Origin of the sequence: Mesorhizobium sp. M0815 (assembly GCF_040319995.1) — a bacterium.
In the GTDB taxonomy this organism is placed as follows: Bacteria; Pseudomonadota; Alphaproteobacteria; order Rhizobiales; family Rhizobiaceae; genus Mesorhizobium.
The window spans coordinates 55,849-170,448 of record NZ_JAMYOU010000011.1 but is presented as its reverse complement, the minus strand read 5'-3'; the positions used below and the strand labels follow the sequence as shown (position 1 = coordinate 170,448).

Genomic DNA, 114,600 nt, shown 5'->3' with positions numbered 1-114,600 from the left:
CCGCTAAACACGGGGGCTGCGCGGCGGACACGCCGACGTCACAGCTACTGCCACGCCATTTTTGCAGAACTTGACGCACACAACTCTGGTTGGGCCAGCGGGGTCACTCGGTCATGTGGGTTTCGAGCGAGTTCTATCAGGAATACATGACTGCCCAGGCGGTCAAGCTCGCCATCATCGATGCAGCCTTCGACAATTGTGTTGTAACTTCCGAAGCCAGCTGAACGGCGAGCCAAACGCCGTCGTGGCGGCTTTGGCGCCGCCACCACGACGGTCTGGCATTTCAATCGATGTCGAACGACACGCCCTGCGCAAGCGGCAGCGCCTTGGAGTAGTTCACCGTATTGGTAGCGCGGCGCATATAGGCCTTCCAGGCATCCGAGCCCGACTCGCGGCCGCCGCCGGTTTCCTTCTCGCCACCGAAGGCGCCGCCGATCTCGGCCCCCGAAGTGCCGATATTGACGTTGGCAATGCCGCAGTCCGAACCGTCGACGCCGAGGAAGCGCTCGGATTCCTGCAGGTCGCGGGTGAAGATGGACGAGGAAAGCCCCGCGCCGACCGCATTGTGCTCATAGAGCACGGCGTCGAAATCCGAATATTTCATCACATAGAGGATCGGCGCGAAGGTCTCTTCGGTCACCGGTGACACCTGCTTCGGCATTTCGACCAGCGCCGGACGCACATAGTAGGCCCCCGCATGGCCGTTCTCGACCCGCATTCCGCCGGTTATCTTACCGCCATGCGAAGCCGCCTCCTCCAACGCCTTCTGCATGTTGTCGTAGGCAGCCTTGTCGATCAACGGGCCGACGAGAGCGCTTGTCTCCAGCGGATTGCCGACCGAGACGCTTTCATAGGCCTTCTTCAGGCGCGGAACGAGCTGGTCATAGACACTCTCATGTACGAACAGGCGCCTGAGCGTCGTGCAGCGCTGGCCGGCCGTGCCCATCGCTCCAAAGGCGATGGCGCGGAGCGCCATGTCGAGATCGGCCGTCGGGCAGACGATGCCGGCGTTGTTGCCGCCGAGCTCAAGCACGGCACGGGCAAAGCGCTTGGCCAGCCGTGGGCCGACATCCCTGCCCATGCGCGTCGAACCGGTGGCGGAGACCAACGGCACCTTCGGATGGTCGACCAGGATCTCGCCGACGGCGCGATCGCCGATCAGCACGGGCGCCAGCCCTTCCGGCGCATCGCCGAAACGCTTTGCCGCGCGCTTGAAGATCGCTTCGCAGGCGAGCGCCGTCAGCGGTGTCTTCTCGGACGGCTTCCACACCACCGCGTCGCCGCAGACCAGCGCCAGCGCTGCATTCCACGACCAGACCGCCACCGGGAAATTGAAGGCCGAAATGACGCCGACGACGCCGAGCGGATGCCAGGTCTCCATCATGCGGTGGCCGGGGCGCTCGGTGGCGATGGTCAGGCCGTACAATTGCCGGGAGAGACCGACGGCGAAATCGCAGATGTCGATCATCTCCTGCACTTCGCCAAGACCCTCGGATGGAATCTTGCCGACTTCGATCGATACCAACCGGCCAAGCTCGGCCTTGTGGGTGCGCAATTCCTCGCCGAGCAGCCGTACCAGTTCGCCACGCTTGGGAGCTGGCACCTGCCGCCACGCCAGGAAAGCCCTGTGCGCCTTGTCGATGGTCGTCGCCGCATCAGCCGGCGAGATGGTCTTCAGCGCGGCGATCTGCTCGCCGGTCACCGGGCTGCGCACGATGAGATCGCCGCCCGTAAGCGCGCCCTCGGCAACGCCCAGTTTCGCCAGAAGCCCGGCCGTTTCCTTCGCAATCGTCATTTTCATCCCTTTCAGATCCCGTCGCTCATATGGCGTCGGTCAAAGCCTTGTGCCACGCCGTCTCCGTGCCGATCGGCACATCGGGCACTGTCATGGCATGGCATTACTCGTTTCAGGGAAAAATCGCCACCCCGGCATGGTCTAAGCAAAGGTCAGACCGTTGAACCAGGCGGAGGCGTCGGATCAATGCGCCGTTTGCTTGGCGCCTTCTTTCATCAGCCGGTCGATATGCATGCGGATATGCGCCGCCTCGGCGGCCGTATTGGCAAGCGCGATGGCGCGGTCGAAAGCGACACGCGCCTCCTCGCCGCGGCCAAGCTGCATCAGCAGGCCGCCCTTGAGGCCGAAGAAGTGGAAATAGCCGGAAAGCCTTTGCTCCAGCGGCTCGATCATGGCGAGTGCGGCTTCCGGCCCACGCACCTTGGAGACGGCGACGGCGCGGTTGAGCGTCACCACCGGCGACGGCTGCATCTGCTCGAGCAGCCCGTAGAGCAGGTCGATCTCGTTCCAGTCCGTATCCTCGGGCTTTTCCGCCCGTGCATGCAGCGCGGCGATCGCCGCTTGCACCTGGTAGGGACCGGGCTTGCGATGGCGCAACGCCTTATCGACCAGCGCCAGGCCTTCATCGATCATCTTGCGGCTCCACAGGCTGCGGTCCTGGTCTTCGAGCAGCACGATCTCGCCGTTCTCGTCGAAGCGGGCCGGCGCGCGTGCATGCTGCAGCAGCAACAGCGCCGTCAGCCCCATGATCTCCGGCTCGCTCTGGAATAGTCTGAGCAGCAGCCGGGCCAGCCGGATCGCCTCTTCGCAAAGCGGCGCACGCGCCGACGCCTCGCCGCTGTTGCTGGAATAGCCTTCGTTGAAGATCAGGTAGACCATGGCGGCGACGGCGGCGAGCCGTTCGGAGCGCTCGACCGCTCCCGGCGTCTCGAACGGCACCCCGGCGTCGGCGATACGCGCCTTGGCGCGCGTGATACGCTGCTCCATGGCGCTTTCCCCGACGAGGAAGGCGCGGGCGATCTGCTTGACCGTCAGGCCGGAGACGATGCGCAACGCCACCGCGATCTGCTGGGTGGCCGGCAGGTCGGGATGGCAGCAGATGAACAGCAGCCGCAAAATATCGTCGCGGTAATGCGCACCGTCCAGCCGCTCGGCGATGTCGCTCTCGGCATCTTCGAGATCGGAGATCTGGTCTTCCTCCGGCAGCGGCGCCTGTTTGGCGCGCTTGCGCACCGCATCGATGCCGCTGTTGCGGCCGACGAAGATCAGCCAGGCTGCCGGATCGCGCGGCGGGCCGTTTTTCGGCCAGTTGTTCAGTGCCCTCAGGCAGGCGTCCTGGAATGCTTCCTCCGCCGCGTCGAGGTCGCGGAAGTAGCGCAGCAATGCCCCCATCGCCTGCGGGCGAGCGGTGCTGATTGCCGTGCTGATCCAGGCAAGTTCGGTCATGCGGAAACCTTGGCGGGGTTGAAGAGCGAGACCGGCCGGATCTCGTAGGAGCCGCCGCTCGGGTTGACCTCGGAAAGCTCGCGCGCGAAGTCGACGGCCTCATCGAGGTCGGCGCATTCGAGCGTGTAGAAGCCGAGGAACTGTTCCTTGGTTTCGGCAAACGGGCCGTCGATGACGATCGATTCACCCTTGACCTTTCGCAGCGTTGTCGCCGCGGTCGTCGGCAAAAGCCGCGCCACCGGCCCAAGCCGGCCGGCGTTGGCATATTTCTCTTGTACGCCGATAAGCTTTTCCATGACGGCATCGTCCTGCTCCTTGCTCCAGGAGCAGACGACGTCTTCGGAGGCATAGCAGAGGATCGCGTAAAGCATGGGTCGTCCTTTTCTCTGTCAAAGGACGAAACACTAGGACCGATGCCGACATGGCGTCGACAAAAAAATACGCCCCCGGTCCTGCGTCATTCCCTCGCCTTCAGCCATCTCAAGACCAGAGCCTCCTCGTCGTCGAGCCCGACGATCGAGCGCTTGCCTTTGTTGGCATCCGCCATTTCGTCGAGCAGCTGTCCTTCGGACCAGGCGCGGAAGACTTCCGGATGGATGTAGCAGCGGCGGCAGACGGCGCGTGTATTGCCGAGCCGCTCGGCGACCTTGTCGATGACATTGTTCATCACCCGCTTTTGCTGCGCCTGGCTTTCGGGACGTTCTGTTTGCGCAAACAGCGACGCCGCATGGATGGTTCCGCCCCACGTTCTGAAATGCTTGGAGCTGAACTCGACGCCGGCATTCTCCCTGATATAGCGGTTGACGTCGTCGGAGCGCACCGGATGCCTGTTTCCTTCCTCGTCGAGATACTGGAACAGTTTCTGGCCCGGCAGGTCCTGCGCTCCACGCACGATCTTGGCGATCCGGCGATCGACAAGCTTCAATCTCCATTCCTTGCCGGATTTGCCGATGAAGGCAAAACGCAGGCTCGAGCCCTTGATGTCGACATGGCGGTCGCGCAGCGTGGTCAGCCCAAAACTCTTGTTATCGCGGGCGTAGGCGGCGTTGCCGACGCGGATCATCGTGTTGTCGAGCAGCCAGACGATGGCCGCAACGACGCGTTCCAGCGGCAGGCCGTGACGGCGCAGATCGGCATCGATCTGCCGTCGCAATTCGGGCAGGCTTTCGGCGAAGGCGATGAGGCTCGAGTATTTGACCCCGTCACGCTCCTCCGCCCAGTGCTGATGATAGCGGTATTGCTTGCGCCCGCGCTGGTCCCGACCGGTTGCCTGAATGTGACCGTCGGCATCCGCCGAGATCCACACATCCGTCCAGGCCGGTGGAATGGCGAGCGCCTTGATGCGTGCCAGCGCGTCCTGGTCGACGGCACGTCCGTCGGGCCCTTTGTACGAGAACCCGTTGCCTGAACGCAGCCGGCGAATACCGGGCTCGGTGTCGGCGACATAGTTGAGCGAGGCCCGAACGGCCGAGGCGTGCGCGCCGTTCTCCAGCGCTCCGTTCCGCGGCACCCCGTTCTTTGGTGCAGCTTTCCTAACAGCCGATCGGCCAGACGACGACCCGGATTTGTCCAGCATGTCCTCTCCACGGAATTTCCGTAGATAAGCCGCCTGCTGGCTGCGGGTTCCACCGCCTTTTGATTGCCAGGACAGATTAACGACGACGCCGTGCAACGAGGAGGTGCCGTCACGCCTTTTCGAGCACGACCGGTATGACGTCGACTGCCTGCTCGCCAACCTGCCCGCCCGTGGTTTTCAGCACGCCGACGATCGGCGCCACATCGGAGTAGTCGCGGCCATAGCCGACCGTGATATGATCGTTGCTTGCCCGCATGCCGTTGGTCGGATCGAATTCCTGCCAGCCGGCATCGCGCCCGCACCACACCTTGACCCAGGCATGCATGGCGTCGGCGCCTTCGAGCCGCGGCTTCCCACGCGGCGGGATGGTGCGTAGGAATCCGCTGACATAGCCTGCAGGAATGCCGAGGCCACGCAGGCCGGCGATCATGATATGGGAAAAATCCTGGCAGACGCCGCGCTTCAGGCCGAAGGCGTCGCTGGCCCGCGTCTGCACCGTGGTCGCCTCGCCGTCATAGGTGAAATCGCGGTGAATGCGGTTGCACAGAGCCATGGCCGTGCCGACCGTCGAACTGCTGGCACTGCCTTTCGCATAGGCAGTGATTGCCGGGTCGATGCCGGCATGATCGCTGGCGGCCAGAAAGTGATGCGGCGAAGCCGGCGCCAGCGAGTGCACCGCGCCGAGTTCTTCCCTCAGCCGGCGTAGGTCGGGCGATACGTCGAGCCCGGGCTCCGGCCGCGACACTGAAACACGCGCGCTCATCCTGATGTCGAGCGCATCATGTGCGTCACGAAAGGCGATCGAGGTGACACTGTTGCCGAAAAAGTCGGAAAAGTCGGAGCGTTCGCTGGGCGCCGGCACAAAAGACAGTGAAGCGGCGATGACGCGCTGTACGCCAGGGATGGTCGGCGGCAGCACACGCACCTGATGGCGGCCGCCGCCGGCCGCCGCATCATAGTCGTAACGCAGGTGAAGCCTGATGTCGTAGAGCATGCCGTCTCTACCCGAAATAGGCTTTGGAGAGGCTGTTGTAGAGGCCGCCGATTTCATTGGCGAGATCGCTGAGGGCCTTGGCCGTCATGTCCGAGGGCTCCCTGACGGCGATCGACGTGTTGAGCTGCAGGATTTCCTTGGCCGCCGGCGACATATGGCCTTCACCGCCGACAGAGGGCAGCAGCGCGATTTCGGCCTTCAGCCGTTCGAGCTGGAACAGGATTGAGCGCGGGTTGAGCGGATCGAGCGCCAGAAGGTCGACCACGGTACGCCGTCCCGCCTGCACCGGATATTGCCGGCGGTGGGTCATAACGCTGTCGCCGATCTCCAGCATCATGTCGAGCGCGCCTTCCGGCGCCTCGGCCCTGGTCAGTCGGGCGAGCGTGCGGGCGATCTGGATGCCGCGTTCGAGCCTGCGGCCGATTTCCAGGAAACGCCAGCCGGCGAAACGGTACATATTCTCGTGCAGCAGGCCGGAAAACCCGGCCAGCTTGCGCAGGATGACCGTCATTGCCCTTGTCGCGTCGTCGCCCGGCGCCACTGTCACGGCAAATTGATGGATCGTCTTCGACAGGTCCTTCAATGCCAGCCAGCCATCGGGCGAGAAGCGGTCGCGGATCTGCCCGGCGCTGTACACGGCGCTGTCCAGCGTGCCGATGAGCCCCAACGGGATTGCCGTCTCGACGTCGATACCGAACGGCGCGAGATAGTCCCTGATGTCGGCGAGCAGCGGCATCTCGGGATCGGATGTCTCGGCCAGCCGCACGTGGTAGGCGCGCAGGATGCGCACCGTGTCTTCCGATCGCTCGATATAGCGGCCGAGCCATGTCAGGTTTTCCGCCGCGCGGCTGGGCAGGCTGCCCGGCAAGGTTCGGGTGAAGCTGTCATGCTCCTGCGGCAGCAGCGTCTCACGCTCCACCGGCCTGTCGCTGACCACCCAAACATCCGCCGCCTGGCCGCCGCGCTGCATGGCGATGGCCGTCGGGTCGAGCGAGAAGCCGACACGGGCAAAACCGCCCGGCATCACGGTCCAGCCTTCCGGCGTCCGCGCCAGATAGACGCGCAGGCTTGCCGGCCGCGGCTCCAGCCAGCCGCTGACATAGACAGGAGTGGTCGACAGCGTCACCGCTTCCTGGCCGACAAAGTCGCCGCCGTCTTGTTCGATCCGGGCGACGAGCTCGGCCCGTTCCTCGGCCGACAGCGCTGACCCGAGCTTGGTCGAGCCGTCGTCCTCGAAGGCAAGCCGCGTCGACAGTGCCGGGCCGATCACCATGCTATCGATATTGGCGAGCACATGTTCGCGCTCCGTATCCTGCCCGCACCACCATGTCGCGACGGTCGGCAGCAGCAGTTCCTCATTGCGCAGGGCGCGCGAAATCTTCGGCAGGAAGGCGAGCAGAGCGCGCGTCTCCATCAGGCCGGAACCCAGTGCATTGACGGCCGAAACCGCCCCTTGCCGAACCGCTTCGACCAGCCCCGGCGTGCCGATCTGCGAGTCCGACCGCAACTCGAGCGGATCGGCAAAGGCAGCGTCGAGCCGTCGCCACAAGACGCTGACCGGCATCAGCCCCGAAACTGTGCGCACCATCAGCCTGCCGCCGGAGACAGTCAGGTCCTCGCCCTCGAGCAGCATGATGCCGAGATAGCGGGCGATATAGGCATGTTCATAATAGGTCTCGTTCAGCGGTCCCGGCGTCAGGATGGCGACACGGCCGCCGGCTTGCTTGGCCATGCCGATCAGCGCATCGCGAAAACGGCGGAAGAAACCGGCCAAGCGGTGCACATGCATCTCGCCGTAAATGTCGGACAGTGCCCTTGTGGTGGCGACGCGGTTTTCCAGCGCAAAGCCGGCGCCCGATGGCGCCTGGGTGCGGTCGCCAAGCACCCACCAGCGGCCGTCCGGGCCACGACCGAGCTCGAAGGCGCAGAAATGCAGGAAATGGCCGCTGGCAGGCCTGGTGCCGACGACCGGCCGCAAATATTCCGAGCTGGCCGCGATCAATCCAGCCGGCAGAATGCCTTTCTCGACCAGCCGGTTCGGCCCGTAAATGTCGGCGATGGTCTCCTCGAACAGATCGGCGCGCTGGACCAGGCCGGCGCTGATGTCAGCCCATTCCTCCTCCTCGATCAGCAGCGGCACATGCGCCAGCGGCCATTCCCGCTCATTGGCGCCGGCCTTGTCGTAGACGCGGTAGTAGACGCCGGCATCGCGCAGGTACTGGTCGGCGCGGGCAAAACGCTGGGCAAGCTTTTCCGGCCCCAGGTCCTCCAGTGCCTCGATGAAGTGCCGCCAGGCCGGCCGCGGATTGCCCGACGCATCGACCATCTCGTCGACGACGCCGTCGATCGGTTGATAGTGCTCCAGCAGACTGTGGGTCTGCGGCTTGCTGCGCAGCTTTTTGTGATTCCCCTTCGCCATGGCTGATCAGAGTCTTTGCGGCCGCCGAAGGTCAAGGGTCATCGGGAAATCTTCAGAGGCTTCTTCGTTGCGCAGCACATAGCCGGACGGAGTATGGCCACGCGGCTCGAAGCGGGCGAGCCGCCGCGCCTCCGCTTCATTGCCGTTGACCGGGAACGTGTCGTAGCTGCGCCCGCCGGGATGTGCCACATGGTAGACGCAACCGCCAACCGCGCGGCCCGACCAGCGGTCATAGATATCGAAGACCAGCGGCGTGTTGACCGGCAGCGCCGGATGCAGGCCCGACGCCGGCTGCCAGGCCTTGAAGCGAACGCCGGCCACCGCGATCTCGCGGTTGTCGGTCACCTTCATCGGCACCCGGCGGCCGTTGCAGACGACGGCGTGACGTTCCGGGTTGAGCCCCTCGGTCTTCACCTGCAGCCGTTCGACGGAAGAATCGACAAAGCGCACCGTGCCGCCGATCGCGCCTTGCTCGCCCATCACATGCCAAGGCTCCAGTGCTTGCCTGAGCTCCAGCTTGATGCCGGCATGCTGGACCTCGCCGCAGAACGGAAAGCGGAATTCGAGCTGGGCGTCGAACCATTCCGGACGGAACGCAAAGCCGTTCAGCTTGAGGTCGTCCAGCACATCGAGAAAATCCGCCCAGACATAATGCGGCAGCATGAAACGGTCGTGCAGCGAGGTGCCCCAGCGTACGAAGCGGCCGTCGAGCGGGTTCTTCCAGGCCCGGGCGATGATGGCGCGCACCAGCAATTGCTGCGCCAGGCTCATGCGCGCGTTGGGCGGCATCTCGAAGCCGCGGAATTCGACCAGCCCCAGCCGGCCGGTCGGCCCGTCCGGCGAAAACAGCTTGTCGATACAGATTTCGGAGCGATGCGTATTGCCCGTCACGTCGGTCAGGAGGTTGCGGAACAGCCGGTCGACCAGCCACGGCAGGGGTGCCGCGCCCTTGTCCGGATGTGGCACCTGCGCCATCGCGATCTCGAGTTCGTAGAGCGAATCGTGTCGTGCCTCGTCGAAGCGCGGCGCCTGGCTGGTCGGGCCGATGAACAGGCCGGAGAACAGATAGGATAGCGACGGATGCCGCTGCCATTGCAGCACCAGGCTCTTCAACAGGTCGGGGCGGCGCAGGAACGGACTGTCATTGGGCGTGGCACCGCCGACGACGACGTGGTTGCCGCCGCCGGTGCCGGTGTGACGGCCGTCGATCATGAATTTGTCGGCGCCAAGCCGCGTCTGCCGCGCCTCTTCGTAGATCGCCGTGGTCGTCGCCACGCAATCCTGCCAATTCGCGGCGGGGTGGATATTGACCTCGATGACGCCGGGATCGGGTGCGACACGGATGACATTGAGGCGCGGATCGTGCGGCGGGCCGTAGCCCTCGATATGCACCGGCAGGCCGATAGCCCTTGCCGCGTTCTCCGCCGCCGCGACCAGTTCGAGATAATCCTCCAGCGCCTCGACCGGCGGCATGAACACACAAAGCCGTCCGTCGCGCGGCTCGACCGAAAGCGCTGTGCGCACGGCGCCGCCGATCTCGGTAATCTCCTGTTCGACGCGGTCTTGCTGGCCGGTAACGGCCGTGAAGGAGACCGCCTGCTGGCGTCGCGCCATTTCGTCGGCGCCTTCCAGTTCGGCCGGAGCGGGCGAAGAAGCAGCACCGGGCAAGATCGCCTCACGCGCCGGCAATGGTCCGCGCGGCAGCGATGGATCGACCGGTACGATATAGGGGAACTGCGCCGGCGGCACATAAGGCAGCGTGCCGAGCGGCAGGCGGTAGCCGACCGGCGAATCGCCGGGCACCAGGAACAGCCTGCCGCGCCGCGTCTTCCACTTCTCCGAGCGCCAGCGCGGTCCGGAAGCCTGGCTGTTCCAGCGCTGGACGGGCAGCACGTAGCCCGACGGCTTGGTCAGCCCGCGTTCGAACACCCGCGCCATGCGGCTGCGCTCCTCCGGGTCCTCCAGCTTCGAATTGGAGGGATCGACATTGTCCGGCAGCTTGCCTTCCTTGAGCAGCCATTCGGCCGGATCCTCATAGGCTTCGCTGACCATCGTCTTGTCGATGCCGAGTTCGTCGGCAATCGCGGTCAGCAGGCTCTCGGCCTGCTTCGGTCCGACATCCGCCTCGCTCTTTTCATGTGCGATCAGTGACGGATCGCTCCACACCGGCTCGCCGTCGGTGCGCCAGTAAAGCGAGAACGTCCAGCGCGGCAGGCTTTCGCCGGGGTACCATTTGCCCTGTCCGTAATGCAGGAAGCCGCCCGGCGCGAAGCGTTCGCGCAGCCGGCGGATCAGCGCATCGGCCTTTTCGCGTTTTGTTGGCCCGACGGCGGCGGTGTTCCACTCGGCCGCCTCGAAATCGTCGATTGAGACGAAGGTCGGCTCGCCGCCCATGGTCAGCCGCACGTCGCCGGCCTGGAGTGCTGCATCGACCTCGACGCCCAGCGCGTCGAGCGCCTGCCAGCTCTCGTCGGAGAACGGCTTGGTGATGCGCGGATGTTCGGCGATGCGGTCGACCCGCATGTCGAAGCCGAATTCGACATTGGCGAAGCTCGCCATGCCGGAGATCGGCGCGGCATTGCGGAAATGCGGCGTTGCCGCGAGCGGCACATGGCTTTCGCCGGTAAGCAGGCCGGAGGTCGGGTCGAAGCCGATCCAGCCGGCGCCCGGCAGATACACCTCGCACCAGGCATGGAGGTCAGTGAAATCGGTCGCCGTACCGGGCGGTCCGTCGAGCGCGACGAGGTCGGGTTTGAGCTGGATCAGATAGCCGGAGACGAAACGCGCGGCGATGCCGAGGTTCCTCAGTATCTGCACCAGGAGCCAGCTCGAATCGCGGCAGGATCCCTTGCCGGCGGCCAGCGTTTCCTCGGGCGAGAAGACGCCGGTTTCCATGCGCACGATATAGGCGATCTCGCGCTGCAGCCGCGCATTGAGGTCGACGACAAAATTGACGGTATTGGTCGCACTGCGGTCGATGGTTTTGAGGAACGCCTGCAACAGTGGCCCTGCCGGTTCCGGCGTCCGGTAGATGGTCAGATCGTCCCTGATCTCTTCCGGGTATTCGAACGGAAACGTCTCGGCCGACGGTTCGACGAAGAAATCGAACGGATTGTAGACCGTCATGTCGGCAACGAGATCGACCTCGATCTTCAATTCCGTTACCGGCTCGGGGAAGACGAAGCGGGCAAGGAAATTGCCGTAGGGGTCCTGCTGCAGATTGACGAAGTGGTTTGCCGGCCCGACCTTCAGCGAATGGCTGAGCACTTTGGTGCGGGAATGCGGCGCAGGCTGCAACCTTATGACTTGCGGGCCCAATACGACCGGCCGGTCGTATTTGTAGTGGGTCAGGTGATAGACGGCTGCCAGAATTGCCATGGTGCCCCTGAAGTCGGCGTTTCAAAAGGAGTTCGCTGAACCCTGACACGAATGCTGACCATTCTCCAAGCAGAGATGTTGCGCTGCACCTAAATTAAGCAGCCTTCACAGCCTCACAAACGGAGCGCCGACCCTGGGATTCCGCAGCGTGGCCGCAGACGTTGCAACGCTGCAGAGCCGAAGGCCGGTGGGTCAGCACCGGGCACTGTCCCGCCGATATCGATGATCGGCAACCCGCGCGACGCTTGGTCGAAAAGAGCTGAAAAGAAAACCCGCCTCTGTGGGCGGGTCGTCGGTGCCAATTAGCACCATAGCCAAATTAGTAGCATAGCTGCCGGCACAAAGCAAGAACAAAATGTGGCACCGTCGGCGAAAATTGCCGATCTGCCGCTTTGCGAGGGAAGATGCGAAGCAGTGGCGTCCTGGAAGCGGAGGACATCTGCCAATGCTAAAAGAACGCCTGCAACCCGGTCTGCGCCCGTCCGAGGATCAGCGCATGCACATCATGCGTGCCCTCATAGGTGTTGACCGTTTCCAGGTTCTGGGCGTGGCGCATGACGTGGTAGCCGATCTGGATGCCATTGCCGCCATGCATGTCGCGGGCCTGGCGGGCGATGTCGAGCGCCTTGCCGCAATTGTTGCGCTTGACGAGTGAGATCATCTCCGGCGCCATCTTGCCTTCATCCATCAGCCGCCCGACGCGCAGGCTGCCCTGCAGGCCGAGCGCGATCTCGGTCTGCATGTCGGCGAGCTTCTTCTGGAAAAGCTGCGTGCCGGCCAGCGGCTTGCCGAACTGCTTGCGGTCGAGGCCATACTGGCGGGCGCGGTGCCAGCAATCCTCCGCCGCGCCCATGGCGCCCCAGGAGATGCCGTAGCGCGCGCGGTTGAGGCAGCCGAACGGCCCCTTCAAGCCCGAGACATTGGGCAGCAGCGCGTCCTCGCCGACTTCGACGCCTTCCATCACCACTTCGCCGGTGATCGACGCTCGCAGCGACAGCTTGCCGCCGATCTTCGGCGCCGACAGCCCGTTCATGCCCTTTTCCAGGACAAAGCCGCGAATCTCGTTGTCATGCGCGGCCGATTTTGCCCAGACGACGAACACGTCGGCGATCGGGGCGTTGGAAATCCACATCTTCGAGCCGGAGATCCTGTAGCCGCTCGCAGTCTTCTCGGCCCGCGTCTTCATGCCGCCCGGGTCGGAACCGGCATCCGGCTCGGTCAGGCCGAAGCAGCCGATCCATTCGCCCGACGCCAGCTTCGGCAGGTATTTCTTGCGCTGCTCTTCCGAGCCATAGGCATGGATCGGATACATCACCAGCGACGACTGCACGCTCATCATCGAGCGATAGCCGGAATCGACGCGTTCGACCTCGCGCGCCACCAGCCCGTAGGTGACGTAGTTGGCGCCGAGCCCGCCATATTCCTCGGGGATGGTGATGCCGAGCAGACCGGCCTCGCCCATTTCGCGAAAGATCCCGGCGTCGGTCTTCTCCTCGAGATAGGCTTCCTCGATCTTCGGAGCGAGCTTGTCGGCGGCAAACGCCGCGGCGCCATCACGCACCATGCGCTCGTCTTCCGAAAGCTGGTCCTCGATCAGGAAAGGATCGTCCCAGACGAATGCATTCTTATCGGCGGCCATGGCTCTCGGTCTCCCAAACTCATGCATGTCGCCCAAAGCTTGCCCACGGGCCTGACCCGAGGGTGTTCGGCAGCTTGGAGATAACGACATGCATCGAAACAGAAATCTTGAAACGCGCGGCTTATCGGCTTCCGTCCCCAAAAAATCAAACGAAATAGCTTCGCCGATCCATGAGCATTGGTGATGGATCATCAATGTCGAGCGCCGCCGTATGACCTGCCACAGCCCGGCTCGCGAAATTACTTCCGCTTCAACGCATCGGCCAAAGCGGCGCCGAACGCGCCCTGCTGCGCCGGCCGCTCCGGCTGGCGTTGGGGCGTGGGCGCGCGCGGCACCGGCCTGTTGCCATTGTCGCGCGGCTTCGGTGCGCCACCGTCGCCGTCCTTGCGCATCGACAGGCCGATGCGCTTGCGCTTAATATCGACGTCGACGACACGCACCTTGACCACGTCGCCGGCCTTGACCACCTCGTGCGCGTCCTTGATGAAACGGTCGGCCAGTTGCGAGACGTGCACCAATCCGTCCTGGTGCACGCCGATATCGACAAAGGCGCCGAAGGCCGCGACATTGGTGACGGTGCCTTCAAGCTGCATGCCGGGCTTCAGATCCTTGATGTCGTCGATGCCGTCGGCAAAGGTCGCGGTCTTGAAGCCGGGGCGCGGATCGCGGCCGGGCTTTTCCAGCTCCGACAGGATGTCGCGCACCGTCGGCAGGCCGAAGCGTTCATCGACGAAGACGCGCGGATCGAGCGCCTTGAGTGCGGCGCTGTCGCCCATCAGCGAGCGGAGGTCGCGCCCGCAGGCGGCGACGATCTTTTTGGCCACGCCATAGGCCTCCGGATGCACGGCTGAGGCATCGAGCGGTTCGCTACCATTGGGAATGCGCAGGAAGCCGGCGCATTGCTCGAACGCGCGGGGTCCGAGCCGCGCCACCTTCAACAGTTCGCGGCGGCTGGCGAACGGGCCGGAGGCATCGCGATGCGCAACGATCGCTTCGGCCAGCGATGTGCCGAGACCCGAAACCCGCGCCAGAAGCGGCGCCGACGCCGTGTTGAGATCGACCCCGACGGCGTTGACCGCATCCTCGACCACCGCTTCCAGCGAGCGGCCGAGCCGGTACTGGTCGACATCGTGCTGATACTGGCCGACGCCTATCGACTTCGGCTCGATCTTGACCAGTTCGGCGAGCGGATCCTGCAGGCGCCGCGCGATCGACACCGCCCCGCGCAGCGACACGTCGAGGCCGGGAAATTCCGCCGCCGCCGTTGCCGACGCCGAATAGACCGAGGCGCCGGCCTCGCTGACGATCACCTTGAGCGGCTTCGGCCCGGACCCGGCCGGCATATCAGCCAGCATGTCGGCCACCAGCCTTTCGGTCTCGCGGCTGCCAGTGCCGTTGCCGATCGAAATCAGCTCGACCTTGTGCAGCCGGATGAGCTTGGCCAGTTCGGCCTGCGTGCCGCGGACATCGTTCTTCGGCGGGAACGGATAGACCGTCGTCGTCGCCAGAACCTTGCCGGTGCCGTCCACCACCGCCACTTTGACCCCGGTGCGGATGCCCGGATCGAGGCCCATCGTCGGCCGTGAGCCGGCGGGCGCGGCAAGCAGCAAATCCTTGAGATTGCGGGCGAAGACATGGATTGCTTCCTCCTCGGCCCGCTCGCGCAAGTCCCGCATCAGATCGAGCGTCAGGTGCAGCGACAGCTTTATGCGCCAGGTCCAGCCGGCGACCTCCATCAGCCACCGGTCGCCTGGCAACTGGCGGCCGATGGCGTAGGCGTCGGCGATCATCCGCTCGACCGGTTTCACCGGCGAGGCATCGTCGGCATCGACCTCGATGTCGAGCGACAGCACCTCCTCGTTGCGGCCACGCAGCATGGCCAGCGCGCGATGGCTCGGCACGTTGGCCCAGCGCTCGACATGGTCGAAATAGTCGGAGAATTTCGCGCCGGCCTCCTGCTTGCCGTCGATGACGCGCGAGCGCAGGAAGGCGCGTTCCTTCATGTAGGCACGCAGCTTGCCGACCAGGTCGGCGTTCTCGGCGAACTGTTCGGACAGGATATCGCGTGCACCTTCGAGCGCTGCCTTGGTATCGACCACGTCTTCGCTGATGTAGGCCAGCGCCAGCTCGGCCGGCACGGCCGCACGATCGGCCAGGATAGTTTCCGCCAGCGGTCCCAGTCCGCGCTCGCGTGCGATCTCGGCCTTGGTCCGGCGCTTCGGCTTGTAAGGCAGGTAGATGTCTTCGAGCTCGGCCTTTGTGATGGCCGCAGCGATCTTTGCCTCAAGCTCTTCCGTTAGCTTGCCCTGCTCGCGGATCGAACCAACGATGGTGTCGCGGCGCGCGTCGAGCTCGCGCAGATAGGCGAGCCGCTCGGCGAGGTCGCGCAACTGCGTGTCGTCGAGGCCGCCGGTGACCTCCTTGCGGTAGCGGGCAACGAACGGCACGGTCGCACCGTCGTCGAGCAAGCCGATCGCCGCCGCGGCCTGTTCGGGCCGGGCGCCGATCTCGGCGGCTATGATGGTTGCGATGCGCTTGATGTCGGATGCCATGTCGATCCTGCTGTTTGTCGAAAAGAGACGCGACCATAGGCGCAGAGCACCGATGCGCCAACCGCGCCATTTTCAACCCGGCGAGAGGTCCACAGGAAAGGTCGGGCTGTCTGGATCGGATCAGACCATCCGGCTCAGCGCCTCGAAGAAAGAAATCATATCCAAATCGAGCGGATCGTCGACCGGTACCGGCTGCGACGACATCTTTGCGATTACCATTTCGGCCTTCGGATTGACGTAAAGCCACTGGCCGTGGATGCCGATGCCGCAGAAGGCGCCGCTTGCCGCGCCCGTCTGGTACCATTTGTTGCGATAGCGGCCACGCGGAAACAGGAACGCCATCGTGCCGCGTTGCCAAGCCTCGGCGTCACCGCCAGTTTCGGTCGTGTCGCGCACCCAGCTCTCCGGCACGATACGGCAGCCATTGGCCATGCCGCCTTGCCGCATCATCTCGCCGACCCGGGCGAGGTCGCGCGGCGTCACCGAAATGCCGCCGGCCGTACGCGCCGTGCCTTCCATGTCCACGGTTACCGAAGCTTCGCTGACAGCGCCGAGCGGCTCCCATAATTTCTCGCGCATCAGATCGGCGAAGCGCCGGCCCGACGCACGTTCGAGCAGGATGCCGAGCAGGTCGGAATTGGGCGAACGGTAGCGGAACGTTTGGCCATGCGGCTCGGCCAGGCCCTGCAGCGTCATGAGGAAAGTGGCCAGGCTCTCGGTGCCCCCGCCTGGATTCCACAGCATGGCGCGGCGATAGCGGGCGAAGGCGCTTTCCGGATCGAGATAGGCCTCTTCGAAATCGAGGCTGACACTCATATCGAGCACGTGCCGCACCCTCGCATCGCCATAGGCCGAGCCGGCAGCTTCGGGCAGATAGCGGCTTACCGGAGCCCGCGGATCGAAAATCCCCTCGCCTGCCAATATCCCGGCAACAATCGCGGTCAGCGACTTGCTGATCGAAAAGACGATGTGGCGCGCCCCGAATTCCATATGCGGTGCGAACCAGTCGCCGACGAATTTGCCGCCTTTCATGATCGTCAGCGCGTCGGTATCGGAGCGCTTGAGAAAAGCTGCGACAGTCTCCGCGCCGCCTGCAAGAGCGACCTTTTCACCAAGTAGCTCGCCGAAATCCTGCGCCGGCGCCTCGCTGCTGCCCGGCTTTGCCGCCACGGCAGCGCTCGGCACCAGCTCGCCGGCATTCTGGAACGACCACCGGCTGAACGGGCTTTCCCGCCAATTGCCGAGCAGCACCTGGTTTCGGGCAAAGCCATATCTGGTTTCGAACGCGGTCTTGCCGGCCATTGGCGCTTCCTTCGGTCTTGGCGTTCTAGGCGAGCGCCGCGGCGATCGCGTGCACGGCTTTCAAAGTCGCCACCGAATAGGCGACGTTGGTAAAATCCGGATAGCTCGAAAGCTTCACCACGACCATTTTCATGTTCCAGTCGATATGGATCAGCTGCCCGAACACGCCCCGGCACATCAGTGCCCGCGAGCGCGGGTCCTCGATCCAGAACTGGTTGCGGTAGCTGCCTTCCGGCAGGCTGGGACTGAAGTCCGGTCCATGCCTGCCATTGCGCGTCGTCTCGATCCAGTCGGCCGGCACGACGCCGCCGCCATTGTCGAGGATCAGCTGGCCGAAGCGGCCATAGTCGCGCAGCGTGGCGTTGAAGCCCCCGTCGGCAACTGCATAACCGGCGCTGTCAACGGTGAAGCAGGCACTTTCATCCGCGCCGAGCTTTTGCCAGAGCTCTTCCGAGACCAGCTGCGCCAGGCGCTTGCCGCTCACCCGTTCCATGATGAAGGCAAGCACGTCGGTCTCGATCGAGCGGTATTCGAAGGCAGCGCCGTGCGGTCGGCTCTTTTCCTTAAGCCCCAGGATCAGCTCGAACATGTGCGACGGCCAGCGGAAGGCCGGATCGCTGTCCGGCGGCACCGGCTTCCAGCCGGTGGCGACATCGACCTGGCCGATGTCCGAATAGGGATCGGTGTATTCCTCGGAAAAGCTCACCCCGCTCGTCATGTCGAGCGCATGCTGCACACTGGCGCCTGCCCAGCCGGTCGCCTCCAGCTCCGGCAGATAGGTCGTCACCGGCAAAGCCGGATCGATCAGCCCGCGTCCGACCAGTATGCCGAACACCGATGCGGTGACCGACTTCGCCATCGACTGCGACAGATGCAGCGTGCGCTCGGTCATGCCGTTGAAGTAGCGCTCATAGGCGACCTTGCCGTCCTTGAGCACGAGGAACCCGTCGGTGTAGGTCTCGTCGAGCAGCCCGGCCAGCGTCGTCGCCTTACCCGTGCTGTCGCTCACCGGCAGCGCATCGAAATCGACCTCGGCCCGGTCCAGCCTGTGGCGATGGCCGTTGCCGCGCCAGACTTCGACGGTCGGCAGAATTTCGCGGATATGCTGGAACGCCCATCGGTTCCATGGCGGCCGGTCCCAGTCGAGCTTCGGCGGAACCATCTGCGGCGGCGAACCCTGCATGATCGGCGGCGCCGGTTCGCTGTTGCGGTAAGATTTCATCCAACCCCCTTGCGCAAGGAAGGGAGGCCGAAGCCTCCCTTCAGTCTGATCCTAGAGCAAGGCTACTTGCGCAAATTGGTCCAGATCTTGTTGTAGATCTCGACCACTTCCGGTGGGCAAGGCGGTACGAATTCCGCCGCCGGTGCATCGGCCGGCGGATTGATTTCCGGCGCGCTGGCGAAATCGGGCGGCAGGAACTTGTGACTGCCGGCAATGCCGTTGTCGTAGCCGGCGAATTCCGAAATCAGCGCCGCGTTTTCCGGAGCCATGACGAAATCCTGGAACAGCTTGGCGTTTTCGAGATTCTTGGCGCCCTTCAACACGGCGACATTGTCCATCCAGCCTTCGATGCCTTCCTTGGGATGGGCATATTTGATCGCCGGGATTTTCTGGCGCGCACGATAGGTTGCGCCATTCCAAGCCTCGGTAACGATCACGTCGCCGGAGGTGATCTTGGTGATGGTGTCGTAGCTGAAGGTCTTCCATGACGGCTTGGCGGCCATCAGTATGTCGTTGACCTTCTTCAGATTGGCCTTGTCGGCGCCGCAGCGCGGCACGCCGGCATAGCGCTCGGCCGCATGCATCACAGTGTTGACATCGTCGAGCATGTTGATCTGGCCCTTCAACTCGTCTGGCGGATCGAACAGGATCGCCAGCGTGTCGATGTCGCCCTTGTATTTGTCGGTGTTGACTTCGAACGCAGTGGTGCCGAATTGCCACGGGACGGTGTAGTGACGGCCATTGTCCCAGTAGATGTCGACGAAGCGCGGGTCGAGGTTCTTGCCGTTCGGCATCGCATTGGGCTCGGTCTTTTCGAGCAGGCCCTCATCGATCATGATCTTCACGGTGTAGTCGGAAGGGACGACGATGTCATAGCCGGAATTGCCGGCGCGTACCTTCGACAGCATCGTCTCATTCGAATCGTAGTCGTCCAGCGTCACTTTGACGTTGTACTGTTTTTCGAATTTTTCGATCAGCTTCGGGTTGGTGTAGTCACCCCAATTGTAGATGTGCAGCTCACCGTCGGCGAGCGCAGGCACCGCCCATAAAAGCGCCGCCGTCGACACGGCAGCCATCATTTTCCTAGACATCACACTCTCCTTTGCCTTCGCATTGATTCACTGGCCTATAATTTACTTGGCGCGTCGGCGCGCGATCAGGAACGAGATTGAGACGAACAGGATCGAAACCAGCAGCAGGATGGTGGAGATGGCATTTATCTCCGGCGTCATTGGCCGCCTGATCTGGTTCCAGATGTAGAGGGGCAGCGTCGTCTGCCCGGGGCCGGCGACCAGCTGCGTGATGGTGAAATCGTCGAAGGAGACGATAAAGGCGAGCGCCCCACCTGACAGGATGCCGGGAACCAGCAATGGCAGCGTTATGCGCCTGAAAGCATGCCACGGCGTGGCATAGAGGTCGGCCGCCGCAGCTTCGAGCGTCAGGTCCATGTCCTCGAGCCGCGCCCGGATCGGCATATAGGCGAATGGAATGCAAAAAACGGTGTGGGCGAGGATCAGATTTCCGATGCCGAAATTGAGCCCGAAAGTGCCCGCGATCAGCGCAAAGAAAGAGAGCGTCGCCACCGCTGTGATGATTTCCGGAACCATCAGCGGCAGGTTGATGACCATGAAGGCGGCCGACAGCCCGCGCCACGGCTTCACCCGGGTCATGCCGATTGCCGCCAGCGTCGCGGCGATCGTCGAAACGATCGTGGCGGTGACAGAGATGATCAGCGTGTTCTTGGCGGCGTTGTGGAATTCCTGGTTGAACAGCGCACTGCCATACCAGCCGAACCCGATGCCCTCCCAACGCGTCACCAGAGACCCTGTATTCAGCGAAAAGATCATCAGGATCAGGATCGGCGCGTAGAGCACGCAGAGGCAGATGATGGCGATCGAGCGGAACCCCGGCTGGTCCTTGATATCGGCACTGCGGGGGTCAGCCATGCGCCATCTTCCCCGACGTGTTGCGGACATAGAAGTAGAGCGCCACCAGCACCGCGGCCATCAGGATCAGCGCCTGCGCGCAACCGAGCGGCCAATTGCGCCCGGAACCGAACTGCTGGGCGATGAGATCGCCGATCATCAGATGGATGCCGCCGCCCAGGATCAGCGGCGTCACATAAGCGCCGAGGGCCGGAATGAAGACCAGCAGGCAGCCGGCGATGATGCCGGGCCGCGACAGCGGGATGATCACGCGCCACAGCACCTGCCGACGTGTCGCGTAGAGGTCGTAGGCGGCCTCGACCAGCCGGAAATCCAGCTTCTCCAGGCTGGAATAGAGCGGCAGCACCATGAACGGCAGGAACGAATAGAGCAGGCCGAGCTGGATGGCGAAGTTGGTGTAGAGCATGGTGATCGGCTTCTCGATCACCCCCAGTGCCATCAGCGCGTTGTTGATGAGGCCTTCGTCGCGGATGATGAACATGATGGCGAGCGTGCGCACCAGAAGGTTCGACCAGAATGGGATGGTCATCAGCAGCACCCACCAGTTGCGCTGCGCCGGCGGTCGCGTCGCCATGAAATAGGCGGTCGGAAAGCCGAGCAGCAGGCAGATGATCGTCGTCACCACGGCAAACAGAAACGAGCGCAAATAGATGATCAGGAAATCCGGCGTGAACTGCAGCGTGTCGTCGAAAATATCGCGCTGGAACAGGAAGTTCAGATAGGCGTCTGTCGAGAACTTCCACTGCACCCCGCCATAGGGTGCTGCGGCGAGAAATGAATAGATGAGGATGATGAGAAGCGGCAGCACGCCGAAGATGCCGATGATTACCAAAGCCGGTAGCGAAAGCAGGCGGTGGCGCCTTGCAGTGGCTTTCTCCGCCTCCGCTTCGAATACCGCCGCCTTGGAAAACGTGACTGCCATCAATCCCTCAAAATGCGCGCGCCATCGTCCTCGAACACGACACCGACCTTGGCGCCCGGCTCGAATGAGACGGCGCCCGAGCGGCTGTTCTGGTGGCGCACGATGAAATCGTCGCCGCCGTCGAGCTTCACGTGATAGTGGGTGTCGGTGCCGAAATAGACGACATTTGCCAGGGTTCCCGAGACCATGCCCTTGGCGGCATCGGCGACGAGATCGGCGTGTTCCGGCCGCACCACAACAGTCACCGCGCCGGAAGGGTCGAAGTTTTCCGGAAATCCCGCCGCCACCGTCGCTTCGGAGGCAATCTTCACCATTGCGATGCCGGATTTCTTCGACACGACAGTGCCCTTAAGGAAATTGGTTTCGCCGATGAAGTCGGCAACGAAGCGCTCGGCCGGCCGGTCGTAAATATCGCGCGGCGTGCCGACCTGCAGGATCTTGCCGGCCGACATCACCGCGATGCGGTCCGACATGGTCAGCGCTTCTTCCTGGTCATGGGTGACGAAGATGAAGGTGATGCCGGTCTGGTGCTGCAGCCGTTTCAGTTCGATCTGCATTTCCTTGCGCAGCTTGTAGTCGAGTGCCGACAACGGCTCGTCGAGCAACAGCACTTTTGGCTGCGGTGCCAGCGCGCGCGCCAGTGCCACGCGCTGCTGCTGGCCGCCGGAGATCTGGCTGGTGCGGCGGGCACTCAGCGCCTCCATCTTGACCAGCTTCAGCATCTCGGCGACGCGCGCCTTGATTTCGGTCTTCGGCTTGCCCAGCATCTCCAGGCCGAAGCCGATATTCTCGGCCACGGTCATGTGCGGGAACAGCGCGTAGGACTGGAACACGGTGTTGACTGGCCGCTTGAACGGCGGTAGCGGCGCGATGTCGTGCCCGTGCAGCAGGATTTCGCCTTCGCTGGGAAAATCGAAGCCGGCGATCAGCCGCAGCAGCGTCGTCTTTCCGCAGCCCGACGGCCCCAGCAGCGTGAAGAACTCGTTCTCGCGGATCGACACCGAAACCGTGTCGAGAGCGGCGACTTGGGCGTCCCCGGTACCGAACACCTTGCGGACGCCGCGGACCTCGATTGCACTCTTACCCGGTTGATCCGGCACGCATTACCCCATTTTCATGTCCGCTCTTGATGGCGGATCCAGTTCCCATTCGATTGTCAGCATATGCCGGTCGGCTTGGCAACCATGCATCTGGACCTCGGTTCAGAATGCAAGCTCCGTGCCATCGTCAGCGTCATCATCAACCCTGGTAAGTGATCTTGCCGCCGCAGATGGTGCTGACCGGATGCACCTTGTGTAGCAAACCCGGTTCAGTTGCCTCGATATCGGCCGACAGCACCACCAGATCGGCCAGATAGCCTGGTTTCAGCCGGCCTTTGCGGTGCTCCATGAATTCGGCATAGGCACCTTCGACCGTATAACCGGCAAGCGCCTCGATCAGCGAGAAGCTCTGGTCTGGATCGCCCTCTGCCCAAGGCTTGCGCAGCACCGCCGCCTGAATGCCCAGGATCGGGTCGACCCGCGACACCGGCCAGTCGGAAGCGAAGACGACATGCGCGCCCGCCTGTTTCAGTGTCCGCCAGGCATAGCTCAGCGGCCATCTTTCGCGGCCGATGCGCGAAAGCGTCGGCTCCAGCGGGAAGTCCATGGCGCCGGGCGGGTGCGGCGGCTGCATCGAGGCGATGACGCCGAGTTCGGCGAAGCGCGGCACGTCGGCGGCAGTGGTGACCTCGATGTGCTCGACCCGGTGCCGGCTGTCGCGCCTGCCGTTCTTCCGCTGCGCCGCCTCGTAACCGTCGAGAACCGCGCGCACCGCGCCGCCGCCGATCGAATGCACGGCGATCTGCAGGCCGCGCCGGTCGGCCTCCAGCGCCACCTCGGCGAAATGCTCGGGCGTAAACAGCGGCTCACCGCGCCAGCCCGGCCGGTCGGCATAGTCGTCGACCATGACCGCGGTCCAGCCTTCCAGCACGCCGTCGTAAAACATCTTGACCATGCCGGACGACAGCCATTCCGATTGGTAGGAGTTGGCCATGCTCGATGCCTTTTCCAGCACGTCGAGCGTCATGAAATTCTTGAAATGAAAAGGTATCTTGGTGCGGCAGAGCAGCCGCCCTTCCTGTTCCAGCCCGGCTAGCAGCTGGAGCTGGTAAAAATTGCCGTCCATGTTCTGGATCGAGGTGATGCCGTGGCGGGCGCACCATTCCAACCCGCGATGCATCAGGTCGCGATCGGCAGCGACTTCGGCGGCGGAAGGGTACGGCTCGGGCTCGCCGCCTGTCGCAAGGCCGAGCCGCACGCGGTTCTGCCCGGAAAGCTCGAGGATCGGCCCGAACGCCTCGCCCTCGCGCAATTCGCCCGCCGCCAGGCCATCCGCTCCCATGACGATCTCGTTGCCGGGACCGAGTTGCTTGCCGTGCAGGATGCCAGCCAGTTCCAGCGCCTTTGTGTTGGCCCACATCGTGTGGTGATCGGAAGCCGACATCGCGAACGGCCGGTCGGCGATGATGCGATCGAGATGATGGCGGGTGACCGGCTCTTCCTTGGAAGGATAGTGTAGTCGACGCCGGCCCCCAGCAGCAATTTGGCGTTCGGCCGTGCCGCCGCGTAGGCGCGGATCGCGTCGCTCAGCGCATCGAAGCCATGCACGCCCTGAAGGTGCAGATTGTCGAGTTCGGCCGCGCCGCCGAAAAGATGCATATGCGCTTCGATAAAGCCCGGCACCACCGACCCGCCTTGCGCATCGATGACCTTCGTGGCCGGCCCTTTCAGCGCCTCGATCGTCCGGCGATCGCCAACCGCCAGGATGTTGCCGTCCTTTATCGCCACCGCTTCGGCCGTCGGATTGCCTTCATCCATGGTCAGCACGCGGGCATTGGTGACGATCAGGTCGGCATTTGAACTCATGATTTCCCACGGTTTGGTTGCGCTGCCGGCAGGCTAGACGACCGGCTGCCGTGCCAGCAAGCCATGGCTGGTTGGCCCAGCGCCTTGTGAAGGGCCATGCAGGACGGTTAGGGTCGCCGCGTCTCACCACGGAAAGATTTCATGAAGACTGTTTTTTCGCCTCTCCATGCCGGCCATTCCGGCAATGTCGAACTGATCGCCGGCGCCATCGTGCCGGCTTTTGAAAAGCCCTCGCGCGCCGAGTTCATCAGGGCGCGGGTGGAGAGCGAAAAGCTCGGTCCGATCCTGTCACCGGAAAGTCACGACCTCGCCGCCGCCAAGAAGGTTCATGCCAGCGACTACATCGATTTCCTGCCGACCGTGTGGCCGCTCTGGGAAGCGTCGGGCCGCACCGGTTCGGCCATTCCCTTCACCTGGCCGACGCGCGGCCTGCGCGGCGACGTGCGCCCGAAAGGCATCGATGCGTTGCTCGGCTTCTACTCCTTCGACGGCGGCGCGACTTTTGTCAAAGGCACATGGGACGCTATCAAGTCGTCCTATGATGTCGCGCTGACAGCCGCCGCGCTGGTCAAGGCCGGTGAGCCTTCCGCCTTCGCGCTGTGCCGCCCGCCGGGGCACCATGCAGGGGCGGCCTTCATGGGCGGCTATTGCTTCATCAACAACGCCGCCGTCGTCGCGCAAAGGTTTCGCGACCATGGCGCCGGGCGCGTTTCGATCCTCGACATCGACTATCACCACGGCAACGGCACCCAGGAGATATTCTATCGCCGCGGCGACGTGCAGGTGCTGAACCTGCATGGCGATCCGATGACCGAATATCCGTTCTTTCTCGGCCATGCCGACGAACGCGGCGAGGGCGACGGCGAAGGCTTCAACGACAATTATCCGATGCCCTTCGGCACCGGCTGGGACGTGTGGAACGCCTCACTCGAGGAGGCCTGCACGAGGCTTTCGGCTTATGCTCCTGACGTCGTCGTGGTTTCACTCGGCGTCGACACTTTCGAGAAGGACCCGATCAGCCAGTTCAAGCTGAAAACGGAAAACTATCCCAGAATCGGCCGCCGCATCGCCAGGCTCGGCCTGCCGACGCTGTTCGTCATGGAAGGCGGCTACGCCGTCGAGGAGATCGGCGTCAACGCCGTCGGCGTGCTGACCGGCTTCGAGGACCGCTAGAAGTGCCGCCGGTGCCTGCAATCATGTAGCGGCGCTCGGCGTGGCAAGCGGTGCGGCCTGCCTGCGCGAGCGGCCAAGATAATAGACCGCCGCCGCCGCGATGACGCCGGCGGCCAGGATGCCTGCCGCCAGCACCGGCCGGTACCAGAACCAGGCGATCGCCATCGTCGTCGTGCCGACCAGGATCGCCAGGAAAAAGGCAATGATGCCGGTGCCCATCCGCGCCACGCTGCCGAGCAAAGGAATAACGTCGAGGACGACGCCAATCGGGCTGAGCAGCAGGGCAAAGCCGATGGCCAACAGCAGCAGGCCGGCGGCGCGCAGCAGCCAGGTGATAAGCGTGTTCTGGCTGACCGCGTCGGCGAACATCTTTTCCGCCGGCACATTGCCGATGTCGACCATCAGCAACTGGTCGCCGGCCTTTGTCTGGTAGGGTTCGAACCCGCCCGCTGCCTGGCGCGCGACGACGCTGACCAGGCCGAGCGGCGCCAGCTCGTAGCCAATGCGATAGTCGCCCAGCGCCGGCGACGTGGTGTTGAAGCCGAGATAGATCTTTCCGTCGACGATGTTGACCCGCTTGGTGCCGGTATAGGCGGCATCGATGGTAGCCGACTGGTCCGGTGACAGTGAAAATTCCTTGTCGCCGCCGATCAGGTCCAGCACCGGCCGGTCGAGCGTGAAGGCACCGAGCTTGCCGTCCGGGATCTGGAACCTCTTGCTGTGTATCTCCATCGGCGGATTCTCATGGCCGTCCGGCTTCTTGAACTCCGACGAGTTGATCTGGCTGTCGTCCCACACTTTCGAATAGCTGTAGGTTGTCACCGTCTCCTCGCCGCCACCAAGCTTCTTCGTCGTCTCGGATTTCTGTTCTTCTTTCCACTGGTACATCTCGGTGCTGCGCGACAGCCGCAATCCTTGCGCCGAAATGCCAAAGTCCGGATCGGCAAGGCCGCCGCTCGCCGTCACCGCCCCGGTGACATGGACAAGCTTGCCTTCATTGCCAGCATCGATGCTATCGGTGCCAACCGAGATCACCGCGCCCGATCCCTCGGCCAGCGAACGCGCCGTCTGCACGGCGCGACCCTCGTTCCAGAACAGGCCGATCACCATCAGCACGATCAAGAGCAAGCCGAAAACGATCCCGCCGACCCCGCGCTTGATCCGCCCGAACCACGAGACGGACGTTATTTCCTGAATTGAATCGCCCATTGTTTCCCCCAATTCCCCAAAGCCAGTTTCACGAATCCGCGCTCTGTCGCGCAGTGGCATGCAACCGGCGTTACGCCAAACCGAGACAGACGCCCCATCCGTCCCGACAACAGGAGCCTATCGCAATCGACGAATTGCCGATACGGCACACTTGCAGTTGGATCCGACCGCCGCAAAGCACACGGGCGCTTCGAAAATGTACCCTCGGAGCGCCCCGACCGATGGAATTCGTTTCAGTCAAATCGCGTTTGATGTCGGATTCGTCTACGGTTAGATTGTAGCCGAATCAGCCGTTCCTCGGGGGCGCGGCGACCACCAAAACCTCATGTTCCGGAACCATTCCGGAGCCGGATTCGCGCTCCCTGCAACAGGTGCGATTTTGTGCGCGGCGTCGCGTGGTGGTGTCCCTGGTGAAGTGATGCGTATTCGGCAGCTGGCGATGCCAGCATCTGGATCAAATCTCGCAACTCGATCTGTTGAGTTTCCTGACCTGACAACGCCGACGGAGCGGTAGAGCAGCAACGATGTATCAATTCCCCCGAGCCGAAATGCAGACCGCTGCCGGGGCCAGGCATCGGCAGCTTCTTAGCCGTTCGATCCACATGCTGTTGGCGGCGATGGCGGCTGGCCGCGATTCGCTGGAAGCGGCCGAGGCCCTGCATTTCACCAGTCGCGTCTGGACCGCCTTCGTCGAAGATCTCCGCTCTGGCGACAGCGCCCTGCCCACGGAGCTGCGCGCCAATCTCATCTCGATCGGTTTGTGGCTGCTGCGCGAAACCGAAGACATCCGCCAGGGCCGCACCGACAATTTCGAAGGCTTGATCGAAGTGGCGGCGATCGTCAGGGACGGCATGCAGTGAGCCCGCTATGGCGCGCGCGGACGGGCTCCGCGCTCGCTATCTTGTTGTTGGACCATGATCTTTCTCGAGAATGCGTTCGCCCTTTGCGCTGTGATGTTCTATTTTTTGAATCCATGGCTTGAGGGGCCGATTCATCGCAAGAACAAACGCATTTGAGCCCGGGAAAGCATCGATGAACGACGACACACCGGAAAGCGAAAGCGCCTCGGCGCTGGCGCCGTTCCGGCACGGCATCTTCCGGGCGGTGTGGTCCGCCAGCCTCGTCTCCAATTTCGGCGGCCTCATCCAGGGCGTCGGTGCCGCCTGGATGATGACTACGATCGCTACCTCGTCCTACCAGGTCGCATTGGTCCAGGCCTCGACCACTTTGCCGATCATGCTCTTCGCGCTGCTGGCCGGCGCCATCGCCGACAGTTTCAACCGGCGCAAAATCATGCTGATCGCGCAGATCTTCATGCTCGCCGTCTCGGCTCTTCTCACCGTCTTCACCTATCTCGACCTGATGACGCCGTGGACGCTGCTCGCCTTCACCTTCCTGATCGACAGTGGCACCGCGCTCAACAGCCCGTCCTGGCAGGCTTCGGTCGGCGACATGGTGCCTCGTCCCAAGGTGCCGGCGGCGATCGCGCTCAACTCGATGGGCTTCAACCTGACGCGCAGCGTCGGCCCGGCGATCGGCGGCATCATCGTTGCCGCCGCAGGCGCCGCCGCGGCCTTTGCCGTCAACACGCTGAGCTATGTCGGCCTCATCGTCGTGCTGGCCCGCTGGAGGCCGGAACTGCCGGCATCGACCTTGCCGCGCGAGACGCTGGGCGCCGCAATGGGCGCTGGCCTGCGCTACGTCGCGATGTCGCCCAATATCGGCAAGGTGCTGGTCAGGAGCTCGGCCTTCGGCTTCAGCGCCGGCGCGGTCCTGGCACTGCTTCCCCTGGTCGCGCGCGACGTCGTCAAGGGCGACGCCTTGAGCTACGGCATCATGCTCGGCGCCTTCGGCATCGGCGCCGTCGGCGGCGCGCTGACCAGCGTCAGGCTGCGGCAGCTGCTGTCCAGCGAAACCATGGTGCGCATGGCATTCGCCGGTTTCGCGCTCTGCGCCTTCAATGCCGCCGTCAGCGAGAATGCCTGGCAGACGTCACTCGGCTTGCTGGTCGGCGGCGCCTGCTGGGTGACAGCGCTTTCGCACTTCAATGTCACCGTGCAGATGTCGACGCCGCGCTGGGTGGTCGGCCGCGTGCTTTCGGTCTACCAGACCGCAACCTTCGGCGGTATCGCGCTCGGCAGCTGGGTCTGGGGCGTGGTTGCCGACGCCCATGGCGCCGAAGTCGCCCTGATGGCGGCCAGCGTCGCGATGCTGGCGGGAGGCGCCATCGGCCTGCTGCTGCCGCTGCCGCAGCAGGCCGTGCTCAACCTCGATCCGCTTAACCGCTTCCAGGAGCCGCATCTGGCGCTCGATCTCAAGCCGCGCAGTGGTCCCATCGCCATCATGATCGAATACGTGATCCGCAACGAGGACGTGCCGGAATTCCTCGCCACCATGGCCGAACGGGGCCGCATCCGCCGTCGTGACGGCGCCCGCAACTGGACATTGGCGCGCGATCTCGAAAATCCCTCGATATGGATCGAGCACTACCACACGCCAACCTGGGTCGAATATATCCGCCACAACAGGCGCGCCACCTACGCCGACGCGGTCATCGGCGAGCGCATAAGGGCCCTGCACAGCGGCAACGAGCCACCCCGCGTCCGCCGTATGATCGAGCGGCCGACGACAGCCGGCACGGCGCTGGTGATGCCGAAGGGACCGATCGAGCATTAATGGCCGGCGGCGCGTCCAGTTGGTCGAGCAAATGAAAATTGCGGCGCCTGGCCCAATCCGCGAATGCACGAATGGGATGGCCATTGTGGAGAGACGGTTTATATCAGTTGATGTGACTATGACCACTAAGGGGAGACGATGCGTTACATACGTCCGCTTTCAATTGAAGACGCCGCCGGCCTGTTGGCCGGCTCAGCCGGCACGGCCGCCATCCTTGCCGGAGGCAGCGACCTCTTGGTGAGAATGAAAGGCGGCTTTATCGAACCCGACCTGATCGTCGACATCAAGGCGATCGACGGGCTTGGCGAGATCAGGGAAACAGCCGAGGGCTTCAGCATCGGCGCGGCGGTCCCCTGCGCAGTGCTGGGCGAGAGCAAGGCCCTGAAGAAGGCATGGCCCGGCGTCGTCGAAGCTGCGAACCTGATCGGCTCGAAGCAGGTGCAGGGACGCTGCACCATCGTCGGCAATCTGTGCAACGCCTCGCCGGCCGCCGACAGCGTGCCGGCGCTGGTGGCCGCTGGCGCCAAGGCGGTGGTCGTCGGCCCGGGAACCAGGCGCACGATTGCAGTGGAAGCGGTACCGACTGGGCCGGGCAAGACGTCGCTGGCCAAGGGCGAGATCATCGAGGCAATCCTGCTCGACAAACGTCTGCCGCGTTCGGGCGATGCCTATCTGCGTTTCATTCCTCGCACGGAGATGGACATCGCGGTGGTAAGCGCCGGCGTGAACCTGATGCTCGATGAGCAAGGTCGCGTCAAATTCGCCCGCCTGGCGCTGGGCGCCGTGGCGCCGACGGTGATTCTGGTCGAGGAGGCCGCCGAGGTTCTCATCGGCTCCAAGCTGGACGAAGCCACGCTGGAGAGGCTCGCCAAGGTCTGCTCGGGGGCCTGTCGTCCGATCGACGACAAGCGAGGCACTATCGAATTCAGACGGAAAGTTGCGGGTGTGCTGGCCAAGCGGGCCGCCACGACCGCCTATGCACGTGCAGGAGGCAAATGATGGCTGGTGTGGCAGTATCAACGACAATCAATGGCGACAATGTCGAGTACCTTTGCCAGCCGGACGAGACGCTGCTCGATGTCCTGCGCGATCGCCTGGGGCTGACGGGCGCCAAGGAAGGCTGCGGCACCGGCGACTGCGGCGCCTGCAGCATCATCCTCGACGACCGGCTGGTGTGCTCGTGCCTGGTGCTCGGCGCGGAGGTTGAAGGGCGGCGCATCGAAACCATCGAGGGCATGGCGCATGGCGACAAGCTGCATCCGCTGCAGCAGAAATTCCTGGAACACGCCGCGCTTCAATGCGGCATCTGCACGCCGGGCTTCCTCATGGCGGCCAAGGACCTGTTGGCCAAGAACCCCGATCCAACCGAGGAGGAGATCCGCTTCGGCCTCGCCGGGAACCTCTGCCGCTGCACCGGCTATGACAAGATCGTGCGTGCCGTTCAGGACGCCGCGAGCGTGATGAAGGGAGCATGACGATGAATTTCGATCCACGTTACTCCGGACGCAATTTCACCTCTGTCGGCACGCGCCCCATCCGTCCCGACGGCGTCGACAAGGTGACGGGCCGCGCACGCTATGGCGCCGACTTCAACATGGCCGGGCAACTGGTCGGGCGCGTTCTCAGAAGCCCCCATGCGCATGCCACGATCAGGAAGATCGACACGTCGAAGGCGGAGAAGCTCGCCGGCGTCAAGGCGGTGATCACCGCGGCCGACCTGCCCGACCTCACCGACGGCGATGCCGCCATGTACGACATCCTCGACAACTGCATGGCGCGCAAGAAAGCGCTCTACGACGGCCATGCTGTGGCCGCGGTCGCTGCAGTCGATGCCCGCACGGCGAGGCAGGCACTGAAGCTGATCGAGGTCGACTACGAGGTGCTGCCGCATGTCACCGACGTCGACGAGGCGATGAAGCACTCCTCACCCGTGCTCAACGACGCCATCTTCACCGAGGGCCTTGAGCAAAAGCCCGTCAAGCCTTCCAACGTCACCAAGCGCACCCAGTACGGCCATGGCGACATCCATGAAGGTTTCGGCCAGGCCGATTTCGTCGTCGAACGCTCCTTCAAGACCGAGCAGACGCACCAGGGTTATATCGAGCCGCATGCCTGCGTCGCCAATGTCAGCTCCGACGGCACCGCCGATCTTTGGGTCTGCACGCAAGGGCATTTCGTCTATCGCCAGCACTGCGCCCAGCTGCTTGGCATGGAGGCCTCGAAGCTGCGCGTCACCTCGTCGGAGATCGGCGGTGGTTTCGGCGGCAAGACCCATGTTTGGGCCGAGCCGGTGGCGCTGGCGCTGTCGCGCAAAGCCGGCCGGCCGGTCAAGCTGGTCATGACGCGCGACGAGGTGTTCCGCGCCTCCGGCCCGACTAGCGCCACCTCGATCGACGTCAGGATCGGCGCCCGTAAGGACGGCACGATCACCGCGGCCGAGGCGACGCTGCGCTATTCCTGCGGCCCCTATGCCGGCATGTGGGCTGAGATCGGCGCCATGACCGCCTTTGCCTGCTACAAGCTCGAGAACGTCAGGACGGTCGGCTACGAAGTGCTGGTCAACCGGCCCAAGACGGCGGCCTATCGCGCGCCGTCGGCACCGATGGCGGCGTTTGCGGTGGAAAGCGCGGTCGACGAGCTGGCCAAGGAGATCGGCATGGACCCGGTCGAGTTCCGGATCAGGAACGCGGCGCAGGAAGGCACCAGATCGTCCTACGGCCCGGTATACGGCCCGATCGGCATCGGCCCAACGCTGGAGGCGGCGAAGAGCCATCCGCACATGAAGGCGCCGCTCGGCAAGAACCAGGGCCGCGGCATGGCCTGCGGCTTCTGGTTCAACTTCGGTGGCCAGACCTGCACCGACCTCAACATCGGCATGGACGGTTCGGTCTCGCTTGCCGTCGGAACCGTTGACGTGGGTGGCTCGCGCGCCTCGCTTTCGCTGGTGGCGGCAGAGGAGCTCGGTATCCCCTATGAGCAGGTCAAGGCGGTGGTCGCCGATACCTCCAGCCTCGGCTACAACGATATGACGGACGGCAGCCGCGGCACCTTCTCGTCTTCGATGGCGACGATCTCCGCCGCTCGCAACGCCATCAAGATCCTGCGGGATCGCGCCGCGCAGACGTGGGACATCCCGGTCGACGACGTGGTCTGGGAAAAGGGCCACGCGATCGCTAGGGGCGAGAAGTACGGCAACCTTGCTGCGCTGTCGCTGAAGGAGATCGCGGCCGCTTCCGGAAAGACGGGCGGACCGATCGCCGGCCACAGCGAGCTCGTCGCCGACGGCGCCGGCGTCTCCTTCGCCACCCATATCTGCGATATCGAGGTGGATCCGGAGACCGGCTTCACCAGGGTGCTGCGCTACACCGTCGTTCAGGACGCCGGCAAGGCGGTGCATCCGACCTACGTCGAGGGGCAGTACCAGGGGGGTGCCGCGCAAGGCATCGGCTGGGCGCTCAACGAAGAGTACATCTACGGCAAGGACGGGCGGCTGCAGAACCCTGGCTTCCTGGACTACCGCATCCCGGTCTGCTCGGACCTGCCGATGATCGACACACAGATCCTCGAGATCCCCAACCCTAACCATCCCTACGGGGTGCGCGGCGTCGGCGAGACCTCGATCGTGCCGCCGCTGGCGGCGATCGCCAATGCAGTCTCGAACGCGGTCGGCGTGCGCATGGCGCATATACCGATGTCGCCGCCGCGCATCCTGGCGGCGATCGAGGCGGAACGGGAAGGCTGATGGTTGAAGTAACGCTCTGGGGATCGCTCGGCGCGATCGCCGGAGGCAAGAGCAAGGTCGAGATCGAGGCGAAGGATATTCGGGAGCTGTTCAGGAAGCTGGCTGAACAGTATCCCGGCCTCGAGCCCTACATCGATCGCGGCATCGCCGTCGCCATCGACGGGACGATCTATCGCGACACCTGGTCGAAGGAACTGCCGGAAGGGGCGGAGATATTCCTGCTGCCGCGTCTTGCCGGGGGATAACTGGACAACCGTGTCCCTACCATCGACGACCAAGACTTGGCCTAGGCTCGAGAAAAACCTTGGCTATCCACGAGAATTCTTGGCCAGTTCAGCCGGCGAGTTTGGCTCCTTTTCGATGACTGCTTCTGTGTCAATCACAGACATAGAGGCGAGCGAGCTACACGTCTGCTTTGAGGCGAAAGCAGCCGCCCGCAGCGTAGAAGTCAAATGGCTTGGATCAGAACCTACCATTTACCAATGTCAGCTTCATGATTCATAGGCACAGTCTTGGGAGTCAGATGCGATGGCGGAGCGCCTCAATGATCACCGCCATCGCAGGCGAGAGCTGTCGCCTGCTCGGGTAGTAGAGGTGATAGCCCGCAAATGGCGGACTCCAGTCGTCAAGCACGAGCCTAAGGCATCCCTTGGCGATGTGGTGGCTGACGAGGTTTTCCGGGACATAGGCGATCCCGAAACCGCTTATCGCAGCCTCGATCATGGGAATGGACGAATTGAAGGTGAGCTGGCCTTCCACGCGCACACGAAGGTCGCGGCCATCCCTGGCGAATTCCCAGGCATATAATCCGCCGAACGTCGCCTGCCGCATATTAATGCAGTCATGATCGACCAGATCCTGCGGTGCGGTCGGAACCGGATGGCGGGAAAAGTACTCCGGCGAAGCCACGGCCACGAGCCTCCAATCCGGCCCGATGCGCACTGCGATCATATCCCTGTCGATGCTCTCACCAAGCCGCACGCCTGCGTCGAAGCGCTCCTCCACAATGTTCTTCATGCCGTTGTCGCTGTAGAGTTCGACGCACACGTCAGGATAGTCGCTGAGCAAGGGCTGCAGCTTCGGCCAGACGGTCGTCTGGAGCGCATGGTCGGAAAGCGTGATACGGACCGTTCCGGAGGGCTTGTCGCGAAAGGCCACCAGGCTTGCGAGGTCCGCTTCGATTTCCTCGAAGCGGGGAACAAGAGATTGGAAAAGTCGCTCGCCGGCCTCGGTCGGTGCGACGCTCCGCGTCGTACGTGTCAGCAGGCGGACGCCGAGACGAGCTTCAAGCTCCTTGATTGTCGAACTCAGGGTCGACTGCGAGGTTCCGAGCTTGGCCGCCGCCTTGGTGAAGCTCCGTTCCCGCGCGACCGCCACGAACCATAGCAGATCCTTCATGCCATCGCGCTGCATAGGGTACCTCCCGTCGGATATTTATATCATGAGCAGATAAGTCCATGCGAATTACTTAGTCTAATAGAATGGGTTCCTCTGCAATATCTTCTGGCATCGCGACGGCGTTGGCGGCTGATCCGCCCGGTCGCCCTGCAAGGATGCCAATTATGGAAACGACGTACGACACAAGGCTTGTCGGTGACCGCGCCGCATGGGGCGCGGTTTTGGCGATGGCGCTGTGTGTTTTCGTGCTCATCGCGTCGGAATTCATGCCGGTCAGCCTGCTGTCGCCGCTAGCGGCCAATCTCGGCATCACCGAGGGCCGCGCGGGACAGGCGATCTCGATTTCGGGCGTTTTCGCCGTCGTGACCAGCCTGCTGGTCGCCGGCCTCACGCGCCATATCGACCGCCGACTGGTCGTGACCGGCTTCACCCTCCTCCTCATCGTGTCCGGTTTGGCTGTCACCTTCGCGCCGAACTACGCGTTCCTCATGGTCGGCCGGGCGCTGCTCGGCATCGCGATCGGCGGGTTCTGGTCGATGTCGACCGCGATCGTCATGCGCCTCGTGCCGCAAGACATGGTTCCGAAGGGTCTCGCCATGCTGAACGCCGGCAATGCCATTGCGGCCACCATCGCCGCGCCGCTGGGCAGTTTTCTTGGCGCCTATGTCGGCTGGCGCGGCGCTTTCTTCCTCGTCGTGCCGTTTGGGCTTCTGGCGCTGGCCTGGCAGTGGACAAGCCTGCCGGCGCTGCCCCCGCGCCGGGGGAAGCGTTCAGGCAATCCACTGGCGCTCCTCGGCCGTCTTCCCGTCGCCATCGGCATGGCGTCGATCATGATGCTGTTCATGGGCCAGTTCGCGCTCTTCACCTATCTGCGGCCCTTCCTCGAGGGCGTCACCCGGCTCGACATCGCTGCTCTCTCGGCGATCCTGCTGGCGATGGGGCTGGCGGGGGTGCTCGGCACATGGTGCGTCGGCCGGCTTTTGTCCACGCGTCTGTTCAGCATCCTCATCGTCATCCCGCTGGTCATGGCGGCCTTGGCCGCTGCGCTCATCGCCCTTGGTGCCCTCCCCGTTCCCACAGCGCTGCTGCTCGTTGCCTGGGGCTTCTTCGGCACGGCCGCGCCCGTTGGCTGGGGCACGTGGCTCAGCCGGACGTTGCCGAACGACGCAGAGGCCGGCGGCGGGCTGCAGGTGGCAGTCATCCAGCTCGCCATCACCGGCGGCGCCGCGATCGGCGGCACGCTCTTCGATACGGTCGGCTGGTGGGGAGCGTTCACTCTAGGTGCAGTGCTGCTCTGCGGATCGGCGCTCGCCGCCCTTGCCGCATCGCATATGGCCCGGAGATCTTTGCCATGATCATCGAGCGTGCGCCGCTTAACCGCCGGACATTGCTCGGCGCCGCGCTCGCGGTGGCGGCCCTGCCTCGAGCAGCCGCCAGCCAAGAAGGCGAAGCCCCAGTCAGCCATGAGTCAACCAACATGAAGATCAGGATGATTTTCAACGGCCGCATCATGACCGCCACGCTCTACGACAATCCGTCGGCGCGCGATTTCTTTTCCATGCTGCCGCTCGATCTCAAGATCGAGGACTACGCGCATAACGAGAAGATCGCCTATCTGCCGCGCAAGCTGACAGAGAAGGGAAGTGGTCCGTTCGCCAACGAGCAGCCCTACGACCTCTGCTATTTCACGTCCTGGGGTAACCTGGCCATGTTCTACGCCGACTATCGCCATCCCGGGCTGATCAGGCTCGGCCGCTTCGACGAGGGCGAGCAGGCCCTGCACATTCGCGGCGAGTTCCCGCTTCGCATCGAACGCACTTGAGGACACAAAGGAGATCACCATGGACATTCTTCGCGCTGGCACGAGGCCTTCCGGCAAGGGACCACCTGACTGGTTCACCGGAACGGTGCGGATCGATCCGCTCTTCAATCCCTTCGATGCCGGGCGGGTTCAAGGCGCACAGGTGACCTTCGAGCCCGGCGCCCGCACCGCTTGGCACACGCATCCGCTCGGCCAGACGCTGATCGTCGTCTCGGGCCTGGGCCGCGTGCAGCGCGAGGCTGGCCCGGTCGAGGAAATCCGTGCCGGCGACGTCGTCTGGTTCGCGCCCGGCGAAAAGCACTGGCACGGCGCGTCGGCTCAGATTGCCATGACCCACATTGCTCTCCAGGAGGTCAAGGACGGCAAGGTCGTGGACTGGCTGGAACATGTCAGCGACGCCGACTACCGCGCTTGATCTTCTCCACTCGAAAGGAACCAAAATGCTCGCAACCGTTCTTCACAAACCGGGCGACATCCGCTGCGAGGAGATCGCTGATCCGAAAATCATGCGGCCGACGGACGCCATCATCAAGCTCTCGGCAAGCTGCATCTGCGGCTCGGATCTGTGGCCCTATCGCGGGCTGCAGCGGGTCGACGGCCCGATGCATATGGGCCACGAATATTGTGGCATCGTCGTCGAGGTCGGCGCAGAGGTGCGCACGGTGCGCCCCGGCCAGTTCGTCGTCGGCTCGTTCTGCCTCTCCGACAATACCTGCCCGCATTGCCGCTTCGGCTTCCAGTCGTCCTGTGTGCAGCGCGAGTTCATGTCGGGCGCGCAGGCGCCTTACGCCCGCGTGCCGTTGGCGGATGGCACACTGGTCGCCACCGCCGAGGTGCCGCCGGCCGAACTCATCCCTGACCTGCTGGCTGTGTCCGATGTGCTCGGCACCGGCTGGTATGCGGCCGACGCAGCCGAGGTCCGAGAAGGATCGACGGTGGTGGTGGTCGGCGACGGTGCGGTCGGCCTGATGGGCGTGCTTGCGGCCAAGGAGATGGGCGCCGAGCGCATCATCGCCATGAGCCGGCACGCCAGCCGCCAAAAACTCGCCCGCGAGTTCGGCGCGACCGACATCGTCGCCGAGCGCGGCGAGGAAGGTGTGGCCCGGATCAAAGAGCTCACCAAGGACGTCGGCGCGGACTCGGTGCTGGAATGCGTCGGCACGGCGGAATCCTTCGACCAGGCGCTGGCCTGCTCTCGCCCCGGCGGCACCATCGGCTATGTCGGCGTGCCGCACGGCGTGAACTTCGACGGCCAAAAACTGTTCTTCGGCCAGAAGCGCATGCTGGGCGGCCCGGCGCCGGTGCGCCGCTTCCTGCCCGACCTTATGGGCCGTGTGCTGCAAGGTCGGATCAAGCCCGGCAAGGTCTTCGACCTCAAGCTGCCGTTGGCCGAGGTCGCTGAAGGCTACCGCGCCATGGACGAGCGGCGCGCCATCAAGGTCATGCTTTCGGTGTGAGCGAAGATTGGGCGGACGGCCTGTCCGCACCCACAAATCAGAAAAGGAACAACGACATATGACGATGAGATTGAAGATTGCCGCCCTTGCGCTTTCGGTCGCCACGCCGGCTTTCTCGCAAGAGTCGCCGATCATCGGCGCATGGCGCATGAGGTCGCTCGAGGCCGGTGCCGAGGGAAGCCTCAAGCCCGTGCCATATTCCGGCCAGGTCATCTTCACCGAGGCCGGCACCCTGTCGGTGCAGGCGCAGAACCCCGACGCCAAGGCACCGGACACGCCTTACACAGAGAATGGCTACGAAGCCTATTACGGGCCGGTCGCTATCGACGACCAGGACAAGACCTTCGTCATCACGATCGAGTCCTCCCTGGTCCGCAACCTTGTCGGGAAGAGCATGAAACGCAAATTCGAAGTCTCGGACAACAAACTGGTCCTGACGCCGGACAATCCGGCCGAAGGCTGGCGCGTGACCTACGAACGTTACTGATCGGAACAGCCCGACTGTCAAAGTTTTATCGGTGGCCACAATGGCGCGGACTTCAGACCGAAATGGCGCGATAGCGGAACTGGTGCCAATCATGGCGGCTGTCTTCGCCGGCTTCCTCCTGATCGGCTTGGCGCTACCCGTCCTGCCGCTGCATCTTCACCAGCAACTCGGCTTCGGCCCCTTCGCGGTCGGGCTGGTCACTGGCAGCCAGTTCGTCGCCTCGATGCTGTCGCGCATTGGGGCTGGAAACTATGCCGATGGGCGCGGCGGCAAGAGGGCCGTCGTCGTCGGCCTCATTGCCGCTGCCGTGGCGGGGCTATTTTACCTCGGCTCACTGACATTGCTCGACCGGCCGGTGGCGTCCGCATCGGCGCTGTTCGCCGGCCGGGCGGTACTGGGCGCGTCTGAGAGCTTCATCATCACCGGTGGCGTCGCCTGGGGCCTCTCCCTTGCGGGCGGACAGAACTCCGGAAAGGTCATAGCCTGGGTGGGCACGGCGATGTTCGCAGCACTCGCGCTAGGCGCGCCGATCGGATCTGCGCTTTATGCGGCGAGCGGCTTCACCGCGATCGCACTGGCGACGATCGTCCTGCCACTTGCAACGCTGCTTGCCATCCTGCCGATGCGCGGCGCCAGCGCCGCCGCGAGCAGCGTGCCGCAGTCATGGAGGAGCGTGGCGCAAGCGGTCTGGCTTCCCGGAGTGGGAGCAGCTTTCAGCAGTCTCGGCTATGGTGCGATTCTGGCCTTCGGCGCGCTGCTCTTTGCCGAGCGGGGCTGGCAGCCGGTCTGGCTTCCCTTCACGGCCTATGCCGCGTCGCTGATCGTGGCAAGGCTATGCTTCGGCCACCTGCCTGACAGGTTAGGGGGCGCACGGGTCGCCATGATCTTCGTGGCTGTCGAGGCTGCAGGGCTGATGCTGATCTGGCTTGCGCCCGGGCCCGTTCTAGCCGCCATCGGAGCGGGCCTGACTGGCCTTGGCTACTCGCTGGTCTATCCCGGCCTCGGTGCCGAGGCCGTGAGCCGTCTTCCGCCACGCAGCCGCGGCCTGGCCATGGGACTCTACACCGTCTTCCTCGACGTGGCGCTCGGCTTCGGCAGTCCGGCGCTCGGCTTGGTCGCCGCATCGGCCGGGCTGCAATTCGTCTTCTTCGCCGTCGCGATGGCGACGCTTCCGGCGTTGGGCATCGCTCTGCTGCTGGGTCGCCGTAACGCTCCACTATAGAGCCGGATAGTCTGGGCTCGAGATGTCGCGCAACTACGATCGCTCCCGCTTCGCGGGAAGCTGAGGCATCAGCCGAACCTGCTTTTGGTGGCGATAGAGGCCGATCAGGTCGTCGGATCGATCATGGCCGGGTATGACGGCCATCGAGGGTAGATATCGCGCATCGCTACCCTGCAGTCCCATCGCCAAAAAGGGATCGGCGAGGCCCTCATCCATGAGGCCGAAAGGCGGCTCGCCGGCCTTGGTTGCATAAAGATCAACCTCCAAATTGTCGCTTCCAATTCGACGGTTCTTGGGTTCTACCGAAAGTGCGGATACGAGGTCGAGGAGCGCATAAGCATGAGCAAACTGTTACCGAAAGCTTGAGGTACTCCGCCGATTAACTCCTCGTCGCGGCTCGACGGCTCAGGTCCATTGGAATCTTGCTGCCGGTGATTATTGTGGCAGGCGAATCTCTCCGGGTGAATCGCGCTGCGGGACACGGCCGAAGCCGGGCGAAGTCCAGCCAGCCGGAGGGGCACACAACGCCCTACATATGGTCCAATTACTGGTGCAGTGAGAACATGCATGCAAATCGCATCCAAGCCACGCGTCCGGCTGGCAAGCCGTCAGGAACTGGATGAAATTGGCGGGCTCGTCTCCGACGCCTTCGCATCGTTACGGCCCGTTCTGGCGCCACACATCTTCGAGCCCTACGTGAACGACGCGCGGGATATCGCGGGGCGATGGGCGAAGGCTAGCGTCGCGGTGCTCGAAGCCGAGGGACGGCTCGTCGGGACGGTCACCTACTACGCCGATGCCGCCTTTGACCGCATGGGCTGGCCGCCCGGGCTGGCAGGCCTCAGGACCCTCGCGGTCGCTCCCTCGGCACAGGGCCGCGGATACGGCCGCGCGCTTTGCGAATGGTGCGTCATGCAAGCGCGTCGGCAAGGCTCAGGCGGCCTTGCGCTTCACACTGCCTCGTTCATCCCGTCTGCATGCAAGCTGTACGAGAGCCTTGGCTTCGAGAGACGCCCTGCTCACGACCTTTTCGCATCCGACATTATTGGCTTTGATCCAGCTCTCGGCGATCAGCAGATCATCGCCTACCTGCTGCCGCTCAAGCAGGTCGAGAGCAGCCACGATCGATAATGTTTGACCGCCGTTTGAACGGACGGGGGTATCATCTCGCTTCCGGACGCTGTCCTCAGCTTCCGCCGTTTGTCTCGATGCGAGCAGATCCTAGTCTTTCGTATAGTCAGGCCCAAAACGGGTCGGCAGGTTGTCGGCGAGTTTCAACCAAGGGAGCTTCTCCTCAAAGGCGACATGCAGCGTAGGTGCAAATTTTTCTGGCTCCTCCATCGCTGCCGCAAAAAAATGCATGACATCAGACATGTTCTTTGAGCGGAAGGACAGCGGCGTGCCACAGTGATCGCAAAATGTTCTTTCCACACCGGGAGAAGAGTTGAATACCTTCGGTAGCTTGCTCAGCCATCGCCATTGGCCGTTCAAGACGCCAATATAGGAGGTCATCGGCGCAGAACATTGCCGCCGACAACTTTCACAATGACAGACCACGCAGGCCTGTGCCGGGCCATCGACTTCAAAAGCAATAGCGCCACATAAGCAATGACCACGCATGCAAATTCTCCTTGAGTCAACAAGGACAGCTTCATGCCTGGGCGTGAGGGAGGCGCCATGAAATGCGTCGAGCTGGCGCCCAATTCCGACATTCGGCGCCAGCGATTGTCCTAGCGTGCGCTAGGCGTTCCTTCACTACCGCCTTTGCGGCATATTGAAAGTTCGTAAAGTTTCTTCGCCGGGCCGCTGAATTCACGGCCTAGCAGGTCTATCGCAACCCGAACACTACAGTGGAATTGCGGTCACTTCTTTGGCCGTTCGGATCACGAACATCGTTTGGTATCGCGCGACGTTGCTTCGGTCTCGGAACAGTCGCTCGCATAGCGCATCGAACTCTTCCATATCCGTCAGGCGGAGCATAAGGACGGCGTCGGTTTCGCCGCTCACGCTGTAGGCCTGAGTGACGGCCGGTTCCTGAGCGGCCAACTCGAGAAAGTCCCGCATATACTGCTCGCCATGACGCTCCAGTTCGACGGTGACGATCGCCTTCAAGCCCCGGCCAGCCTTTGCCGGTGCGAGAAGCGCGACAACGCGGCTGATGATGCCGCTTTTCTTCAGTCGTCGTATGCGGCGCAGGCAGCTCGAAGGGGAAAGCCCGACTAACCCCGCCAGTTTGGCATTCGTTCGTGAGGCATCATCCTGGAGCAGACTGAGAAGCCTTCTGTCGATCTTGTCCATCTCGGTCGCGCTCATCGTCGGTGTATTGCAATTTTATTGCACGAAATCGCAAACTTTGACCACAAATGCGAAGCGTCTCAGGTTACGCAGATGGCTCCAGGGATGATGGAGCAGCATGATGGCAATTTGCGCCGCCTTCAATCGCAAGACATTGGAAACGCTTGAAATCTATTGGGAACTGGTTCGCGTGATCGTTCCGGTTGCGATAGCCACGCGGCTCCTGCAGGACCTTGGCGTCATCCAGGCGATTTCTCCGTTCTTCTCCCCGCTCATGTTGCAGGTGGGGTTGCCACATGAACTCGCCTTTGCCTGGCTGACGGGATTGCTGGTCGGGATCTGGGGCGCGCTTGTGATCGTATTCACCTTGGTCCCGGTTTCGGCGCTCAGCACTGCCGAGATGACGGTTCTTTCGGCTCTCTTGCTGTTTGCACATGCCATTCCGATCGAGCAACGCATCATTCAGAGGGCCGGGCCGAGCTTCCTGGTCACCGCGGCGCTTCGTATTGGCGGGGGTTTGGTCTTTGCTATCCTTCTGCATCAGATATTCGCCATGACCGGATGGCTGTCAGGACCGGTGGCGCCGGCGTGGATGCCGACGAATGAAAGCACCGACTGGGGCGGCTTTCTCCTGGGCACAGTCAAAACCCTGGGCATCATGCTCATCGTTTTGCTTGCGCTAAGCTGGGTTATCGAGCTTCTCAAGATGGCGGGCATTTTGGAGTGGATGAACAGAGGACTTGCACCGCTCTTTCGGCTCGCCGGCATCGAAAAGCAGACGGTACCTTTCGCCGCTGTCGGCCTGTTTCTCGGGATTTCCTATGGCGCAGGACTGCTGATCCGCGAGGCGCGCACGCCTAGCGCGGAGCCGCGTCAGATATTCCTCGCCTGCGTGTTCATGGGTTTTGCCCATAGCCTCATTGAGGACACGTTGGTCGTTGTCGCACTTGGCGCCGATGCTACGAGCGTGCTTCTCGGTCGCCTAGCGTTTGCCGTGCTCGCGACCGCCGTGATCGCAAAAGTAATCAATGCGGTTCCCGACGCTCTTTTCTTCAAGACACTCTTCCACAAGGAAGAAGGCAGTTCGCGCAATCGGATTTCTGAGCCGGCGATTAGCGGACCGTTGACGTGAGCCGTCCTTACGCAGCAGCCGACATGTGTGTCGCATCACTATCGCGAGAGGACGCGAATCCGGCTCTGGAACTCACCACGATCGACATAGCATCCGCGCAGATGTCGCCGCCCGGTGTTCGGGTTGAACGATTGGCGGCCATGCAACACCCGGCGATTGTCGAAGACCGCCATTTCGCCGGCCTTCAGGCGGTAGGCTATTTGGAAACGCGGCCCGCGGATCATCATCATCAGCTTGCGATAAGCCGCATAAAAGGGCGCGCATAGGTCGGAGGGAAGGTCGATGACATCGACAAGATGGGCGTTGAACCGCAACTCCGTCACTTCCCCGTCGCGTTGCGTTACAATCACAGGAAACCGACCGCGCAGATCGTAGTTTTCATCGTGAAAACGATAGGGGATCTCGATCTCGCACAATAGGCGGTAGGCTTCCGGATCTTCCGCCTGTAGCGCGGCGACGACCGCAAACCCGTCGGCAAAGATCGATCCACCGCCCTCAGCGTCATTGGCGATACAATGCAGGAACTGGTAGCCGGGCGGCACCTCCTGGTTCGCGAGATCGGTGTGTAGCGGCAAGGCGACCGGCGTATAGGCCAGATTGTTCGGGTTCGGCATCGACACGACTTCGAACATCGTGCCGAAATTTGTCTGGCGCAGGAAACCAATCCGCTCGGCCGCACGCCGCCCCGCATCGGGATCATCGTCAAGCCCATCGACGATGGAGAGCCCGTATGCAGCCGTTGCCTTCAGCCAGGCGAGCAGATCGGCATCGCTTTGCAAGATGTCCCCGGCGTGATGCGGCATGGTTTCAAGATTGATTGAGGCGTCCCAGAGTTTCGGAGCGATGTCGGCCGGATCGTCCCGCTTTCTGCCGGGACGGTAGGACTCAAAGAACTGGCTCGGGAATTCCTCCTCAGCCTGGTCGTTCTGCCAGACAATGCCCACAGCGCTGCCCCTGTCCCGCACGCTGATGGGTCTGAGCGAGGGGTCTACGCTGGTCAGGTCGAAAGTTCGTTCTTCGGTCTGCGGGTGAAACGCCGATGGTGCATTGTCCTTTAGCCAAAGCCAAGGGTAGCAGACTGTTTCGCCCGACACGAAAGTCACGGCAAGCGCGGTCTCCCGGGCTTCCACGGAAAGCAGGGTATTCATGATGATGTCTCTCTGAACACAGAATTTGATTTTCAGCTTGGATCAGGCCCGCAGGCCGTCAACCCAACGGTGGTGGCCACCACAAGCTCGGCTTCCCATAGCGATGGGATCCGGGATTTCTGTTCGGTTCTTCGAGCACGCCATCTCCAGGCGGAATCTGGCTCCAGATGAAATCTGGTTCAAAGCCACCGCGATGGTAGCGGTCATTCGCCGGCGGTGTCCAGCTAAATGCAGCGGGATCGCCATCCCCTCTCGGCTACCCCTCGCCCGACAGATCGCGCCGCGCCTTGTCGAGTTCCTCGGCATAGCGGCGCATCAGGTGGCCTTCGGTCAGCAAACCGACCACCTTGCGGTCGGTGAAATCCTCGACCACTGCCAATTCCTCGGCGCCGGCGCGCTGGAAGGTCTCGGCCGCCGACTGCACGTTCATGCTCGGCACCAGCACCGCATCCCTAAATTTGGCGAAGGACAGCACCGGCATCTCGTCATCCGACAAATGGCTGTGCAATTCGGCGACGATCAGCACGCCGACATAGTGCAGTTCGGCATCCACCGCGATGACGCGCTGCGAGGCACCGAGCGGCACCTGCTTGCGGAATGTTGCAAGCGTCGTTGAGGCGTCGATGGTGCGGACATCCTTGCGCATCATCGAGCCGACCGTCAGGCTGCGCATCCAGCCTACATCATGGGCGCTGCGGATGGTTTCGCCGCGCAGGTGAAAGCGCCATGTCGAGAAGGAATAGCCAAACGTTTCTCGCACCAGGATCGCCGCCATGAGCGAGGCGGCCAGCACCACGCCGGTCAGCGTCAGGTCGCGGGTCGATTCCAGCGCCAGGAAGGTCATCGTCAACGGGCCACCGACGACGCCGACGGCGAGCGAGGTCATGCCGACGACGGCGGCGACGGCGGGGTCGATGCCGGTCGCCGGCGAGACGAACGCCATCGCGCCGGCGAACATCTTGCCGAGCAGGGCACCGAGGAACAAAGAGGCAAAGAACAGCCCGCCGCGGAAGCCGGAGCCGAGCGAGATCGCCGACGCCGACAGCTTCAGCACGAAGACGCTGGCCACCACGGCCAGCCCGTAATTCATCGCGAATTCGCGGTGCAGCGCGCCATGGCCGCTGGACAGGACCTGCGGCGTGATCAGCCCCAGCAGCCCGACCATCACGCCGCCGATGGCTGGGCGCAACGAGGCGTCGATCGACAGCCGCGCAAAGATGCGCTCGATCAGGCTCACCAGATGCATGATGGCGATCGAAGCACCGCCACCCAAAAGCCCGAGCAGCATGAACGGCAAATACTGGCTGACGGTGAGCGCCGGCAGACCCGCGAGCTCCAGCGGAAACGGCACGCCGCCGAACATTTCGGCGGTCAGCGAGGCCGAGATCGCGGCGGCCATCACCGGCGCGACATTGGCGACCGAATAGATGCCGATGACCAGCTCGAAACCGTAGAAGGCGCCGGTCAGCGGCGCATCGAAGGCGGCGGCGATCGCGCCGGCCGCACCGCAGCCGACGAGGATGCGGACATCGTTGCGGCGCAGCCTGAACAAGCGCGCCAGCCGCGACGCCAGGCCGGAACCCACCTGCGTGTAGCCGGCCTCGAGCCCGACCGAAGCGCCGAAGCCGCTCGAGATCATCGTCTGCCCGGCGATGATGAAAGTGTCGGTCAGCGACATGCGGCCGCCGTAAAGGGCGTTGGCTTCGATCGGATCGACCGGCGTGCGGAACTTCCGCTTTCTCAGCCAGATCACCGTCAGCCCGAGCAGGATGCCGCCGATCGCCGGTATCAGCGCTTGCTCCGGCCTTTGCAGCGAAAACATCGCCGAAAGCCGACCACCGGGCTGAACGCCGAACATAAGCCCATGCAGGACCTGCACCAGTTCGCTCATGCCGGTGACCAGCGCACCCGCTATCACCCCGACCAAAGCCGCCAGAATGACGACGGCGATGCCGCGCGCCTCGAGCAGCGGGATCGATCGGATCAGCACCGCGCGCAGTCGGCGGGCATAGACTTGCGGTTCGTTTCTGGAAAGCACCGGGGCGGCTCGCCGATATCAAAAGGGGAGTGGTGCCTGATACGCCCGGCGGCTTTGCATGGCAACAATGCCGGCCGCCAAGGTGTCATGCCCGCGTGATGCTGCGGCGATAAAGCCCATCTTCAGCTCGGGGAACCGCGTTGACGTAAACGTCAACCCGAAGCTATATGCGCCGACCGTGGCTGTAAAACCAGGCAAGCGGCTTCGGCCGGGTCGAAGCGCCAAGGCGCGACAAACGCAACCAGACGAGGAGAACCGCCATGAGCGTTCAGGAGATTGCCGACAAGATCAGGTCGCGCGTGGCGAGCGCCGGGTTCGATCGCTCCGTGAAATTCGACACCGGCATCGACGGCGTCATCGTCATCGACGGCGCCGATGTCTCGACCACCGATGCACCGGCAGATTGCACCATACAGCTGTCGCTCGACGATTTGGACTCGCTGATATCAGGCGATCTCAACCCGACCATGGCCTTCATGTCCGGCAAGATAAAGGTCGAAGGCGACATGAGCGTCGCCATGGCGCTCAGCCAGCTGATCGGCTGATCGCTTAAGGTGAGACAAGCCGCCGCGCGCGACGACGGCGGCTTCGAACCATCAGGCAGCGAGCGACAGCCGCTGCGCCTTCAGCTTGCGCCCGGCCGCCTTCAACGTGCCCTGCGCGCCGTCGAGCGCGCCGACCACCAGTTCCCGCGCCAGCAGGCGGTGCCGCTCGTAAGGCCCCGGCATGGCCAGCGAGCCGGTCTTTGCGGCCGAAAACCCGAAGCGCTCGTAATAGGGTGCGTCGCCGACCAGCAGGATCGCCGCATGGCCAAGCCGCTCGGCCTCAGTCACTGCATGGCGCATCAGCGCCGAGCCGATGCCGGCATTTTTCAGCGCCGGGTCGACCGCAAGCGGGCCGAGCAGCAGCGCTGCCTTGCCGCCCTCGCCCAGCACCACGTCCCACAACCGCACGGTGCCGGCAACAGTGCCCGACGCATCGCGCGCGACAAAGGCAAGGCCCTCCGAAGGCCGGCGGCCGCGCCGCAGCTTTTCCGACGACTTTTTCCGGCGCTTCGGCCCCATGGCGCGATCGAGCAAAGCCTCGCGCGCGCCAACGTCGGCGGCGGTTTCGGCAGTGATGACAAAAGCGCCGGCAATCTCCCCCCTCGAGGGGGAGATTCCCGCGGCGCCTTCAACAATGAAATCCAAAACGTCCATTTCCGCGATCCTTCACGAGCGGATTGTTCCACAGGCGAGCCCGGGCGGGCGACAGGCGCCCACCTCGGGATGATCTGATCGGTTCTTTCGAACCGTCAGATCACGTAGGATCGGAGAGGTTCGAAGCCGTTGAAGGCAACCGACGCGTAGGTCGTCGTGTAGGCACCGGTGCCCTCGATCAGCACCTCGTCGCCGATGGTCAGCGACAAGGGCAGCGGATACGGCGTCTTCTCGTACATCACGTCGGCCGAATCGCAGGTCGGGCCGGCGAGCACGCAAGGCGCGGTCTCGCTGCCGTCATGCGCGGTGACGATCGGGTAGCGGATCGCCTCGTCCATCGTCTCGGCGAGACCGCCGAACTTGCCGATGTCGAGGAACACCCAGCGCACATTGTCGTTGTCGGCCTTCTTCGAGATCAGCACGACCTCCGACTTGATGACGCCGGCATTGCCGACCATGCCGCGGCCCGGCTCGATGATCGTCTCGGGGATCGCGTTGCCGAAGTGCTTCCTGAGCGCCGAGAAGATCGCCTGGCCATAGGCCTGCGCCACCGGCACATCCCTGAGATAGCGGGTCGGGAAGCCGCCGCCCATATTGACCATCTTCAGCACGATGCCTTCGTCGGCGAGCGTCGCGAACACCTTCTTGGCGTCGCCCAGCGCGCGGTCCCAGGCGGTCAGGTCGGTCTGCTGCGAGCCGACATGGAACGACACACCATAAGCATCGAGGCCGAGCGCCCTGGCATGGCGCAGCACGTCGACCGCCATCGCCGGCACACAGCCGAACTTGCGCGACAGCGGCCATTCGGCGCCCTCGCCGTCGGTCAGGACGCGGCAGAACACGCGAGCGCCGGGAGCGACACGGGCGATCTTCTCGACCTCCTCGACGCAGTCCACCGCAAACAGCTTAATGCCGAGCTGGTAGGCGCGCTGGATGTCGCGCTCCTTCTTGATGGTGTTGCCGAAGGAGATGCGGTCCGCCGGCGCACCGGCGTCCATCGCCATCTCGACTTCGGCAACGGAAGCGGTGTCGAAGGACGAGCCCATCGCAGCAAGCAGGCGCAGGATTTCCGGCGCCGGGTTTGCTTTCACCGCATAGTAGATCTTGGAATCGGGAAGCGCCTTCTCGAAGGCGCGGAAATTGTCGCGCACCACATCGAGGTCGACGACGAGGCACGGGCCGTTCGGACGTCGGGTAGCGAGGAAATCAAGGATGCGCTGGGTAGCCATCGGGGTCTCTCCATCAGCGCCTTTCGGCGCGCACAAAGGCTTGCGGACGCGGGCTCTCGGCCTCGCGAACACGCGGTGGACAAAGGCGGGACGGAAATCCATGGAACCAGCCGGTGGAGACCCCGGAACCATGAAGCGCCGTCTCGCGGCGGTGAACCTTGGCCTTGCCCGGCCTCGGTTCGCTTTGTCTGCCTTGGCTTGGATGGGAGACCCGTCCGCACTGCCGGCAATGAAGGTGTGCCTCTTCAGTAACCCCGGTCTTTGGACGACCGGCAGAACACCAGAAAGGCCCGCACCGTCGTTGCTTCAAGGTGTCCTCGGTTGGCGGTTGGCCGCTAAACCGACTGGAGGGGTTGGCTCCAGTTACCTTACCGATATCCCTCACCATTCGAGGATCGGCGGACACCCACAGGCACGTGCGACTTTGGGCAAGCGCGATATAAGAGCGAAAGATTTCACAATCAATAAAAATCGTATGGCAGGTTGTAAAATTTGTGGCATCGAACAATGCTGCGGCAACCAGAAGAACAATGCTGCGGCAAGCACATCCGGATATCGAACGCATGACAGGCACTCGCGGCCCGCTGAACGCTTTTCTCGACCTTGATCAAGCCCCTGTTACCAATGCGCAATCCGGCCCGCTTGTCGGCTTGCGGCTGGCCGTCAAGGATATCTTCGACGTCGCCGGCTACCGCACCGGCTGCGGCAATCCGCAGAAATACCGGGAAGCTTCACCGGCCACGGCGACCGCGCCGGCCGTCCAGGCGCTGCTTGATTCGGGCGCACGCTTCGTCGGCAAGACGCAGACCGACGAACTCGCCTTTTCCCTGCTGGGGCTGAACGCGCATTTCCCGTCGCCGATCAATCCGGCGGCACCCGACCGCGTCACCGGCGGCTCATCCTCCGGTTCTGCCGCGGCGGTAGCCGGCGGGCTCGCCGACATCGCCACCGGGTCCGACACCGGCGGCTCGATCCGTGCGCCGGCAAGCTTCTGCGGCCTGATCGGCCTCAGGACGACGCATGGCCGCATCCCGCTCGACGGCACCATGCCGCTGGCGCCTTCGCTGGACACGTTCGGCTGGTTCGCCAGGGATATCGTCACTTACGAAAAGGTCGGCACGGTGCTGCTCGGCGACGATCCGCATCGCCACGAACTGGTACGCCCTTTTGCCCTCGACGCGCTGGACAGCCTCGTGCTCGGCCCGCTGGAGGCGGATGAATATCGCGCCATGGTCCGCAGTGTCGCGTCGGTGCTGGGCGCGCCGCGCAGCGTTGGCCCGCTGTCGCATTCAATCGACGATCTTTATTGGTGCTTCCGTAAGCTGCAGGGCTATGAAGCCTGGCAAAGCCACGGCGCCTGGATCGCCGGCGGCGACCGCATGCTCGGCCCCGGCGTCAAGGAGCGCTTCGAGCATGGCGCGACCATCAGCGCGACAACCGCGCAGCACGAAACGGAACGTCGCGTTTCGTTTCGCCTCGAACTTGCCGGCCTGCTTGGCGACGACGCCGTTCTTGTGCTTCCCACCGCTCCGGGTGCCGCGCCGCTCAAGGCCGCGACATTCGACGATTTGCAGACCTATCGCGAGCGCGCGCTGAGACTGCTATGCCTTTCCGGCCTGTCCGGTTTTCCGCAAATCACGCTGCCGCTCGGCAAGACCGGCGGGGCGCCGTTCGGCCTTTCGCTGCTCGGCCCGAAGAACAGCGACCGGCAGCTGATTGCGCTGGCCGCCCGCATCCTTTCAGCCCGCCAAGGAGGCGCATGACATGGATACGCTGACCCGCATGCGTGCCTTCATCGACGTGGTCGAGGCCGAAGGCTTTTCGGCGGCGGCGCGCAAGATCGGTCGCTCGAAGGCGTTATTGTCGAAATATGTGCGCGAGCTCGAGGACGAACTCGGCGCGCTGCTGCTCAACCGGACCACCAGGCAGTTCTCCCTGACCGAGGCCGGCCACACCTATTACCGGCGCGCCTCGGAGATCGTGCGCGAGGTCGACAGCCTTGCCGATGCGGTGCGCGAATCCTCCGGCGACGTGCGCGGCAGGATCAAGCTGTCGGCGCCGCGTACTTTCGCCGACGCGCCGATCGGCCAATCGCTGATCGACTTCGCCAAGCAGCATCCCGACATCGTCCTCGACATTCATCTCGACGATCGCTTCGTCGATCTGGTCGAAGAGGGTTTCGATCTGGCGGTGCGCATTTCGCGGCTGGAGAATTCCTCGCTGATCGCCAGGCGCCTGGCGCCATTTTCGGTACGGCTTTGCGCGTCTCCCGAACTGATCGCCAAGCACGGCATGCCGGTCAGGGCGCAAGACCTTGCCCGCGTGCCTTGCATCATCGACACCAATGGCCGCTGGCTCACCAACTGGCCGTTCAAGGGCGACAGCGGCGATACCGTGAGCGTTTCGGTTTCCGGCCCGATCGAGGTCAACAGCCCGATGGCGGCAAGGGCCGCTGCCGTGGCTGGGTTGGGATTTTCCATCCTGCCGGATTTCATCGCCGCGCCCGACATCGAAAGCGGCAAGCTGGTGACTGCGCTGGATGACCGCATCCTGCCCGGCGGCGGCATCTTCGCCGTCTACCCGCACCGGCGCTATCTGCCTGCAAAAGTTCGCGTATTCGTCGACTTCCTGGTGCAGTGGTTCAAGGCGCTGGACACCGCATGAGCTTTCAGCCGCCCTGCGGTCCCATTTTCGCCCCCTTTCTGGTAACTGTCGGCAATTCACCGAAGCCAATTGAATTGCGACCGAGAATGCACCTGAAACAGCAAGCAATCATGCTGGCTTCGGCCTTGAGCGCGACGCTTGCCGCCGTCGGACCGGCTGAGGTGCATCCCCACGTCTTCGCCGAGGCCCGGCTCGAAGTGGTCCTCGGGCCGGATCACCAAACTGTGAAGGCATTGCGCCATGTCTGGCGCTTCGACGACTTGTTTTCGAGCACGGTGATGATGGAGTTCGACAAGAATTCCGACCTGAAGCTCGACGACAAGGAGCTGAAGGATGTTGCCGACACCGTCCATGCCTCGCTTGCCGAATTCAACTACTTCCAGCTCGTCACCGTCGACGGCAAGGACGTGGCAATGACCCCGCCGCCGCAGCTGATGGCCAATTTCGACAACGACCAGTTGATCATCCTGTTCGAATCTGAACCGAAGGCGCCGATCAAGCTCAGCGGCAAGATCGACATCGGGGTGTACGACCCGACCTTCTACACCGCGATCGATTTCACCGAGGATGCCCATCTGCAGGTCGATGGCCTGCCGCCGACCTGCACCAGCAAGGTTGTCCGCCCGAATCCGGATGAGGCGATCGCCCAGAACCAGAAGACCCTGACCGACGCGTTCTTCAACGATCCGACGGGCACCGACATGAGCAAGATCTTTGCCACCAAGCTTGAACTGACCTGTCAGCCGGAAGGATAGATCCAGTGACGAAACCGTCCCTGCGTTTGGCAGTCGGTCTTCTGGCCGCCGCCTTTGTGATGACGCACTTTCTCGGCTCCGCCCACGCCCAGAGCTCGCTCGGCATCGGCACCAATGACGGCATGGCTCCAACCGCCACCGGCCCGTTCGCCCACATCCTGATGTGGATCAATCTGCGCCAGCAGGAATTCTATCATGCGCTTGCCGGCGCGATGAAGGCGATGCGCCAGGACGGCAGCAAGATGTGGCTGCTCATCGGCCTGTCCTTTGCCTATGGCATTTTCCACGCTGCCGGCCCCGGTCACGGCAAGGCGGTGATCTCATCCTACATGGTGGCCAATGAAGTGGCGCTCCGGCGCGGCATCATGCTGTCCTTCGTCTCGGCCCTGCTGCAGGCGCTGACCGCGATCGTGGTGATGCTGCTCGCCTATTTCGTGCTGCGCGGCACCGCGATATCGATGACCGACGCCGCATGGTTCCTCGAAATCATGAGCTATGTCTTCGTCACCCTGTTCGGCGCCTGGCTGCTGTGGCGCAAGGCTGGCCCGGCCATCCTGCGCCTGTTCGGCGCAAATCCCGGCTACAGCCTCTCGGCTGCCCATGCCGGCCATTCACATGCCGGCCATTCACATTCCGCGCATGCCCATGCGGCACATTCCCACGCGCTTCATGCGCATGACGATCACGACCATGCGCATGACCATCATGACCACGGCGCACACGACCACGCCCATGCTGCGCACGATCACCACAGCCATGCGGCGGGGGAGGTCTGCGAGACCTGCGGGCACTCGCATGCGCCCGACCCGGCGCTGCTTTCCGGCGATCGCTTCGACTGGCGCACGGCTTGGTCGGCGGTGGCTGCCGTCGGTATCCGCCCCTGTTCCGGCGCGCTGATCGTGCTGAGCTTCGCCTTGCTAAATGGGCTGTGGTTCGGCGGTATCCTGTCGGTGCTGGCCATGGCGTTAGGCACCGCAATCACCGTCTCGGCTCTGGCGACGCTTGCGGTCACCGCGAAGAACTGGGCGGTGTATTTCGCCGGCGACGGCCGCATGGGCAACCGCATCCATTCCTTCGTCGAAATCGGCGGTGCCGCCTTCGTCTTCCTGTTCGGTCTGCTGCTGCTATCGGCCAGCCTGACTGGCGCCTGACCTCGTTGCGCCCGATCGGGGTGCTTTAACTAGGGATCCTGCCGCCCAACTCGTCCTCGATATGGACGCGTATGATCTCGTCGAAGCTCGTTTCGGCAGCGAAGCCAAGCTCCCTCGAGCGCCGCGCCTCGAAGCGTGTCGGCCAACCCTTCACGATCGCCCAGATCGTCTCGTCGGGCTCCTCGCGGATCAGTTTGACCGCCTTGGCGCCGGCAACACGTTCCAGCGCTTCGATCTGTTCGCCGACACTGACGGCGACGCCCGGCATCGTCAGGTTGCGGCGCGGCCCGACTGCAGCGCCGTCAATTCCAGCCGCATGGATCAAAAAATTCACCGCCGAACGCGGGCTGGCGTGTGTGTGGACGACCGAGCGCGGCACCGGCAGGATGGCTTCATGGCCGCTCAGCGGCTCGCGGATGATGCCGGAGAAGAAACCCGAGGCCGCCTTGTTCGGCTTTCCCGGCCTGACGCAGATGGTCGGCAGCCTGATGCCGATGCCGTCGAAGAAGCCACGCCTGGTATAGTCGGCAAGCAGCGCCTCGCCCATCAGCTTCTGCGTGCCGTAAGAGGTCAGCGGCGTCGGGTGGAACTCGTCCGGAATGATTTCGGGAAACGGCGCGCCGAACACGGCGATCGATGAGGTGAAGACGAGGCGCGGCGCAAATGCCGCCAGCCGGACGGCATCGAATAGCGCCCTTGTGCCATCGAGATTGACGCGGTAGCCGAGATCGAAATTGGCCTCCGCTTCACCCGACACCACGCCGGCGAGATGGAAGATCACGTCGGGCCGCGGCGCGACCAGATTTGTCGTCGCGCCCGGCGCGGCAAGGTCGCCGGTGTGGACGCTGATGCTGACGCCTTCGAGGGCGGGCGCCTGCGGTGGCACGATGTCGTGAAGGTCGAGCGCGGCGATCTTGCGGCCGCCGAGTGTCCCGTCCTTGGCCAGCCGGGCAATGAGCTTGCGGCCGACCATGCCTGCCGCGCCGGTAATCAGAATGCGCATGTCACTTTCCCTTTTTGCGCTGGCTGCGGCTACGCAGCCAGAACACGACGAAGATTGCCACCATGAAGATCGCGGCGACGACGCCGGCAAGAACCGTCGAGACGTTGCCGACCGCCAGCATCACGGTTGGAAGATAATAGGCTGCGATGCCGAACAGCAGCAAAATCCAGGCGGCGCCGATTGCCGCATTGCGGGTGTCGCGGTCCATCACGCGGCCCCAGGGTAGCGGGCGTTCATGTCGATCGTTGCCAATACCAGGAACTCCCGAAATCAGTGATAGTGGCCACGGTGCGGTGCCGCATCATGCGCGTGATCGTGCTCGCCATCATGCTCATGGCTGTCGGCACATTGGCCGAATTCCGGTTCGACGGTGGCATGGGCTATGCCATGCTCCTGCGCAAGCCGTTTCTTGATCGCGCTGACCGCCATATGCGCGTCGACGCCGTCATTGAGGCAGGCATGCAACGTCGCCATGTTGCTGGAACCGTCGATCGACCAGACATGCATGTGATGCACCTCGCGCACGCCCTTGATCGAGCCTTCGATGTCCCTCGCGATCAGGTCGCGGTCGAGGCTTGCCGGCACGCCTTCGAGCAGGACGTGGGCAGCCTCGCGCATCAGCGACCATGCCGTGGACAGGATCAGCAGCGCGACAAGGACCGATAGGATCGGATCAATAGGCGTCCAGCCCGTCGCCAGGATTATCAGCGCCGCGATGATCGCCGCGGCCGAGCCAAGCAGGTCGCCGAGCACGTGCAGGATGGCGCCGCGCATGTTCAAGCTGTCACGGTCGCCGCCATGCAGCACGAAGAAAGAGCCGATATTGACCGCAAGGCCGGCGATCGCAACGACCAGCATCGGCCCACCGAGCACGGGCTCAGGCGTCAGCAAACGCCCCCAGGCCTCATAGACGATCCACAGCGCAATGGCGAAGATGGCGATGCCGTTGGTGTAGGCGACCAGTGTCTTGACCCGGCCGAAGCCGTAGGTGAGGCGCACGGTCCCCGGCCGGCTCGCAAGATGAAAGGCATACCAGGCAAGGCCGAGCGCAATGCAGTCGGCAAGCATGTGGCCGGCATCCGCCAGCAGCGCCAGCGATCCCGTCAGGAGACCGCCAAGCGCTTCGACGACCATGAAGCCGGCGGTCAGGCAAGCCGCGATCAGCACGCGCTTCTTGTCGGTCGAGCCATGCACATGCCCGGCACCGTGACTGTGGTCGTGGCCCTGCGCGGCATGGTCGTGGGTATGCGCCATCTATGAGCTCCTGCTACGCGCCAAACTCGGCGCGGAAATCCTCGAGCCGCCGCTTCTGCTGGCCATCGCTGTCGAAATTGGCCGGATCGAGCCACGCCTCATAGGCTCTGCGCAGATCAGGCCATTCCTTATCGATGATCGAATACCACGCGGTATCGCGGTTTTCGCCCTTGACCACAAGATGCTGACGGAAAACGCCCTCGAACTTGAAGCCGAAACGTTCCGCCGCGCGCTTCGACGGCTCGTTGCGATTGTTGCATTTCCATTCGTAGCGGCGGTAGCCAAGCTCGTCGAAGACGTACTTCATGAACAGGAACTGCGCTTCCGTCGCCGCCGGCTTGCGCGAGATCAGCGGTCCCCAATAGATGTTGCCGATCTCGATCACGCCATAGGCCGGATCGATGCGCATCAGCGTCTGGCGCCCGGCGACCTTGCCGCTGGCCTTGTCGATGACCGTGAAGAACAGCGGGTCATCGCTGGCTTCGGCCTTGTCCAGCCATGGCTGGAAGGCGGCGCGGGTCTGCGGCGGGTCGTCGAACAGCCAGGCGAAGCGGCCGCCGGCATCGACCACTGACGAGGCCTCGAACAGGCCGTCGCCGTGCTTTTCGGCGTTGAGCGGCTCCAGCCTGACAGTGCGCCCCTCCAGCAACTTGCGTTCGGGCCGCGGGCGCGGTTGCCAATTCTTGAGATTTTCCGACACCGAAAACTCCAATCCGTTTGACTTTTGCGGGCGGACGCTCACAAAAACGCACGCTCGCTGAAAGAACCACACGGACGGGAAAAATGCTCCACACGATTTCGGCCTTCGACCGCCTCGGCGAGGAAAATGCGTTCGCAGTGCTGGCGCGTGCCACTGCACTTGCCCACCAGGGCCGCGACATTGTCAATCTCGGCATCGGCCAGCCCGACTTCAAGACGCCGCAGCATATCGTCGAGGCCGCGATCAAGGCGCTACGCGATGGCCATCACGGCTATACGCCGGCCAACGGCCTGCTGGCGACGCGCGAAGCGGTGGTACGCCGCACGCTGGCCACCACCGGCGTCGAAGTCTCGCCGGAAGCGGTGATGATCCTGCCCGGCGGCAAGCCGACCATGTTCGCGGCGATCCTGATGTTTGGCGAGCCGGGTGCCGAAATTCTCTATCCCGATCCCGGCTTTCCGATCTACCGCTCGATGATCGAGTTCACCGGTGCTGCCCCCATCCCGGTGCCGATGCGCGAGGAGAACGGCTTTGCCTTTTCGGCCGCGGAGACCTTGGCGCTGATCACGCCGAAGACCAGGCTGCTGATCCTCAACTCGCCGGCCAATCCGACCGGCGGCGTCACACCGCGCGCCGAGATCGAGAAGCTGGTCAAGGGCCTGGAAGCGCACCCGGATGTCGCCATCCTTTCCGACGAGATCTACGACGTGATGACCTATGACGGCGAGACGCATTGTTCGCTGCTCGCTTTCCCCGAAATCCGCGACCGGCTGATCGTGCTCAACGGCTGGTCGAAGACCTGGGCAATGACCGGCTGGCGCATGGGCTGGTCGATCTGGCCGAACGGCGACAAGGGCGCGCATCTCTACGATAAGGTGCGCAAGCTGGCGGTCAATTGCTGGTCCTGCGTCAACGCGCCGAGCCAGTATGCCGGCATAGCCGCCATCGACGGCCCGCAGGACGATGTCGACACGATGATGCGCGCCTTCGACCGCCGCAGAAAGGTCGTGGTCGAGGGGTTGAATGCCTTGCCCGGTGTTTCCTGCATTACGCCGAAAGGCGCCTTCTATGCCTTCCCCAATGTTTCCAAGACCGGCTGGAAGGCCAAGAAGCTCGCCTCGGCGCTGCTCGAGGATGCCGGCGTGGCGCTGATCGGCGGCCCCGATTTCGGTATTCTCGGCGAAGGCTATGTCAGGCTATCCTACGCCAATTCCGAAGAGAACATCCTGCGCGCGCTGGAGCGGATCGAGACGTTTCTGACGAAGTGAGGCCACGATCGACGAAAGGAGACGCCAGATGTTCTATGCCATTCTAGCCTATCACGAGGAAGAAGCGATTACGGCGCTGACGCCGGAGCAGGATTCGGCGCTGATGACCGATCTTCTCCAGATCAACGATCGGCTTTATCGGCAAGGCACCCTCGGACCGGCGGCGCGGCTCGGCGCGACACAAGACGCCTGCACCTTGCGCGGGCCAGGCACCGGAATGGTTGTTGACGGCCCCTTCGCCGAGACCAAGGAACAATTGCTGGGACTCTATGTTGTCGACTGCGCCAACCGTGACGCCGCTGTCGACATTGCGCGCGACCTTCGCCGCGTCAATCCGACCGCCGTCTACGAAATCCGCCCGATTTCGCTGTATCTTCCCGGCGTGCCGCTTCCCGTCACGCGGCCCTAATGCATGTCGCGCAAAAGTGTGCAGCGGTTTGTGATAACGACATGCATAAACAAGAACCTAAAGCGCGTCGCATGAGGCCGGTCGAACGCGACCGGGCTGAGACTAGCCGCGGCCGACAAACGGCATCTTGGTCGCCATCACGGTCATGAACAGCACGTTGGCGTCGAGCGGCAGGCTGGCCATGTGAAGGACGGCATCGGCGACGCGCTCGACATCCATCACCGCTTCGGCGGCAATGGTGCCGTTGGCTTGCGGCACGCCGACCGTCATCGCTTGCGCCATGTCGGTCAGCGCGTTGCCGATGTCGATTTGACCGCAAGCAATGTCGAAGGGCCTGCCGTCCAGCGCCAGCGTCTTGGTCAGCCCGGTGATGGCGTGCTTGGTCGCCGTATAGGGCACCGAGCCCGGCCGTGGCGCATAGGCCGATACCGAGCCGTTGTTGATGATGCGGCCGCCCATCGGCTGCTGCCTGCGCATGGCGCCGAACGCGCCGCGAGCACACAGGAACGAGCCGGTGAGATTGACCCCGACGATGTCGTTCCACACCTCGACCGGGATATCGTCGATCAATGTCGATTTGTAGCTCGTGCCGGCATTGTTGAAGAGCAGGTCGACGCGCCCGAAGGCCGCTGCCACCGTCTCGAACAGATCGTCGACCTGATCGGCCTTGCTGATGTCGCAGGCGACCGCCAATGCCTTGGCCTGTGTCGGCCCGGCGGCGGCGATCGCATCCTCCAGCACCGGCTTGCGGCGACCGCAGAAGACCGTATTCCAGCCGGCCTTGAGCAGCGCCGTGGCGACGCTTTTGCCGATGCCCGTACCGGCGCCGGTGACGATGGCGGTTTTATAGTCGCTCATGGCTGTACTCCCTGAAAGGGATGAGGCATCGCAAATGACGGGAACCATGGCAAGCCGGCCCAAGGCCTGTGCTCGCAAAAAGGGCGGCCATTGGCGACCGCCCCTGATCCGAACCGGGCTTGGGAGGAGGAAAGCCGATCCGACTGCCTGAAATCATGCGCTCACCGGATTAACGAGAGCTAACGCGAATGCCGCCGAGCGCTCCGAGGCTCTCCCCTTCAAGCTACCAGCGCGAACCGGTCACCGGCTTGGCCGTGCTGCCCGCTGCCGGCACCTTCGCCGCCGTCACCGTCGCCTCGACATGGTCGACCAGCGCGTCCGGCAGGCCGAGGCGGCCAGCAAGCAGGTCGAGATAGCCGCGTTCGGCCCGCGTGTCCGGATCGATGGCAAGACGCGAGGCGGTGTAGAGTTCCAGCTTTTGCGCATCGGTCTTGGCGCCGGCGATCAGCACATCCAGATCGAGCGGCGCGTCCAGTTCCGACATCAGGAATTTCTCCGCTTCGGCGCCGACGCCGGCGAGGCTGAGCTTGCCGGCGATCTTCTGCCGCTCTTCGTCATCGACATGACCGTCGGCCTTCGCCGCCGAGATCATCGCCCTGACCAGCGTCAGCGTGAATTCGTCTTCGCCCTGCGGCGCTTGCGACGGATGGAAGGCGGTATCGGCCGGCGGCGGCAGCAATTCCGGTTCACCGGCGGCTTGCGTTTCGGCCGGCGCGTTGCCGCTCTTGTAGTTCTGGTAAGCCTTGTAGGCGAGGCCGCCGATCGCGGCCAGGCCGCCGAGCTTCACCGCCGCACCGGTGACCTGACGGCCTGGGCCGGTTCCGAGCAGCACCGCGGCCAGCGCACCGGCGGCAAGCGGATTGTCCTTGGCCATCTGCACCGCCTGCCCCGCCTTGTCACGGACGGTCGATCCGGTACCGGGAACTTGCGAGCCGAGCAGGTCGTCGAGGAGCTTCTTGGGATCGAACATCTATGCCTCCAGAATTGGCCCGGCCGAAGGTGCGCGGGCAGGTTTGCACGTCGAAGACCTAGGTCCCGCAGTTTGACATTACAATGACGCGGTGCATCCTTTTGCCCGCTGCCACGCGTGACCTCGCACCGACATCTGCTGGGATTTCACACGGAAATCAAACTGCTTCAGCCTCCTTCCGCACCCTAAAAACATGCAGTGCTGTGGACCTTGGAAGTGTCGAAACCAGCCCCGACTTCGAGTAATGTCGCGGCATGTCGCTTGCGAGGAGCCTGGCATGACCGATGAGACTGACCGCCAGCCGGCACGCGATCCCCAGGAACTGGAGCGCCTGCTGATTTCACGGCAATGGGTCGGAGACATTGACGGCATGGCCGCGCTTTTTGAGCCGCATGCAGTCATCGACAGCGGTGGCGGACAACTGACGTTCGGCCGCGAAGCCATCCAAACGCTGTTCGCGGAGATCACCGCAACCGGCCGAAAATTTCAGTCCGGAGATCAGCGTCCGGCTGTCATCAATGGCGACCTCGCGCTCACCTCGACCCGGCTTCCCGACGGCACGATCACCACCGAGGTCGCACGCCGGCAGAACGACGGGACATGGCTGTGGGTCATCGATCGCTTCTCTGTTGCTTAACGTGAAGTTGCTTGACGTGAAGCTAACTTCCGATGTGACGATCGCCGCGCGCTTGCGCCAGCTCGACCTGGCGCTGGCGCTCGGCATAGCGGGCGCGATCCTCCTCCGAGCGGGCATCGAAGCAATGCGGGCATGAAACGCCGGTTGCATATTCCAGCGACAGCCGGTCTTCTGCGGCTAGCGGATGCCGGCAGGCGCGGCAGAGTTCGGCCTCGCCTTCGACCAATCCGTGCGATACCGAAACGCGCTCGTCGAACACGAAGCATTCGCCTTGCCAGAGGCTCTGTTCGGCGGGCACGTCTTCGAGATACTTCAGAATGCCGCCCTTGAGGTGGAAAACATCCTCGAAGCCAAGCGACTTCACATAGGCCGTCGCCTTCTCGCAGCGTATGCCGCCGGTGCAGAACATGGCGACCTTGCGCCCCTCGAGCTCATGCCGATGCTGCTCGACCCAGGCCGGGAATTCGCGAAAGCTGGCAGTGGCGGGATCGACAGCGCCCTTGAAGGTGCCGAGCGATACCTCGTAGGCGTTGCGCGTATCGATGACGATGGTGCCTGCATCCGAGATCAATGCGTTCCAGTCGGCCGGCGCGACATAGGTGCCTGCACCTGCCGCCGGGTCGATATTGTCCACGCCCATGGTGACGATCTCGCGCTTCAACCGCACCTTCATGCGGTGGAACGGCATCGCTGCGGCGCTGCTGTATTTGATCTCGAGGCCGGCGAGACCTTCGATGGATTCGAGATGACCGATGAGCGCCGCGATTGCCGCTTCACTGCCGGCGACCGTGCCGTTGATGCCCTCACGCGCCAAAAGCAGCGTGCCTTTGATGCCGCGTGCGCAGCAGAAGGCGGCGAGCGGCGCGCGCAGCGCCTCGAAGGTGTCGAGCCGGGCGAAGCGGTAAAGCGCGGCAACACGGAAGGCTTGGCCGGACAGTGTCATCTCCAAGCCACTAAACGCTCACGACAGCCGGATCAAGGCAGAGCCGGGAGCGGTCTGCCCGCGACGGGTTTCGAACACCACGCGTGACATCGCGACACGCCGCGTTTCGTGGACAGAAAAACCGCCTTCTGCTAACCGGTCGACTTGATCAACAGAGGAGAGACGACGAATGCCCAGCACGACCGAAAAGCTCCTGTCGCTCCTCAACGGCCAGCCGGTCATACCGGTGCTGAAGATCGCCAATCCCGCCGACGCGGTGCCGCTGGCCCGGGCGTTGGCCCGCGGCGGCCTGCCGGCGATCGAGATTACGCTGCGCACCGCCGACGCGCTGGAGGCGATCCGCCGGGTGGCGGGCGAGGTCGAAGACGCCGTCGTCGGCGCCGGCACCATCCTGGACGCCCGCCAGTTCGGCGAGGCGGCGGCCGCCGGTTCGAAGTTCATCGTCAGCCCCGGCATCACCCGCGAGCTTCTCGCGGCAGCCAAGGACAGCGAAGTGCCGTTGCTGCCCGGTGCCATCACGCCGGGAGAGGTCATGGCCGCGCGCGAAGCCGGCCTGCGCTTTCTGAAATTCTTCCCGGCCGAACAGTCGGGCGGCATCGCCTCGCTCAAGGCCTTCGCCTCGCCGCTCGCCGACGTGAAATTCTGCCCGACCGGCGGTATCACCGGCCAGAATGCCGCCGACTATCTCAGCCTGCCCAACGTCATCTGCGTCGGCGGTTCCTGGGTGGCGCCGGACGATCTGGTCAAGGCCGGCAAATGGGACGAGATCGAAGCCTTGGCGCGCGCCGCGAGCAAGCTCGGGCGCTAGCATCGCCGCCGATCTGGCCTGCTGCCGATCTGGTTCGCCGGCTGGTTCCCGCTCATGGGCTCGAACCACGATTCACGCCTTCAAAGGGCGCTGTCCTACCATTAGACGAAGCGGGAGAATGCTGACCTTGGTTAGCATCCCGGCACGAAGGAAGCCAGTGCCGGCGGTGGCGGCAGCCGCGCCGGTTGCCAGCGCGGCCTCTACGATATTTGCCCAGCTGTTATTCGGTCTGGAAGCGGGCCACCGACATGAACTTGACGGCCTTGCCGGTGAACCGGTTGGCGTCGGCCATCTCGTTGCCCGGCTGGAAGCCGACGGTATAGACCTCGCTCGGTGCCGTACGGACGAAGTCGTAAGCATAGCGCGGCGCCGTTGTCGCGTCTGAAACGGTCGCGACATACTCGCCGCTGTGCAGCGCCCAACGGGCAGCCTGCGGCGCGGCAGCGACCACCACCGGCTTGGGGCCTGGTTTCAGGTCGCGGGCGGTGGCCCTGGGTTCCTTGCGTGTGGTCTTCACGCCCGCGCCGATGACGGCCGTCGGGTCGGAGCCGGCCGGGCGGGCAACGATGGCCTTGCGCGGCGACGCCCCGTCGCTCGATGCGTCGTCACTCGCCGGTTCCTCGAACACCGATGCTTGCTCGGAAAGCGAAGCGACTTTGTATTCGTCGGTCGCGCTGACCCGTTCCAGAACGGCCTTGACCTCGTCGGGCTGCGAACTGTCGGGCCGCGCCGACGGCAATACCGAGAATGCATCGGTGGCGGTGTTGCTCCGCTCGGCCGCACTCGCGAGCGCCAGCAATACTTGCTTGTCCTGCGGCGCAAGACCAGCCGACGAAAGATCGGCCGGCAGCGAATGATCGGGCCGCCAACTCGGCACGGGAATGTTGTTTGTCGCGACCTGCACCGGGCCGGCCGTAGCCGACGCGTCTGCCATGCCGAACGGAACACTTGCCGACGCCACACTTGCCGGCGCTTGCGCGGTTGCCACCGCCTGTTCGGTGGATGCAGTCGCATCCGCCACGCCGAACGGAACGTTTTCAGGCGGCTGGGCACCGATGTCGGCCTTCGGGCGCGGAGCAAAATCCGGCAGCGGAATGCTGCGCGCCGGCAATGCCGCGATGATCGTCTCCGGCGTGTCGTTCTCCGGTTCAGGCGCAGGCGCCGGAGCATCGGCGACTTCCGGAATCTCGGCACGCTTGGCATCCCGAGGCGCCACGATGGCGATGCCAGGCAGATTGCTGCTCTTGGCCGACGGCGCTGGCTTCACGTTACGGGGCTTTGGCGCTGGCTCGGCCATCGCCACATCGGCGCTGTCGTCCGCCTCGTCGTCGCCGCCGCCGAAGAAGGCTGCCAGGAAGCCGCGGGATTTTTTTCCACCGCCGCTTGCGCTGGCCAGTTCGATGGCCGGCGCGCCGGCGCCCTTACGGGCCTTGTAGGAGGCGAGCGCCTGTTGATAACCGGGCAGCGGCTTGCCGTCGCTCGGCACATGCAGCGTCTTGCCGTTGGGGAACACGCGCGCCAGTTCCTGGCGGCTGATGCCGGGCCAGTGGCGCACATTGCCGACATCCATATGCACGAAGGGCGAGCCGGAGCTGGGATAATAGCCGACGCCGCCGCCCTGCATCCTGAGGCCGATGTCGCGCAGCTTCTTCAGCGGCACACCGGGAATGTAGAAATCCATCGCCCTGCCGAGCATGTGCTGGCTCTTCTCGGCGACGCCCCTACTGCGGCTGCGCAGCATCGAATTCGTCGACGGCGAACGATAACCGCAGACGACCTGGATATAGTCGGTGGCGCCGCTCTCCCGATAGGCTTCCCAGACCAGGTCCAGCAGGCGCGGATCCATCTTGGTCGGCTCGTTGCGACGCCAGTCGCGCAGGATGATGTTGATCTTTCGCAAGCCCGCTTGATCGTAGCGGCCGTTGCGCTTGTAGACGATCTCCGCCTTTTCATGCGTGTGGAGATGATAGAGCTTCAGCGAACGTGTCTCGGCGCCGGCGCCGGTTGCCGCCGTTGCAAGGAACCCGACGGCAACAATCACCGCTGCCAGCCATCTCGGCCAGACGCTCATGTGATAATGCCGCCCGTTTTTGTGTCGTTCGATTCTGTTCAAATCAAAAGGCCTTGCAGGCTGCCGTTTTGTCCCCGGATTTGACCAAACGGATGCGTTAGATGTGCATCCGAATATCGATCCTAATGGTTAATCATCGCTTATTGAAGCCGAAATGCGGTAACACCGTGGCGATATCCCGCCAAAAATATTGCGCAGGATATCTTGGTAAACCGCTGGTTTAGATCATGTTTTGGCGCCAGCTCGAAACACGATCTGTTACCGTCCGCCTTAATACGTGAACATTGCGGCGAACACGTCATTACGAGACTCAGTTGCCTGGAATGATGTCCGGATGAGAACCGGCTTGGCCCTGTGACTCAGGAAGCGAGCCTCTCGACACGGCCGGTCTCCGGGTCGATGCCGTATTCCTTGAGCTTGCGGTAGAGCGTCGACCGGCCGATGCCGAGGCGGCGGGCGACCTCGCTCATCTGGCCGTTGTAGTGGTCGATGGCGAGCTTGATCATTTCGAGCTCGACATCGGCCAGCGCACGCACATTGCCGCGCTCGTCGAGCGCCCGCAGCGTGCCGAAGCGGGGTCTGGCCGGCGCGTTGGGCTCGGCCGCGGCGGCGCCGACGGCGGCCGGGATGTTATCACGCGGCAGGCTGCCCGAAGCCAATCCGGAAGCTGGCCACCCTGAAGCTGGCCCCCCTGAAGCTGGCGAGGCGATATCCGCATCGAGATTGACCGTGCCCTCGACCTGCGCCCGGATCTGCGGGAACTCTTCTTCGGTCAGCATGTCGCCCTCGGCGAGCACCGAAGCCCGGAAGACGGCATTTTCGAGCTGCCTTATATTGCCCGGCCAGTCATAGGCCTGCAGCATGGCGAGCGCCGCAGCCGAGATGCCTCGCAGACGGTGGCGCGGATCGGCGGGCGCCATCTTCTCCATGAAGTGCTCGACCAGATGGGGAATGTCGTCGCGACGGTCGCGCAATGGCGGCACGAAGATCGGATAGACGTTCAGACGATAGAACAGATCCTCGCGGAACTTGCCGTCCTTTACCTGCTGCAGCAGGTTGCGATGGGTTGCCGAGATCAGCCTGATGTCGACCCTGACGGTCGAGCGCCCGCCTACCGGATCGACCTCGCCGTCCTGTACGGCGCGCAACAGCTTGACCTGCACGTCGAGCGGCAGGTCGCCGATTTCGTCGAGGAACAGCGTGCCCGAATGCGCTTCGACGAACTTGCCGGTGTGTTTTTCGGTGGCGCCGGTGAACGAGCCCTTTTCGTGACCGAACAGGATCGATTCGACCAGATTGTCGGGGATGGCGCCGCAATTGACGGTGACGAAGGGTTTCGAGCGGCGGTCGCCGCTGCCCTGGATGGCGCGCGCCACCAGTTCCTTGCCGACGCCGGATTCACCCTCGATCAGGATCGGAATGTTGGACGCCGCCGCCTTGCGGCCGAGCCGGATCACCCGATCCATCGCCGGACTGTGAGTGATCATGTCCTTGAACGTCAGATGGCCGCCGCGCTGCCGTGACGAGCGCTTCACTTCGCCTTCGAGCGCTTCGACCTTGAGGGCATTGCCGATCGACGCCTGCAGCCTGTCGGGAGAGGCCGGCTTGACGACGAAGTCGAAGGCGCCGTGACGCATTGCCGAAACGACGGTTTCGATGCCGCCCTGGGCGGTCTGCACGATGACGGGAATGTGGATGCCGCGCTCGCGCATTGCCTTCAGCACGCCGATGCCATCGAGGCCCGGCATCATCAGGTCGAGGATGACCACCGAGACGTCGCGCGCATTAGGCCCGTCGACAACATCGAGACCGGCCTCGCCGCCATCGGCGACGATCGCGGTGTGGCCGAATTTCGTCACCGCCGCCTCGAGCAGCCTGCGCTGCACCGGATCGTCATCGACTATGAGTATGGAAGCTGCCATGACTGATCCGACCGTGCCCGCCCGAGAATGCGCCCTATGGATCATCTTGGCACAGGGTTCTAAATAAGCTTTCAAAAAACCCGGTGAATGAATTCCTTAGGATTTGACCGGCTTCTCGTTTCCTCGAATTTTCGTGTCTGGAAGGATCGGCAATGCGCATGGTTTTTGCTCGAAAGCTGGCGGCGGCGTCCGGTCAGGGCGTGGCGGAGCTTGGCGACCTGCCGGAATGGAATCTGGCCGATCTCTATTCGGGCATGGAAGCGCCCGAGTTGAAGCGCGACATCGCCAAGGCCGCCGCCGATGCCATCGCCTTCGAGAGCCGTTGGAAACGCACGCTCGCCGCCGAGGCCGGGCGTGGCAGCGCCGGCAGGCTGGGCGAGGCGCTCCAGGCCTATGAAGCGCTGGAGGAGCTGATCGGCCGGATCGTCTCCTATGCCGGGCTTGTCTATGCCGGCAACACGTCGGATCCGCAGCGCGCCAAGCTCTATGGCGACATCCAGGAAAAGATGACCGATGCCAGCGCGCACCTGCTGTTTTTCGCGCTCGAGCTGAACCTCATCGACGATGGCGCGATCGAAAACGCACTCGCCGCCGATCCGGCCTTCGCCCACTACCGGCCCTGGGTGCTCGATCTGCGCAAGGACAAGCCATATCAGCTCGAAGACCGCATCGAGCAACTCTTCCACGAAAAGTCGATCACCGGGCGCGGGGCCTGGAACCGCCTGTTCGACGAGACGATGACCGATTTGCGCTTCGGCCTCGACGGCGAGGAGTTGACGCTTGAGCCGGCGCTCAATCGCCTGCAGGACGCCGACGGCGAGGTGCGCCGCCGGGCGTCCGAAGCGCTGGCCGCAACTTTCCGCAAGAATTTGCGCGTCTTCACGCTGATTACCAACACGCTGGCCAAGGACAAGGAGATCTCCGACCGCTGGCGGGGCTTCGAGGACATTGCCGATTCCCGCCATCTCGCCAACCGCGTCGAACGCAGCGTGGTGGACGCACTCGCCGCGGCGGTTCGCGACGCCTATCCGCGCCTGTCGCATCGCTATTATGCGATGAAGGCGCGCTGGCTCGGCATGGACGTGATGAACCATTGGGACCGAAACGCGCCCCTGCCGGAGACCCCGCAGGCGGTCATCGGCTGGGACGAGGCCAAGAACACCGTGCTTTCCGCCTATCAGCGCTTTTCACCCGACATGGCGGAGATCGCCAGAACTTTCTTCGACCGCAACTGGATCGATGCACCGGTGAGACCCGGCAAGTCGCCTGGTGCCTTCGCCCATCCGACCGTGCCTTCGGCGCATCCTTATGTGTTGCTCAACTACATGGGCAAGCCGCGCGACGTGATGACGCTGGCGCACGAGCTCGGCCACGGCGTGCACCAGGTGCTGGCCGGCGGCCAGGGCGCCCTGATGGCGTCGACGCCGCTGACGCTGGCCGAAACCGCATCGGTGTTCGGCGAAATGCTGACCTTTCGCTCGTTGCTCGAGCAGACCACCGACAAGCGCGAACGCAAGGCCATGCTCGCCCAGAAAGTCGAGGACATGATCAACACGGTCGTGCGCCAGGTCGCCTTCTACGAGTTCGAGCGCAAGGTGCATGCCGAGCGCAAGAGCGGCGAATTGACCTCCGACAAGCTCGGCCAATTCTGGCTGGAAGTGCAGGCGGAAAGCCTCGGGCCGGCGATCAAGCTACGCGAGGGGTACGAGGTTTTCTGGACCTATATCCCGCACTTCATCCACTCGCCTTTCTACGTCTATGCCTATGCATTCGGCGATTGCCTGGTGAACTCGCTCTACGCGGTCTACCAGAACGCCGAGCGCGGCTTTCAGGAGAAATATTTTGCCATGCTGCGCGCCGGCGGCACCAAGCATCATTCCGAGCTTCTGGCGCCGTTCGGCCTTGACGCGGCGGACCCTGCCTTCTGGCAGATCGGGCTTGGTGTGATCAGCGGACTGATCGACGAGCTGGAAGCACTGGACAAGTGATGCGCAACACTGGGTGATGCGCAACACCGGGTGACCGGGTTTTCCAGAACAGTTTAGCTGCAATGCATATTGACGATGGTTCTATTCTTGTCTTGGATATTTGTTCTTAAATAACTTTCCATGGAAGTTTTCCGTTAGATTCCCGTAAGCTGTATGATAGCGTCCGCCCTCAAGCTCAGCCGGGCACGAATGGATCCGGTCGGAAAGTCCCGACCGGTCATGGCGCGTCGGCGGATGCGACAACGGTTGTTGGCCAGGGGCAAACCGGTCGCCGACAGCTCGATCGAAGCCGGCTGTTCTGCAAATTGCGGAACCACCATCGAATGGTCCTTCGCCGAGGTCATGGCTCCACAGGCCAGGGCGGACGGATCGGACTGGAGAGAGAAAGACAATGGGCACTTTTTTCTACATGCTCCTGGCGTTCCTGGTAGGTGTGTTGGTTGGCTGGTTCATTTGGGGACGCCTGCGTGGCGAACTCGACAGTTTGCGCGGCGATCTCGACCGCACGCGCAGCGAACGCGACAGATTGCGGGCCGATAGCGACCGTCTGACCGGTGAGTTGGATGCATGCGGCCGCGCCCGCGCCGACCTCGAGCGGCGGCTGGGCGAGGCGCCGGCCGCCAAGGCGCCAACCGCGAAGGCGGCAACAGCCAAGGCGCCAGCCGCCAAGGCCGGCGCGACCAAGGCGGCGATGCAGGCACCGTCAACCCTGATGTCGACATCCGCGCCGGCCAAACCGGCGCCGAAGAAATCTGCAACGGCCAAGGCTGCGACCGCGCCACGCACAAGTGCGGCGAAAACGGCAACGCCGAAGCCGGCTGCATCGAAAGCGAGCGCCGCACCCAAGACTGCGCCAGCGGCAAAAAAGCCTGCGCCAGCGGCAAGCAAGGCTGCGCCGGCGGCAAAGAAAGCCGCGACCGGCAACGCAACGACCGCAGCGGCGGGCAAAGCCAACGATCTGCGTCGCCTGATCGGCATCGGCCCGACCAACGAGCGGCTGCTCAAAGGGCTTGGGGTCACGACCTATGCCCAGATCGCCGCCTGGACGCCCGACGATGTCAGGCGGATCGAGGCGACGTTGAATTTCGACGGACGCATCGAACGTGAACGCTGGATCGAGCAGGCGAAACTGCTTGCCGCCGGCGACGAAAAGGAATTTGCGCGCCGCTTCCCGACCGCGGGGGAAGCCAGCAACACCTGATCCATCGCAAGGCGGCATTTGGAACAAGGCGGCGCTCTCGGGCGCCGCTTTTGTTTTTGCCCCGCCGCGCCTTTGCGTCTTGAGACGCCGTTCCCTCGATTGCGCACGGTCGAGCCCCCATATAGATCGATCGCTGGTGACCGCAGCATCCGAGCCTTATGTCCCTGCCCCTGCCCTTTGCAATTTTCCGGAACGACGAGACCGCGCGTCAGCTCGTTTTCGACCGGCCGGCCGAGATCATCTCGGCGCATGGCGAGGCGGACTTCCTGCCGGCGCTTGAAGCCGCGCAGGCTGCACATGATGGGGGCAAATGGCTGGCCGGCTATTTCTCCTACGAGGCCGGCTACCTGCTCGAGCCCAAGCTCGTTCCGCTGCTGCCAGCCGGCCGCCGCGCCCCGCTTTTCTGCCTCGGCGTGTTCGACCCGCCGGTCGAAGAGACGGTCGCGCCAGGCGATCTGCCGGCTAGCAACGGCCCAATCTTCGACCCCAAGGCAGCCTGGTCCTCGGACGACTACGCCAAACGCTTTGCCAGGCTGCATGACCACATCCGCAAGGGCGACTGCTACCAGGGCAATCTGACCTTTCCGGTCCACGCGCAATGGTCGGGCGATCCGCTGGACGCCTTCAACGCGCTGACCGAACGCCAGCCGGTGAAGTATGGGGCGCTGGTCGCGCTTGGCGATCCGATCGTCTTGTCGCGTTCGCCGGAACTGTTCTTCGAGGTCGACGCGGAAGGCATGATCGAGACGCATCCGATGAAAGGCACTGCGCCGCGCGGCGCCACCAAGGCGGAGGACGATCGCCTGAAAGCGTTCTTGCGCAACGACGAGAAGAACCAGGCCGAGAACCGGATGATCGTCGATCTCCTGCGCAACGACATCTCACTGATCAGCGAGGTTGGCACGCTCGATGTGCCGGAGCTTTTCCGCATCGAGACCTACCCGACGGTCCACCAGATGGTGAGCCGCGTGCGGGCGAAACTTTTGCCCGGCCTCGCCATCCGCCAGATTTTCGCCGCGCTGTTCCCCTGCGGTTCGATCACCGGCGCGCCGAAGATCCGTGCCATGGAGATCCTGCGCGAGCTGGAAGGTGGCCCGCGCGATGTCTATTGCGGCGCCATAGGCTGGATCGCCCCCGGCGGCCGGATGCGCTTTTCGGTGGCGATCCGCACCATCTCGCTCTTTGCCAATGGCGAGGCAGTCTACAATGTCGGCGGTGGCGTCGTCTTCGATTCGACAGCCGAAGAGGAGTACCAGGAGTGTCTGCTGAAAGCCCGTTTCGCGACGGGAACACTGCCGATCTCGAACTGATCGAAACAATGCGCTGGGAACCCGGCTCGGGTTTCCTCCGTTTCGACCGCCATCTCGCGCGGCTTTACGGCTCGGCAGACGAACTCGGCTTCGGCTGCGACCCGCAACGGGTCGGTGAAGCGCTGATGAATGCGGTCGGCCGCCAGCACATTGCGTTGCGCACTCGCCTCGTCCTGTCGCGCAAGGGCGATGTAGCGGTTTCGGTGCAGCCCTACGCGCCGCTCGCCGCAGACAAGGTCTGGACCGTGCAGCTGGCGCGCGTGCGGCTTGATTCGAGCGATATGCTGCTGCGCCACAAGACCAGCCGCCGACAAATCTATACGCGCGCCCGCGCCGAATATCTCGCCGGCCGGGCCGACGAGGTGCTGCTCGCCAATGAGCGCGGCGAAATCTGCGAGGGCACGATCACCAATGTCTTTGCCGAATTCGGCGACGGCGTGCTGGCCACGCCGCGGCTCGATTGCGGCCTGCTGCCTGGCGTCCTGCGCGGCGAACTGCTGGATCAAGGCCGCGCCCGCGAAGCAATCTACACATGGAGCGAACTGAAATCGGCCAAGGCGCTGTTCGTCGGCAACTCGCTGCGCGGATTGATCCCGGCGCGGCTGGGCTGAAGCATCGGGAGACAACAATGTTCGTGGTTTCGCTGAAGTATACGGTGCCGCTGACCGAGATCGACAGCCTGCAGCAAGCGCATGTCGAGTGGCTGAAGGCCTGTTATGCGGAAGGCATTTTTGTCGCCTCCGGGCCGAAGCGGCCGAGGACCGGCGGCATCATCATCGCGCGCGGTCCACGCGACGTGCTCGATGCCAGACTGGCGGACGATCCCTTCGCCAAGGCAGGCGCCGCCGATTACGAAATCACCGAATTCACGGCGAGAATGGCCGCTGCCGCACTGGAAGCCTACAAAGAAGCATGAGTTTCCGCCCACCGACCCACACACCCTATGACGGCTCGTCGAAACTGTTCACCATCGGGCTGAAGCCGCTCAATCTAGATAGATGGATCGAGATCGACGAATATCTGCTGCCCTATCTTGCCGAGAAACGCCGGCTTTATGCCGAAATTCCAGACAAGGTTTTTGTCGAGGAGCAAGCCACACGCGACGCCCAACGCGAAGTGCTCGATCTGCTCGGTGCGCATCTGGCGGCGAACTTTCCTGGGACCCACAGGCGTACCGACAACGGGATCGTGGTGATCGGCGGCACCGACAGTCTTGTAGGCTCAGGCACCGCAGCTTCTTTCAGCGATGCGCCGCTTGTCGCGGCCTCGTTGCTCGTCCAGGAGGATTTGATCCTGATGCGCCGCGACGAGAGCGGCTGGCGTCTGGCGGCCGGCTCGCTCTGCTTCCCCTCGTCATGGTCGCTGACCGAAAAATTCGGCAAGCCGCTGCAGCAGATCCATGCGCCGGTACCGGGTTTCGGTCCAGGCACACGCCCGGCCGATCTCATCAACCGCATGTTCGACGGCCTCCAGGGCCAAGCCGTCGAGCGCTACAACTGGTCGATCCAGGCGGGCGACGCGCTCTACCATCCGCTCTCCAATGTCGAACGCATCGACCGCGCCAGCAGTCGCCCGTCGAGATTCCCGGACGGTGACATCGACGCCCATGCCTTTATCCGCGTCGAGCGGCAGACGCTGAGAAAACTCCCCGTTTCGGGCGACGTACTCTTCACCATCCGCATCCATCTCGACCCGCTCGCCGTGCTGGAGCGCCACCGCGACCGTGCGGCGCTCGCAGCGTCCTTGGCCGAACAACTTCTGGCGCTGGACGAGGCCCAGCTCGACTACAAGGGGATGACCGCCGATCGTGACCGGCTGGTCGCGTGGCTTAGGGCGCTGGCGCTGTCCTAGAGCAGTTCATCGTTTCACGGAAACGCCGAACCGCTCCACCTCTTTGTTCTTGCGCAATTCCGGACGGAAAACCGTCTCACACTTTTCCCGGAATTGCCCTAAATCGCAGCCAGGCCCAGCAGCAGGATCGCCGACATCGCGGCAAAGACGGTGACGTTGACATCCCACCGCCAGCCCGCCGGTCCAAACGGCGGCCGGAACGGCGGGTAGCCGTTCTCGTCATACAGCACGCCACCATAGATCGACCGCGAGAGCATGGCCGCGAAGAATGCCCCATACATGGCCGCGGCCAATCCGCCGGCGAGATAGAGCCGCTCGGCTTCGAGTTGCCCCTTGATCCAGATGAGTCCGAGGGCAATCAGCGCCACCCCGGTATAGCTCAGCACCTGCCAGACGACGTGAAACCGGGCATGGGGAGTCCACAGTGGATTGGTGGCGTGGGTGGCGTTCAAGTCGGCTTTGATCGTCGCTACACCGTAACCCACGGTCGCGACGCTCAGCAGAATTCGAGCAAGCAGATGACTGTCATAAGCGAGTTCCATCGCATTTTCCTCCCCTCACGCCGGAACGGCTTGAATGGCGCCCTGAGCACAGAAGAGCTGCCCATCGGCCAGCCGCGCATAATTATGGACGATCCGGTTCTCGTGATCCTGCAACTGCACAATGAAGTTGCCGCTCTGCTCCGTCCAACTCGCGAGCACGAGATTCGGACGCACGCTGGTCAGGCCGACCTTGACCACCTCGTCGATTTCAGTGGTCCCGATCGACGCCTGGATATGCAATTCCTGCGGCGAAAGAAACGTCAGCCGTGGTACGAAGGGGCCGAAAACGCAGTCGAACGTCTTGCCTACGAGCGAGGCTGGAAAAGCATCGGTTTCTGCCATCATCCTCTCCTTGGGCATTGGCCGCTGCGACCATGCCATGTGACGATTCTCGGTGTCTCAGTCGCAGAAACACCCTCAGTATATGCTCTTGGAGCGCTCCAAGGAGCACGATCCCCCTATTTTGGTTTTGAGTCAATAAAATTCTTGGAGCGCTCCAAAAAATGGTCTACCTCAGGGAAAACGAGTGAATCGCCAATGCCCACCCTAGCCGATGTCGGCAAGGCTGCCGGAGTTTCCCGGGGGACTGTCTCCAACGTCTTCAACCGGCCGGAGCTGGTCAGGCCCGAATTGCGCGAGCGCGTCGAAGCGGCCGCGCGAGCGCTCGGGTTTGGCGGCCCCGATCCGAAAGGACGATTGCTGCGGGACGGCAAGTTCAATGCCATCGGGTTCATGCCGCCTGGCGCCTACGCCATCTCCGAAGTGATGAGAAGCCCATACGGCCGCGAGCTGGTGCTCGGCGTTTCGCTCGCCTGCGACGAGGCTGGAACGACGCTCAGCCTTGTAAACGGCACCGACAACACGCGCTTCGCCAGCATCCGCGATGCCCTGGTTGACGGCTTTATCCTTGGTCACAGCGCCGACATTGGTCTCATAATTTCGGTCCAGAGACGCCGTCTGCCCTTCGTCATTCTCGAAAGCGACGCAGGTCCCGACATCAATTCGATAAAGATCGACGGCAGGAGTGGCGCGGTTGCTGCCGTCCGGCACTTGACCGGGCTGGGGCACCGGCATTTTGCCATCCTTTCGGTGCGCCGGTCTCCCGGCCCGCCGATTGTCCACATGCCCGGAAAGGCAACGCGCCCGCTTCTGGCCGGCTTCCCGCTCGACGATGAAAGGCTCGACGGTTTCAAACAGGGTTTGGCGGAGGCGAATTTGTCGATCGACGATGCCCCGATCATCGAGACGATCCCGGGCGAGCCATCTGCCGGAGCAGTGGTGTTCGACAGGGCGCCTGAAGCAACCGCGATCCTGACCATGTCGGACTGGCAGGCGATCACGATCCTGGACGAGGCGGTTCGCCGCGGCATAGACGTGCCGGGCCACGTGTCGGTCGTCGGCTTCGATGGCACCGCTGAATCCGCACGCACCACGCCTCCGATGACCACTGTCGCACAAGACGTGATCGGAAAAGGCCGGCTTGCCGCCCGAATGGTCCTTGACAATGAAGCCCCCCGCCAAGTCGTTCTGCCGGTAGAACTGGTGGTTCGAGCCTCCACAGCCGCGCCGAGGACAAAAACCCGCTGAAACGGGCGGATGCGCCATCCGCACCAGGGGCGGCGCTCGCCGCGTCTTTTCGCTGAGCAGCCTCAGGTGCGGGACGAGGCACAACTTGACTATAAGGGCCTGACAGCCGACCGTGACTGCTGGCGCAAGACAGCTGTAACTTGCGGCTTGGGGGAAAAATGATCCAGCATCTTAGCAGGCCGGTCACGTTAATGGCCGCGATCCTGGTACTGTCGACAGCAGCCGAGGCGGAGCCGGTGACTTATGCCGGCAAGCTTGGAAAGAGCGATATCGTCGTCGAATTCACCGGCGACCCCGCCGCGCCCGGCGGCCCGCTGGCCGGCCGCTATTTCTACCGCTCGAAGGGCGTCGACATCCCGCTGCAGGCCCGGTCTCAAAAGGGCAGCAAGTTCGAACTGGCCGAGGAGGAGGCATGCGGCGCCGACAATTGCGATGACGGAAAGGCTGCGCCGATTGCCGCCGTCTGGCGCCTGGCCTCATCCAGTAACGGCAAAACCCTTGAAGGCAGCTGGAACGGAAAGAGCGCGCTGCCGCTCAGATTGGAACGGGTCGCAAGTCGGCAGGTGACCGAGAACGAGCCCAGCAGCCCGCTCGATCTCTACGATTTCAGCTTCATGAAGTTCTTCGGCAATGACACGCCGCTCACCATGGAAACGTCCCCTTATGACTATCTGCGGGTGGACACTCAGCTCGATAACGGCAAGACGACTGGTTGGCCGGACGCAACCTACCGCTATGTCGTCGACCCCCGCACCAATTTGCCACGCCGCGCATTGTCGAACTGTCCGGCGACGTTCCAATCGAGGCCGCGAACGCTCTGCTGCAAGACAGGCACTGGCGCGCCAACATCGGCGCACTGGGCTGCGTGGCGGCGCAGTATGCCGGTTTCAACGAAGGCGGGCCGATTGACGGTGTGAACGGCGGCACACTCGGCGGCTATGAGGACAGCACATTCGAAGTGACCTCGCTGACTCCGCGGCTGATGAGCTGGCGGGAGTCCGGCAGCATCTTCTGCGGCGGAGCGCATCCGACCAACTATTCGGACGCCTACATCATGGATGTGCGGCGCGGCGTCCTGCTCGGCCTTCAGGACATTTTCTTGGATACGATAGATGGCAAGCCCGGTCCTTCCCTCGCCTCCTTCGTCAAGCAGCGGCGCAAGAAACCGAGCGATCAGACCGATATTGATCACGAAGCCGAATGCGGCATCGACGATCTGATCGACGAAAATTTGGCTGCCAGCCTCTGGCGCGAGGGCGACAAGCAGGTTCTGGTGTTCGGGCTCCAGACCCTGCCGCATGCCATCCAGGCCTGCGCCGACGATCTGCTGGAACTGCCGGTCTCCGAGGCACGTGCCCTCTTCAAGCCGGAGTTTGCAAGTCTGGTCGAGCCGTAGCCGGGATGGCGCGGCGTAACGCCGGCCGTCCGATTTTCGCTTTATTGTGACAATGATCTATGGTTTGTCGCGCCGCGGCCAAGCCGCTGTTCCGAAGCGTTTTTTGAGGGAGTAATCGATAAATGGTGAATGAAAACTGGCCCGTTTACGGTGAGATCACCGGCCCTGTGGTGATGATCGGCTTCGGCTCGATCGGACGGGGAACGCTGCCGCTGATCGAGCGCCATTTCAAATTCGACAAGTCGCGCATGACGGTCATCGACCCGCGCGACACCGACCGCAAATTGCTCGACGAGCGCGGCATCACCTTCATGCAGGACGCGGTGACCAAGAAGAACTACAAGAAGCTGCTGACACCGCTTTTGACCAATGGCGGCGGCCAGGGCTTTTGCGTCAACCTGTCGGTCGACACTTCCTCGCTCGAACTCATGAAGCTCTGCCGCAAGCTTGGCGTCCTCTATATCGACACGGTGGTCGAGCCCTGGCTCGGCTTTTATTTCGACGAAAAGGCCGACAATGCCTCACGCACCAACTATGCGCTGCGCGAGACGGTGCGTACTGAAATCGCGAAGAACCCAGGCGGCACCACGGCGATCTCGTGCTGCGGCGCCAATCCGGGCATGGTCTCGTGGTTCGTCAAGCAGGCGCTGGTCAACCTCGCCACAGATCTTGGCCTCGATTTCTCGGAGCCCGCGCAGCACGATCGCGAAGGCTGGGCCAGGCTGATGAAGAAAGCCGGCGTCAAGGGCATCCATATCGCCGAGCGCGACACCCAGCGCACCAAGAAACCCAAGCCGATGAACGTGTTCTGGAACACCTGGTCGGTCGAAGGCTTCATTTCGGAAGGCCTGCAGCCGGCCGAGCTCGGTTGGGGCACGCATGAGACGTGGATGCCGAAGAACGCCAAAAAACACAAGAACGGCTCGAAGGCCGCGATCTTTCTGGAGCAGCCCGGCGCCAACACGCGCGTGCGCACATGGTGCCCGACGCCCGGTCAGCAATACGGCTTCCTGGTGACGCATAATGAGGCGATTTCAATTGCCGATTTCTTCACCTTGCGCGGCAAGAAGGGCAAGGTGCAGTACCGGCCGACCTGCCATTACGCCTATCATCCCTGCAACGACGCCGTGCTGTCACTGCACGAGATGTTCGGTGCCGCCGGCGAGGCTCAGCCCGTGCATCACGTGCTCGACGAAAACGAACTGGTCGATGGCATCGACGAACTCGGCGTGCTGCTCTACGGTCACGCCAAGAACGCCTACTGGTACGGCTCGCAGTTGTCGCTGGCCGAGGCGCGCAAGCTGGCGCCCTACCAGAACGCCACCGGCATGCAGGTCACGTCGGCGGTGCTGGCCGGCATGGTTTGGGCGCTGGAAAATCCCGAGGCCGGCATCGTCGAAGCCGACGAGATGGATTACAAGCGCTGCCTCGACGTGCAGAACCCATATCTCGGGCCGGTCAGGAGCTATTATACCGACTGGACACCGCTCGACAATCGACCTGGTCTGTTTTCCGAGGACCTCGACACCAAAGACCCGTGGCAATTCCGCAACATCCTCGTTCGATAGCAGCGTTGCGTCGACACTCCGCCAGCTTGCAATCGCCCGGAAATCGGGCGATTGAAGAGGAGCGGCCTAGAGCGACGTGCGTCCATTTGGACGCACAAAGTACGCTCTAGCACTTTGAATGTGAGCATCGTGCTTTCCGAAAATCGGATCGATTTTCGGGCCGATGCGAGAGGAGAGGATTTTGAAGATGACGATCGCGCAAAGACTGCTTTCGGCTGGCATTGCCGCGGCCGCTACGGTCGCGTTGGCGGCCTGCACCACAACCGGCCCAGGCGAGCCGCCGGTGATCACGGCCAAAGGGGTTGAAGGCTCCTGGATCGACGCGCAGGGCACGGGCTTGTCCACCTTCAAGGGCGGCAGCTTCGCGACCGTCGCAACCGACACCGGCCAGAAGCTTGCCGATGGCAGCTACACCATGACCGGCGGCACCTCGGTCGAGATCCATGGCACTTCGTTGATCCGCCAGACGCCGATCAGCTTCAACTGCCTGATGGTCTCCACAAGCCAGCTCAATTGCACCAGCGCGAGCGGGCAGAATTTTGTGCTGACCAGGCGCACCTGAAATCCGATTCCGAATTGACTTTGCAAAAGGGCGGCGGCTTCAAGCCGCCGCTTTTTACGCCGGCAAAGCCTTTTTACGCCGGCAAAGCTGATGCCGATTTCCGCTTGCATCGACTGAAACGCGATGTGAACATGGCCCGAGAGGGCTGTTACATCCCAGTCAAACAAGAGCTTTAAACGCGTCTGCGCATGACCCCGAAAATCGGAGTCGATTTTCGGAAAGGATCATGCGCAAAATAAAATTGGTACTTTGCGCGTCCCAAATGACGCGCGGCGCTGTACTCAAGTTATCCGGGAGACGAGAATGAAGAAGATCGCTGCCATCGCCGCGCTGTCGGCATCGGCGCTTGGCCTGTCGGCAGGCGTTTCCTTTGCCGACTACACGCTGAACATCCTGCACATCAACGACTGGCACAGCCGCATCGAGAGCAACAACAAGTATGAATCGACCTGCTCGGCCGAGGAGGAGACCAAGGGCGAATGCGTCGGCGGCGCCGGCCGCCTGGTCACCGCGATCGCGCAGGAGCGCAAGAAGCTGCAAGGCCAGAACGTGCTGCTGCTCAGCGCCGGCGACAATTTCCAGGGCTCGCTCTTCTACACGACCTACAAGGGCAAGACCGAAGGCGAATTCCTCAACCAGATGAAATTCGATGCCGAGGTGGTCGGCAACCATGAGTTCGACGATGGCGAGTCGGCGCTGGCGCCGTTCCTCGACATGATCCAGTTTCCGGTGCTCGGCGCCAATGTGAAGGCCAATGCGCAATCCAAGCTCGGCGACCGCGTCAAGCCGTCGATCGTGGTCGAGGTCGGCGGCCAGAAGATCGGCATCGTCGGCGCGGTCACCAACGACACGCCGGAGCTTGCCACGCCTGGCCCGAACATCGCCATCGAGGACGACGTCAAGTCGATCACCGCCGAGGTCGAGAAACTGAAGCGAGAGGGCGTCAACAAGATCATCGCGGTCACCCATATCGGCTACAAGCGAGAACGCGACGTGATCGCCAAGATCCCGGGCGTCGACGTGGTGGTCGGCGGCCACAGCCACTCGCTGCTGTCCAACACCGACCCCAAGGCGGAAGGCCCTTATCCGACGATGGTCGACAATCCGGACGGCTACAAAGTGCCGGTCGTGCAGGCGGCGTCCTATTCGAAATATCTCGGCGAGTTCAAGGTCGTCTTCGACGACAATGGCGTCGTCAAAGAGGCAAGCGGCGATCCCATTCATCTCGACAAATCGATCACGCCCGACCCCGCCGTGCTTGCCCGCATCAAGGAACTCGGCGCCCCGATCGAGGCTTTGAAGAACAAGGAAGTCGCCGAGACCACCAAGGCGATCGACGGCAGCCGCGAAAACTGCCGCGCCCGCGAATGCGAGATGGGCAATCTGGTCTCCGACGCCGTCCTCGACCGGGTCAAGGGCCAAGGTGTCGAGATCGTCATCTCGAATGGCGGCGGCTTGCGCGCCTCGATCGACCAAGGCACCGTCACCATGGGCGAGGTTCTCACTGTGCTGCCGTTTCAGAACACGCTGGCGACCTTCCAGATCACCGGCAAGGATCTGGTTGCCGGCCTGGAAAGCGGCCTCAGTCAGGTCGAGGACGGCGCCGGGCGCTTCCCGCAGGTTGCCGGCCTGAAATATGCGTTCGACAAATCGGCGCCGCCTAATGGACGCGTCAAATCGGTCGAGGTCATGGAAGGCGGCGCCTGGACGCCGATCAAACCGGACAAGGACTATCTGGTCGCCACCAACAACTATGTCCGCCAGGGCGGTGACGGCTACAAGGTATTCGCCGAGAAGGCCAAGAACGCCTATGATTACGGCCCGGGGCTGGAACAGGTCGTCGCCGATTACCTCGGCGCGCACCGGCCCTATACGCCGAAGCTCGACGGCCGCATCACCGAGATCGCCGCGACCGGAGCCCCGGCCGCGGAACCAGCCAACCCGGCCGAACCGCCAAAACCTGCTGAGGCAGCGCCGATAAAGCCTGCTGAGCCGGCAATGCCCGAAATGCCGGCCGGCTCCGGCGACATTTCCAAAACACCACCGGCCGTCCCGGCTGAAACCGCGCCGGCGGCCCCCGCACCCGCCGAGCCGGCCCAGCCGGCGGCACCTGCGGCTCCGGCCACACCGGCTCCGGCCACCCCTGCTCCGGCTGTACCGGCCAAACCGGCCGAGACGGCGCCTGCCCCGAGTCAGCCGGCCCCGAGTGAACCGGCCCCAAGTGAGCCGGCAAAACCTGCCGAGCCCGCCAAGCCGGCTGAGCCGGCACCGGCCGAAAGCAGCCATGTAATCGTCGCCGGCGATACCTATTGGGATCTCGCGGTGAAGGCCTATGGCGACGGTACCAAATGGAAAATGATCTTCGATGCCAACAAAGCCTACGAGCCACGCCGGCTGCCGGTCGGCGCAACCTTGACTATCCCGGCGGCCTCGAAGTAATCCGGCCGCAGGAACGCAATGCACCCGCCCGGCAAACCGGGCGGGTGCTGCATTTCTGGGATAAGGTGCGGCCAGACGCTGCATTTGAAAACCGGCGCGGCATCGCTACCTTCGCCGCGGCACCGCTGGTTTCGCGGTGTTGGAGAACCCCATGACGCTTGCCAACCCTGCTGAAAGCAAAGCCGAAACGACCGCCGGCGCGCTCCCGGCAGGACACCCTCCGGTCGGGACAGGCAAGGTCGGTGTCATGCTGATCAATCTCGGCACCCCGGACGGCACCGACTTCAAGCCGATGTGGCGCTATCTCAGGGAATTTCTGTCCGATCCGCGCGTCATCGAACTCAACAAGGCGGTCTGGTATCCGATCCTCTACGGCCTGGTCCTCACCACCCGGCCGAAGAAGTCGGGCGCCAACTATGCCAGGATATGGAACCGGGAGCGCAACGAGTCGCCGCTGCGCACCTATACCCGTGCCCAGTCCGAGAAACTCGGGCTTGCGCTCGGCGATTTATCCCATGTGATCGTCGATTGGGCGATGCGCTACGGCAACCCTTCGACCGAGAGCGTGGCCAACAGACTGGTCGAGCAAGGCTGCGACCGCATCCTGTCTTTCCCGCTCTATCCGCAATATTCGGCGACGACGACTGCGACCGCCAACGACCAGTTGTTTCGCGCGCTGATGAAGATGCGCCGCGCCCCAGCCATTCGCAGCGTGCCCCCCTATTACAACGAGCCGGCCTATATCGAGGGGCTCGCCCGTTCGATCGAAGGGCATCTGGCGAGCCTCGACTTCGATCCGGAAATCGTCATCGCCTCCTATCACGGTATTCCGAAATCCTACTCCGACAAGGGCGATCCCTACCAGGCGCATTGCCTGGAGACGACGCGGCTGCTGCGCGAAAAGCTCGGCTGGGATGAGAACAAGCTGATCACCACCTTCCAGTCGCGCTTCGGCGCGCAGGAATGGCTGCAACCCTACACCGACAAGACAGTCGAAAGACTGGGGCGCGAAGGCGTGAAATCGGTCGCCATCGTCAATCCGGGCTTTTCCGTCGATTGCATCGAGACGCTGGACGAGATCGGCAGGGAAGCGGCCGAGACCTTCCACCATGCCGGCGGCGAAAAGTTCGCGCACATCCCTTGCCTCAACGACAGTGCAGAGGGCATGGCGGTGATCGAGGCAATGGTGCGGCGCGAGCTGTCCGGCTGGGCTTGAATGGATCCCGCCGTCCATGCACCCGCAATCCGTGATCACCTGATTGTAACATTGCTGAAACACACTTAAGTGTTTGGTGGAATCGGCCGCGTGGCAATGTCCAACATGGCCTTTGAGGGGAGAGCCAAAATGGGTTTCAGTGGTTTCGATATTGCGCTTCTTGTTCTTGTCGCCCTTGTCGTGCTGGTGCTTTTCAAGGGCATCCGGACAATTCCGCAAGGCTACAATTATACCGTCGAACGCTTTGGCCGTTACACCAAGACATTGAGCCCGGGCCTCAACCTCATCGTGCCCTTCGTCGACCGTATCGGCGCCAAGATGAACATGATGGAGCAGGTGCTCGACGTTCCGACCCAGGAGATCATCACCCGCGACAACGCCACCGTGGCCGTCGACGGCGTTGCCTTCTATCAGGTGCTCAACGCGGCGCAGGCCGCCTACCAGGTCGCCGGCCTGCAGAACGCTATCCTCAATTTGACGATGACCAACATCCGCACCGTGATGGGCTCGATGGACCTCGACGAGCTGTTGTCAAACCGTGATGCCATCAACGAGCGCCTGCTGCGCGTCGTTGATGAGGCCGCGCACCCCTGGGGTATCAAGATCACCCGTGTCGAGATCAAGGACATCAATCCACCGGCCAATCTCGTCGAATCGATGGGCCGCCAGATGATGGCCGAGCGCAACAAGCGCGCCCAGATCCTCGCCGCCGAAGGCCTCAAGCAATCGCAGATCCTAGAGGCCGAGGGCCGCAAGGAAGCCGCCTTCCGCGATGCCGAGGCGCGCGAGCGCTCGGCCGAGGCTGAAGCACGCGCCACGCAGGTGGTATCGGAGGCGATTTCCAAGGGTGACGTGCAGGCGCTCAACTACTTTGTCGCGCTGAAATACACAGAAGCGCTGACCAGGATCGGTGCAGCGACAAACAGCAAACTCGTGCTGATGCCGATAGAGGCTTCCTCACTGATCGGCACGCTCGGCGGCATTGGTGAAATCGCCAGGGAAGTTTTCAAGGGCGAAGGCACCGCCAGTCCAGCACGGCAGGCCCGCCCGCCCGTGGTTCGTCCCAGCGAGACCTGAGGCCATGTTCGATCGCATCATTTCCGAACTCGGTCCGTGGAGCTGGATGGTCCTCGGCTTCGTCCTGCTGGTGATGGAGGTCGTCGCGCCGGGCATTTTCATGCTGTGGATCGGCATTGCCGCGCTGTTGATCGGCGTCGTCTCGCTGCTCATCTGGGACGCCGGTTTCTGGAGCTGGCAGGTCCAGGTCCTCGCCTTCCTCGCGCTGTCGCTGGTCTCGGCCTATGTCGGCAAGCGGCTGGTGGGCGGGCGGCATGAGGAAACCGACCAGCCGCTGCTCAACCGGCGCGGCGCGCAGATGGTCGGCCGGACGGCGACCCTTGCCGAGCCGATCAAGGATGGGCGCGGCCGCATCAAGCTCGGCGACACGTTGTGGCGCGTCTCCGGCCCTGACCTGCCGGCCGGCACGCAGGTGCGCGTGACCGGTGCCGCCGACACCGACCTGGAACTGACGGTCGAGGCAGTCTAGAAGCCCGCTAGGCAGCACCGATGCGCAGCAGGTCGTGCAGATGGACGAGCCCGATCGGCCGTCTGCCTTCGACCACCATCAGGCTGGTAATGGCAGAATCGTTGATCGTCTGCAGCGCCGTCGCAACCAGTGTGTCGGGCGCCGCCATTTTTGGCTCTCTGGTCATCACCTGATCGACGCTCATGGCCAGAAGATCGCTGCCGATATGGCGCCTGATGTCGCCATCGGTGATGATGCCGATCAGCTTGCCGTCCGCCGAAGTGACCGCCACGCAGCCAAACCCCTTGCGCGACAATTCGAGGATCGCCTCGCGCATGCCGGTGCCGGACGACACCAGAGGCAGCCTGTCGCCGACATGCATGATCTCGCGGATCTGCGTCAGGTTGGCTCCGAGCTGGCCGCCGGGATGGAACGTTCGGAAATGGTCCGGGGTGAAGCCGCGCGCCTCGAGCAACGCGATGGCCAGCGCATCGCCCATCACCATTTGCAGCAGCGTCGAGGTCGTCGGCGCAAGGCCGTGCGGACAGGCTTCCGGGGCTCGCGGCAGCAGAAGCACCACGTCGGCTGCACGCGCCAGAGCCGATTTTTCGCCGGCGGTGACCGCGACCAGCGGGATCGAGAAGCGCCTGGAATAGGCGATGATGCCCTTGAGCTCGAGGCTTTCCCCCGACCACGACAGGGCGATGATGGCGTCGTTCCGAGCGATCATGCCGAGGTCGCCGTGATTGGCTTCGGCAGGGTGGACGAAGAAGGCCGGCGTGCCGGTCGAAGCGAGCGTTGCGGCGATCTTCGAGCCGATATGGCCGCTTTTGCCGACCCCGGTGACGATGACGCGGCCATCGATCTGCGACACCATGTCGACCGCCCGTGCGAACGGCTCGGCCAGCCCGTTTTCGAGCGCGTCTGCCAGTGCCGCGACGCCGGCCTGCTCTGTCGCCACCGTTCTCAGCGCCGAGGCAATCGCGGCCTGCTCGTCGAGCGGCTTCCTGTCTGGGGATTTCACGTCCATGGACGATGCGATTAGCGCTTCGGCGCGCGCCTGTCCAACGGAATTGCCGCCCAGAACACCTTGGCGGGCGATCCCTCAACGCTCCGTTAACCATCCCCATTTACGGTTTCGTAAGTATGGCGCGCGTGCGCCGCGCAAGCAGTGGTGCCGATGTCCGGGTTTCAGCCTCAAAACAAAATAGGACGAAAGGGCAACGCGGTTTGCGCTTTGCTGCTGGCAACCAGTGTCCTTGCGTTGTCGCGTCCGGCACTGCTTTGCGCCCAGGAAACCGAGCTGCGCGGTGAGGTTTCGGAATCGACAATCCTGGACGACCAGCAGTACAGGATCAGGCAGTTGGGCATGGCTGCTGCAACCGCCAACGACGATACGCCGCTGCCTACCTATCGTCCGGCCAGCCCGGGGGCCTTGCCTGACGACGGCACGGGCGAGGCGGCGGCCACAACCGGCGGCACTTTCGATCCACCAGCGGCCAGCGACGACCCGTTTGCCGACCCTGCTCCGCCGCCACGACGGCGGCCGAGCGCAACGCAACGCGCCGTCGAAGACGGCAAGGCCAAAGATGAGGCCGTGGACAACAAGAAGCGCAAGAGAGGCGCCACTGCGACTGCAGCGACGCCGACGACCGACGACACCGACACCGCCGCCATAGACGAGCAGGATACGGCCAACCGCCGTGCGGTGACCATCGATTCCGCCGAAAGGCTCAAGCTCGACCCCGGCGCCGAGCGCACCGAAGCCATCGAAGGCCAGGACAAGAAGAACGAGGACGACCCGTTCGCCGCCACCGGCATCCAGCTCGGCTCCTTCGTGATCCGGCCGACGCTCGAGCAAGGCCTGACGTATTCAACAAACGCCGATTCGAGCAGCCTCGGCAAGCCGGCATTGCTGTCGGAAACGACGCTGCGCTTCAACGCCGTCTCCGACTGGCGGGAGAATTCGGCGACGATTGAGGGCTATGGCATCTTCCGCGAGACGTTGTCCGGCTATGACGTTCACGAGGCGCAAGGCCGCGTCGACGGCACGCTCAACATCGATCTCGACAATGATCTGCGCGCCATCGCCAAACTTGGCTACGAGGCCGTGCCCGAATCGGCCTCGGCGCCGGACGCCATCGTCGGCGCCGTTGGGCAGCCGGTGCGCCAGACCGTGAGCGGCAGCCTCGCCGTCGAGAAGGATGCGGGAAAGATGCGCTTCGCGCTGACCGGCGCGGTCGAGCACGACATCTTTGGTGACGCCAAGCTTTCGTCGGGGGGATCGCTGTCGCAGAAGGGCCGCGACTCGACGCTCTATACGGCCATTTTGCGCACCGGCTACGAGATCTCGCCTGCCATCACTCCGTTCACCGAAATCGAGGTCGGCCGGCGCGCTTATGATTTGCGCGTCGATCCAAACGGCTTCCAGCGCTCCTCGACGCGGCTTGGCGCACGGGCCGGCGTCGAGCTCGATCTCCGCGAGAAGCTTACCGGCGAGTTCTCGGTCGGCTGGCTGCGCGAAGCTATCGACGACAACGCCCTGCCGGCGATTTCGGGCGCGACGGTTAATGCCGATCTCAAATGGTCGCCGGAACGCGGCACCACGATCGGCCTCACCGCACAGACGACCGCCGAGAACACGACGAACGCGGGCGAAAGCGGCGACATGCTCTATTCCAGCAGCCTCACCGGCGAGCGGCAAATCCGCGCCAACCTGACCGGAAATGCCGCTCTCGGCGTTGAATGGCGCGACTATACCGGCTCCGACGATCATGATTTGACGCTGAGCGCCGAGGCTGGGCTGACATGGTGGCTGAACCGCTATGCCGGGCTCACCACCCGCGTCAGGACTGAAAAACTGACCAGCAACCTGGTTGGACGCGACTACACGGCCAACAGTATCTTCGTCGGCTTGAAGTTGCAGCGCTAATGCATGTCGCGCAAAAGTGTGCAGCGGTTTTGCGATAACGACATGCATAAAACAAGAACCTAAAGCGCATCGCATAAGGCTGGTCGAATGCGGCGCACTTTAGCCAGTCAGCGCGAACCGGTGTTGAAGCTAGAAGGCTACGCCGCGGCGTTCTGACGGCGCGAGTTCGTCGAGAAGCGTGCGAATGACACCGGCCATGCTTGCATTCATGTCGCTGCGCCACAGTGCGAAGGCAACGTTGGCCTCGACGAAGCCTTCGGGCGAGCCGCAGTCGAACGTCCGCCCGCGGTAGTGGTAGCCGTAGAAGGGCTGTTGCTTCTGCAGCTTCAGCATTGCATCGGTGAGCTGGATCTCGTTGCCGGCGCCTTTTTCCTGGCCTTCGAGTATCTTGAATATCTCCGGCTGCAGGATATAGCGCCCGTTGATGAAGAGGTTCGACGGCGCGGTGCCGGTCTTCGGCTTTTCCACCATGCCGGTGATGCTGAAACCGTGATGGGCGTCCTCGCCGCGGCCGACAATGCCGTATTTGTGCGCCTCGGCGGGATCGCATTCCTGCACGGCGACGATGTTGTTGCCGGTCTCGGCGTAAAGCTCGACCATGTCCTTCATGCAGCTTTTTTCCGACTGCATGATCATGTCGGGCAACAGCAGCGCAAAGGGCTCGTCGCCGACAAGCTCGCGCGCGCACCAGACGGCGTGGCCAAGGCCGAGCGGCACCTGCTGGCGGGTGAAGCTGGTCTGCCCCGGCGCCGGCTGCAGCCGCTGCAGGCGGGCGAGCTGATCATCCTTGCCACGCTGCGCAAGCGTGTCGTAGAGCTCGAACTGGACATCGAAGTGATCCTCGATGACCGCCTTGTTGCGGCCGGTCACGAAGATGAAATGCTCGATCCCGGCTTCGCGCGCCTCATCGACCACATACTGGATGACCGGCCTGTCGACGACCGTCAGCATTTCCTTGGGAATGGCCTTGGTGGCGGGGAGAAAGCGCGTGCCGAGACCGGCAACCGGGAATACTGCCTTGCGAACTCTCTTCATGTGCCAATTATCCATTTGCATGCCGGTTCGGCAATCCCGATTCGAGACATTTTCATGCCGAAATCGAGCATTACTGAACGACGGGACAGAAATCTCAGCTGGTAAAGCGTCGACGCATCTTTTCATCCCGGACGGCACCTATGGTAAACCAAATGCTAACCGGGTTCGGCGATGAATAGTCTTCCTGAGATAAAGAAGGAGGAAAAGATGTCCGTTCGCAACGTCGCAAGGCGCTTCACCAGCGTCCTGACGGCCGCCAGCCTCTCGCTTGCCTTGCTCATGCCCAGCGGGCCGGCTTTTGCCGATGCCGGCTTCCGCCAATGGGTCGCCAGCTTCCGTGCTACCGCCGTGGCGAGCGGCGTTTCCGGCTCCGTCTACGACCAGGCATTCAAGGGCATCAGCGATGCTGATCCGATGGTGCTGGAAAAGGCCCGTACTCAACCCGAATTCACCGCACCCGCCTGGGATTATTTCGACAACCGCGTCCATGACCAGTCGGTCGCCGTCGGCCAGCAGATGGCAAGGAAATGGAAGCCGTGGCTGGACAGGATCGAGGCAAGATACGGCGTCGACCGCTACATCCTGCTGGCCATCTGGTCGATGGAGTCGAACTACGGCGAAACCCTCAAGCGCGATGACATCATGCGCAATGTCGTGCGCTCGCTGGCGACGCTTGGTTATGCCGACCCGAAGCGCGCGAAATTTGCCCGCACCCAGCTGATCGCGGCGCTGAAGATCCTGCAGACCGGCGACATCGACGAAAGCCATCTCAGCGGCTCTTGGGCCGGCGCGATGGGTCATACCCAGTTCATCCCCACCAGCTACCTGTCCTATGCGGTCGATATGGACGGCAACGGCAAGCGCGACATCTGGAATTCGATTCCCGACGCACTGGCGACAGCCGCCAATTTGCTGAGGAAGAACGGCTGGCAGGCAGGCAAGACCTGGGGTTATGAGGTCAGCCTTCCGGACGGCAAGAAGCTGCCCGGGGGCTCGAAGTCGCTGTCGCAATGGCAGGCGCTTGGCGTCACCCGTGCCAACGGCAAGCCATTCAAGAACGGTGGGGACAAGGCGACGTTGAAGCTGCCCGGTGGCCGGGGCGGGCCGGCTTTCCTGATGATCAAGAATTTCTCGGTCATCAAGCGCTACAACAATGCCGACAAATATGCGCTCGCCGTGGGCCTTCTTGCCGACGAAATCGCCGGCTATGGCGGGCTTGTGCAGGACTGGAAGCGACCGTTTACCAAGCTCTCCTTCGAGGAAAGGCAGGAGCTTCAGAAGCGACTTTCCGAGCACGGCTATTACGACGGCAAGTTCGATGGCAAGATCGGTGACGGATCGAAAACCGCCATCATGGCCTTCCAGGCAAAGGCCGGCTTGACCCAGGACGGGTATCCGAGCAAGGAAGTGCTCAAATGGCTCAGGCAAAACTAGAGCCGGTTACGGGATGGAGAGGGTGATTGGTTTCGGCTGCGCGCATCCGGTTGATCGTTCGTCGCGTGCCGATCCTCGTTCTGGCGATCGTCGTTCTGGCAGTCGGCGCGGCCAGCGCCTTTCATACCTCGGCCATGGCGCAGGAGCCGGAAAGTCGTGGCTGGTCGCTGCGCGACCTGTTGTTTCCGCGCAGAAGCGAGCGGTTTGAGCAGCCGCCGCCCGAATTCCCGAGAGAATTCCAGAGAACAAAGCCCAGACCCAAGCTGAGGAAGCCCCGGTCCGTTCGCCGGCCGGCGCCGGCCGAGCCGACAACCCCGGTGGCCGAGAAGGCGCCCGATGCGCGCGTCGTTCTGGTGGTCGGCGATTTCATGGCGTCTGGACTGGCTGAGGGGCTCGACGCCGCCTTTGCCGAAAACACCGGCGTCAGGATTGTCGTCCGCGCCAACGGCTCGTCCGGCTTCGTGCGCGACGATGTCTACAACTGGCCCGAACAGGTCAAGTCGCTGATCGCTGCCGAAAAACCGGCAGCCGTCGTCGTCATGCTCGGATCGAACGACCGTCAGCAGATGCGCGTCGGCGATGTGCGTGAGCAGCCGCGATCCGAAAACTGGACCAAGGAGTACGAGCGCCGGACCGAAGCGCTCGGCAAAGCCATCGCTTCAGCCAAGGTGCCGTATCTGTGGGTTGGCATGCCGGCCTTCCGGGTCTCGAAAATGACCTCCGACATGCTGGCCTTCAACGACATCTACCGCTCGTCCGCCGAAAGCCACGGCGGCGAATTCGTCGATGTCTGGGACGGGTTCGTCGACGAGAACGGCGCCTTTATCACCAGCGGACCGGACATAAACGGCCAATCGGTGCGCCTGCGCTCCGACGACGGCATCAACATGTCGAAGGCCGGCAAGCGCAAGCTCGCCTTCTACACCGAAAAGCCGCTGATGAAGATCCTTGGGCTGGCCGCTCCGGGAAGCGTGGTCACAGCTTCTGCCCCGGCCGGCGCTCCCGTCGAGGCGCCGGCACCTGCTGCCGCACCGATAGCCGCCGATCGCACTGTGCCGATGCTGCTCAGCGATCCGGCGCTGGACGGCGGCTCGGAACTTCTCGGCGCCGCCCCGCCGGCAAAGGCGGACAAGAATTTGCCCGGCGAAAAGCTGATCGTCGAGGGCAAGGCGACCGACGCCTCGCCCGGCCGCGCCGACGATTTCTCGTGGCCGCCCAAGATACAACCTGCGACTGCGGCTGCTGCATCCGACACGACGACGGCGATCCGGCAGTAAAACTGGCGACTCTTTCTGTAGAGTTTCGGAACGGACTCAGCGCGGCAGCACGCTCGATCCCATCAGAGACTCATCGATGGCGCGCGCCGCCTGGCGGCCCTCGCGGATTGCCCAGACGACCAGCGACTGGCCGCGCCGCACGTCGCCAGCCGCATAGAGCCTTTCGACGCTGGTTCTGTAATCGCGGTCATTGGCCTCGACGTTCTTCGAACGGCGGCTGTCGGTGACGATCGTCATCTGCCCGTCGAGTTCCGACACCGGCCCTCGAGCGGCTGGCCCGGCAAAGCCGATGGCGATGAACGCGAGATCGGCGCGGATGACGAATTCGGTGCCGGCGATCGGCTTGCGCTTTTCGTCGACCTCGCAGCATTTGACCCCGGTCAGCTGGCCGTCTTCGCCGATGAATTCAAGCGTCGCCACCTGGAATTCGCGCTCGGCGCCTTCGGCCTGCGAGGACGAGGTGCGCATCTTGGTCGCCCAGTAGGGCCAGACCGATAGCTTGTCTTCCTTTTCCGGCGGCTGCGGCCGGATGTCGAGCTGGGTGACGCGCACCGCGCCCTGGCGGAAGGCGGTACCGACGCAGTCGGAGGCAGTGTCGCCGCCGCCGACGACGACGACATGCTGGCCGCCGGCGACGATCGGGCGCGACGGCCATGCCACCGACTGGATCGGCTCGCCGCCGATGCGCTTGTTCTGCTGCACCAGATACGGCATCGCGTCGTGCACGCCGTCGAGATCGTCGCCCGGGATGTTGGCCGGGCGCGGCGTTTCGGAACCGCCGCAATAGAGCACCGCGTCGTATTCGGCGAGCAGTTCGGCGACCGGCTTGTCGACGCCGACATTGACGCCACAATGGAAGCTGACGCCCTCGCCCTGCATCTGCTCGATGCGCCGGTCGATATAATGCTTCTCGATCTTGAAATCGGGGATGCCGTAACGCATCAGCCCGCCCGGCCGGCTCTCGCGCTCATAGACGTGAACGTCATGGCCGGCGCGGCCAAGTTGCTGGGCGGCCGCCATGCCGGCCGGCCCCGAGCCGATGATCGCGACGCGCTTGCCGGTCTTCCGTTCCGGCGGATAGGGCCGGATATGGCCGGTTTCGTAGGCTTTGTCGGCAATCGCCTGCTCGATCGTCTTGATGGCGACCGGAATGTCCTCGAGGTTCAGCGTGCAGGCTTCCTCGCAAGGTGCCGGACAGATGCGGCCGGTGAATTCCGGAAAATTGTTGGTCGAATGCAGGTTGCGGATCGCGTTGTCCCAGTCGCCATTGTAGACGAGGTCGTTCCAGTCCGGGATCTGGTTGTGGATCGGGCAGCCGGTCGGTCCATGGCAATACGGAATGCCGCAATCCATGCAGCGCGCCGCCTGTTTCTCGACCTCCTTATCCGACATCGGCAGCGTGAACTCGCGGAAATGCCGGATGCGGTCGGAAGCCGGCTGGTACTTGTGCACCTGCCGATCGATCTCGAGAAACCCTGTTACCTTGCCCATAGTCCAGTCCCTGCTGTCCGGAAGGCACGCCTGGCGACGCACCCGTTAACCTCATAAGGCAGCCGTGGCAACCTTCAGTCCGAGGTCAGGATTGTTGATGAAGATGGTTGCCGGGACGCATGGCTTCCCGGCAATTTCCAAATCTATTCCGCCGCCACGTTCATGCGCATACGTTCCATCTCGATCAGCGCGCGGCGGTATTCGACCGGCATGATCTTCCGGAATTTCGGCCGGAAAATCGCCCAATCGTCGAGGATCTCGCGACCTCGTACCGAGCCCGTGTAATGGACGTGGTTGGAGATCAGCTGGTAGAGCCGCTCCTCGTCATGGCTGGTCATATCGCCGGATACGTCGACACGGCCCTTGTGGTCGAGATCGCCGCCATGGTGGAGCAGCTTTTCCATCAGGTCGTCCTCTTCCGGAACCGGCTCCAGCTCGACCATCGCCATGTTGCAGCGTTCGGCGAAATCGCCCGCCTCGTCGAGCACATAGGCGACGCCGCCCGACATGCCGGCGGCGAAGTTGCGACCGGTCTGGCCGATGACGACGACGATACCGCCGGTCATGTATTCGCAACCATGGTCGCCGACGCCTTCAACGACGGCGGCGACGCCCGAATTGCGCACGGCAAAACGCTCGCCGGCGACGCCGCAGAAATAGGCCTCGCCCTCGGTCGCGCCGTAGAGCACGGTATTGCCGACAATAATGGACTCGGCAGCAACGATCTTCGTATTCTCCGGCGGACGGATGACGATGCGGCCGCCCGACAGGCCCTTGCCGACATAGTCGTTGGCCGCGCCTACCAGTTCGAACGAGACGCCGCGCGCCAGGAAGGCGGCGAAGGACTGGCCGGCCGTGCCGGTGAGCTTGACCGAGATCGTGTCCTCCCGCAGGCCCTTGTGCTTGAAGCGCTTTGCCACTTCACCCGACAGCATGGCGCCGGTCGAACGGTCGACGTTGCGGATCGGCAGTTCGATGCTGACTGGCTGCCTGGCTTCGAGCGCCGGCTTTGCCAGTTCGATCAGCTTGCGGTCGAGCACGTCGTCGATCGGATGCTTCTGCCGCTCGGTCCAGTGCACCGCCTCGTGCGGCGCATCCGGCTTGTAGAACATCTTGCTGAAGTCGAGCCCGCGCGCCTTCCAGTGCTGGATCAGCTCGCGCTTTTCCAGAAGGTCGGTGTCGCCGATGATCTGGTCGAGATGGGTGTAGCCCATCTCGGCGAGCAGCGCCCGCACCTCTTCCGCCACATAGAAGAAGAAGTTGATGACGTGCTCGGGCGTGCCCTTGAAGCGCTTGCGCAGTACCGGGTCCTGCGTCGCGACGCCGACCGGGCAGGTGTTGAGATGGCACTTGCGCATCATGATGCAGCCGGCCGCGATCAACGGCGCGGTCGAGAAACCGAACTCGTCGGCGCCGAGCAGCGCGCCGATGACAACGTCCCGCCCGGTGCGCAGGCCGCCATCGACCTGCAGCGCGACGCGCGACCTGAGGCCGTTGAGCACCAGCGTCTGGTGCGTCTCGGCAAGGCCCATTTCCCACGGACTGCCGGCGTGCTTGAGCGAGGTCAGCGGTGAAGCGCCAGTGCCGCCGTCATAGCCTGATATGGTGATGTGATCGGCACGCGCCTTGGCGACGCCGGCCGCAACCGTGCCGACACCGACTTCCGAGACCAGCTTGACCGATACGTCCGCCGCCGGATTGACATTCTTTAGGTCGTAGATGAGCTGCGCCAGATCCTCGATCGAATAGATATCGTGATGCGGCGGCGGCGAGATCAGGCCGACGCCCGGCGTCGAATGCCTGACTTTGGCGATGGTCGCGTCGACCTTGTGGCCCGGCAACTGGCCGCCCTCGCCGGGCTTTGCCCCTTGCGCGACCTTGATCTGCATCATGTCGGAATTGACAAGATACTCCGCCGTGACGCCAAAGCGTCCCGAGGCGACCTGCTTGATCGCCGAGCGTTCGGGGTTCTTGCCGCCGCCCGGCAGTGGCAGATAGCGGTCGGCCTCTTCGCCGCCCTCGCCGGTGTTCGACTTGCCGCCGATGGCGTTCATGGCGCGCGCCAGCGTCGTGTGCGCTTCCCTGGAGATCGAGCCGAAGGACATCGCCCCGGTCGAGAACCGCTTGACGATGTCGGCCGCCGGCATGACCTCGTCGAGCGAAACCTTCTTGCGCCCAGTTTCTTCCGCGAGCCTGATCTTGAACAGGCCGCGAATGGTCTGGGCACGGGCCGTCTCGCTGTCGATCTGGGCGGAATAGTCCTTGAACGTTTCCCACGAGCCCTGGCGCACGGCGTGCTGCAAGGTGGCCACCGCATCCGGCGACCAGATGTGTGCTTCACCGCGCATGCGGAACACGTATTCGCCGCCCACCTCGAGGCTGTTGCGCAGCACCGGGTCGTTGCCGAAACCATCGGTATGGCGGCTGAGCGTCTCGGCCGCGATCTCGTCCAGTCCGACGCCCTCGATCAGTGTCGCGGTGCCGGTGAAGTATTGCTGCACGAAATCGGTCTTCAGCCCGATGGCGTCGAAGATCTGCGCGCCGCAATAGGACTGGTAGGTCGAGATGCCCATCTTGGACATCACCTTGAGGATGCCCTTGCCGATCGACTTGATGTAGCGGGAGACCACTTCGTAGGCGTCCACCTCTTTCGGCAGTTCGCCACGCTTGTGCATATCGAGCAGCGTGTCGAAGGCAAGATAAGGGTTGATCGCCTCGGCGCCATAGCCGGCAAGGCAGCAGAAATGATGCACTTCGCGCGGCTCGCCGGATTCCACGACCAGCCCGACCGAAGTGCGCAATCCCTTGCGGATCAGGTGGTGGTGCACCGCGGCTGTCGCCAGAAGCGCCGGGATGGCGATCCGGTCCGGCCCGACCTGGCGGTCGGACAGGATGATGATGTTGTAGCCGCCGGCGACCGCCGCCTCCGCCCGCTCACACAAGCGGTCGATGGCACCCTGCATGCCCGCTGCGCCCTCGTTCGAGCCATAGGTAATGTCGATCGTCTTGGTGTCGAACCGGTCCTCGGTGTGGCCGATGGAGCGGATCTTTTCGAGATCGCCATTGGTCAGGATCGGCTGGCGCACCTCGAGCCGCTTGCGGCGCGAATTGCCAACCAGGTCGAAGATGTTGGGCCGCGGCCCGATGAAGGACACCAGGCTCATCACCAACTCCTCGCGGATTGGGTCGATCGGCGGGTTGGTGACCTGAGCAAAGTTCTGCTTGAAATAGGTGTAGAGCAGCTTCGACTTGTCCGACATCGCCGAGATCGGCGTGTCGGTGCCCATCGATCCCACGGCTTCCTGGCCGGTGGTCGCCATCGGCGACATCAACAGCTTGGTGTCTTCCTGGCTGTAGCCGAACGCCTGCTGGCGATCGAGCAGGCTGACATCCCTGCGCAATTCGCGCGGCTCGACCGGCTTCAGGTCTTCGAGGATGAGCTGCGTGTTGGCGAGCCAGCTCTTGTACGGATGCCTGGTCGCAATCTCCGACTTGAGCTCCTCGTCAGAGACGATGCGGCCCTTCTCGAGGTCGATCAGAAGCATACGGCCGGGCTGCAGCCGCCACTTCTTGACAATCCTCTCCTCCGGCACCGGCAGCACGCCGGCTTCCGAGGCCATGATGACGCGGTCATCGTCGGTGACGATGTAGCGTGCCGGGCGCAGACCGTTGCGGTCGAGCGTGGCGCCGATCTGGCGGCCATCGGTAAAGACCACCGCCGCCGGTCCGTCCCACGGCTCCATCAGCGCGGCATGGTATTCATAGAAAGCCTTGCGGTCGGCATCCATGAGCTTGTTGCCGGCCCAGGCTTCCGGGATCAGCATCATCATGGCGTGGCTGAGGCTGTACCCGCCCTGGAACAGGAACTCGAGCGCATTGTCGAAGCAGGCGGTGTCTGACTGGCCGTCGTAGGAGATTGGCCAAAGCTTCGAGATGTTGTTGCCGAACAGTTCGGAATCGACGGACGCCTGTCGCGCCGCCATCCAGTTGTTGTTGCCGCGCACGGTGTTGATCTCGCCATTGTGTGCGACCATGCGGTAGGGATGCGCCAGCTTCCACGACGGGAACGTGTTGGTCGAGAAGCGCTGGTGGACCAGGATCAGCGCGGTTTCGAAGCGCGGATCGGTGAGGTCCTTGTAATAGGCGCCGACCTGGTAGGCCAGGAACATGCCCTTGTAGACGATGGTGCGCGCCGACAGCGACACGCAGTAGGAACCGATGTCCTTGTTGTCGTTCTCGGCGTAGATGCGGCCCGATATCACCTTGCGCAACAGATAGAGCCTGGCCTCGTACTCCTCGTCGTCAAGAATGTCGGCTGTACGGCCGATGAATATCTGACGATGGAACGGCTCGGACGCCACGATATCAGGCGCCGTCGACAAGGACGAATTGTCGACGGGCACATCACGGAAACCGATGAGCGGAAGCCCCTCGGACTGCGCCGATTCGGCAATGATGTCCTCGATGTGAGCACGAAGTGCTGCATCCTGCGGCATGAACCAGTGTCCGACACCGTACTGACCGGCCGGCGGCAGTTCGATGCCCTGGGCTGCCATCTCTTCGCGGAAGAAACGGTCTGGAAGCTGCACCAGCACGCCGGCGCCATCGCCGGCCAGCGGATCGGCGCCGACGGCCCCGCGATGCGTCAGGTTTTCGAGCACGGCAAGACCGTCCTCGACGATCTGATGCGACTTCACGCCCTTCATGTTGACGATGAAGCCGACGCCGCAGGCATCATGCTCGTTGCGCGGATCGTAGAGGCCGTGCGCGGCATAGCCGGTGCTGGTTCGCCCAATATTGGTCAGGGACGGATTTTTGACGACTGCCGCTTTCGTCTGCGCGGCCTTCGTCGCAGATGGCGTCATGTCCGTCATCGTCCTGTCCTCCGTTCCGTCCCTTTCGGGCGCTGGTTTCCGTCGGGAAGCGCGTGGCTCCCCTTTCAATCTTGCGGCACGTCTGGCGAAATTCTTGCCGACCGTGCGGCTTTCCGCATGGTTCGCATATGATATTCGTACAGGCCAGAGCCAGGCTGTCTAGCTGTCGCTCGCGGCAATGGCCGTAGAGGCGCAATCATATGCCAATGCGGCCAGTTTTGTGCGACAAAATAAGACAGCACTACTGTCCTAAATTTTTATGACAGAAATCTTAAGCGCATACAAGACCGATTCACAAAATTATTGGAGCGTTGGCGACAGAAAATTGCGCGGAACGCGGCGACAGCGTAACCTTCAGTCGCTGCATCTACGGTCTGGCTTTCGCTGGCTTTAGCGGATTTTCGGCATCTGCCACTTGCGGCCGGCATGCGAAAGCGGCCAAGCTCGCACCAATTTTCCCAGCATAGGCAGACGCATGATTTTCGATTCCGACAATTGGGCAGGCGCCCATCCCCGTATCGCTGCCGGCCTGTCGGCCCATACCGACGGCTTCTCCACCGCCTATGGCGACGGCGTCCTCGACAAGGCCGTTTACCAGCGCTTCAGTGAAATCTTCGAATGCGAGGTCGCGGTGTTTTTCGTGGCCACCGGCACCGCTGCCAATTCGCTGTCGCTGACTACCTACAACAAGCCAGGCGGCATTTCCTTCTGCCATCGCGAATCGCATGTCATCGAGGACGAATGCGGTGCACCGGAATATTTCACCGGCGGTTCGCGGCTTTATACAATCGACGGCGCACTCGGCAAGATCGATGCCGGCGATCTGGAACGGGCAGTGGACCGTTTCGCACCCGAAAACGTCCATTCCGGGCGGCCGATGGCCGTTTCGATCACCCAATCGACCGAGGTCGGCACCGTGTACACGCTGAACGAAATCGCCAGGATTTCGGCGATTGCAAAGCAGCACGGATTGCCGCTGCACATGGACGGGGCCCGCTTTGCCAATGCGCTCGTCGCGCTGGGAACGACGCCGGCGGAAATGACCTGGAAGCACGGCGTCGACATCCTTTCCTTCGGCGGCACCAAGAATGGCTGCTGGTGCGCCGAGGCGATCGTGCTGTTCGACCTCGAGCGAGCCAAGGAATTGGCGTTTTTGCGCAAGCGCGCCGCCCAACTGTTCTCGAAATCGCGCTTCATCGCCGCGCAATTCGATGCTTATTTCAGGGGTGGGCTATGGCTCGACACGGCACGGCACGCCAATGCGATGGCGGCACGCCTAGCCGCGGCGATCGAAGATTCCCCTTCAGCCCGGCTGGCCTGGCTACCGCAGGCGAACGAGGTCTTCGCGGTCATGAAAAAGGCCGAGGCCGAAAGAGTGCAAGCAGCAGGCGCCGTGTTCCACGACTGGCATAGGCCGCTCGGCTACGACAACCATGTCGGCCAGGACGAAGCTCTCTATCGCTTCGTCACCAGCTTCGCGACCACGGCCGACGAGGTCGACCGTTTCGGCTACCTGCTCGCCGGATAGCAAGTTTTACCACCAGCAAAAAGGGGCGGCGCATTTGCTGCACCGCCCCTTTTTCCCGGGGAGTTGGCGTCCCGGGGAGTTTAGCTGCCCGATTTAGGCGGCGGTCTTGGCCTCGATCTGCTTGGCCTTGGCCGGAGCCGAGGTGATCGCGATCTTGCGCGGCTTCAGCTCTTCGGGGATGTTGCGCTTGAGGTCGACAAAAAGCAGGCCGTTCTTCAGCGCGGCGCCGACAACCTCGACGTGATCGGCAAGCTGGAAGCGGCGCTCGAAGGCTCGGCTGGCGATACCGCGATAGAGCAGTTCGGAGCCTTCGCCATTGCCTTCCTCCTTGCGCTCACCCTTGACGGTCAGCACATTGCGGTGAGCTTCGATCGAAATCTCATCTTCCGAGAAGCCGGCCACAGCCATCGAGATGCGATAGGCGTCCTCGCCGGTGCGCTCGATGTTGTAAGGCGGATAGGTCTGGCCTTCCGGCTGCGCAAGCGAATCGAGCATGGTGAACAGCCGGTCAAAACCGACGGTCGAACGGTAGAGCGGGGAAAAATCAACGTGACGCATGGTGTGTTCTCCTGTTGAGCAACAAGGTTTGCGTATGGCCGGTGCGAAACCCGTGACGGCGTTCCGGATGGGCCAGCGGCCCCGACATTGGCGGCCGCATAACAAATTTGGGAAGCGGGCGACGGCATTTCAAGATTTGCCCGCGTCCGAACCGCATCGGCCCCTGATCACGTCCCGATGCCGATGAACGGCAGATGAACCGTGGCTTCGGCGAGCGTTCAGCCAGACGGCATTAAAACTGTTCTCGAGATCAGAAACAGGTCGCCTGAGAAGGCGACACGACGAGGCCGAACCGGGTGTAACGTCCCTTCCTCCCGGGTCGACAGAGGCCGGAAGCACGCCCTAGGCTGCTTCCGGCCTTACTTGTTCGCTGCCTGGGTCGACGTCCCCGGCGTCCCGAATTCCTTTGCTTTTGGCGCATGGGCGTTTATGCCTGACTTGCGCCCACGCCGTCACCGACGCCAAGCAAACACCGTATGACCGATCTGTTCCCCCAGCCCTCCCTGTTCTACGAAACGCCAGGCAATCCGCTGCCGGAAAACGCGGCCGGCGGCTTCTTCACCACGCGCGACGGCAAGAAGATCCGCTATGGGCTGTTTGCCGCGGTTGCCCGCCCGATGAAGGGCACCGTCGTCGTCCTGACCGGCCGCAACGAGTGCATCGAGAAGTATTTCGAGACCATTCGCAACCTTGCCGACCGGGGTTTTGGCGTGGCGACCCTCGACTGGCGCGGCCAAGGCGCTTCCGACCGGATGATCGGCGATCGCCAGCGCGGCTACGTCCGAAGCTTTTTCGACTATACCGGCGATCTCGAGCAGTTCTTCGAAGAGATCGTGCTGCCCGATTGCCGGGGACCCTACTACATACTGGCCCATTCGGCCGGGGCGGTAATTGCGCTGCTCGCCGCACCCTCAATGGCGAACCGCGTACGTCGCATGGTGCTGATCGCACCGTTCTTCACCGTGCCTGACCTCCCGGTTTCGGTAAAAACCGTTCGCGGCATCTGTTCGCTGTTCTGCCTTCTCGGCCTTGGCCGGCTCTATGCCGCATGGGGGCCGCGGCCGAAGGAATCGGTGCCCTTCGCCATAAACAAGCTGACCAGCGACCCGGAACGCTATCGACGCAACACGCTGATCTACGAAACCTATCCGCAGCTGGCGCTCGGCGGACCGACGATCTGCTGGCTGAAGGCGGCCACGGAGGCGTCCTTGATCGTCAGCGACCGGGATTTCATGGCCAAGGTCCAGGTGCCATTGCTGATGATCGCCGCCGGCGCCGACCAGGTCGTCTCGACCAGGGCAGTCGAAGCCTATGCAAGACGTCTGCGCGTCGGCTCGCTAGTGATGATCGACGGCGCTCGCCACGAGATCCTGCAGGAAGCCGACCTCTATCGCGAGCAACTGCTTGCGGCATTCGATGCTTTCATCCCAGGAACCGGCGACGCTGTTTGACCGCTTCGCCGGCGCCCGGCAACAAAGCCTGCGCGGGTTGCTTGCCCGGCGCAGCTTGCCCCTTATTCCCGTTCAGGCATCGAGCGCTAGGTAGCGGCCAAAGAGATTGGCGGCAATTCGGCAGAGACCGGGAGAAAAACGACCATGAACGCATCGAACACGCTGTCACGTCAGGGGCATCGGCTACTGCAGATTGGCGTCGCGCTGCTGCTGTTTTCGTCATTCGAAGGGTTTGCAATACCCTACCTCGCCGCACCGCGGCTCGGACTGTCCGCGCACACGCTCAGCGCCCTGGAGGGCGTTCTTTTGCTGGCGCTAGGCCTCACATGGTCTAGGCTCAATCTCGGCGCGGCGATGTCGCGGATTGCGTTCTGGCTGCTGATCTATTCGGCTTTGGCGATCCTGGCCGCCTACGTGATCGCCAGCGCCTGGGGGGCCGGCAACGAGACAATGCCGTTGGCGGCCGGAGCCTTCCACGGAAGTGCCTTTCAGGAAACAGTCATCAAAGGCGTGGCGTATTCATCTGCGCCGACCGGCCTCATCTCTTTCGTGCTCATTTTGTGGGGCCTGCGTCTCTCGGACGCTTGGCCTGCCGATAGCTAATGCATGTCCCGCAAAAGTGCGCAGCGGTTTTGCGATAACGACATCCAAACGAGCGCGTCTCCCATGAGTCGATTCAAACCCGACGCGCTTTAGAACCGTACCACGGTTTCCGTCGGATTTGCGCAAAACAGACGCTTGGGTATACGGATCCTCAGCCGCGCAGCGCCGCCATCGCTGCTGCGTGCAGCTCCGGCGTCGCCGCCGCCAGGATGTCGCCGCCCTTTTCCGCCGGTCCGCCCTCGAAAGTGGTGACGACGCCGCCTGCCTTCTCGATGATCGGGATAAGCGCAACGATGTCGTAGGGCTTCAATCCCGGATCGGCGACGATATCGACGCTGCCTGCCGCCACCATGGCGAAGGCATAGCAGTCGGTGCCGTAGCGGGCGAGCTGGACCTGTTGCTCGAACAAGTCGTAGCGCAAGCGCGCGTCTCCCTTGAACAGCGCCGGCGTGGTGGTGAACAGCGTCGCCTCGGCGAGGTTCGTGGTCTTGCGCGTCGTGAGTCTTCGCGGGCCGCCCGGGCCCTCATAATGCGAGCCGGAGGCATTGGCGTAGAACAGCTCGCCGGTGAAGGGCTGCGACATCATGCCGGCGACGGCATCGCCGTCGACCGTCAGCCCGACCAGCGTGCCCCATACCGGCAGGCCGGAAATAAAGGCGCGTGTGCCATCGATCGGATCGATCACCCAGACATGCCGGCTGGAGATGTTTTCGCTGCCATGTTCCTCGCCGAGAATTCCGTGATCGGGGTATTGCGCGTTGATCAGCGCCCGGATGGCGCGCTCGGCCTCACGGTCGGCCTCGGTGACCGGGTCGAAGCTGCCGTGCTCCTTGTTGGCGACCGCGCCCTGATTGCGGAAGCGCGGCAAGGTCTCGGCTGCGGCGGCACGCGCAATGCGCCGCATGAACTCGATGCTGATGTCCAACTGATTCTCCCGCTCCAGCATGTTTGAGATGCCGGTTTGCCTACGGATTTGTGCCGAAACAAGGGCGTTTTGTACCGAAACAAGGGCATTCGGAGCCTTTCGCACGACGCCAACTGTTGCTCGAATGCAACGCAGTCATCATGGAAATGCAATTTCCACTTCACAGTGAATTAAAAAAGCCGGAACGTGCCTTGACATTTGTGCAGCGCACAATACGTTTGTTCTCGGACAGGGGTTCCTGTCCATGCCCTCCTTGGGCGTTTCCTCCCTAGACTTCGACCGTGTCGTGCAAACGATGCGGTCTTTTTTTACGCTGCCGCATGAGCGGCGAGTGCCGCGATTCCGGCCGCTATTCGGCGGCCAGCGGCAGATCGACGAAATGATGATCCGGCATTGCCATCAGTTCGGCCGAAAACCGCGCCAGGTCGTCGGCCAGGGCGTCGAAACCAGCTGATCTCTGGAACGTCCGCTCATTCATGTAGAGCCCGCGATTGACCTCGATCTGCAGCGCATGCAGATGGCGCACCGGGCGGCCATAGTGCTCCGTGATGAAGCCTCCGGCATAGGGCTTGTTGTGGGCGACGCTGTAGCCCATGCCGGTGAGCAGGCCGATCGCCGTCTCGGTCAACGCCGCCGCGGCGGAGATGCCGAACCGGTCGCCGACGATGAAATCCGGCCGCAATCCGCTGTCGCCAACTCTTATGCTTGCCGGCATCGAGTGGCAGTCTATTAGTACGGCATAACCGAAGCGCGCATGGGTTCTGGTCAAAAGCCGTTTCAGCGTCTCGTGATAGGGTTTGTAGACCGCTTCGATGCGCGCCACGGCTTCGGCCAGCGGCAAGCGGCCGGAATAGATGTCGAGCCCCTCTCCCACCAGCTTGGGCACGGTACCGAGCCCGCCGGCCACCCGCGCCGAGCGGATGTTGCAGAAGGACGGCACCGGTTCGGCGAACATGCGAGGGTCGAGTTCCCACGGCTCCCGGTTGACGTCGAGATAGGCGCGCGGGAAGTTTGCCGCCAGCATCGGCGCCCCGAGCGCGACGGCACCGCCGAACAATTCCTCGACATAGCAGTCCTCGGAGCGGCGGATGGCGTTGCGGTCCAGCTTGGCCATCGCCATGAACCGGTCCGGATAGTAGCGGCCGCTATGCGGCGAGTTGAAGAGGAAGGGAACGCGCTGTTCGGCGCCCGATCGGATTTCGAAGGGTGGAACGACCGAAAAATCCTCGGCTGCCGTTTTCAATTTGAACGAACCCGGAAATACCAATGCATCATGACAGGAAAGTGCCACCTCGCCGCCCGCATGTCCAGCCGCCGAAGCGCTAGCCAAATCAGCATTGTGCGCCCAACGTTCACTTGATGTTTACCGTCACCTCCTCATATACAGCATGGTTAACGGGCTTGCCGCACGGCATTGTCGGTTGGGTGATTCGGACGGGACAAGATGGCACGCATTCTGCTGGCGGAAGACGACGACGACATGCGCCGGTTCCTCGTCAAGGCGCTGGAGCGCGCCGGCTATCAGGTCAGCGATTTCGACAATGGCGCCAGCGCCTATGAGCGGCTGCGCGAGGAACCTTTTTCGCTGCTTTTGACCGACATAGTCATGCCGGAGATGGATGGCATCGAACTCGCCCGCCGCGCCACCGAGATCGACCCCGACCTCAAGGTGATGTTCATAACCGGCTTTGCCGCCGTCGCGCTGAACCCCGATTCGAAGGCGCCGAAAGACGCCAAGGTGCTGTCGAAGCCGTTCCACCTGCGCGACCTCGTCAACGAAGTCGAAAAGATGCTGCAGGCCGCCTGACGCGCTTTTTGTCCCGTCCTGACCGGCCCGGCAAGCCAGCCATTCTTTCCCTTTTCCCGCTATTGACGTGCAGAACCAAAAATGGTGTATGCGCGGCTTCGGATGGGCGTGTAGCTCAGCGGGAGAGCACTGCATTGACATTGCAGGGGTCACAGGTTCAATCCCTGTCACGCCCACCATCCAGACAATCCCTCAATCGGCCGTCGGTGTTTTCATCGGCTGACGTTCTCGGCCTGATCCGATCCTGACGCCGAGCTCGCCAATACCGACCTCAGGCCGCGCCGAGGCGAAGATCGCCAGTCTCGACGTGCTCCAGAAACCACGCATAGGTCTGTTCCAATCCGCTGCGCAGCGAGTAGCGCGGGCGCCAGCCGGTGGCGAACAGGCGCGATACGTCCATCAGCTTGCGCGGCGTGCCGTCCGGCTTTGTTGGATCGAATGTGATCGTGGCATCGGCGCCGGCGACCGACACGATGGTGCGGGCAAGGTCGGCAATGGTGATGTCTTCCCCAGAGCCGACATTGATGTGGCTGTCGCCGGCATAATTCTTCAACAGCCAGACCAGGGCGTCGGCGGCGTCGTCGACATGCAGGAATTCGCGCATCGGCGTGCCCGATCCCCACACCTCCAGGCTCTTGCGGCCGGCGCGCCTGGCCTCGTGCGCCTTGCGCATCAGAGCGGGCACGACATGGCTGGAATTGAGGTCGAAATTGTCGCCCGGGCCGTAGAGATTGGTCGGCATCGCCGAGATGTAGTCGACACCGTATTGGCGCCGGTAGGCCTGGCACAGTTTCAGTCCGGCGATCTTGGCGATCGCATACCATTCGTTGGTGGGTTCGAGCGGGCCGCTCAGCAAGGCGTCCTCGGAGATCGGCTGCGCCGCGAATTTGGGATAGATGCAGGATGAACCGAGAAACAGCAGCTTCTGCACCTCGTTACGGAAGGCGCTGTCGATGACATTGTTCTGCATGACGAGGTTGTCCTGCAGAAAATCGACCGGAAGCCTGTCGTTGGCCAGGATACCGCCGACCTTGGCCGCTGCCATCACCACTGCATCCGGCTTGCGGTCGGCCATCCAGCGCCGCACCCCGGCCTGGTCGAGAAGATCGAGCTCGGCGCGCGAGGCGGTCAGGACCTCGCAATCCTCGTCGGCCAATCTGCGCAGGATGGCCGAGCCGACCATGCCGCGATGCCCGGCGACAAAAACGCGCTTGCCCTGAAGGTCGAAGGTCATCAACTCACCCCAATACAGAACGGCAGCTTTGCCAGTGGCCGGCGGAGCGCCGGATCGGCTTCTCTGTTGCCGGACGCATACCGCATACAGATTTATCCAGACAAGCCAAATCGCAAAACCGCCCAAACCAGGCGTTTGGATCAGACGCTGTAACGTCTAGCGATCAGACACCCGCTACTGCGCAGAGGCTTGTCATTCTGGCGATGGCGAGTTCCGGCTCGGCCAGCAACCCCGCCTGATCGGCAAGGCGAAAGACATCGGCATAGTGACGGATGCCGCGCGCCGATTGCATGCCGCCGATCATCGAAAAGTGCTCCTGATGGCCGTTAAGCCATGCCATGAAAACGATGCCGGCCTTGTAATATTCGGTCGGCGCCTCGAAGATCTTGCGCGACAGCGGCACTGTCGGGACCATCAGCGCGTCATAGCCGGCGCGGTCGCCGTCGGCCAGCTTTGCCAGCGCCGCATTGGCGACGGGCGCGATGGCATCGAAAATGCCGAGCAGCGCGTGCGAATGCCTGTCGCCGTCGCCGGCGATCAGCTCGGGGTAGTTGAAGTCGTCGCCAGTGAACATCACCACGCCCTCGGGCAGCCGGTCCCTGAGCGCGATCTCCTTGCCGGCATCGAGCAGCGATATCTTTATGCCTTCGACCTTGCCGGCATGGCGTTCGATGATCGCGATCACCGTCTCGAGCGCAGTTTCGAAATCGCTGCTGCCCCAGTAGCCTTTCAGCGCCGGGTCGAACATATCGCCCAGCCAGTGCAGGATGACCTTGCCGGAGGACTGGGACAGGATGCGGTCGTAGACACTGACATAATCGTCGGGCCCTTTGGCGACCGCCGCCAGTGCACGGCTGGCCATCATGATCGCCTTGCCGCCAAGTCCTTCGATGAAGCCGAGCTGCTCTTCATAGGCCGCGATGACATCGGCGAGCGTGCTCGCGGCGCCCGGCGCCAGATGGTCGGTGCCGGCGCCCGACGCGAGATCGGCGCCGTCGACGCTGCGCGCCTCGGCGATCGAGCGGCGGATTAATTCCCTGGCATTTGCCCAGTCGAAACCCATGCCGCGCTGCGAGGTGTCCATCGCTTCGGCGACGCGGAAGCCGAGCCGCCAAAGGTGACGGCGAAACGCCATCGTCTTGTCCCAGTCGACTGCCGGCCGGGACCACGGATCGGTCATCGCCACAGGATCGGCGACCACATGGGCGGCGGCATAGGCGATGCGCGAGAACCGCGCGCCGGCCGCAGGCTGCACCGGCTGGCCGACAAGCCGGTAGCGGATGCGGCCGCCGCCTTCCCCTGGCAAGGTGATGTCCATGGCTCTCTCCCTTCCCAGCGCCTATTAAATGGAACGTTCCAGTAAATCAAGATGCTTTGCCGCTCCGCCGTGCGCCGGTCGAATTGCGGCAGCGCAACAGCAGAAAGCCATACACTCCTTCGCAATTGGGCGCCATGAGCCGCATTTTCACGGATTCGCAAAAACGCGATTGACTCAAATCCATAGGAGGGATTAGATCGTTCCAATAAATCGCATAAGAAACCATCGGGAGGATAGATCTGGATGGCCAGCCGGGCCAAGGCAACGATACTCGACATAGCCCGTGAGGCGGGCGTGTCCAAATCGACGGTTTCGCTGGTGCTGCAAGGCAGCGGGCTGATCCGGCCTGAAACTGCGCTCAAGGTGCGCAAGGCGATCGAGGATGTCGGCTATGTCTACAACCGCGGCGCCGCCAATCTGCGCAAGGCCCATTCCAACGTCATCGGCATGGTCATCAACGATCTTACCAATCCGTTTTTCGCCGAGATGGCGGTCGGCATGGAGCGCGTCTTCCAGTCGGCTGGCATCGTGCCTTTCATCGCCAACACGGCGGAGAGCCCGGTGCGCCAGGAAGAGGTGCTGAAATCGCTGATGGAGCAAGGGGTCGCCGGGCTCGTCGTGTCGCCGGCGCGCGGCACCGCGCCTGGCGCCTTCCGCCGGCTTGAGACCGCGGGCGTTCCGGTCGTCTTCGTCATGCGCCGGCTTCCTGAAAGCCGCATTCCGGTGATCGCGCCCGACAACCATCGCGGCGCCTATCTTGCCACCGCCCATCTGATCGGCAAGGGGCATCGCCGGCTGGCCTTCTTCGGCGGCTCGCCCGATCTTGTCGTCTATCACGAGCGGCTGGGCGGCTTTCGCGAGGCCTGTGAAGCGCTCGGCATCGCACCGGCCGACAGGCTGGTCTTCGAGGGCGAAACCAGCCGCAAGGGCGGCATTGCCTGCCTGGAAACCGCGCTCGCCATGGCCGCGCCGCCGACCGCGGCGCTTTGCTTCAACGATGCGGTCGCCTTCGGCGTCTTGCTGGCCCTGCGCAAGCGCGGCCTGGAACCCGGCGCGGATTTTGCCGTCGTCGGTTTCGACGACGTGGCCGAGGCCGAACACTACATGCCGGCGCTGACCAGCGTCGCGGTGAACACCGCCGGTCTCGGCGAGCGCGCCGCCCATGTCGTGCTGAAGATGATCCAATCGCGCACCACGCGCGCCGAGGATCATATCGGCGCCGTCAACCTCGTGGTCAGGGAAAGCTGCGGCCCCGATCGCAAGGGACATAGCTGCGCAGGAATGGGAGACGCGGCATGACCGTCAGTTGGGGGCTGATCGGCGCCAGCACGATCGCAAGACAGTTCATGATCGGCGCCATCCGCGCGCAGCCGGACGGCGAGATCGCCGCAGTGATGAGCTCCAGCCCGGGGCGCGCCGCCACCTATGCCAGCGAAAACCGCATTCCGGCGGCGGTCTCGGCGCTTGATGAATTGCTCAGCTCCGACATCGACGCCGTTTACATCTCGACCACCAACGAATTGCATCTCGAACAGGCATTCGCCGCTATCGAGGCGGGAAAGCATGTGCTTTGCGAAAAACCACTGGCGCTGACCAGCGCCGACGCCCGCAAGATGGTCGCGGCGGCCAGGGCCGCCGGCGTCGTGCTCGGCACCAATCACCATTTGCGCAATGCCGGCTCGCATCGGGCGATGCGCGCAGCGATCGCTGCCGGCCGCATCGGCAGGCCGATCGCCGCGCGCGTCTTCCACTCTGTCTATCTTCCGGAAAACCTGCAGGGCTGGCGCATCACCAGGCCGGACGCCGGCGGCGGCGTGGTGCTCGACATCACCGTCCACGATGCCGATACGCTGCGGTTCGTGCTTGGCGACGATCCAGTCGGGATCTCGGCCTTCACACAATCGGCCGGCATGGCCGCCGGCGGGCTGGAAGACGGCGCCATGTGCCTCTGGCGCTTCGCATCGGGCGTCATCGCCCAGTCGCATGAGGGCTTCACCACCAAGTTCGCCGGGACCGGCTTCGAGGTGCATGGCACCGAAGGCTCGCTGATCGGCAGGGACGTGATGACGCAGAAGCCAGTCGGCTCTGTGTTGCTGCGAACGGCACAGGGCGAGGAGGAATTGAGCTTCGATCGCGAAGACCTCTATGCCCGTTCGCTGCGCCAATTCCACGCGGCGATCCGCGGCGAGGGCCAGCCTTCCGCCACCGGCGAGGACGGCGTCTGGTCGCTGACCGCGGCCGAAGCGGCATTGCAGTCGGCCAGGTCCGGCAAGGCCGTTGCCATCGACCCGAAGCTCGGGAGCGCTGGGTGAGCAAGCTCGTCTCCGCGGCTGAGGCTGCCGGCCTGATCAGGGATGGCATGGTCGTTTCCGTGTCGTCGTCGAGCGGCCTCGGCTGTCCGGACGCGGTGCTGGCCGCCATCGGCGAGCGCTTCGACGCGGATGGGCATCCCAAGGATATCACGACGCTGCACCCGATCGCCGCCGGCGACATGTACGGCATCAAGGGCATTGATCATCTCGCCAAGCCCGGCTTGTTGAAGCGCACTTTGTGCGGCTCCTATCCATCCGGGCCGTCCTCGTCCGAACCGCCGCAGATCTGGAAGATGATCGGCGACAATTCGGTCGCCGCCTATAACGTGCCGTCCGGCATCCTGTTCGACATGCATCGCGAGGCCGCCGCCAAGCGCCCCGGGGTGCTGACCAAGGTCGGGCTCGACACCTTCGCCGACCCGCGCCACCAAGGCTGCGCCATGAATGCCGCCGCCAGCGAGCCGATCGTTTCCGTGCAGCAGTTCGATGGCGAGGAGTGGCTCTATTTCCGCTCGATCGTGCCGCAGGTCGCGATCATCCGCGCCACCACCGCCGACGAGCGCGGCAACCTCACCTATGAGCATGAAGGCGCCTATCTCGGCGGCCTCGAACAGGCGCTGGCCGCTCGCAACAATGGCGGCATCGTCATCGCGCAGGTCAAGCGCGTCGTCGAGAACGGCACGCTGAAGCCGCACGATGTGCGTGTGCCCGGCGTGCTGGTCGATCATATCGTGGTGGCGCCCGACCAGTTGCAGACGACGCTGACGCCCTACGATCCGGCCATCTCCGGCGAGATCTTCCGGCCACTGTCGAGCTTTCGCAACGCTGAAATGAACGTCCAGAAGGTCATTGCCCGCCGCGTCGCCATGGAGCTTGCCGACGGCATGGTCGTCAATATCGGCTTCGGCATCTCGGCCAATGTGCCGCGCATCCTGCTCGAGGAAGGCCAGCACGGCAAGGTCACCTGGGTCATCGAACAGGGCGCGGTTGGCGGCGTGCCGCTGCTCGACTTCAAGTTCGGCTGCTCGTCGAACGCCGACGCTTTCATGCCCTCGCCGCACCAGTTCATCTATTTTCAGGCTGGCGGCTTCGACGCCTCGCTGCTGTCCTTCCTGCAGATCGACCGCCACGGCTCTGTCAATGTCTCGAAGCTTTCGGCGCGGCCGCATGTCACCGCCGGCGCCGGCGGCTTCGTCGACATCACCGCGCGGGCGAAGAAGATCGTCTTTTCCGGTTTCTTCAATGCCGGTGCCAAACTCTCATTGGCCGATGGCGGCATCCGCATCGACCAGGAGGGCAAGGTCAAGAAAGTCGTCGGCGAGGTCGAGCACATCTCCTTCTCGGGCAAGCGTGCCGTCGCCCAAGGGCAGGACATCACCTACATCACCGAGCGCTGCGTGATGAAGCTGACGCCGGCAGGGCTGATGGTCACCGAGCTGGCGCCGGGCATCGACCTTGAACGCGATGTGCTGGCGCAGGCCGAGATCCCGCTTGCTGTCGCCAACGACCTCAAAGTGACGCCGGACGCGCTCTACCACGACCGACCGATCGGCCTGTTGCTTAATAGCGGCGCCTCGCTTGGGGGCGCACATGGCTGAGCGTCTAGTAACCTTTGAAACTGACGGCGCCATCGGCATTGTCACGCTGCGCCGGCCGGAGAAATTCAACGCGCTCGACATTCCGATGCTGCGGGCGCTGGAAGCAGCACTCGACGAGGCCGAGGCGGCGGATGGCGTCCGCGTCGTGCTGGTCTGCGGCGAAGGCAAGGGCTTTTGCGCCGGCGGCGATGTCGAAGCATGGGCAGAAATGAGCGCTGTCGACTTCCAGGTGCAATGGGTGCGCCACGGCCACCGCGTCTTCGACCGGCTGGCGCGGCTGCGGCAGCCGACGATCGCCGTGCTTGCCGGCCATGCGCTGGGCGGTGGGCTGGAACTGGCAGCTGCATGCGACTTTCGCGTGGCAGAAACACAGGTGAAGCTGGGCTTCCCCGAGACCTCGATCGGCGTCGTTCCCGGCTGGTCCGGCACACAGCGCGCCGTGCGCCGGTTCGGTGCACAGGCGGTGCGGCGGATGGCGCTTGGCGGCGAGGTGTTTCTGGCAACCGATGCGATGGCGTTGGGGATTGTCGACCGGGCGGTCGAGACCGGCAAGGCGTTCGCGGACGCCAAGGCCTGGGCCGGCAAGATCGCCGAGCGCGGGCCACTGGCAACCGAAGCCGCCAAGCTGATGATTGCCATCGCCGAAGGCGAAGAGAGTGCCGCCGCGACCGAAGCGCTGGCCAGCGGCTTCATTGCGCTGACAAGCGATCTCAGGGCCGGCGTCGAGGCTTTCAAAGCCAAGCAGAAGCCGGCGTTCTCAAGATCTTAGGAACCTGAAACTCACATGAACGCGCCTCTTAACATCACTATGCCCGCCGAGGCAGCCGCAGCGCCGAAAAGCTACCGGCTGCTGATCGACGGCAAGTTCGTCGATGCCCAGGACGGCCGCACGCTGGAGCGCAGCAGCCCCGGCCACGGCTTCACCGTTTCGCGCTATGCGCAAGCCGGCGCGGCGGACGTCGAGGCGGCGGTACAGGCCGCGCACAAGGCCTTCGAGACCGGCCCGTGGCCGCGCATGAAAGCCGCCGAGCGCGCCGCGATCCTGCTCAAGACGGCTGGCCTGATCGAGGCGCGACTGGACGAGATTGCCCGGCTCGACGCGCTGGAATCCGGCAAGCCGATTGCCCAGGCGCGCGGCGAGATCGGCGGCGCCATCGACATCTGGCGCTATGCTGCGGCACTCGCCCGCACGCTTCACGGCGAAAGCTACGCCAATCTCGGCGATGCCATGCTCGGTGTCGTGCTGCGCGAACCGATCGGCGTCGTCTCGATCATCACGCCGTGGAATTTCCCGTTCCTTATCGTCAGCCAGAAACTGCCCTTCGCGCTCGCCGCCGGCTGCACGGCGGTGGTCAAGCCGAGCGAGATGACCTCGGCCTCGACCTTCGTGCTCGGCGAGATCCTGATGCAGGCCGGCTTGCCCGATGGCGTCGTCAACATCCTTGCCGGGCTGGGCGCCGATGTCGGCGCACCGATGGTCAGCCATCCGCTGGTCGAAATGGTGTCGTTCACCGGCTCCACCCGCGTCGGCAAGATGACCATGGCGTCTGCCGCCAACTCGCTGAAGAAAGTCTCGATGGAGCTCGGCGGCAAGAACGGCCAGATCGTCTTTCCCGACGCCGACCTCGAGGCCGCCGCCGACGCGGCGGTATTCGGCGGCTTCTTCAATGCCGGCGAATGTTGCAATGCCGGCAGCCGGCTGATCGTCCATGAGGCGATCGCCGACGAGTTCCTCGGCGCCGTCAAAGCCCTCACCGCCAAGGTGGTTGTCGGCGACCCGCTCGACGACCGCACCAAGGTTGGCGCGATGATCTCCGCCGACCATGTGGCCAAGGTCACCGGCTACGTGACGGCAGCGGAAAACGACGGCAGCCGGATTTATACTGGCGGCAAGCAACTTGCTTCCAGCGCCGGCCAGTATCTCGACCCGACCATCATTCGCGACGTCACCGAAGACATGGCCATTGCGCGCGAGGAAGTGTTCGGTCCGGTGCTCTCGGTGCTGACTTTTGAATCGATTGAAAGGGCGTTGCACATCGCCAACAACACGCCCTATGGTCTGTCGGCGGGCGTGTGGAGCGCCAGCATCGATACGTGCATGTCGGTGGCGCGGAATGTGCGTTCGGGAACCGTTTGGATGAACACGTTCATGGAGGGTTACCCCGAACTGCCTTTCGGCGGCTACAAGCAGTCCGGTTTGGGACGCGAACTCGGCAAGCGCGCCGTCGAGGATTATACCGAGGAAAAGACAATCCAGTTTCATCGCGGCCAGCGCACCGGATGGTGGGTCGGCTGAGTTGGGAAGAACCCGGTGGCCATCCGCCGGTCGTTGTAAGTTCAACAAGGGAGGAAGTACATGTTGCGCAAACTGCTTATCGGGACGGCACTCGCGTCGGGCGTTGCGTTCGCGGCCCATGCCGAGGACGTCAAGGAAGTCCAGATGCTGCATTGGTGGACGTCGGGCGGCGAAGCTGCCGCTCTGAACGTGCTCAAGCAGGATCTGGCCAAGGAAGGCTTTGCCTGGAAGGACGTGCCGGTGGCCGGCGGCGGCGGCGACGCCGCCATGACCGCGCTGAAGGCGATGGTGGCGGCCGGCAACTACCCGACCGCCTCGCAGATGCTTGGCTATACCGTGCTCGACTACGCCGCAGCCGGCGTCATGGGCGACCTGACCGAGACGGCGATAAAGGAAGGCTGGGACAAGTCCGTTCCCGCGGCCCTGCAGAAATTCTCGGTCTATGACGGCAAGTGGGTCGCGGCCCCGGTCAACGTCCACTCGGTCAACTGGCTGTGGATCAACAAGGCGGTGATGGACAAGATCGGCGGCACCGAGCCCAAGACCTTCGACGACTTCATCGCGCTGCTCGACAAAGCCAAGGCGGCGGGCGTCATCCCGCTCGCGCTGGGCGGCCAGAATTGGCAGGAAGCCACCATGTTCGACTCGGTCGTGCTGTCGACCGGCGGGCCCGAGTTCTACAAGAAGGCCTTCAACGACCTCGACGAGGAGTCGCTGAAGTCCGACACGATGAAGAAGTCGTTCGACAATCTCGCCAAGCTCGTCACCTATGTCGACCCGAACTTCTCGGGCCGGGACTGGAACCTCGCCACCGCCATGGTCATCAAGGGCGATGCGTTGGTGCAGGTGATGGGTGACTGGGCCAAGGGCGAATTCAACGCCGCCAAGAAGGTCCCCGGCACCGACTTCCTGTGCTACCGCTTCCCCGGCACCGATGGCAGCGTCGTCTACAACTCCGACATGTTCGGCATGTTCAACGTTCCGGAGGACCGCAAGGCCGCCCAGATCGCCTTGGCCACCGCCACTCTGTCGAAGAGCTTCCAGTCGGCCTTCAACGTCGTCAAGGGCTCTGTTCCGGCCCGCACCGACGTGCCGGACACCGATTTCGACGCTTGCGGCAAGAAGGGCATGGCCGATTTGAAGGCCGCCAATGAAGGCGGCACGCTGTTCGGTTCGCTGGCGCAAGGCTATGGCGCGCCTCCGGCGGTTGCCAACGCCTACAAGGATGTCGTCTCGAAGTTCGTGCACGGCCAGATCAAGACCTCGGACGAGGCCGTGACCCAACTGGTCAGCGCGATCGAAGACGCCAAGTAAGGCACCGCCGATGTGAATGATCTCCCCGGCGCAAGCCGGGGAGATTTCCCTGCGGCGAGGTTTTGCGGTTGCGCCGACCGGCACGCTTTCGTGCCGCAGAGCCCGCGACAGCCGAATTCCGGACCCGCCATACGGAATGGACAGATGAGTACAGTTGCTGAAACCAGTATCACGCTGACGCCGGAGCACGATGCCCGTCCGGGCGCCTCTGTGCGCTCGCGCCTTCAGGACGCGCTGCCGAAGCTCGTGCTAGCGCCAAGCTTTGCCGCCTCCGTCGTCTTCGTCTACGGCTTCATCCTGTGGACGATCTATCTGTCCTTCACCAACTCCAAGACCTTTCCCTCCTACGCCATCACCGGGCCACGCGCCTATCAGCGGCTATGGCGCTGGACCTTCGAAAGCGATCCGCCGTCCAGCTGGTACACGTCGATCACCAATATGGGGATTTTCGGCTTCCTCTATATTTCCATCTGCTTGGCACTCGGCCTGTTCCTGGCGATCCTGCTTGATCAGAAGATCCGCGGCGAAGGCATGTTGCGGCCGATCTATCTCTACCCCATGGCACTGTCCTTCATCGTCACCGGCGTTGCCTGGAAATGGTTTCTCGACCCCGGCCTCGGCCTCGAGCAGACGTTGCACCAGTGGGGCTGGACGAGCTTCCATTTCGACTGGATCAAGAACAAGGATTTCGTCATCTACACGGTGGTCATCGCCGGCGTCTGGCAGGCTTCGGGCTTTATCATGGCGATGTTCCTGGCCGGCCTGCGCGGGATCGACGGCGAGATCATGAAGGCGGCGCAGATCGACGGCGCCACCACCTTCCAGCTCTACCGCCGCATCGTCATTCCGCTGCTGCGGCCGATCTTCCTTTCGGCGTTGATCGTGCTCGCGCATCTCGCCATCAAGTCCTACGATCTGGTCGTCGCGCTGACCAGCGGCGGGCCGGGCGGCTCGGCTTGGCTGCCGTCGAACTTCATGTATGAGTACACCTTCAAGCGCAACGAAATGGCCGTCGGCTCGGCCAGCGCCGTGATCATGCTGATGACCATCACCGCGATCATCGTTCCCTATCTCTATTCCGAGCTCCGGGAGAAGCCGCGATGAGCGCCGTGGCCACTCCTGCTCGCCAGAACACTGGCGGTATCCGCGCCAGGACGGTCAACCGCATCGTCATCTACGGGCTGCTGGCGCTGTTCGCGCTGTTCTACCTGATGCCGCTATTCGTCATGCTGGTGACCTCGTTCAAGACCATGGACGAAATCCAGAACGGCAACATGCTGGCGCTGCCGCAAGCGCCGACTTTCGCACCCTGGATAAGGGCGTGGAGCGAGGTCTGCTCGGGTCTCACCTGCGTCGGCATGAAGGGTTATTTCTGGAACTCGATCAAGATGGTGGTTCCAGCGGTCGTCATCTCGACCCTGCTCGGCGCGCTCAACGGCTATGTGCTGACGAAGTGGCGCTTTCGCGGGGCGACGCTGGTGTTCGGGCTGATGCTGTTTGCCTGCTTCATCCCGTTCCAATCGGTTCTCTTGCCGATGGCAACGATCCTCGGCAGCTTCGGCCGGTTCGGCGTCAAACTGCAGAACGCGACCGGCCTCACCTTCGGCTTCGGCAATCCGACGGTGAACCTGGTGTTCGTCCACGTCGTCTACGGCATCGGCTTCACCACCCTGTTCTTCCGCAATTACTAC

98 protein-coding genes, 2 tRNA genes and 1 pseudogene (1 of these 101 only partly in view) are annotated in these 114,600 nt (G+C 63.3%); 56 read left to right on the top strand and 45 right to left on the bottom strand.

All coding sequences use genetic code 11. The annotated features are described in order from the left end of the window. Positions 1 to 283: 283 nt before the first annotated feature. From amaB to NKI01_RS14960, 16 genes and pseudogenes are all read right to left on the bottom strand, one after another. Positions 284 to 1,795 carry an L-piperidine-6-carboxylate dehydrogenase gene (amaB, locus tag NKI01_RS15035; protein ID WP_352963724.1) on the bottom strand — a complete coding sequence of 504 codons (1,512 nt, stop codon included), beginning with the start codon at positions 1,793 to 1,795 and terminating at the stop codon, positions 284 to 286. A gap of 183 nt (positions 1,796 to 1,978) precedes the next feature. Next, positions 1,979 to 3,241: an RNA polymerase sigma factor gene (locus NKI01_RS15030; RefSeq protein WP_352963721.1), complete on the bottom strand. Its 1,263-nt coding sequence runs from the start codon at positions 3,239 to 3,241 to the stop codon at positions 1,979 to 1,981. Continuing rightward, positions 3,238 to 3,612 carry a YciI family protein gene (locus NKI01_RS15025; protein ID WP_023720249.1) on the bottom strand — a complete coding sequence of 125 codons (375 nt, stop codon included), beginning with the start codon at positions 3,610 to 3,612 and terminating at the stop codon, positions 3,238 to 3,240. The genes NKI01_RS15030 and NKI01_RS15025 overlap by 4 nt, the downstream gene beginning before the upstream one ends. A gap of 86 nt (positions 3,613 to 3,698) precedes the next feature. Next, entirely contained in the window at positions 3,699 to 4,817 is a 1,119-nt protein-coding gene (locus tag NKI01_RS15020; protein WP_352963718.1) for a DNA topoisomerase IB, read from the bottom strand. A 109-nt stretch (positions 4,818 to 4,926) separates the two neighbouring features. After that, entirely contained in the window at positions 4,927 to 5,811 is an 885-nt protein-coding gene (locus NKI01_RS15015; RefSeq protein WP_023720247.1) for a transglutaminase family protein, read from the bottom strand. Between the two features lie 7 nt (positions 5,812 to 5,818). Further along, complete coding sequence (locus tag NKI01_RS15010) at positions 5,819 to 8,230, bottom strand: circularly permuted type 2 ATP-grasp protein (protein WP_352481988.1); 2,412 nt, start codon at positions 8,228 to 8,230, stop codon at positions 5,819 to 5,821. 6 nt (positions 8,231 to 8,236) lie between these two features. Beyond that, the gene (locus tag NKI01_RS15005; RefSeq protein ID WP_352481986.1) at positions 8,237 to 11,608 is read right to left on the bottom strand and encodes a transglutaminase family protein; all 3,372 of its coding nucleotides are present in this window, start codon (positions 11,606 to 11,608) and stop codon (positions 8,237 to 8,239) included. 448 nt (positions 11,609 to 12,056) lie between these two features. After that, positions 12,057 to 13,247 (bottom strand): acyl-CoA dehydrogenase, encoded by a 1,191-nt coding sequence (locus tag NKI01_RS15000; RefSeq protein WP_023720243.1) that lies wholly within the window; start codon positions 13,245 to 13,247, stop codon positions 12,057 to 12,059. A gap of 239 nt (positions 13,248 to 13,486) precedes the next feature. Beyond that, positions 13,487 to 15,799, bottom strand: coding sequence for a Tex family protein (locus NKI01_RS14995; protein WP_352787858.1), 2,313 nt, complete (start codon positions 15,797 to 15,799; stop codon positions 13,487 to 13,489). A gap of 120 nt (positions 15,800 to 15,919) precedes the next feature. Continuing rightward, a complete protein-coding gene (locus tag NKI01_RS14990; protein ID WP_352963713.1) occupies positions 15,920 to 17,101 on the bottom strand; it encodes a serine hydrolase domain-containing protein in 1,182 nt (393 codons plus the stop codon). 25 nt (positions 17,102 to 17,126) lie between these two features. Then, positions 17,127 to 18,323, bottom strand: a complete 1,197-nt coding sequence (locus NKI01_RS14985; protein ID WP_352963710.1) for a serine hydrolase domain-containing protein — start codon at positions 18,321 to 18,323, stop codon at positions 17,127 to 17,129. Positions 18,324 to 18,385: 62 nt separating this feature from the next. Further along, entirely contained in the window at positions 18,386 to 19,414 is a 1,029-nt protein-coding gene (locus tag NKI01_RS14980) for an extracellular solute-binding protein (protein ID WP_352963707.1), read from the bottom strand. 42 nt (positions 19,415 to 19,456) lie between these two features. Further along, complete coding sequence (locus NKI01_RS14975) at positions 19,457 to 20,269, bottom strand: ABC transporter permease (protein ID WP_352590644.1); 813 nt, start codon at positions 20,267 to 20,269, stop codon at positions 19,457 to 19,459. Beyond that, complete coding sequence (locus tag NKI01_RS14970) at positions 20,262 to 21,191, bottom strand: ABC transporter permease (protein ID WP_352590641.1); 930 nt, start codon at positions 21,189 to 21,191, stop codon at positions 20,262 to 20,264. Before NKI01_RS14970 ends, NKI01_RS14975 begins: the two co-directional genes overlap by 8 nt. Beyond that, positions 21,191 to 22,291, bottom strand: coding sequence for an ABC transporter ATP-binding protein (locus NKI01_RS14965; protein ID WP_352590638.1), 1,101 nt, complete (start codon positions 22,289 to 22,291; stop codon positions 21,191 to 21,193). Before NKI01_RS14965 ends, NKI01_RS14970 begins: the two co-directional genes overlap by 1 nt. Before the next feature lie 139 nt (positions 22,292 to 22,430). Beyond that, positions 22,431 to 23,890, bottom strand: a pseudogene (locus NKI01_RS14960) (amidohydrolase). A 348-nt stretch (positions 23,891 to 24,238) separates the two neighbouring features. Here NKI01_RS14960 and NKI01_RS14955 point away from each other — a divergent pair. After that, positions 24,239 to 25,270, top strand: coding sequence for a histone deacetylase family protein (locus NKI01_RS14955; protein WP_352481981.1), 1,032 nt, complete (start codon positions 24,239 to 24,241; stop codon positions 25,268 to 25,270). A gap of 21 nt (positions 25,271 to 25,291) precedes the next feature. Here the strand turns inward: NKI01_RS14955 and NKI01_RS14950 are convergent, their stop codons facing one another. Continuing rightward, positions 25,292 to 26,479, bottom strand: coding sequence for a TMEM43 family protein (locus NKI01_RS14950; RefSeq protein ID WP_352963704.1), 1,188 nt, complete (start codon positions 26,477 to 26,479; stop codon positions 25,292 to 25,294). A 524-nt stretch (positions 26,480 to 27,003) separates the two neighbouring features. On the opposite strand from NKI01_RS14950, the gene flaF reads away from it, so the two are divergent. The 6 genes from flaF to NKI01_RS14920 all read left to right on the top strand — a co-directional run bounded on the left by flaF (position 27,004) and on the right by NKI01_RS14920 (position 33,142). Continuing rightward, positions 27,004 to 27,339: a flagellar biosynthesis regulator FlaF gene (flaF, locus tag NKI01_RS14945; protein ID WP_352481979.1), complete on the top strand. Its 336-nt coding sequence runs from the start codon at positions 27,004 to 27,006 to the stop codon at positions 27,337 to 27,339. A 172-nt stretch (positions 27,340 to 27,511) separates the two neighbouring features. Beyond that, positions 27,512 to 29,155, top strand: a complete 1,644-nt coding sequence (locus NKI01_RS14940) for an MFS transporter (RefSeq protein ID WP_023720230.1) — start codon at positions 27,512 to 27,514, stop codon at positions 29,153 to 29,155. A 138-nt stretch (positions 29,156 to 29,293) separates the two neighbouring features. Beyond that, complete coding sequence (locus NKI01_RS14935) at positions 29,294 to 30,154, top strand: FAD binding domain-containing protein (protein ID WP_352494731.1); 861 nt, start codon at positions 29,294 to 29,296, stop codon at positions 30,152 to 30,154. Continuing rightward, complete coding sequence (locus tag NKI01_RS14930; protein WP_352845599.1) at positions 30,154 to 30,630, top strand: (2Fe-2S)-binding protein; 477 nt, start codon at positions 30,154 to 30,156, stop codon at positions 30,628 to 30,630. The genes NKI01_RS14935 and NKI01_RS14930 overlap by 1 nt, the downstream gene beginning before the upstream one ends. A 2-nt stretch (positions 30,631 to 30,632) precedes the next feature. Next, on the top strand, positions 30,633 to 32,897 hold the full coding sequence (locus tag NKI01_RS14925; RefSeq protein ID WP_352481977.1) for a xanthine dehydrogenase family protein molybdopterin-binding subunit: 2,265 nt from the start codon (positions 30,633 to 30,635) through the stop codon (positions 32,895 to 32,897). Beyond that, entirely contained in the window at positions 32,897 to 33,142 is a 246-nt protein-coding gene (locus NKI01_RS14920; RefSeq protein ID WP_023675441.1) for a MoaD/ThiS family protein, read from the top strand. Before NKI01_RS14925 ends, NKI01_RS14920 begins: the two co-directional genes overlap by 1 nt. Before the next feature lie 274 nt (positions 33,143 to 33,416). On the opposite strand, the gene NKI01_RS14915 is transcribed toward NKI01_RS14920, so the two are convergent. Further along, entirely contained in the window at positions 33,417 to 34,310 is an 894-nt protein-coding gene (locus NKI01_RS14915; RefSeq protein WP_023720226.1) for a LysR family transcriptional regulator, read from the bottom strand. A gap of 149 nt (positions 34,311 to 34,459) precedes the next feature. Between NKI01_RS14915 and NKI01_RS14910 the strand changes: the two genes are divergently transcribed. The 8 genes from NKI01_RS14910 to NKI01_RS14875 all read left to right on the top strand — a co-directional run bounded on the left by NKI01_RS14910 (position 34,460) and on the right by NKI01_RS14875 (position 40,414). After that, entirely contained in the window at positions 34,460 to 35,650 is a 1,191-nt protein-coding gene (locus NKI01_RS14910) for an MFS transporter (protein WP_352963700.1), read from the top strand. Continuing rightward, positions 35,647 to 36,117 carry a cyclophilin-like fold protein gene (locus NKI01_RS14905; RefSeq protein WP_023720225.1) on the top strand — a complete coding sequence of 157 codons (471 nt, stop codon included), beginning with the start codon at positions 35,647 to 35,649 and terminating at the stop codon, positions 36,115 to 36,117. The genes NKI01_RS14910 and NKI01_RS14905 overlap by 4 nt, the downstream gene beginning before the upstream one ends. A gap of 19 nt (positions 36,118 to 36,136) precedes the next feature. Continuing rightward, positions 36,137 to 36,532 (top strand): (R)-mandelonitrile lyase, encoded by a 396-nt coding sequence (locus NKI01_RS14900; RefSeq protein WP_352481974.1) that lies wholly within the window; start codon positions 36,137 to 36,139, stop codon positions 36,530 to 36,532. Between the two features lie 25 nt (positions 36,533 to 36,557). Continuing rightward, the gene (locus tag NKI01_RS14895) at positions 36,558 to 37,574 is read left to right on the top strand and encodes a zinc-dependent alcohol dehydrogenase family protein (RefSeq protein ID WP_352494728.1); all 1,017 of its coding nucleotides are present in this window, start codon (positions 36,558 to 36,560) and stop codon (positions 37,572 to 37,574) included. 58 nt (positions 37,575 to 37,632) lie between these two features. Beyond that, positions 37,633 to 38,061: a lipocalin-like domain-containing protein gene (locus tag NKI01_RS14890; RefSeq protein WP_352481972.1), complete on the top strand. Its 429-nt coding sequence runs from the start codon at positions 37,633 to 37,635 to the stop codon at positions 38,059 to 38,061. Positions 38,062 to 38,101: 40 nt separating this feature from the next. Beyond that, positions 38,102 to 39,283: an arabinose transporter gene (locus NKI01_RS14885; RefSeq protein WP_031194356.1), complete on the top strand. Its 1,182-nt coding sequence runs from the start codon at positions 38,102 to 38,104 to the stop codon at positions 39,281 to 39,283. 153 nt (positions 39,284 to 39,436) lie between these two features. Further along, on the top strand, positions 39,437 to 39,649 hold the full coding sequence (locus NKI01_RS14880; RefSeq protein ID WP_084642809.1) for a GNAT family N-acetyltransferase: 213 nt from the start codon (positions 39,437 to 39,439) through the stop codon (positions 39,647 to 39,649). A 201-nt stretch (positions 39,650 to 39,850) separates the two neighbouring features. Continuing rightward, positions 39,851 to 40,414, top strand: coding sequence for a GNAT family N-acetyltransferase (locus NKI01_RS14875; RefSeq protein ID WP_352963696.1), 564 nt, complete (start codon positions 39,851 to 39,853; stop codon positions 40,412 to 40,414). A gap of 90 nt (positions 40,415 to 40,504) precedes the next feature. Here NKI01_RS14875 and NKI01_RS14870 read toward each other — a convergent pair whose 3' ends face one another. Next, complete coding sequence (locus tag NKI01_RS14870; protein ID WP_023720218.1) at positions 40,505 to 40,903, bottom strand: GFA family protein; 399 nt, start codon at positions 40,901 to 40,903, stop codon at positions 40,505 to 40,507. Positions 40,904 to 41,128: 225 nt separating this feature from the next. After that, positions 41,129 to 41,581, bottom strand: coding sequence for an Lrp/AsnC family transcriptional regulator (locus tag NKI01_RS14865; protein ID WP_352481967.1), 453 nt, complete (start codon positions 41,579 to 41,581; stop codon positions 41,129 to 41,131). 118 nt (positions 41,582 to 41,699) lie between these two features. Here NKI01_RS14865 and NKI01_RS14860 point away from each other — a divergent pair, with 118 nt between their 5' ends. Beyond that, the gene (locus NKI01_RS14860; protein WP_352481966.1) at positions 41,700 to 42,710 is read left to right on the top strand and encodes a nucleoside recognition domain-containing protein; all 1,011 of its coding nucleotides are present in this window, start codon (positions 41,700 to 41,702) and stop codon (positions 42,708 to 42,710) included. Between the two features lie 38 nt (positions 42,711 to 42,748). Here NKI01_RS14860 and NKI01_RS14855 read toward each other — a convergent pair whose 3' ends face one another. Both NKI01_RS14855 and NKI01_RS14850 read right to left on the bottom strand, forming a co-directional pair. Beyond that, positions 42,749 to 43,858, bottom strand: a complete 1,110-nt coding sequence (locus NKI01_RS14855) for a TauD/TfdA family dioxygenase (RefSeq protein WP_352963691.1) — start codon at positions 43,856 to 43,858, stop codon at positions 42,749 to 42,751. 256 nt (positions 43,859 to 44,114) lie between these two features. Beyond that, complete coding sequence (locus NKI01_RS14850; RefSeq protein WP_352494726.1) at positions 44,115 to 45,896, bottom strand: chloride channel protein; 1,782 nt, start codon at positions 45,894 to 45,896, stop codon at positions 44,115 to 44,117. A 260-nt stretch (positions 45,897 to 46,156) separates the two neighbouring features. On the opposite strand from NKI01_RS14850, the gene NKI01_RS14845 reads away from it, so the two are divergent. Next, positions 46,157 to 46,441, top strand: coding sequence for an SCP2 sterol-binding domain-containing protein (locus NKI01_RS14845; RefSeq protein ID WP_352963688.1), 285 nt, complete (start codon positions 46,157 to 46,159; stop codon positions 46,439 to 46,441). Positions 46,442 to 46,492: 51 nt separating this feature from the next. On the opposite strand, the gene NKI01_RS14840 is transcribed toward NKI01_RS14845, so the two are convergent. Beyond that, positions 46,493 to 47,095, bottom strand: coding sequence for a GNAT family N-acetyltransferase (locus NKI01_RS14840; RefSeq protein ID WP_352640205.1), 603 nt, complete (start codon positions 47,093 to 47,095; stop codon positions 46,493 to 46,495). Positions 47,096 to 47,190: 95 nt separating this feature from the next. After that, on the bottom strand, positions 47,191 to 48,324 hold the full coding sequence (gene odc2, locus NKI01_RS14835; protein ID WP_023720212.1) for an ornithine/lysine decarboxylase: 1,134 nt from the start codon (positions 48,322 to 48,324) through the stop codon (positions 47,191 to 47,193). Between the two features lie 563 nt (positions 48,325 to 48,887). On the opposite strand from odc2, the gene NKI01_RS14830 reads away from it, so the two are divergent. From NKI01_RS14830 to NKI01_RS14815, 4 genes are all read left to right on the top strand, one after another. Then, positions 48,888 to 50,087 (top strand): amidase, encoded by a 1,200-nt coding sequence (locus NKI01_RS14830; protein WP_023720211.1) that lies wholly within the window; start codon positions 48,888 to 48,890, stop codon positions 50,085 to 50,087. A 1-nt stretch (position 50,088) separates the two neighbouring features. Next, on the top strand, positions 50,089 to 50,988 hold the full coding sequence (locus NKI01_RS14825) for a LysR family transcriptional regulator (RefSeq protein ID WP_023720210.1): 900 nt from the start codon (positions 50,089 to 50,091) through the stop codon (positions 50,986 to 50,988). An 86-nt stretch (positions 50,989 to 51,074) separates the two neighbouring features. Continuing rightward, entirely contained in the window at positions 51,075 to 51,743 is a 669-nt protein-coding gene (locus NKI01_RS14820) for a DUF1007 family protein (RefSeq protein ID WP_023720209.1), read from the top strand. Continuing rightward, the gene (locus NKI01_RS14815; RefSeq protein WP_352482093.1) at positions 51,740 to 52,894 is read left to right on the top strand and encodes a nickel/cobalt transporter; all 1,155 of its coding nucleotides are present in this window, start codon (positions 51,740 to 51,742) and stop codon (positions 52,892 to 52,894) included. The genes NKI01_RS14820 and NKI01_RS14815 overlap by 4 nt, the downstream gene beginning before the upstream one ends. Positions 52,895 to 52,919: 25 nt before the next feature. On the opposite strand, the gene denD is transcribed toward NKI01_RS14815, so the two are convergent. The 4 genes from denD to NKI01_RS14795 all read right to left on the bottom strand — a co-directional run bounded on the left by denD (position 52,920) and on the right by NKI01_RS14795 (position 55,851). After that, positions 52,920 to 53,897, bottom strand: a complete 978-nt coding sequence (gene denD / locus NKI01_RS14810) for a D-erythronate dehydrogenase (RefSeq protein WP_352590598.1) — start codon at positions 53,895 to 53,897, stop codon at positions 52,920 to 52,922. A gap of 1 nt (position 53,898) precedes the next feature. Further along, positions 53,899 to 54,105, bottom strand: a complete 207-nt coding sequence (locus tag NKI01_RS14805; protein ID WP_031194351.1) for a hypothetical protein — start codon at positions 54,103 to 54,105, stop codon at positions 53,899 to 53,901. A 62-nt stretch (positions 54,106 to 54,167) separates the two neighbouring features. Then, positions 54,168 to 55,151: a cation diffusion facilitator family transporter gene (locus NKI01_RS14800; RefSeq protein WP_023720205.1), complete on the bottom strand. Its 984-nt coding sequence runs from the start codon at positions 55,149 to 55,151 to the stop codon at positions 54,168 to 54,170. A 13-nt stretch (positions 55,152 to 55,164) separates the two neighbouring features. Beyond that, positions 55,165 to 55,851, bottom strand: coding sequence for a GNAT family N-acetyltransferase (locus tag NKI01_RS14795; RefSeq protein WP_023720204.1), 687 nt, complete (start codon positions 55,849 to 55,851; stop codon positions 55,165 to 55,167). Between the two features lie 83 nt (positions 55,852 to 55,934). Between NKI01_RS14795 and NKI01_RS14790 the strand changes: the two genes are divergently transcribed. Together NKI01_RS14790 and NKI01_RS14785 are read left to right on the top strand one after the other, a co-directional pair. Next, positions 55,935 to 57,119: a pyridoxal phosphate-dependent aminotransferase gene (locus NKI01_RS14790; protein WP_023720203.1), complete on the top strand. Its 1,185-nt coding sequence runs from the start codon at positions 55,935 to 55,937 to the stop codon at positions 57,117 to 57,119. A gap of 28 nt (positions 57,120 to 57,147) precedes the next feature. After that, complete coding sequence (locus NKI01_RS14785) at positions 57,148 to 57,528, top strand: YciI family protein (RefSeq protein ID WP_023720202.1); 381 nt, start codon at positions 57,148 to 57,150, stop codon at positions 57,526 to 57,528. A 102-nt stretch (positions 57,529 to 57,630) separates the two neighbouring features. On the opposite strand, the gene NKI01_RS14780 is transcribed toward NKI01_RS14785, so the two are convergent. Continuing rightward, complete coding sequence (locus NKI01_RS14780) at positions 57,631 to 58,386, bottom strand: SDR family oxidoreductase (protein ID WP_352845592.1); 756 nt, start codon at positions 58,384 to 58,386, stop codon at positions 57,631 to 57,633. A gap of 223 nt (positions 58,387 to 58,609) precedes the next feature. Beyond that, a complete protein-coding gene (locus tag NKI01_RS14775) occupies positions 58,610 to 59,356 on the bottom strand; it encodes a tellurite resistance TerB family protein (RefSeq protein WP_023720200.1) in 747 nt (248 codons plus the stop codon). Between the two features lie 277 nt (positions 59,357 to 59,633). Here NKI01_RS14775 and NKI01_RS14770 point away from each other — a divergent pair, with 277 nt between their 5' ends. After that, positions 59,634 to 59,993, top strand: coding sequence for a YybH family protein (locus tag NKI01_RS14770; protein ID WP_023720199.1), 360 nt, complete (start codon positions 59,634 to 59,636; stop codon positions 59,991 to 59,993). Between the two features lie 22 nt (positions 59,994 to 60,015). On the opposite strand, the gene trhO is transcribed toward NKI01_RS14770, so the two are convergent. Continuing rightward, positions 60,016 to 60,936 carry an oxygen-dependent tRNA uridine(34) hydroxylase TrhO gene (gene trhO, locus NKI01_RS14765; protein WP_352481954.1) on the bottom strand — a complete coding sequence of 307 codons (921 nt, stop codon included), beginning with the start codon at positions 60,934 to 60,936 and terminating at the stop codon, positions 60,016 to 60,018. 169 nt (positions 60,937 to 61,105) lie between these two features. Between trhO and NKI01_RS14760 the strand changes: the two genes are divergently transcribed. After that, entirely contained in the window at positions 61,106 to 61,744 is a 639-nt protein-coding gene (locus NKI01_RS14760) for a 2-dehydro-3-deoxy-phosphogluconate aldolase (protein ID WP_352481952.1), read from the top strand. A gap of 42 nt (positions 61,745 to 61,786) precedes the next feature. On the opposite strand, the gene NKI01_RS14755 is transcribed toward NKI01_RS14760, so the two are convergent. The 3 genes from NKI01_RS14755 to NKI01_RS14745 all read right to left on the bottom strand — a co-directional run bounded on the left by NKI01_RS14755 (position 61,787) and on the right by NKI01_RS14745 (position 65,737). After that, positions 61,787 to 61,860 (bottom strand) — tRNA-Gln (locus NKI01_RS14755). A 104-nt stretch (positions 61,861 to 61,964) separates the two neighbouring features. Beyond that, the gene (locus NKI01_RS14750) at positions 61,965 to 63,815 is read right to left on the bottom strand and encodes a peptidoglycan L,D-endopeptidase MepK (protein WP_352963683.1); all 1,851 of its coding nucleotides are present in this window, start codon (positions 63,813 to 63,815) and stop codon (positions 61,965 to 61,967) included. A gap of 359 nt (positions 63,816 to 64,174) precedes the next feature. Beyond that, positions 64,175 to 65,737, bottom strand: a complete 1,563-nt coding sequence (locus NKI01_RS14745; protein ID WP_352546778.1) for a sigma-54-dependent transcriptional regulator — start codon at positions 65,735 to 65,737, stop codon at positions 64,175 to 64,177. A gap of 152 nt (positions 65,738 to 65,889) precedes the next feature. Here NKI01_RS14745 and NKI01_RS14740 point away from each other — a divergent pair, with 152 nt between their 5' ends. The 6 genes from NKI01_RS14740 (at position 65,890) to NKI01_RS14715 (ending at position 72,087) form a co-directional block, all read left to right on the top strand. After that, positions 65,890 to 67,725, top strand: a complete 1,836-nt coding sequence (locus NKI01_RS14740; RefSeq protein WP_352640197.1) for a M3 family oligoendopeptidase — start codon at positions 65,890 to 65,892, stop codon at positions 67,723 to 67,725. Positions 67,726 to 68,116: 391 nt separating this feature from the next. Beyond that, complete coding sequence (locus NKI01_RS14735; protein WP_352481948.1) at positions 68,117 to 68,926, top strand: helix-hairpin-helix domain-containing protein; 810 nt, start codon at positions 68,117 to 68,119, stop codon at positions 68,924 to 68,926. A gap of 158 nt (positions 68,927 to 69,084) precedes the next feature. After that, complete coding sequence (locus NKI01_RS14730; RefSeq protein WP_352963678.1) at positions 69,085 to 70,236, top strand: aminodeoxychorismate synthase component I; 1,152 nt, start codon at positions 69,085 to 69,087, stop codon at positions 70,234 to 70,236. After that, complete coding sequence (locus NKI01_RS14725; protein WP_352494712.1) at positions 70,185 to 70,847, top strand: aminotransferase class IV family protein; 663 nt, start codon at positions 70,185 to 70,187, stop codon at positions 70,845 to 70,847. The genes NKI01_RS14730 and NKI01_RS14725 overlap by 52 nt, the downstream gene beginning before the upstream one ends. 17 nt (positions 70,848 to 70,864) lie before the next feature. Then, positions 70,865 to 71,152, top strand: a complete 288-nt coding sequence (locus NKI01_RS14720) for a YciI family protein (protein ID WP_023720190.1) — start codon at positions 70,865 to 70,867, stop codon at positions 71,150 to 71,152. Continuing rightward, positions 71,149 to 72,087, top strand: a complete 939-nt coding sequence (locus NKI01_RS14715) for a heme-dependent oxidative N-demethylase family protein (RefSeq protein WP_352481946.1) — start codon at positions 71,149 to 71,151, stop codon at positions 72,085 to 72,087. The genes NKI01_RS14720 and NKI01_RS14715 overlap by 4 nt, the downstream gene beginning before the upstream one ends. A gap of 98 nt (positions 72,088 to 72,185) precedes the next feature. On the opposite strand, the gene NKI01_RS14710 is transcribed toward NKI01_RS14715, so the two are convergent. Together NKI01_RS14710 and NKI01_RS14705 are read right to left on the bottom strand one after the other, a co-directional pair. Next, positions 72,186 to 72,629 carry a DUF6640 family protein gene (locus NKI01_RS14710; protein ID WP_352963675.1) on the bottom strand — a complete coding sequence of 148 codons (444 nt, stop codon included), beginning with the start codon at positions 72,627 to 72,629 and terminating at the stop codon, positions 72,186 to 72,188. 15 nt (positions 72,630 to 72,644) lie between these two features. Beyond that, positions 72,645 to 72,971 (bottom strand): MoaF-related domain-containing protein, encoded by a 327-nt coding sequence (locus NKI01_RS14705; RefSeq protein ID WP_156948115.1) that lies wholly within the window; start codon positions 72,969 to 72,971, stop codon positions 72,645 to 72,647. A gap of 195 nt (positions 72,972 to 73,166) precedes the next feature. Between NKI01_RS14705 and NKI01_RS14700 the strand changes: the two genes are divergently transcribed. The 9 genes from NKI01_RS14700 to NKI01_RS14660 all read left to right on the top strand — a co-directional run bounded on the left by NKI01_RS14700 (position 73,167) and on the right by NKI01_RS14660 (position 82,943). Further along, positions 73,167 to 74,216, top strand: coding sequence for a LacI family DNA-binding transcriptional regulator (locus tag NKI01_RS14700; RefSeq protein WP_352481942.1), 1,050 nt, complete (start codon positions 73,167 to 73,169; stop codon positions 74,214 to 74,216). A gap of 191 nt (positions 74,217 to 74,407) precedes the next feature. Next, positions 74,408 to 75,133 (top strand): hypothetical protein, encoded by a 726-nt coding sequence (locus NKI01_RS14695; RefSeq protein ID WP_352963672.1) that lies wholly within the window; start codon positions 74,408 to 74,410, stop codon positions 75,131 to 75,133. After that, positions 75,130 to 75,612 carry a hypothetical protein gene (locus tag NKI01_RS14690; RefSeq protein WP_352963669.1) on the top strand — a complete coding sequence of 161 codons (483 nt, stop codon included), beginning with the start codon at positions 75,130 to 75,132 and terminating at the stop codon, positions 75,610 to 75,612. Before NKI01_RS14695 ends, NKI01_RS14690 begins: the two co-directional genes overlap by 4 nt. 122 nt (positions 75,613 to 75,734) lie before the next feature. Continuing rightward, a complete protein-coding gene (locus tag NKI01_RS14685; RefSeq protein WP_023720184.1) occupies positions 75,735 to 77,180 on the top strand; it encodes a homospermidine synthase in 1,446 nt (481 codons plus the stop codon). A 187-nt stretch (positions 77,181 to 77,367) separates the two neighbouring features. Continuing rightward, the gene (omp10, locus tag NKI01_RS14680; protein WP_023720183.1) at positions 77,368 to 77,742 is read left to right on the top strand and encodes an outer membrane lipoprotein Omp10; all 375 of its coding nucleotides are present in this window, start codon (positions 77,368 to 77,370) and stop codon (positions 77,740 to 77,742) included. A 303-nt stretch (positions 77,743 to 78,045) separates the two neighbouring features. Further along, positions 78,046 to 80,181, top strand: a complete 2,136-nt coding sequence (locus NKI01_RS14675; RefSeq protein WP_352590577.1) for a 5'-nucleotidase C-terminal domain-containing protein — start codon at positions 78,046 to 78,048, stop codon at positions 80,179 to 80,181. Positions 80,182 to 80,332: 151 nt separating this feature from the next. Further along, positions 80,333 to 81,397 carry a ferrochelatase gene (gene hemH, locus NKI01_RS14670; protein WP_023719099.1) on the top strand — a complete coding sequence of 355 codons (1,065 nt, stop codon included), beginning with the start codon at positions 80,333 to 80,335 and terminating at the stop codon, positions 81,395 to 81,397. A 129-nt stretch (positions 81,398 to 81,526) separates the two neighbouring features. Continuing rightward, a complete protein-coding gene (locus NKI01_RS14665) occupies positions 81,527 to 82,474 on the top strand; it encodes an SPFH domain-containing protein (protein WP_023719098.1) in 948 nt (315 codons plus the stop codon). A gap of 4 nt (positions 82,475 to 82,478) precedes the next feature. Then, positions 82,479 to 82,943 (top strand): NfeD family protein, encoded by a 465-nt coding sequence (locus NKI01_RS14660; protein WP_023719097.1) that lies wholly within the window; start codon positions 82,479 to 82,481, stop codon positions 82,941 to 82,943. A gap of 7 nt (positions 82,944 to 82,950) precedes the next feature. Here NKI01_RS14660 and NKI01_RS14655 read toward each other — a convergent pair whose 3' ends face one another. After that, positions 82,951 to 83,952 (bottom strand): KpsF/GutQ family sugar-phosphate isomerase, encoded by a 1,002-nt coding sequence (locus NKI01_RS14655; RefSeq protein ID WP_023719096.1) that lies wholly within the window; start codon positions 83,950 to 83,952, stop codon positions 82,951 to 82,953. 150 nt (positions 83,953 to 84,102) lie between these two features. Between NKI01_RS14655 and NKI01_RS14650 the strand changes: the two genes are divergently transcribed. Continuing rightward, on the top strand, positions 84,103 to 85,854 hold the full coding sequence (locus NKI01_RS14650) for an outer membrane beta-barrel protein (protein WP_352963666.1): 1,752 nt from the start codon (positions 84,103 to 84,105) through the stop codon (positions 85,852 to 85,854). 129 nt (positions 85,855 to 85,983) lie between these two features. Here the strand turns inward: NKI01_RS14650 and galU are convergent, their stop codons facing one another. Further along, positions 85,984 to 86,889, bottom strand: coding sequence for a UTP--glucose-1-phosphate uridylyltransferase GalU (gene galU, locus NKI01_RS14645; RefSeq protein WP_023719094.1), 906 nt, complete (start codon positions 86,887 to 86,889; stop codon positions 85,984 to 85,986). Between the two features lie 207 nt (positions 86,890 to 87,096). Here galU and NKI01_RS14640 point away from each other — a divergent pair, with 207 nt between their 5' ends. Both NKI01_RS14640 and NKI01_RS14635 read left to right on the top strand, forming a co-directional pair. Continuing rightward, a complete protein-coding gene (locus NKI01_RS14640) occupies positions 87,097 to 88,323 on the top strand; it encodes a lytic murein transglycosylase (RefSeq protein WP_023719093.1) in 1,227 nt (408 codons plus the stop codon). 26 nt (positions 88,324 to 88,349) lie between these two features. Then, positions 88,350 to 89,600 (top strand): SGNH/GDSL hydrolase family protein, encoded by a 1,251-nt coding sequence (locus NKI01_RS14635; RefSeq protein ID WP_352494705.1) that lies wholly within the window; start codon positions 88,350 to 88,352, stop codon positions 89,598 to 89,600. A gap of 36 nt (positions 89,601 to 89,636) precedes the next feature. On the opposite strand, the gene NKI01_RS14630 is transcribed toward NKI01_RS14635, so the two are convergent. Both NKI01_RS14630 and gltB read right to left on the bottom strand, forming a co-directional pair. Then, positions 89,637 to 91,091 carry a glutamate synthase subunit beta gene (locus tag NKI01_RS14630; RefSeq protein ID WP_023719091.1) on the bottom strand — a complete coding sequence of 485 codons (1,455 nt, stop codon included), beginning with the start codon at positions 91,089 to 91,091 and terminating at the stop codon, positions 89,637 to 89,639. A gap of 143 nt (positions 91,092 to 91,234) precedes the next feature. Continuing rightward, a complete protein-coding gene (gene gltB, locus NKI01_RS14625) occupies positions 91,235 to 95,965 on the bottom strand; it encodes a glutamate synthase large subunit (RefSeq protein WP_352494704.1) in 4,731 nt (1,576 codons plus the stop codon). A 475-nt stretch (positions 95,966 to 96,440) separates the two neighbouring features. Here gltB and NKI01_RS14620 point away from each other — a divergent pair, with 475 nt between their 5' ends. Further along, positions 96,441 to 97,493, top strand: coding sequence for a threonine aldolase family protein (locus NKI01_RS14620; RefSeq protein WP_352963664.1), 1,053 nt, complete (start codon positions 96,441 to 96,443; stop codon positions 97,491 to 97,493). 93 nt (positions 97,494 to 97,586) lie between these two features. On the opposite strand, the gene NKI01_RS14615 is transcribed toward NKI01_RS14620, so the two are convergent. Further along, positions 97,587 to 98,051: an Hsp20 family protein gene (locus tag NKI01_RS14615; protein WP_023675381.1), complete on the bottom strand. Its 465-nt coding sequence runs from the start codon at positions 98,049 to 98,051 to the stop codon at positions 97,587 to 97,589. A gap of 476 nt (positions 98,052 to 98,527) precedes the next feature. Between NKI01_RS14615 and NKI01_RS14610 the strand changes: the two genes are divergently transcribed. Further along, the gene (locus NKI01_RS14610; RefSeq protein WP_352963661.1) at positions 98,528 to 99,502 is read left to right on the top strand and encodes an alpha/beta fold hydrolase; all 975 of its coding nucleotides are present in this window, start codon (positions 98,528 to 98,530) and stop codon (positions 99,500 to 99,502) included. Positions 99,503 to 99,646: 144 nt separating this feature from the next. Further along, entirely contained in the window at positions 99,647 to 100,105 is a 459-nt protein-coding gene (locus NKI01_RS14605) for a styrene oxide isomerase (RefSeq protein ID WP_023719087.1), read from the top strand. 151 nt (positions 100,106 to 100,256) lie between these two features. On the opposite strand, the gene hisN is transcribed toward NKI01_RS14605, so the two are convergent. Together hisN and NKI01_RS14595 are read right to left on the bottom strand one after the other, a co-directional pair. Further along, positions 100,257 to 101,030: a histidinol-phosphatase gene (gene hisN, locus NKI01_RS14600; RefSeq protein WP_352590560.1), complete on the bottom strand. Its 774-nt coding sequence runs from the start codon at positions 101,028 to 101,030 to the stop codon at positions 100,257 to 100,259. 349 nt (positions 101,031 to 101,379) lie between these two features. Further along, positions 101,380 to 102,321, bottom strand: a complete 942-nt coding sequence (locus NKI01_RS14595) for an N-formylglutamate amidohydrolase (RefSeq protein WP_023719085.1) — start codon at positions 102,319 to 102,321, stop codon at positions 101,380 to 101,382. A gap of 153 nt (positions 102,322 to 102,474) precedes the next feature. On the opposite strand from NKI01_RS14595, the gene cpdR reads away from it, so the two are divergent. Continuing rightward, a complete protein-coding gene (gene cpdR, locus NKI01_RS14590; RefSeq protein WP_006199474.1) occupies positions 102,475 to 102,837 on the top strand; it encodes a cell cycle two-component system response regulator CpdR in 363 nt (120 codons plus the stop codon). 104 nt (positions 102,838 to 102,941) lie between these two features. Then, positions 102,942 to 103,016 (top strand) — tRNA-Val (locus NKI01_RS14585). Positions 103,017 to 103,108: 92 nt separating this feature from the next. On the opposite strand, the gene fcl is transcribed toward NKI01_RS14585, so the two are convergent. Both fcl and NKI01_RS14575 read right to left on the bottom strand, forming a co-directional pair. Further along, complete coding sequence (gene fcl / locus NKI01_RS14580) at positions 103,109 to 104,071, bottom strand: GDP-L-fucose synthase (protein ID WP_352481930.1); 963 nt, start codon at positions 104,069 to 104,071, stop codon at positions 103,109 to 103,111. Positions 104,072 to 104,234: 163 nt separating this feature from the next. Then, positions 104,235 to 105,389, bottom strand: coding sequence for a dihydrodipicolinate synthase family protein (locus NKI01_RS14575; RefSeq protein WP_023719064.1), 1,155 nt, complete (start codon positions 105,387 to 105,389; stop codon positions 104,235 to 104,237). 243 nt (positions 105,390 to 105,632) lie between these two features. On the opposite strand from NKI01_RS14575, the gene NKI01_RS14570 reads away from it, so the two are divergent. The 8 genes from NKI01_RS14570 to NKI01_RS14535 form a co-directional block, all read left to right on the top strand. Then, positions 105,633 to 106,688, top strand: a complete 1,056-nt coding sequence (locus tag NKI01_RS14570) for a LacI family DNA-binding transcriptional regulator (protein ID WP_352481928.1) — start codon at positions 105,633 to 105,635, stop codon at positions 106,686 to 106,688. After that, positions 106,685 to 107,701: a Gfo/Idh/MocA family protein gene (locus NKI01_RS14565; protein WP_352918335.1), complete on the top strand. Its 1,017-nt coding sequence runs from the start codon at positions 106,685 to 106,687 to the stop codon at positions 107,699 to 107,701. Before NKI01_RS14570 ends, NKI01_RS14565 begins: the two co-directional genes overlap by 4 nt. After that, on the top strand, positions 107,698 to 109,299 hold the full coding sequence (locus NKI01_RS14560) for an acyl CoA:acetate/3-ketoacid CoA transferase (RefSeq protein WP_352963658.1): 1,602 nt from the start codon (positions 107,698 to 107,700) through the stop codon (positions 109,297 to 109,299). The genes NKI01_RS14565 and NKI01_RS14560 overlap by 4 nt, the downstream gene beginning before the upstream one ends. After that, a complete protein-coding gene (locus NKI01_RS14555) occupies positions 109,292 to 110,068 on the top strand; it encodes an enoyl-CoA hydratase/isomerase family protein (protein WP_352494698.1) in 777 nt (258 codons plus the stop codon). Before NKI01_RS14560 ends, NKI01_RS14555 begins: the two co-directional genes overlap by 8 nt. A gap of 15 nt (positions 110,069 to 110,083) precedes the next feature. Beyond that, positions 110,084 to 111,595: an aldehyde dehydrogenase family protein gene (locus NKI01_RS14550; RefSeq protein WP_023719059.1), complete on the top strand. Its 1,512-nt coding sequence runs from the start codon at positions 110,084 to 110,086 to the stop codon at positions 111,593 to 111,595. 60 nt (positions 111,596 to 111,655) lie between these two features. Beyond that, entirely contained in the window at positions 111,656 to 112,909 is a 1,254-nt protein-coding gene (locus NKI01_RS14545; RefSeq protein ID WP_031194023.1) for an ABC transporter substrate-binding protein, read from the top strand. A gap of 144 nt (positions 112,910 to 113,053) precedes the next feature. Continuing rightward, positions 113,054 to 114,013 (top strand): carbohydrate ABC transporter permease, encoded by a 960-nt coding sequence (locus NKI01_RS14540; protein ID WP_023719058.1) that lies wholly within the window; start codon positions 113,054 to 113,056, stop codon positions 114,011 to 114,013. Continuing rightward, a protein-coding gene (locus tag NKI01_RS14535) for a carbohydrate ABC transporter permease (protein ID WP_023719057.1) crosses the window boundary here: on the top strand, positions 114,010 to 114,600 show its 5' portion. 354 nt of this gene lie beyond the right edge of the window; only the first 591 of its 945 coding nucleotides appear in the window; its start codon is at positions 114,010 to 114,012; its stop codon lies off the right edge, out of view. The genes NKI01_RS14540 and NKI01_RS14535 overlap by 4 nt, the downstream gene beginning before the upstream one ends.

Bases quoted from the DNA above. Each gene is read 5' to 3' on its own strand.
- NKI01_RS14570 (WP_352481928.1), top strand. From the start codon at position 105,633: ATGGCCAGCCGGGCCAAGGCAACGATACTCGACATAGCCCGTGAGGCG.
- NKI01_RS14940 (WP_023720230.1), top strand. From the start codon at position 27,512: ATGAACGACGACACACCGGAAAGCGAAAGCGCCTCGGCGCTGGCGCCG.
- trhO (WP_352481954.1), bottom strand. From the start codon at position 60,936: ATGACACTGTCCGGCCAAGCCTTCCGTGTTGCCGCGCTTTACCGCTTC.
- NKI01_RS14935 (WP_352494731.1), top strand. From the start codon at position 29,294: ATGCGTTACATACGTCCGCTTTCAATTGAAGACGCCGCCGGCCTGTTG.
- NKI01_RS14905 (WP_023720225.1), top strand. From the start codon at position 35,647: ATGATCATCGAGCGTGCGCCGCTTAACCGCCGGACATTGCTCGGCGCC.
- NKI01_RS14925 (WP_352481977.1), top strand. From the start codon at position 30,633: ATGAATTTCGATCCACGTTACTCCGGACGCAATTTCACCTCTGTCGGC.
- NKI01_RS14840 (WP_352640205.1), bottom strand. From the start codon at position 47,095: ATGGACGTTTTGGATTTCATTGTTGAAGGCGCCGCGGGAATCTCCCCC.
- cpdR (WP_006199474.1), top strand. From the start codon at position 102,475: ATGGCACGCATTCTGCTGGCGGAAGACGACGACGACATGCGCCGGTTC.
- NKI01_RS14720 (WP_023720190.1), top strand. From the start codon at position 70,865: ATGTTCGTGGTTTCGCTGAAGTATACGGTGCCGCTGACCGAGATCGAC.
- NKI01_RS14785 (WP_023720202.1), top strand. From the start codon at position 57,148: ATGTTCTATGCCATTCTAGCCTATCACGAGGAAGAAGCGATTACGGCG.
- NKI01_RS15005 (WP_352481986.1), bottom strand. From the start codon at position 11,608: ATGGCAATTCTGGCAGCCGTCTATCACCTGACCCACTACAAATACGAC.
- NKI01_RS14955 (WP_352481981.1), top strand. From the start codon at position 24,239: ATGAAGACTGTTTTTTCGCCTCTCCATGCCGGCCATTCCGGCAATGTC.
- NKI01_RS14705 (WP_156948115.1), bottom strand. From the start codon at position 72,971: ATGGCAGAAACCGATGCTTTTCCAGCCTCGCTCGTAGGCAAGACGTTC.
- NKI01_RS14655 (WP_023719096.1), bottom strand. From the start codon at position 83,952: ATGGACGTGAAATCCCCAGACAGGAAGCCGCTCGACGAGCAGGCCGCG.
- NKI01_RS14990 (WP_352963713.1), bottom strand. From the start codon at position 17,101: ATGGCCGGCAAGACCGCGTTCGAAACCAGATATGGCTTTGCCCGAAAC.
- NKI01_RS15020 (WP_352963718.1), bottom strand. From the start codon at position 4,817: ATGCTGGACAAATCCGGGTCGTCGTCTGGCCGATCGGCTGTTAGGAAA.
- NKI01_RS14915 (WP_023720226.1), bottom strand. From the start codon at position 34,310: ATGCAGCGCGATGGCATGAAGGATCTGCTATGGTTCGTGGCGGTCGCG.
- amaB (WP_352963724.1), bottom strand. From the start codon at position 1,795: ATGACGATTGCGAAGGAAACGGCCGGGCTTCTGGCGAAACTGGGCGTT.
- denD (WP_352590598.1), bottom strand. From the start codon at position 53,897: ATGCGCATTCTGATTACCGGCGCGGCAGGCATGGTCGGCCGCAAGCTC.
- NKI01_RS14780 (WP_352845592.1), bottom strand. From the start codon at position 58,386: ATGAGCGACTATAAAACCGCCATCGTCACCGGCGCCGGTACGGGCATC.
- NKI01_RS14890 (WP_352481972.1), top strand. From the start codon at position 37,633: ATGACGATGAGATTGAAGATTGCCGCCCTTGCGCTTTCGGTCGCCACG.
- NKI01_RS15015 (WP_023720247.1), bottom strand. From the start codon at position 5,811: ATGCTCTACGACATCAGGCTTCACCTGCGTTACGACTATGATGCGGCG.
- NKI01_RS14980 (WP_352963707.1), bottom strand. From the start codon at position 19,414: ATGTCTAGGAAAATGATGGCTGCCGTGTCGACGGCGGCGCTTTTATGG.
- NKI01_RS14750 (WP_352963683.1), bottom strand. From the start codon at position 63,815: ATGAGCGTCTGGCCGAGATGGCTGGCAGCGGTGATTGTTGCCGTCGGG.
- NKI01_RS14975 (WP_352590644.1), bottom strand. From the start codon at position 20,269: ATGGCTGACCCCCGCAGTGCCGATATCAAGGACCAGCCGGGGTTCCGC.
- NKI01_RS14820 (WP_023720209.1), top strand. From the start codon at position 51,075: ATGCACCTGAAACAGCAAGCAATCATGCTGGCTTCGGCCTTGAGCGCG.
- NKI01_RS14730 (WP_352963678.1), top strand. From the start codon at position 69,085: ATGTCCCTGCCCCTGCCCTTTGCAATTTTCCGGAACGACGAGACCGCG.
- flaF (WP_352481979.1), top strand. From the start codon at position 27,004: ATGTATCAATTCCCCCGAGCCGAAATGCAGACCGCTGCCGGGGCCAGG.
- NKI01_RS14695 (WP_352963672.1), top strand. From the start codon at position 74,408: ATGGCCGCGATCCTGGTACTGTCGACAGCAGCCGAGGCGGAGCCGGTG.
- NKI01_RS14545 (WP_031194023.1), top strand. From the start codon at position 111,656: ATGTTGCGCAAACTGCTTATCGGGACGGCACTCGCGTCGGGCGTTGCG.
- NKI01_RS14620 (WP_352963664.1), top strand. From the start codon at position 96,441: ATGATTTTCGATTCCGACAATTGGGCAGGCGCCCATCCCCGTATCGCT.
- NKI01_RS14985 (WP_352963710.1), bottom strand. From the start codon at position 18,323: ATGAAATCTTACCGCAACAGCGAACCGGCGCCGCCGATCATGCAGGGT.
- NKI01_RS14630 (WP_023719091.1), bottom strand. From the start codon at position 91,091: ATGGGCAAGGTAACAGGGTTTCTCGAGATCGATCGGCAGGTGCACAAG.
- hemH (WP_023719099.1), top strand. From the start codon at position 80,333: ATGACGCTTGCCAACCCTGCTGAAAGCAAAGCCGAAACGACCGCCGGC.
- NKI01_RS14885 (WP_031194356.1), top strand. From the start codon at position 38,102: ATGGCGCGGACTTCAGACCGAAATGGCGCGATAGCGGAACTGGTGCCA.
- NKI01_RS14565 (WP_352918335.1), top strand. From the start codon at position 106,685: ATGACCGTCAGTTGGGGGCTGATCGGCGCCAGCACGATCGCAAGACAG.
- fcl (WP_352481930.1), bottom strand. From the start codon at position 104,071: ATGACCTTCGACCTTCAGGGCAAGCGCGTTTTTGTCGCCGGGCATCGC.
- NKI01_RS14540 (WP_023719058.1), top strand. From the start codon at position 113,054: ATGAGTACAGTTGCTGAAACCAGTATCACGCTGACGCCGGAGCACGAT.
- NKI01_RS14760 (WP_352481952.1), top strand. From the start codon at position 61,106: ATGCCCAGCACGACCGAAAAGCTCCTGTCGCTCCTCAACGGCCAGCCG.
- NKI01_RS14710 (WP_352963675.1), bottom strand. From the start codon at position 72,629: ATGGAACTCGCTTATGACAGTCATCTGCTTGCTCGAATTCTGCTGAGC.
- NKI01_RS14740 (WP_352640197.1), top strand. From the start codon at position 65,890: ATGCGCATGGTTTTTGCTCGAAAGCTGGCGGCGGCGTCCGGTCAGGGC.
- NKI01_RS14610 (WP_352963661.1), top strand. From the start codon at position 98,528: ATGACCGATCTGTTCCCCCAGCCCTCCCTGTTCTACGAAACGCCAGGC.
- NKI01_RS14855 (WP_352963691.1), bottom strand. From the start codon at position 43,858: ATGAATACCCTGCTTTCCGTGGAAGCCCGGGAGACCGCGCTTGCCGTG.
- NKI01_RS14830 (WP_023720211.1), top strand. From the start codon at position 48,888: ATGACAGGCACTCGCGGCCCGCTGAACGCTTTTCTCGACCTTGATCAA.
- NKI01_RS15010 (WP_352481988.1), bottom strand. From the start codon at position 8,230: ATGGCGAAGGGGAATCACAAAAAGCTGCGCAGCAAGCCGCAGACCCAC.
- NKI01_RS14605 (WP_023719087.1), top strand. From the start codon at position 99,647: ATGAACGCATCGAACACGCTGTCACGTCAGGGGCATCGGCTACTGCAG.
- gltB (WP_352494704.1), bottom strand. From the start codon at position 95,965: ATGACGGACATGACGCCATCTGCGACGAAGGCCGCGCAGACGAAAGCG.
- NKI01_RS14875 (WP_352963696.1), top strand. From the start codon at position 39,851: ATGCAAATCGCATCCAAGCCACGCGTCCGGCTGGCAAGCCGTCAGGAA.
- NKI01_RS14995 (WP_352787858.1), bottom strand. From the start codon at position 15,799: ATGGCATCCGACATCAAGCGCATCGCAACCATCATAGCCGCCGAGATC.
- NKI01_RS14665 (WP_023719098.1), top strand. From the start codon at position 81,527: ATGGGTTTCAGTGGTTTCGATATTGCGCTTCTTGTTCTTGTCGCCCTT.
- odc2 (WP_023720212.1), bottom strand. From the start codon at position 48,324: ATGGCTACCCAGCGCATCCTTGATTTCCTCGCTACCCGACGTCCGAAC.
- NKI01_RS14675 (WP_352590577.1), top strand. From the start codon at position 78,046: ATGAAGAAGATCGCTGCCATCGCCGCGCTGTCGGCATCGGCGCTTGGC.
- NKI01_RS14930 (WP_352845599.1), top strand. From the start codon at position 30,154: ATGGCTGGTGTGGCAGTATCAACGACAATCAATGGCGACAATGTCGAG.
- NKI01_RS14950 (WP_352963704.1), bottom strand. From the start codon at position 26,479: ATGGGCGATTCAATTCAGGAAATAACGTCCGTCTCGTGGTTCGGGCGG.
- NKI01_RS14550 (WP_023719059.1), top strand. From the start codon at position 110,084: ATGAACGCGCCTCTTAACATCACTATGCCCGCCGAGGCAGCCGCAGCG.
- NKI01_RS14865 (WP_352481967.1), bottom strand. From the start codon at position 41,581: ATGGACAAGATCGACAGAAGGCTTCTCAGTCTGCTCCAGGATGATGCC.
- NKI01_RS14775 (WP_023720200.1), bottom strand. From the start codon at position 59,356: ATGTTCGATCCCAAGAAGCTCCTCGACGACCTGCTCGGCTCGCAAGTT.
- NKI01_RS15030 (WP_352963721.1), bottom strand. From the start codon at position 3,241: ATGACCGAACTTGCCTGGATCAGCACGGCAATCAGCACCGCTCGCCCG.
- NKI01_RS14685 (WP_023720184.1), top strand. From the start codon at position 75,735: ATGGTGAATGAAAACTGGCCCGTTTACGGTGAGATCACCGGCCCTGTG.
- NKI01_RS14700 (WP_352481942.1), top strand. From the start codon at position 73,167: ATGCCCACCCTAGCCGATGTCGGCAAGGCTGCCGGAGTTTCCCGGGGG.
- NKI01_RS14920 (WP_023675441.1), top strand. From the start codon at position 32,897: ATGGTTGAAGTAACGCTCTGGGGATCGCTCGGCGCGATCGCCGGAGGC.
- NKI01_RS14790 (WP_023720203.1), top strand. From the start codon at position 55,935: ATGCTCCACACGATTTCGGCCTTCGACCGCCTCGGCGAGGAAAATGCG.
- NKI01_RS14770 (WP_023720199.1), top strand. From the start codon at position 59,634: ATGACCGATGAGACTGACCGCCAGCCGGCACGCGATCCCCAGGAACTG.
- NKI01_RS14800 (WP_023720205.1), bottom strand. From the start codon at position 55,151: ATGGCGCATACCCACGACCATGCCGCGCAGGGCCACGACCACAGTCAC.
- galU (WP_023719094.1), bottom strand. From the start codon at position 86,889: ATGAAGAGAGTTCGCAAGGCAGTATTCCCGGTTGCCGGTCTCGGCACG.
- NKI01_RS14660 (WP_023719097.1), top strand. From the start codon at position 82,479: ATGTTCGATCGCATCATTTCCGAACTCGGTCCGTGGAGCTGGATGGTC.
- NKI01_RS14715 (WP_352481946.1), top strand. From the start codon at position 71,149: ATGAGTTTCCGCCCACCGACCCACACACCCTATGACGGCTCGTCGAAA.
- NKI01_RS14575 (WP_023719064.1), bottom strand. From the start codon at position 105,389: ATGGACATCACCTTGCCAGGGGAAGGCGGCGGCCGCATCCGCTACCGG.
- NKI01_RS14650 (WP_352963666.1), top strand. From the start codon at position 84,103: ATGTCCGGGTTTCAGCCTCAAAACAAAATAGGACGAAAGGGCAACGCG.
- NKI01_RS14555 (WP_352494698.1), top strand. From the start codon at position 109,292: ATGGCTGAGCGTCTAGTAACCTTTGAAACTGACGGCGCCATCGGCATT.
- NKI01_RS14870 (WP_023720218.1), bottom strand. From the start codon at position 40,903: ATGCGTGGTCATTGCTTATGTGGCGCTATTGCTTTTGAAGTCGATGGC.
- NKI01_RS14735 (WP_352481948.1), top strand. From the start codon at position 68,117: ATGGGCACTTTTTTCTACATGCTCCTGGCGTTCCTGGTAGGTGTGTTG.
- NKI01_RS15025 (WP_023720249.1), bottom strand. From the start codon at position 3,612: ATGCTTTACGCGATCCTCTGCTATGCCTCCGAAGACGTCGTCTGCTCC.
- NKI01_RS14615 (WP_023675381.1), bottom strand. From the start codon at position 98,051: ATGCGTCACGTTGATTTTTCCCCGCTCTACCGTTCGACCGTCGGTTTT.
- NKI01_RS14805 (WP_031194351.1), bottom strand. From the start codon at position 54,105: ATGGACCGCGACACCCGCAATGCGGCAATCGGCGCCGCCTGGATTTTG.
- NKI01_RS14900 (WP_352481974.1), top strand. From the start codon at position 36,137: ATGGACATTCTTCGCGCTGGCACGAGGCCTTCCGGCAAGGGACCACCT.
- NKI01_RS14745 (WP_352546778.1), bottom strand. From the start codon at position 65,737: ATGGCAGCTTCCATACTCATAGTCGATGACGATCCGGTGCAGCGCAGG.
- NKI01_RS14640 (WP_023719093.1), top strand. From the start codon at position 87,097: ATGTCCGTTCGCAACGTCGCAAGGCGCTTCACCAGCGTCCTGACGGCC.
- NKI01_RS14860 (WP_352481966.1), top strand. From the start codon at position 41,700: ATGGCAATTTGCGCCGCCTTCAATCGCAAGACATTGGAAACGCTTGAA.
- NKI01_RS14845 (WP_352963688.1), top strand. From the start codon at position 46,157: ATGAGCGTTCAGGAGATTGCCGACAAGATCAGGTCGCGCGTGGCGAGC.
- NKI01_RS14825 (WP_023720210.1), top strand. From the start codon at position 50,089: ATGGATACGCTGACCCGCATGCGTGCCTTCATCGACGTGGTCGAGGCC.
- omp10 (WP_023720183.1), top strand. From the start codon at position 77,368: ATGACGATCGCGCAAAGACTGCTTTCGGCTGGCATTGCCGCGGCCGCT.
- NKI01_RS15000 (WP_023720243.1), bottom strand. From the start codon at position 13,247: ATGGCCGCCGATAAGAATGCATTCGTCTGGGACGATCCTTTCCTGATC.
- NKI01_RS14970 (WP_352590641.1), bottom strand. From the start codon at position 21,191: ATGGCAGTCACGTTTTCCAAGGCGGCGGTATTCGAAGCGGAGGCGGAG.
- NKI01_RS14910 (WP_352963700.1), top strand. From the start codon at position 34,460: ATGGAAACGACGTACGACACAAGGCTTGTCGGTGACCGCGCCGCATGG.
- NKI01_RS14895 (WP_352494728.1), top strand. From the start codon at position 36,558: ATGCTCGCAACCGTTCTTCACAAACCGGGCGACATCCGCTGCGAGGAG.